General features: G+C 70.7%; 111 protein-coding genes and 4 pseudogenes (2 of these 115 running past the window's edge). 58 read left to right on the top strand and 57 right to left on the bottom strand.

Annotated features, from left to right (window positions below; translation table 11 throughout):
• The 5 genes from ACGFY5_RS26475 to ACGFY5_RS26455 all read right to left on the bottom strand — a co-directional run.
• A protein-coding gene (locus tag ACGFY5_RS26475) for an alpha/beta hydrolase (RefSeq protein ID WP_392723845.1) crosses the window boundary here: on the bottom strand, positions 1–395 show its beginning. Its footprint begins 400 nt before the window's first position; the window shows 395 of its 795 coding nt (coding positions 1–395); the start codon lies at positions 393–395; the stop codon falls past the left edge of the window.
• 93 nt (positions 396–488) lie between these two features.
• Positions 489–635: a helix-turn-helix transcriptional regulator gene (locus ACGFY5_RS26470; protein ID WP_392723929.1), complete on the bottom strand. Its 147-nt coding sequence runs from the start codon at positions 633–635 to the stop codon at positions 489–491.
• Positions 572–868 carry a hypothetical protein gene (locus ACGFY5_RS26465; RefSeq protein WP_392723843.1) on the bottom strand — a complete coding sequence of 99 codons (297 nt, stop codon included), beginning with the start codon at positions 866–868 and terminating at the stop codon, positions 572–574. The genes ACGFY5_RS26470 and ACGFY5_RS26465 overlap by 64 nt, the downstream gene beginning before the upstream one ends.
• Positions 869–1192: 324 nt before the next feature.
• Positions 1193–1684 carry an SRPBCC family protein gene (locus ACGFY5_RS26460; RefSeq protein WP_392723841.1) on the bottom strand — a complete coding sequence of 164 codons (492 nt, stop codon included), beginning with the start codon at positions 1682–1684 and terminating at the stop codon, positions 1193–1195.
• A complete protein-coding gene (locus ACGFY5_RS26455; RefSeq protein ID WP_392723928.1) occupies positions 1681–2235 on the bottom strand; it encodes a GNAT family N-acetyltransferase in 555 nt (184 codons plus the stop codon). The genes ACGFY5_RS26460 and ACGFY5_RS26455 overlap by 4 nt, the downstream gene beginning before the upstream one ends.
• Positions 2236–2406: 171 nt before the next feature.
• Here ACGFY5_RS26455 and mraY point away from each other — a divergent pair.
• Together mraY and ACGFY5_RS26445 are read left to right on the top strand one after the other, a co-directional pair.
• Positions 2407–3345, top strand: a pseudogene (gene mraY, locus ACGFY5_RS26450) (phospho-N-acetylmuramoyl-pentapeptide-transferase); the annotation flags it as partial.
• A gap of 79 nt (positions 3346–3424) precedes the next feature.
• Positions 3425–4156, top strand: a complete 732-nt coding sequence (locus tag ACGFY5_RS26445) for a dienelactone hydrolase family protein (RefSeq protein WP_392723840.1) — start codon at positions 3425–3427, stop codon at positions 4154–4156.
• Positions 4157–4177: 21 nt separating this feature from the next.
• Here ACGFY5_RS26445 and ACGFY5_RS26440 read toward each other — a convergent pair whose 3' ends face one another.
• The gene (locus tag ACGFY5_RS26440) at positions 4178–4810 is read right to left on the bottom strand and encodes a hypothetical protein (RefSeq protein WP_392723839.1); all 633 of its coding nucleotides are present in this window, start codon (positions 4808–4810) and stop codon (positions 4178–4180) included.
• 133 nt (positions 4811–4943) lie between these two features.
• Between ACGFY5_RS26440 and ACGFY5_RS26435 the strand changes: the two genes are divergently transcribed.
• Positions 4944–5297, top strand: coding sequence for a chorismate mutase (locus ACGFY5_RS26435; RefSeq protein ID WP_392723838.1), 354 nt, complete (start codon positions 4944–4946; stop codon positions 5295–5297).
• Here ACGFY5_RS26435 and ACGFY5_RS26430 read toward each other — a convergent pair.
• Positions 5287–6345: a LamG domain-containing protein gene (locus tag ACGFY5_RS26430; protein ID WP_392723926.1), complete on the bottom strand. Its 1059-nt coding sequence runs from the start codon at positions 6343–6345 to the stop codon at positions 5287–5289. The two genes, ACGFY5_RS26435 and ACGFY5_RS26430, sit on opposite strands and share 11 nt — an antisense overlap.
• A gap of 262 nt (positions 6346–6607) precedes the next feature.
• Here ACGFY5_RS26430 and ACGFY5_RS26425 point away from each other — a divergent pair, with 262 nt between their 5' ends.
• The gene (locus ACGFY5_RS26425; protein WP_392723837.1) at positions 6608–7072 is read left to right on the top strand and encodes a DUF2867 domain-containing protein; all 465 of its coding nucleotides are present in this window, start codon (positions 6608–6610) and stop codon (positions 7070–7072) included.
• On the opposite strand, the gene ACGFY5_RS26420 is transcribed toward ACGFY5_RS26425, so the two are convergent.
• The gene (locus tag ACGFY5_RS26420; RefSeq protein ID WP_392723836.1) at positions 7028–8299 is read right to left on the bottom strand and encodes an MFS transporter; all 1272 of its coding nucleotides are present in this window, start codon (positions 8297–8299) and stop codon (positions 7028–7030) included. The two genes, ACGFY5_RS26425 and ACGFY5_RS26420, sit on opposite strands and share 45 nt — an antisense overlap.
• 49 nt (positions 8300–8348) lie before the next feature.
• Between ACGFY5_RS26420 and ACGFY5_RS26415 the strand changes: the two genes are divergently transcribed.
• Positions 8349–8666: an ArsR/SmtB family transcription factor gene (locus ACGFY5_RS26415; RefSeq protein ID WP_392723834.1), complete on the top strand. Its 318-nt coding sequence runs from the start codon at positions 8349–8351 to the stop codon at positions 8664–8666.
• 7 nt (positions 8667–8673) lie between these two features.
• Here ACGFY5_RS26415 and paaK read toward each other — a convergent pair whose 3' ends face one another.
• The 3 genes from paaK to paaZ are packed head-to-tail and all read right to left on the bottom strand — an operon-like array spanning position 8674 to position 12767.
• Positions 8674–9981: a phenylacetate--CoA ligase PaaK gene (gene paaK, locus ACGFY5_RS26410; RefSeq protein WP_392723832.1), complete on the bottom strand. Its 1308-nt coding sequence runs from the start codon at positions 9979–9981 to the stop codon at positions 8674–8676.
• A gap of 9 nt (positions 9982–9990) precedes the next feature.
• The gene (locus tag ACGFY5_RS26405) at positions 9991–10749 is read right to left on the bottom strand and encodes an enoyl-CoA hydratase/isomerase family protein (protein ID WP_392723830.1); all 759 of its coding nucleotides are present in this window, start codon (positions 10747–10749) and stop codon (positions 9991–9993) included.
• Complete coding sequence (gene paaZ, locus ACGFY5_RS26400; RefSeq protein ID WP_392723829.1) at positions 10746–12767, bottom strand: phenylacetic acid degradation bifunctional protein PaaZ; 2022 nt, start codon at positions 12765–12767, stop codon at positions 10746–10748. Before paaZ ends, ACGFY5_RS26405 begins: the two co-directional genes overlap by 4 nt.
• Before the next feature lie 94 nt (positions 12768–12861).
• Between paaZ and paaA the strand changes: the two genes are divergently transcribed.
• The 8 genes from paaA to paaI are packed head-to-tail and all read left to right on the top strand — an operon-like array spanning position 12862 to position 18740.
• Positions 12862–13839, top strand: a complete 978-nt coding sequence (paaA, locus tag ACGFY5_RS26395; RefSeq protein ID WP_392723828.1) for a 1,2-phenylacetyl-CoA epoxidase subunit PaaA — start codon at positions 12862–12864, stop codon at positions 13837–13839.
• Positions 13836–14129, top strand: a complete 294-nt coding sequence (gene paaB, locus ACGFY5_RS26390) for a 1,2-phenylacetyl-CoA epoxidase subunit PaaB (protein WP_392723825.1) — start codon at positions 13836–13838, stop codon at positions 14127–14129. The genes paaA and paaB overlap by 4 nt, the downstream gene beginning before the upstream one ends.
• Before the next feature lie 7 nt (positions 14130–14136).
• Positions 14137–15036, top strand: coding sequence for a 1,2-phenylacetyl-CoA epoxidase subunit PaaC (gene paaC, locus ACGFY5_RS26385; protein ID WP_392723822.1), 900 nt, complete (start codon positions 14137–14139; stop codon positions 15034–15036).
• Positions 15036–15602 carry a 1,2-phenylacetyl-CoA epoxidase subunit PaaD gene (gene paaD / locus ACGFY5_RS26380; RefSeq protein WP_392723819.1) on the top strand — a complete coding sequence of 189 codons (567 nt, stop codon included), beginning with the start codon at positions 15036–15038 and terminating at the stop codon, positions 15600–15602. Before paaC ends, paaD begins: the two co-directional genes overlap by 1 nt.
• 1 nt (position 15603) lies before the next feature.
• Entirely contained in the window at positions 15604–16722 is a 1119-nt protein-coding gene (gene paaE / locus ACGFY5_RS26375) for a 1,2-phenylacetyl-CoA epoxidase subunit PaaE (protein ID WP_392723816.1), read from the top strand.
• On the top strand, positions 16715–17458 hold the full coding sequence (locus ACGFY5_RS26370) for an enoyl-CoA hydratase/isomerase family protein (RefSeq protein ID WP_392723814.1): 744 nt from the start codon (positions 16715–16717) through the stop codon (positions 17456–17458). Before paaE ends, ACGFY5_RS26370 begins: the two co-directional genes overlap by 8 nt.
• Positions 17455–18273 (top strand): 3-hydroxyacyl-CoA dehydrogenase family protein, encoded by an 819-nt coding sequence (locus ACGFY5_RS26365; protein ID WP_392723812.1) that lies wholly within the window; start codon positions 17455–17457, stop codon positions 18271–18273. The genes ACGFY5_RS26370 and ACGFY5_RS26365 overlap by 4 nt, the downstream gene beginning before the upstream one ends.
• The gene (gene paaI / locus ACGFY5_RS26360; RefSeq protein WP_392723809.1) at positions 18267–18740 is read left to right on the top strand and encodes a hydroxyphenylacetyl-CoA thioesterase PaaI; all 474 of its coding nucleotides are present in this window, start codon (positions 18267–18269) and stop codon (positions 18738–18740) included. Before ACGFY5_RS26365 ends, paaI begins: the two co-directional genes overlap by 7 nt.
• A 28-nt stretch (positions 18741–18768) precedes the next feature.
• Here the strand turns inward: paaI and ACGFY5_RS26355 are convergent, their stop codons facing one another.
• Positions 18769–19380 carry a TetR/AcrR family transcriptional regulator gene (locus ACGFY5_RS26355; protein WP_392723808.1) on the bottom strand — a complete coding sequence of 204 codons (612 nt, stop codon included), beginning with the start codon at positions 19378–19380 and terminating at the stop codon, positions 18769–18771.
• 66 nt (positions 19381–19446) lie between these two features.
• Entirely contained in the window at positions 19447–20730 is a 1284-nt protein-coding gene (locus ACGFY5_RS26350; protein ID WP_392723807.1) for an MFS transporter, read from the bottom strand.
• 66 nt (positions 20731–20796) lie between these two features.
• Between ACGFY5_RS26350 and ACGFY5_RS26345 the strand changes: the two genes are divergently transcribed.
• The 5 genes from ACGFY5_RS26345 to ACGFY5_RS26325 all read left to right on the top strand — a co-directional run bounded on the left by ACGFY5_RS26345 (position 20797) and on the right by ACGFY5_RS26325 (position 24015).
• Entirely contained in the window at positions 20797–21231 is a 435-nt protein-coding gene (locus ACGFY5_RS26345; protein ID WP_392723806.1) for a MarR family winged helix-turn-helix transcriptional regulator, read from the top strand.
• On the top strand, positions 21228–21716 hold the full coding sequence (locus tag ACGFY5_RS26340) for a universal stress protein (protein WP_392723804.1): 489 nt from the start codon (positions 21228–21230) through the stop codon (positions 21714–21716). The genes ACGFY5_RS26345 and ACGFY5_RS26340 overlap by 4 nt, the downstream gene beginning before the upstream one ends.
• Before the next feature lie 124 nt (positions 21717–21840).
• Complete coding sequence (locus ACGFY5_RS26335; protein ID WP_392723802.1) at positions 21841–22383, top strand: TetR/AcrR family transcriptional regulator; 543 nt, start codon at positions 21841–21843, stop codon at positions 22381–22383.
• On the top strand, positions 22380–23558 hold the full coding sequence (gene pabB, locus ACGFY5_RS26330; protein ID WP_392723800.1) for an aminodeoxychorismate synthase component I: 1179 nt from the start codon (positions 22380–22382) through the stop codon (positions 23556–23558). The genes ACGFY5_RS26335 and pabB overlap by 4 nt, the downstream gene beginning before the upstream one ends.
• A gap of 37 nt (positions 23559–23595) precedes the next feature.
• Positions 23596–24015 carry a DUF6518 family protein gene (locus ACGFY5_RS26325; RefSeq protein ID WP_392723797.1) on the top strand — a complete coding sequence of 140 codons (420 nt, stop codon included), beginning with the start codon at positions 23596–23598 and terminating at the stop codon, positions 24013–24015.
• Here ACGFY5_RS26325 and ACGFY5_RS26320 read toward each other — a convergent pair.
• Together ACGFY5_RS26320 and ACGFY5_RS26315 are read right to left on the bottom strand one after the other, a co-directional pair.
• Entirely contained in the window at positions 24005–24319 is a 315-nt protein-coding gene (locus tag ACGFY5_RS26320; protein WP_392723794.1) for an STAS domain-containing protein, read from the bottom strand. The two genes, ACGFY5_RS26325 and ACGFY5_RS26320, sit on opposite strands and share 11 nt — an antisense overlap.
• A 152-nt stretch (positions 24320–24471) precedes the next feature.
• Positions 24472–24882, bottom strand: coding sequence for a hypothetical protein (locus ACGFY5_RS26315; protein ID WP_392723791.1), 411 nt, complete (start codon positions 24880–24882; stop codon positions 24472–24474).
• A 73-nt stretch (positions 24883–24955) separates the two neighbouring features.
• On the opposite strand from ACGFY5_RS26315, the gene ACGFY5_RS26310 reads away from it, so the two are divergent.
• Both ACGFY5_RS26310 and ACGFY5_RS26305 read left to right on the top strand, forming a co-directional pair.
• On the top strand, positions 24956–26017 hold the full coding sequence (locus ACGFY5_RS26310) for a sensor histidine kinase (RefSeq protein ID WP_392723789.1): 1062 nt from the start codon (positions 24956–24958) through the stop codon (positions 26015–26017).
• Positions 26014–26694: a response regulator gene (locus tag ACGFY5_RS26305; RefSeq protein ID WP_392723786.1), complete on the top strand. Its 681-nt coding sequence runs from the start codon at positions 26014–26016 to the stop codon at positions 26692–26694. Before ACGFY5_RS26310 ends, ACGFY5_RS26305 begins: the two co-directional genes overlap by 4 nt.
• A 370-nt stretch (positions 26695–27064) precedes the next feature.
• On the opposite strand, the gene ACGFY5_RS26300 is transcribed toward ACGFY5_RS26305, so the two are convergent.
• On the bottom strand, positions 27065–27925 hold the full coding sequence (locus tag ACGFY5_RS26300) for a TIGR03564 family F420-dependent LLM class oxidoreductase (RefSeq protein ID WP_392723784.1): 861 nt from the start codon (positions 27923–27925) through the stop codon (positions 27065–27067).
• Positions 27926–28009: 84 nt separating this feature from the next.
• Between ACGFY5_RS26300 and ACGFY5_RS26295 the strand changes: the two genes are divergently transcribed.
• On the top strand, positions 28010–28858 hold the full coding sequence (locus ACGFY5_RS26295) for a LysR family transcriptional regulator (protein ID WP_392723781.1): 849 nt from the start codon (positions 28010–28012) through the stop codon (positions 28856–28858).
• A gap of 174 nt (positions 28859–29032) precedes the next feature.
• On the opposite strand, the gene ACGFY5_RS26290 is transcribed toward ACGFY5_RS26295, so the two are convergent.
• On the bottom strand, positions 29033–30025 hold the full coding sequence (locus ACGFY5_RS26290; RefSeq protein ID WP_392723779.1) for a glycosyltransferase: 993 nt from the start codon (positions 30023–30025) through the stop codon (positions 29033–29035).
• A gap of 310 nt (positions 30026–30335) precedes the next feature.
• On the opposite strand from ACGFY5_RS26290, the gene ACGFY5_RS26285 reads away from it, so the two are divergent.
• Positions 30336–31772, top strand: coding sequence for an AbfB domain-containing protein (locus ACGFY5_RS26285; protein WP_392723776.1), 1437 nt, complete (start codon positions 30336–30338; stop codon positions 31770–31772).
• Here ACGFY5_RS26285 and ACGFY5_RS26280 read toward each other — a convergent pair.
• Both ACGFY5_RS26280 and ACGFY5_RS26275 read right to left on the bottom strand, forming a co-directional pair.
• Entirely contained in the window at positions 31769–32257 is a 489-nt protein-coding gene (locus ACGFY5_RS26280; RefSeq protein WP_392723773.1) for an LURP-one-related/scramblase family protein, read from the bottom strand. The two genes, ACGFY5_RS26285 and ACGFY5_RS26280, sit on opposite strands and share 4 nt — an antisense overlap.
• A gap of 122 nt (positions 32258–32379) precedes the next feature.
• Entirely contained in the window at positions 32380–32769 is a 390-nt protein-coding gene (locus ACGFY5_RS26275; protein ID WP_392723770.1) for a DUF6578 domain-containing protein, read from the bottom strand.
• Between the two features lie 122 nt (positions 32770–32891).
• Between ACGFY5_RS26275 and ACGFY5_RS26270 the strand changes: the two genes are divergently transcribed.
• Positions 32892–33302, top strand: a complete 411-nt coding sequence (locus tag ACGFY5_RS26270; protein ID WP_392723767.1) for a DUF6069 family protein — start codon at positions 32892–32894, stop codon at positions 33300–33302.
• A 64-nt stretch (positions 33303–33366) separates the two neighbouring features.
• Here ACGFY5_RS26270 and ACGFY5_RS26265 read toward each other — a convergent pair whose 3' ends face one another.
• Entirely contained in the window at positions 33367–33495 is a 129-nt protein-coding gene (locus ACGFY5_RS26265) for a hypothetical protein (protein WP_281174598.1), read from the bottom strand.
• A 204-nt stretch (positions 33496–33699) separates the two neighbouring features.
• Here ACGFY5_RS26265 and ACGFY5_RS26260 point away from each other — a divergent pair, with 204 nt between their 5' ends.
• The 3 genes from ACGFY5_RS26260 (at position 33700) to ACGFY5_RS26250 (ending at position 36448) form a co-directional block, all read left to right on the top strand.
• Positions 33700–33864, top strand: coding sequence for a hypothetical protein (locus ACGFY5_RS26260; RefSeq protein ID WP_392723765.1), 165 nt, complete (start codon positions 33700–33702; stop codon positions 33862–33864).
• A gap of 4 nt (positions 33865–33868) precedes the next feature.
• On the top strand, positions 33869–35305 hold the full coding sequence (locus ACGFY5_RS26255; protein ID WP_392723762.1) for a DUF222 domain-containing protein: 1437 nt from the start codon (positions 33869–33871) through the stop codon (positions 35303–35305).
• 330 nt (positions 35306–35635) lie between these two features.
• A complete protein-coding gene (locus tag ACGFY5_RS26250) occupies positions 35636–36448 on the top strand; it encodes a hypothetical protein (RefSeq protein WP_392723759.1) in 813 nt (270 codons plus the stop codon).
• 117 nt (positions 36449–36565) lie between these two features.
• Here the strand turns inward: ACGFY5_RS26250 and ACGFY5_RS26245 are convergent, their stop codons facing one another.
• Positions 36566–36967 (bottom strand): nuclear transport factor 2 family protein, encoded by a 402-nt coding sequence (locus ACGFY5_RS26245; protein ID WP_392723756.1) that lies wholly within the window; start codon positions 36965–36967, stop codon positions 36566–36568.
• An 84-nt stretch (positions 36968–37051) separates the two neighbouring features.
• On the opposite strand from ACGFY5_RS26245, the gene ACGFY5_RS26240 reads away from it, so the two are divergent.
• Entirely contained in the window at positions 37052–37627 is a 576-nt protein-coding gene (locus ACGFY5_RS26240; RefSeq protein ID WP_392723753.1) for a TetR/AcrR family transcriptional regulator, read from the top strand.
• A 68-nt stretch (positions 37628–37695) separates the two neighbouring features.
• On the opposite strand, the gene ACGFY5_RS26235 is transcribed toward ACGFY5_RS26240, so the two are convergent.
• A complete protein-coding gene (locus ACGFY5_RS26235; protein ID WP_392723750.1) occupies positions 37696–38922 on the bottom strand; it encodes a cytochrome P450 in 1227 nt (408 codons plus the stop codon).
• Between the two features lie 199 nt (positions 38923–39121).
• On the opposite strand from ACGFY5_RS26235, the gene ACGFY5_RS26230 reads away from it, so the two are divergent.
• From ACGFY5_RS26230 to ACGFY5_RS26205, 6 genes and pseudogenes are all read left to right on the top strand, one after another.
• Positions 39122–40546, top strand: coding sequence for an APC family permease (locus ACGFY5_RS26230; protein ID WP_392723749.1), 1425 nt, complete (start codon positions 39122–39124; stop codon positions 40544–40546).
• On the top strand, positions 40543–41895 hold the full coding sequence (locus ACGFY5_RS26225) for a glutamine synthetase (protein ID WP_392723747.1): 1353 nt from the start codon (positions 40543–40545) through the stop codon (positions 41893–41895). Before ACGFY5_RS26230 ends, ACGFY5_RS26225 begins: the two co-directional genes overlap by 4 nt.
• Positions 41883–42977, top strand: a complete 1095-nt coding sequence (locus ACGFY5_RS26220) for an amidohydrolase family protein (protein ID WP_392723745.1) — start codon at positions 41883–41885, stop codon at positions 42975–42977. The genes ACGFY5_RS26225 and ACGFY5_RS26220 overlap by 13 nt, the downstream gene beginning before the upstream one ends.
• 69 nt (positions 42978–43046) lie before the next feature.
• A pseudogene (locus tag ACGFY5_RS26215) lies at positions 43047–43669 on the top strand (alpha/beta hydrolase family protein).
• Positions 43669–44826 (top strand): M20 family metallopeptidase, encoded by a 1158-nt coding sequence (locus tag ACGFY5_RS26210; RefSeq protein ID WP_392723742.1) that lies wholly within the window; start codon positions 43669–43671, stop codon positions 44824–44826. Before ACGFY5_RS26215 ends, ACGFY5_RS26210 begins: the two are co-directional and overlap by 1 nt.
• Entirely contained in the window at positions 44826–45689 is an 864-nt protein-coding gene (locus tag ACGFY5_RS26205; protein WP_392723740.1) for an LLM class flavin-dependent oxidoreductase, read from the top strand. The genes ACGFY5_RS26210 and ACGFY5_RS26205 overlap by 1 nt, the downstream gene beginning before the upstream one ends.
• 283 nt (positions 45690–45972) lie before the next feature.
• On the opposite strand, the gene ACGFY5_RS26200 is transcribed toward ACGFY5_RS26205, so the two are convergent.
• Both ACGFY5_RS26200 and ACGFY5_RS26195 read right to left on the bottom strand, forming a co-directional pair.
• Positions 45973–46173, bottom strand: coding sequence for an RNA polymerase sigma factor (locus ACGFY5_RS26200; RefSeq protein WP_392723738.1), 201 nt, complete (start codon positions 46171–46173; stop codon positions 45973–45975).
• Entirely contained in the window at positions 46170–46355 is a 186-nt protein-coding gene (locus tag ACGFY5_RS26195; RefSeq protein ID WP_392723736.1) for an RNA polymerase sigma factor, read from the bottom strand. Before ACGFY5_RS26195 ends, ACGFY5_RS26200 begins: the two co-directional genes overlap by 4 nt.
• Here ACGFY5_RS26195 and ACGFY5_RS26190 point away from each other — a divergent pair, their 5' ends adjacent.
• On the top strand, positions 46356–47126 hold the full coding sequence (locus tag ACGFY5_RS26190; protein WP_392723733.1) for an SAM-dependent methyltransferase: 771 nt from the start codon (positions 46356–46358) through the stop codon (positions 47124–47126).
• On the opposite strand, the gene ACGFY5_RS26185 is transcribed toward ACGFY5_RS26190, so the two are convergent.
• Both ACGFY5_RS26185 and ACGFY5_RS26180 read right to left on the bottom strand, forming a co-directional pair.
• On the bottom strand, positions 47123–48490 hold the full coding sequence (locus tag ACGFY5_RS26185) for an amino acid permease (protein WP_392723731.1): 1368 nt from the start codon (positions 48488–48490) through the stop codon (positions 47123–47125). The two genes, ACGFY5_RS26190 and ACGFY5_RS26185, sit on opposite strands and share 4 nt — an antisense overlap.
• A 35-nt stretch (positions 48491–48525) precedes the next feature.
• Complete coding sequence (locus tag ACGFY5_RS26180; RefSeq protein ID WP_392723925.1) at positions 48526–49515, bottom strand: helix-turn-helix transcriptional regulator; 990 nt, start codon at positions 49513–49515, stop codon at positions 48526–48528.
• Between the two features lie 63 nt (positions 49516–49578).
• Here ACGFY5_RS26180 and ACGFY5_RS26175 point away from each other — a divergent pair, with 63 nt between their 5' ends.
• Positions 49579–50517, top strand: coding sequence for an alpha/beta fold hydrolase (locus ACGFY5_RS26175; protein ID WP_392723729.1), 939 nt, complete (start codon positions 49579–49581; stop codon positions 50515–50517).
• A gap of 21 nt (positions 50518–50538) precedes the next feature.
• Here ACGFY5_RS26175 and ACGFY5_RS26170 read toward each other — a convergent pair whose 3' ends face one another.
• On the bottom strand, positions 50539–51747 hold the full coding sequence (locus tag ACGFY5_RS26170) for a glycosyltransferase (protein ID WP_392723728.1): 1209 nt from the start codon (positions 51745–51747) through the stop codon (positions 50539–50541).
• Positions 51748–51968: 221 nt separating this feature from the next.
• On the opposite strand from ACGFY5_RS26170, the gene ACGFY5_RS26165 reads away from it, so the two are divergent.
• Genes ACGFY5_RS26165 through ACGFY5_RS26150 form a run of 4 tightly spaced genes read left to right on the top strand, consistent with a single transcriptional unit; the run spans position 51969 to position 66672 of the window.
• Positions 51969–55739, top strand: a complete 3771-nt coding sequence (locus tag ACGFY5_RS26165) for an amino acid adenylation domain-containing protein (RefSeq protein WP_392723726.1) — start codon at positions 51969–51971, stop codon at positions 55737–55739.
• Positions 55736–64285 carry an amino acid adenylation domain-containing protein gene (locus ACGFY5_RS26160; protein WP_392723724.1) on the top strand — a complete coding sequence of 2850 codons (8550 nt, stop codon included), beginning with the start codon at positions 55736–55738 and terminating at the stop codon, positions 64283–64285. Before ACGFY5_RS26165 ends, ACGFY5_RS26160 begins: the two co-directional genes overlap by 4 nt.
• Positions 64286–64287: 2 nt before the next feature.
• Positions 64288–65160 (top strand): TauD/TfdA dioxygenase family protein, encoded by an 873-nt coding sequence (locus ACGFY5_RS26155; protein ID WP_392723722.1) that lies wholly within the window; start codon positions 64288–64290, stop codon positions 65158–65160.
• Between the two features lie 12 nt (positions 65161–65172).
• Positions 65173–66672, top strand: coding sequence for a serine hydrolase domain-containing protein (locus tag ACGFY5_RS26150; RefSeq protein WP_392723720.1), 1500 nt, complete (start codon positions 65173–65175; stop codon positions 66670–66672).
• A gap of 13 nt (positions 66673–66685) precedes the next feature.
• Here ACGFY5_RS26150 and ACGFY5_RS26145 read toward each other — a convergent pair whose 3' ends face one another.
• Entirely contained in the window at positions 66686–67885 is a 1200-nt protein-coding gene (locus ACGFY5_RS26145) for a cytochrome P450 (protein ID WP_392723718.1), read from the bottom strand.
• A 347-nt stretch (positions 67886–68232) separates the two neighbouring features.
• Here ACGFY5_RS26145 and ACGFY5_RS26140 point away from each other — a divergent pair, with 347 nt between their 5' ends.
• Positions 68233–68718, top strand: a complete 486-nt coding sequence (locus ACGFY5_RS26140) for a GNAT family N-acetyltransferase (protein WP_392723715.1) — start codon at positions 68233–68235, stop codon at positions 68716–68718.
• Here the strand turns inward: ACGFY5_RS26140 and ACGFY5_RS26135 are convergent.
• The 4 genes from ACGFY5_RS26135 to ACGFY5_RS26120 all read right to left on the bottom strand — a co-directional run bounded on the left by ACGFY5_RS26135 (position 68708) and on the right by ACGFY5_RS26120 (position 72901).
• Complete coding sequence (locus tag ACGFY5_RS26135) at positions 68708–69136, bottom strand: limonene-1,2-epoxide hydrolase family protein (protein WP_392723923.1); 429 nt, start codon at positions 69134–69136, stop codon at positions 68708–68710. The two genes, ACGFY5_RS26140 and ACGFY5_RS26135, sit on opposite strands and share 11 nt — an antisense overlap.
• Positions 69136–69609 carry a (2Fe-2S)-binding protein gene (locus ACGFY5_RS26130; RefSeq protein WP_392723712.1) on the bottom strand — a complete coding sequence of 158 codons (474 nt, stop codon included), beginning with the start codon at positions 69607–69609 and terminating at the stop codon, positions 69136–69138. Before ACGFY5_RS26130 ends, ACGFY5_RS26135 begins: the two co-directional genes overlap by 1 nt.
• Before the next feature lie 7 nt (positions 69610–69616).
• Positions 69617–71863, bottom strand: a complete 2247-nt coding sequence (locus tag ACGFY5_RS26125; protein ID WP_392723710.1) for a molybdopterin cofactor-binding domain-containing protein — start codon at positions 71861–71863, stop codon at positions 69617–69619.
• Between the two features lie 84 nt (positions 71864–71947).
• The gene (locus tag ACGFY5_RS26120) at positions 71948–72901 is read right to left on the bottom strand and encodes an AraC family transcriptional regulator (RefSeq protein WP_392723708.1); all 954 of its coding nucleotides are present in this window, start codon (positions 72899–72901) and stop codon (positions 71948–71950) included.
• Between the two features lie 80 nt (positions 72902–72981).
• On the opposite strand from ACGFY5_RS26120, the gene ACGFY5_RS26115 reads away from it, so the two are divergent.
• On the top strand, positions 72982–73788 hold the full coding sequence (locus ACGFY5_RS26115; RefSeq protein WP_392723706.1) for an NmrA family NAD(P)-binding protein: 807 nt from the start codon (positions 72982–72984) through the stop codon (positions 73786–73788).
• A 51-nt stretch (positions 73789–73839) separates the two neighbouring features.
• On the opposite strand, the gene ACGFY5_RS26110 is transcribed toward ACGFY5_RS26115, so the two are convergent.
• Genes ACGFY5_RS26110 through ACGFY5_RS26085 form a run of 6 tightly spaced genes read right to left on the bottom strand, consistent with a single transcriptional unit; the run spans position 73840 to position 79631 of the window.
• Positions 73840–74823, bottom strand: a complete 984-nt coding sequence (locus ACGFY5_RS26110; RefSeq protein WP_392723704.1) for an RNA polymerase subunit sigma-70 — start codon at positions 74821–74823, stop codon at positions 73840–73842.
• A 32-nt stretch (positions 74824–74855) separates the two neighbouring features.
• Positions 74856–75605, bottom strand: a complete 750-nt coding sequence (locus ACGFY5_RS26105; RefSeq protein ID WP_392723702.1) for an SDR family oxidoreductase — start codon at positions 75603–75605, stop codon at positions 74856–74858.
• A gap of 41 nt (positions 75606–75646) precedes the next feature.
• Positions 75647–77251, bottom strand: coding sequence for a GMC family oxidoreductase (locus ACGFY5_RS26100; protein WP_392723700.1), 1605 nt, complete (start codon positions 77249–77251; stop codon positions 75647–75649).
• 39 nt (positions 77252–77290) lie between these two features.
• Positions 77291–77578, bottom strand: a complete 288-nt coding sequence (locus tag ACGFY5_RS26095; protein WP_392723697.1) for a hypothetical protein — start codon at positions 77576–77578, stop codon at positions 77291–77293.
• Entirely contained in the window at positions 77575–78762 is a 1188-nt protein-coding gene (locus tag ACGFY5_RS26090) for an amidohydrolase family protein (protein WP_392723695.1), read from the bottom strand. Before ACGFY5_RS26090 ends, ACGFY5_RS26095 begins: the two co-directional genes overlap by 4 nt.
• Positions 78763–78773: 11 nt before the next feature.
• Positions 78774–79631: an amidohydrolase family protein gene (locus tag ACGFY5_RS26085; RefSeq protein WP_392723693.1), complete on the bottom strand. Its 858-nt coding sequence runs from the start codon at positions 79629–79631 to the stop codon at positions 78774–78776.
• A gap of 74 nt (positions 79632–79705) precedes the next feature.
• Between ACGFY5_RS26085 and ACGFY5_RS26080 the strand changes: the two genes are divergently transcribed.
• A complete protein-coding gene (locus tag ACGFY5_RS26080; RefSeq protein ID WP_392723692.1) occupies positions 79706–80038 on the top strand; it encodes a hypothetical protein in 333 nt (110 codons plus the stop codon).
• A 215-nt stretch (positions 80039–80253) separates the two neighbouring features.
• On the opposite strand, the gene ACGFY5_RS26075 is transcribed toward ACGFY5_RS26080, so the two are convergent.
• The 6 genes and pseudogenes from ACGFY5_RS26075 to ACGFY5_RS26050 form a co-directional block, all read right to left on the bottom strand.
• Entirely contained in the window at positions 80254–80913 is a 660-nt protein-coding gene (locus ACGFY5_RS26075; RefSeq protein WP_392723690.1) for a class I SAM-dependent methyltransferase, read from the bottom strand.
• Positions 80895–81953, bottom strand: a complete 1059-nt coding sequence (locus ACGFY5_RS26070) for a prenyltransferase (RefSeq protein ID WP_392723688.1) — start codon at positions 81951–81953, stop codon at positions 80895–80897. Before ACGFY5_RS26070 ends, ACGFY5_RS26075 begins: the two co-directional genes overlap by 19 nt.
• Positions 81950–82687: a class I SAM-dependent methyltransferase gene (locus ACGFY5_RS26065; RefSeq protein WP_392723686.1), complete on the bottom strand. Its 738-nt coding sequence runs from the start codon at positions 82685–82687 to the stop codon at positions 81950–81952. The genes ACGFY5_RS26070 and ACGFY5_RS26065 overlap by 4 nt, the downstream gene beginning before the upstream one ends.
• A 1-nt stretch (position 82688) precedes the next feature.
• Positions 82689–83972, bottom strand: a complete 1284-nt coding sequence (locus ACGFY5_RS26060; protein WP_392723684.1) for a glycosyltransferase family 4 protein — start codon at positions 83970–83972, stop codon at positions 82689–82691.
• Positions 83973–84087: 115 nt separating this feature from the next.
• The gene (locus tag ACGFY5_RS26055; RefSeq protein ID WP_392723936.1) at positions 84088–84456 is read right to left on the bottom strand and encodes a hypothetical protein; all 369 of its coding nucleotides are present in this window, start codon (positions 84454–84456) and stop codon (positions 84088–84090) included.
• 76 nt (positions 84457–84532) lie between these two features.
• Positions 84533–84775, bottom strand: a pseudogene (locus ACGFY5_RS26050) (MaoC/PaaZ C-terminal domain-containing protein); the annotation flags it as partial.
• A 122-nt stretch (positions 84776–84897) separates the two neighbouring features.
• On the opposite strand from ACGFY5_RS26050, the gene ACGFY5_RS26045 reads away from it, so the two are divergent.
• Positions 84898–85464 (top strand): TetR/AcrR family transcriptional regulator, encoded by a 567-nt coding sequence (locus ACGFY5_RS26045; protein WP_392723683.1) that lies wholly within the window; start codon positions 84898–84900, stop codon positions 85462–85464.
• A gap of 5 nt (positions 85465–85469) precedes the next feature.
• On the opposite strand, the gene ACGFY5_RS26040 is transcribed toward ACGFY5_RS26045, so the two are convergent.
• A complete protein-coding gene (locus tag ACGFY5_RS26040; RefSeq protein WP_392723681.1) occupies positions 85470–86567 on the bottom strand; it encodes a porin PorA family protein in 1098 nt (365 codons plus the stop codon).
• Between the two features lie 331 nt (positions 86568–86898).
• Here ACGFY5_RS26040 and ACGFY5_RS26035 point away from each other — a divergent pair, with 331 nt between their 5' ends.
• Positions 86899–87264 (top strand): CoA transferase, encoded by a 366-nt coding sequence (locus ACGFY5_RS26035; RefSeq protein WP_392723680.1) that lies wholly within the window; start codon positions 86899–86901, stop codon positions 87262–87264.
• Between the two features lie 35 nt (positions 87265–87299).
• Complete coding sequence (locus ACGFY5_RS26030) at positions 87300–87521, top strand: hypothetical protein (RefSeq protein WP_392723921.1); 222 nt, start codon at positions 87300–87302, stop codon at positions 87519–87521.
• A 149-nt stretch (positions 87522–87670) separates the two neighbouring features.
• On the opposite strand, the gene ACGFY5_RS26025 is transcribed toward ACGFY5_RS26030, so the two are convergent.
• The gene (locus tag ACGFY5_RS26025; RefSeq protein ID WP_392723678.1) at positions 87671–88360 is read right to left on the bottom strand and encodes a GntR family transcriptional regulator; all 690 of its coding nucleotides are present in this window, start codon (positions 88358–88360) and stop codon (positions 87671–87673) included.
• A gap of 81 nt (positions 88361–88441) precedes the next feature.
• On the opposite strand from ACGFY5_RS26025, the gene ACGFY5_RS26020 reads away from it, so the two are divergent.
• The 3 genes from ACGFY5_RS26020 to ACGFY5_RS26010 all read left to right on the top strand — a co-directional run bounded on the left by ACGFY5_RS26020 (position 88442) and on the right by ACGFY5_RS26010 (position 91296).
• Complete coding sequence (locus tag ACGFY5_RS26020; RefSeq protein WP_392723676.1) at positions 88442–89191, top strand: enoyl-CoA hydratase-related protein; 750 nt, start codon at positions 88442–88444, stop codon at positions 89189–89191.
• Positions 89192–89444: 253 nt separating this feature from the next.
• Positions 89445–90602 (top strand): acyl-CoA dehydrogenase family protein, encoded by a 1158-nt coding sequence (locus tag ACGFY5_RS26015; protein ID WP_392723674.1) that lies wholly within the window; start codon positions 89445–89447, stop codon positions 90600–90602.
• A 1-nt stretch (position 90603) separates the two neighbouring features.
• Complete coding sequence (locus tag ACGFY5_RS26010; RefSeq protein WP_392723672.1) at positions 90604–91296, top strand: tyrosine-protein phosphatase; 693 nt, start codon at positions 90604–90606, stop codon at positions 91294–91296.
• Positions 91297–91343: 47 nt separating this feature from the next.
• On the opposite strand, the pseudogene ACGFY5_RS26005 reads toward ACGFY5_RS26010, so the two are convergent.
• Positions 91344–92129: pseudogene (locus ACGFY5_RS26005) on the bottom strand (DMT family transporter); the annotation flags it as partial.
• Between the two features lie 38 nt (positions 92130–92167).
• Between ACGFY5_RS26005 and ACGFY5_RS26000 the strand changes: the two are divergent.
• The gene (locus ACGFY5_RS26000) at positions 92168–92782 is read left to right on the top strand and encodes a TetR/AcrR family transcriptional regulator (protein ID WP_392723671.1); all 615 of its coding nucleotides are present in this window, start codon (positions 92168–92170) and stop codon (positions 92780–92782) included.
• Here the strand turns inward: ACGFY5_RS26000 and ACGFY5_RS25995 are convergent.
• Genes ACGFY5_RS25995 through ACGFY5_RS25980 form a run of 4 tightly spaced genes read right to left on the bottom strand, consistent with a single transcriptional unit; the run spans position 92691 to position 94627 of the window.
• Complete coding sequence (locus ACGFY5_RS25995; RefSeq protein ID WP_392723920.1) at positions 92691–93665, bottom strand: arsenic resistance protein; 975 nt, start codon at positions 93663–93665, stop codon at positions 92691–92693. The two genes, ACGFY5_RS26000 and ACGFY5_RS25995, sit on opposite strands and share 92 nt — an antisense overlap.
• A gap of 24 nt (positions 93666–93689) precedes the next feature.
• Positions 93690–94103 (bottom strand): MerR family transcriptional regulator, encoded by a 414-nt coding sequence (locus ACGFY5_RS25990; protein ID WP_392723670.1) that lies wholly within the window; start codon positions 94101–94103, stop codon positions 93690–93692.
• Complete coding sequence (locus ACGFY5_RS25985) at positions 94100–94381, bottom strand: hypothetical protein (RefSeq protein ID WP_392723668.1); 282 nt, start codon at positions 94379–94381, stop codon at positions 94100–94102. The genes ACGFY5_RS25990 and ACGFY5_RS25985 overlap by 4 nt, the downstream gene beginning before the upstream one ends.
• Before the next feature lie 21 nt (positions 94382–94402).
• Positions 94403–94627, bottom strand: coding sequence for a hypothetical protein (locus ACGFY5_RS25980; RefSeq protein ID WP_392723667.1), 225 nt, complete (start codon positions 94625–94627; stop codon positions 94403–94405).
• A gap of 17 nt (positions 94628–94644) precedes the next feature.
• Between ACGFY5_RS25980 and ACGFY5_RS25975 the strand changes: the two genes are divergently transcribed.
• The 6 genes from ACGFY5_RS25975 (at position 94645) to ACGFY5_RS25950 (ending at position 100535) form a co-directional block, all read left to right on the top strand.
• Complete coding sequence (locus tag ACGFY5_RS25975; RefSeq protein WP_392723665.1) at positions 94645–95268, top strand: GNAT family N-acetyltransferase; 624 nt, start codon at positions 94645–94647, stop codon at positions 95266–95268.
• A gap of 179 nt (positions 95269–95447) precedes the next feature.
• Entirely contained in the window at positions 95448–97391 is a 1944-nt protein-coding gene (locus ACGFY5_RS25970) for a helix-turn-helix domain-containing protein (protein ID WP_392723664.1), read from the top strand.
• Between the two features lie 21 nt (positions 97392–97412).
• Positions 97413–98462 (top strand): LD-carboxypeptidase, encoded by a 1050-nt coding sequence (locus ACGFY5_RS25965; protein ID WP_392723662.1) that lies wholly within the window; start codon positions 97413–97415, stop codon positions 98460–98462.
• 190 nt (positions 98463–98652) lie between these two features.
• Positions 98653–98907, top strand: coding sequence for a zinc-ribbon domain-containing protein (locus tag ACGFY5_RS25960; RefSeq protein WP_392723660.1), 255 nt, complete (start codon positions 98653–98655; stop codon positions 98905–98907).
• A gap of 451 nt (positions 98908–99358) precedes the next feature.
• Positions 99359–99652, top strand: coding sequence for a winged helix-turn-helix transcriptional regulator (locus ACGFY5_RS25955; protein WP_392723659.1), 294 nt, complete (start codon positions 99359–99361; stop codon positions 99650–99652).
• A gap of 37 nt (positions 99653–99689) precedes the next feature.
• Positions 99690–100535: an SAM-dependent methyltransferase gene (locus ACGFY5_RS25950; protein ID WP_392723657.1), complete on the top strand. Its 846-nt coding sequence runs from the start codon at positions 99690–99692 to the stop codon at positions 100533–100535.
• A gap of 6 nt (positions 100536–100541) precedes the next feature.
• Here the strand turns inward: ACGFY5_RS25950 and ACGFY5_RS25945 are convergent, their stop codons facing one another.
• The 6 genes from ACGFY5_RS25945 to ACGFY5_RS25920 are packed head-to-tail and all read right to left on the bottom strand — an operon-like array spanning position 100542 to position 108758.
• Complete coding sequence (locus ACGFY5_RS25945; protein ID WP_392723655.1) at positions 100542–101174, bottom strand: LysE family translocator; 633 nt, start codon at positions 101172–101174, stop codon at positions 100542–100544.
• A 10-nt stretch (positions 101175–101184) separates the two neighbouring features.
• Positions 101185–101625 (bottom strand): cupin domain-containing protein, encoded by a 441-nt coding sequence (locus ACGFY5_RS25940; RefSeq protein ID WP_392723653.1) that lies wholly within the window; start codon positions 101623–101625, stop codon positions 101185–101187.
• A 10-nt stretch (positions 101626–101635) separates the two neighbouring features.
• Positions 101636–102424 carry an SDR family NAD(P)-dependent oxidoreductase gene (locus tag ACGFY5_RS25935; protein WP_392723651.1) on the bottom strand — a complete coding sequence of 263 codons (789 nt, stop codon included), beginning with the start codon at positions 102422–102424 and terminating at the stop codon, positions 101636–101638.
• Positions 102421–103218 carry an alpha/beta hydrolase gene (locus tag ACGFY5_RS25930; RefSeq protein WP_392723918.1) on the bottom strand — a complete coding sequence of 266 codons (798 nt, stop codon included), beginning with the start codon at positions 103216–103218 and terminating at the stop codon, positions 102421–102423. Before ACGFY5_RS25930 ends, ACGFY5_RS25935 begins: the two co-directional genes overlap by 4 nt.
• Positions 103219–103265: 47 nt before the next feature.
• Positions 103266–105974 carry a helix-turn-helix transcriptional regulator gene (locus ACGFY5_RS25925; protein ID WP_392723650.1) on the bottom strand — a complete coding sequence of 903 codons (2709 nt, stop codon included), beginning with the start codon at positions 105972–105974 and terminating at the stop codon, positions 103266–103268.
• Between the two features lie 39 nt (positions 105975–106013).
• On the bottom strand, positions 106014–108758 hold the full coding sequence (locus tag ACGFY5_RS25920; RefSeq protein WP_392723648.1) for an AAA family ATPase: 2745 nt from the start codon (positions 108756–108758) through the stop codon (positions 106014–106016).
• A 619-nt stretch (positions 108759–109377) separates the two neighbouring features.
• Here ACGFY5_RS25920 and ACGFY5_RS25915 point away from each other — a divergent pair.
• The 3 genes in view from ACGFY5_RS25915 to ACGFY5_RS25905 are tightly spaced (at most 24 nt apart) and all read left to right on the top strand, a layout consistent with a single transcriptional unit that may run on beyond the window.
• On the top strand, positions 109378–110940 hold the full coding sequence (locus ACGFY5_RS25915) for an AMP-binding protein (protein ID WP_392723646.1): 1563 nt from the start codon (positions 109378–109380) through the stop codon (positions 110938–110940).
• A 24-nt stretch (positions 110941–110964) separates the two neighbouring features.
• A complete protein-coding gene (locus tag ACGFY5_RS25910) occupies positions 110965–112416 on the top strand; it encodes an aldehyde dehydrogenase (protein WP_392723644.1) in 1452 nt (483 codons plus the stop codon).
• On the top strand, positions 112413–112552 hold the beginning of the coding sequence (locus ACGFY5_RS25905; RefSeq protein ID WP_392723643.1) for an NDMA-dependent alcohol dehydrogenase. 979 nt of this gene lie beyond the right edge of the window; only the first 140 of its 1119 coding nucleotides appear in the window; it begins with the start codon at positions 112413–112415; the stop codon falls past the right edge of the window. The genes ACGFY5_RS25910 and ACGFY5_RS25905 overlap by 4 nt, the downstream gene beginning before the upstream one ends.

Here is a 112552-nt window from a genome sequence, read left to right as displayed (position 1 = left end):
TAGGTGGCCGGGTTGCTCAGCGTCGGGAACAGCGACTTCACCTGCGAGAGCGGCGTGACGTGCACACCCTCGGTCGGCGCGGAGTCGATCACGACCGCGGCGCTGCCGAGCCCACGGGCGAGGAGCAGCTGGGTCAGCGTCCCACCGAACGAGTGTCCGATCAGGATCGGCGACTCGTCCTGCGTTTCGATGACACCAGCGAGGTGGTCGACGGTCGCGGGCACGGTGAGGTCGGCGATGACGTCCGAGTTCTCCCGCAGCGCCTCGACCTCCACCTCGAAGCCGGGGTACGCCGGGGTGATCACCCGGTGGCCCTTGGCCTCGAGGTACGGCACCCAGTGTTCCCAGCTGCGCGGGGTCATCCAGAGGCCATGAATCAGGACAATGGTGCTCATGCGTCGTACTCCTTGCGCAGAAATGCCGTGACCAGCAGAAAGTGACATGACCAGGGATCGGCGACGTTGGTGGAGGCGCACGGAAATGTGCTCTCACCGCACGGCTGAGAGCGCTCTCCATTCTCGCGCGGACATCCCGTACGCGGCGCGGAAACGCGCAGCGAAGTGCGACCGGTTCACGAACCCCCACCGGTGCGCGACGGCCGCGATCGCCCGGTGCCGCGCCGCCGGATCGGCCAGCTCGTTCCGGACGTGCTCCAGCCGACGCGCGATGATCCACTGCTCCAGCCGGATGCCCGCCGCCGCGCCAGCTTGTACAGGTACCGCTCGGACACGTGGTGCGCGGCCGCGATCGCCGCCGGCGTGAGATCCGGATCCGCCAGGTTGATCTCGACGAAAAGCTTTACCTGCTCCAGAAAGACGACGTCCAGCGCGGGCCGCGCGTGGCGGCGATCGTGCGCTGCCGACGCCACCAGCGCACGGACGAGCTCGACGTAGCGATGCCGAGCTGGTTCGTCGCGGGGTCCGTGGCCAGCGCCGCCTGGTTGCGGAACAGCTCGTGCAGGTGCCGGGTCATGACCCGGTAGATCGGGCTGCTCGCGAGGGAGCCCCGCGCCCGCCGCCGTCGCTGTTACCGAAGAGCCAGCTCCAACGCCGACCGACCAGCCGGAACGACGCTCCGGCGGACCACCTACGAGTTATCGGCCCAACGACGAGTTCCCGGGCCAACGACCGGCGCCGGTAGGGCCGGGAACTCGTCGTAGGCCCAAGAACTCGTTGCTGGGCAACGGCGCAGGTCAATCCTTCGCTTCGCGGACGTCGGTTCCGTGCTCGGCGAACTCCGTGAAGTCGTTCATGTGCTGCCGCGACTGCTTGCGAAAGGCGCCCGGCATCACGAGGCCCACGAACCGCATCAGGAAACCGCCGAACCGGTACTCGTTCTCGCTCTCCCAGAGCGTCGCCCCCGGACCGGCTTCCGTCAGCCGCTCACGCGCCGCACTCCACATCCCCTCGGCGACGATTTTACGCTCGAAATGCACGACGGTCCCGGACGGAATGCTCGAAAGGTCCGCCGGCTCCCGGCGCGTGATCGTCTCGACAGCCTCGAACTCCCGCTGCCCCATCCGCAGCACGACGCGCGACTCGGTACCGACCTGCCCGTGCCTCCCGTTCAACGGCTCGTGCACCACCAGACCACGCAACCACATCGGCAGCTGAACCGGGTCAGCGAGCAGCTGCGCCACCCTTTCCAGCGGCACGGCGATCTCGATCGAAACGGTGTACGTCACCACTGATCCCGGGTTATCTCGTACCGCACGCCCCCGTGCTCGGACCCCTCGATGATCTGCATGTCCGACGGCGTACCGAGAGTCGCCACGAGCGTCATCCCGACCTTTTCCATCACCTTCCGGGAGCCCTCGTTCACGGCCATCGTGTCGGCCCACACCATCCGCACGCCGAGCTCAGTGAACGCCTTGTCGACCAACGCCTTCGAGCCCTCGGTCGCATATCCCTTGCCCCACTCCGCCCGACGCAGCCGGTAACCGAGCTCGACCTCGTCCAGTGGGCCTCCCTGTTCGGGACGCAGGAGGAACCAGCCGACAAAAGCGCCGAGCTCCTTGTCCTGTGCGGCGAACACTCCGAACTTGCCGCCCCACTTCTCGTAGCCGGCGAGGACACCCGGCAGCTGGCGCTCGCGGACGTCCTCCGGTGCGGTCGGCTCGCCGCCGGTGAGATACCGCATGACCGCCGGGTCGCTGTCCAGCTCGATCAGCAGGTCCGCGTCGTCGGCGGTGAGGCGTCGTAAGACCAGGCGCTCGGTGTCCAGATAGGCGTCCACCAGCGCATAGTGGTCGGCACCGAAGGAAATGTCCAACACTCCACGGCCCGCCTAGCGGCGCCGGTTGCGCGGATGGTTCTTGGCCGTCCGCCGCGCCTTGGAGGGTGGCCGTACCCTCGCGCGGAGTCTGGCGGTAGAGGGGTGCCCACGCGTGAGGAGTGTGCTGGCTGCGGGGTTCGCGGTACGCCGACGATGGGCGGGATCGTGTTCATCGCGGCGACGGTGATCGCGTACCTCGTCACCCATGTCGTTGTCGGTGAGCAACGGATCAGCCCGACCGCCGTCACGTTGCTCGGCCTGTTCGTCGGAATGGGTCTGGTCGGCTTCGTCGACGACTTCATCAAGATCCGGAAGAGGCGCAGCCTCGGACTGAACAAGCGGGGCAAACTGATCGGCCAGGCCGTGGTCGCGGTCGGGTTCGCGTTCCTCGCGCTGAATCTGCCCGACGAGAACGGCTACACGATCGCGTCGGAAAGGCTTTCTCTCACCCGCGACATCAGCTGGGCCCACCTGACGCAAGTCGGGGCGGCGCTGTTCTTCGCCCTGGTCGTCATCGCCACGGCGAATGGTGTCAACATCACCGACGGTCTGGACGGGTTGGCCACCGGCCCGTCGATCATGGTGCTGGCGGGTTACCTCCTGATCGGCTTGTGGCAGTCCCGGCACATCTGCGCGGACTTCACCGGCCAGCCCTGCTACACGGTTCGCGATCCACTCGAGACAGCACTGCTCGCGGCGGCGGCCGCTGGTGCACTGGCCGGATTCCTGTGGTGGAACGCGCCCCCGGCCCGGCTGTTCATGGGTGACACCGGCGCGCTCGGAATCGGTGGTCTGATCGCGGGTCTCGCGCTGACGACCAGAACGACGCTGCTTCTGCCGCTCCTCGGCGGGCTGTTCGTCATCGTGACGCTGTCGGTCGTCATCCAGATCGTGTCGTTCCGCAGCACCGGTCACCGGATTTTCCGGATGGCGCCGCTGCAGCACCACTTCGAGCTGGCCGGGTGGCCGGAGACGACGATCGTCGTCCGGTTCTGGGTCGTTGCCGGAGTGTTCGTCGCCGCGGGTCTGAGCGTCTTCTTCGCCGACTACCTGGAGATCTTCCCGCTGTGAGCCGGCGATCGCCCGCGGGCGGCAGGGACCCGGCGCGGCTCGGCGAGGCGGCGATGAGTTGTCGTTAGGCTGTCGCGGCGTGAAGCTGATCGAGGAAAGAATCGTCGTGCCCGGTCCGGGCTGCGAGATCAACGCGGCTGTTCTCCGGCCCACCGGTGAGGGTCCCTGGCCCGGGGTGATGCTGTACACGGACATCTTCCAGCTGACCGAGTCGACGTTGCGCACCGCGCGCCGGCTGGCCGCCGAGGGATTCCTGGTGTGCGTTCCCGAGATCTACCCGCACGGGCCTCTCGCCGGCGTCGCGCTGGAGTTCGACGACGCCGGTAAGGAGGCGGGTCTGGCCGGCGCCGCGGCCATGACGACCGCGGAGTTCGACGCGGACCGCGCCGCCGTGCTGGACCACCTCGCGGGCCGCCCGGACGTGTCCACGCTCGCGGTGACCGGCTTCTGCCTGGGTGGACACCTCGCGTTCCGGGCTGCCTTCGACGAGCGGGTCGCGGCAACCGTCTGCTTCTACCCGACCGGCCTGCACAACGGCGCTCTCGGCTCCGACACCGCGAACAGCCTCGCCCGGGCCGCCGACGTCCGGGGCCGCCTGATGATCGTCTTCGGTTCGCGGGACCCACACGTCCCGGCGGATGCCCGTCTGACGACGATCACGCAGCTGTACTCGGCGGGCCTGACCGACGTGGAACTGCACGTCTACGACGGCGGGGAACACGCGTTCATGCGCGACGTCGGCGCGCGCTACGACGCCGAGCTCACGGATCTGGCGCTGGCGTCGGCGGTGTCGTTCTTCCGGGGACGCTGAGCCCGGCCGGTCGGCCGCTGTTCATCGATACGGGACCATCGGGGCCTGGGGCGGCAGGTAGGGCGGCGGGACGTAGGGCTGGGTGGGGGCGCCTGGCGTGTACGGGTCGTCGTCGGATTCGACCTCTTCGATGGTCACGCGGGTGTCCCGACGTGCCCACGGGCCCGGTTCGACGATCGTCAGGGAGTGGCGGCCGACCCGGTAGGTGTTCTCGACCGATCCGCGCTGGCCCGGGTCGAGGAGTAGTACCGGGCGGCCCTCGACGCAGGTGCCGGTCGCGCCGACGCACACCCGGAGGCGTTGGTCGGTGCCGTTCCAGACGCGGAAGGCGCCTGAGAACGTGTACGCGGCCCGGTGGAACCCCGACGCGGTCACGTCGATCATGTTGTAGCGCTTCCACAGCGGCACGGTGCAGATCGCGAGAGCCACCACCGTGGCCAGCGCTACCGGCATCAGGGAACGGTCGTCTTTGTACGGTCGCTGTTTCCGGGTCAGCCACCAGGTGGCCAGGACGAGGACGGCCACGGCACCTGCACCGGACACGCCGATGTCGCTCGTGGTCAGCGGTGATCCCTGGTCGGACTGGTCGCCGAGGGTGTCGGCCATCCCGCCGACGACGAGCGCCAGGATGGCCACCAGGGTTGCCGGAATCACGACGAGGACGAAGACCGCCCTTCGCCCCGCTCGCGATCCGGCCGTATCGCAAGTCTAAGTTGGCCGCTCCTCAGGTTCGCGGCTCTCCGGAAGCGTCAGCCTGCTGGCTGACGAAGGACCGTAGTCTGCGGGAATGGAAGCTCACCGCGGGACGCCTGCTGAGCAGCTGACCGAAGTCCGGGCCGGGATCGACCGGCTCGATCGGGAGATCGTCGGGCTGCTGGCGCGCCGGGAGGAGTTCGTCCGTCGCGCCGGCACGCTGAAAGCCGATACTGACGCCGTGCGCGCCCCGGATCGCGTCGAGCAGGTGATCCGCACGGTGCGAGCCCTCGCGACCGAGTCCACTGCCGACCCCGACGTCGTCGAGGCCACCTACCGCGCCATGATCGGCGCGTTCATCGACCTCGAACTCCGGGTTCACCACCGGGACCAGGCCGTAGCGCGAACGCCTCCTCGACCTGGTGCAGGTAAGTCTGCTAGCGAGTGAGCTTCGTGACCTCTGCGGGGGTGAGGGCGGCGTCGTAGATGGTCACGTCGCTGATGTTGCCGCGGAACCAGTCGGTGTTCTTGCCGTTGAACTTGGCGCGGCCGACCGCGAACTTGCCGGTGGACGCGAAGGGGGTCTGGTAGGTGGCGGTGCCCTGGGGTACGCCGTCGACGTAGAGGCGCAACTGCCCGGCGCGGGCGTCGTACACGCCGACCAGGCGCACCCACGTGCGCGTCGCTGCCGGCGCGTTCGACAGCGCACGAACCCCCGCGGCGTTTGCCGCATCCCCACCCACCCGCGAGAACGCCCACTTCTTCTCAGCCCACGAGTACTGCAGGAAGAACGCGCTGTTCACCGCACCGTCCTGACTCACCGCGGTCTGGTATCCCTCGGTACCCGCCAGGAACACCGACGCAGCGACCGTGAAGCTGCTGCCCGCACCGGTGCGCACCACCGCGCTCGACGTCGTCATCTGACTGTCTTTGCCGTTGAAGCCACCCGACCCACCGACCGCGGTAACGTTCGTCGGGGTGAGGTTCTGCCCGCCGACGCCGGCGTCACCCTTGCCGCCCTGCACGCCCCAGGCCGCGACGGGCTGCGGCCCCGCGGGAACCGGCGCGGGCGCCGGAGCACTGCTCACGGCCACCGTCGGTGACGGGCTCGCCGCCGGGCTGCTCGAAACGGCCGAGGGCGACGCGGTAGGAGCCGGCACGCTCGGGTTGCTCGCCTTGGCAGTGGGCTCGTCGTCACCGCTGAACACGCCGCTCACCAGCACGATCCCGGCCACGACAGCAACAACGAGCACCGCCGCCACCGCGACGAGCACCCCCATGCGCCGCCTCGACGCGGGCTCCTCCGGCGGCGGCCCACCCGCATCGAAACTCGGCACCGCCTCCGGCTCCGCCAACACGAACGGCACAGCCGCCGGCTGCCCCCAAGGATCCACAGTCACCTCGGACGGCGCCTCCGCACCCCGTGTCGCCGCGCCACCGGCTGATGCGCTGCCGGCCGCGGCACCACCGGGCGCGGCGGTCGGCGCGTGGAGCATCACGGTCTCTCGATCCAAAGAGACGGTCTCTTGGTGCCCTGACTCGGTCGCATCGCTCTCGGGCGTGTCCGTCGGCACGTCGGAACCTTCCTGAATCGATCGAATCCCCCCGCGCCGGACACTCTATCCACAGTGGTACCTGCCGCCGCTATCGGACTTCCGTCACTGTGACCAGCGTCCAACACTTCGGACCGTGCCGGCGTTCCGCCCAATCATACGGTGCCGTACAGTGCAAAATATACGGCACCGTATGGAGGCGATCATGCCCGTCACCACGCCAGTCGACGTCCCGGCGGACGCGGTTCTGCTGCACGAACGGTTCGGCGAACCACGCCCCGGCGACCTGGTCGACGCGTACGCGGTTCGGCTCACCGACGCGCACCCCCGCGACCCGCACGCCTGGGCGAAAGCGGTGTTCTTCGACCCGCCGCCGTGGGTGCGCGTGGCCCTCGGCGTCCGGAACGCGCTCGTCGGCCTGATCGGCGTCGAACGCGGTGACCGCTCCTCGTTCGCGACGGAATCCGCGACCGATCGGGAAGTACTCCTCGGCACCGACGCCGGCCACCTGGACTTCCGCGCCTCGGTCCTGGTCGACACCGACCGCGTCGTGCTCAGCACCCACGCCCGCCCGGTCCGCACCCGCGGCACCATCTACCTACTACCGGTCCGCGCACTCCACCCGCTAGTGGTCCGAGCCATGCTGAGCCGAGCCGCCACCCGCCTCTGACCGCCCGCCTCCGAGCACCGGACCACGCGCCCCGGACAACTCGCCCACCACCTCGGGCGCGACATTCGCCCGTGCACGCTCGGGCGCGGTCAGCAGGGTGAATCCCAGCGCTGCCACCGCGACCAGCGCGGCCACCAGTGGGAGCCAGCCCACGCCGACCGACGCGACCACGCCGCCGCCCATCGCGGCGCCCACCCCGCTCGCCACGTAGATCATCGACCCGTTGAGGCCGAGCGCAACCGTCGCAGCCGGCCCACCCGCCACGATCACCCGCGTCTGCTGCGGAATCACCTGGAACGGCCCGACCAACCCCACCGCGGCCAACGCCGCAACAGCCGGCACCACCTCCGGCCGCACCGCCCAGAACACCACGAGCGCCACCGCCGTGACACCGAGCCCGGCGCTGATCGTCCGCAACGCACCCCACCGCTCGACCAGAACCCCCACCAACCGGTTCCCGGTGAAGAACGCAACCCCGAACACGACCAGCGCGACCAGCACCGACGTCGCCGCCCCACCCTCCGCGCCGAGCAGCGGAGCGATGTAACTGATCACCGCGAACTGCGGCACGAGCTGCGACGCGGTCGCGCACAGCAACGCGAGCATCGTCGGCGTCGCCATCAGCCGGAGCCGCTCCCCCAGCGACGCGGTGGGCAGCCTCACCGCCGGCAGCACCACGACCAGCACCGCAGCCACGGCCGCGAGACCAGCGATGATCCACATCGTCGCCCGCCACCCCACCTGCTGCCCGACCAGCACCCCGAACGGCACCCCGGCCACCGTGGCCAGGCTTCCCCCGGCCCCCACCACCGCCAGGGACCGAGCCCGCCGCTCCGGCGTCGACAACACCCCGGCGACCGCGAACGCATTCGCCTGGAACGCCGCCGCACCGAGCCCGGACAGCACCCGCCCGGCCAGCACGATCCCGTACGTGCCCCCGACCGCCTGCGCGACCATCCCCACCAGGAACACCGCCATGCCCGCCCCGAGCACGATCCGCCGGTCCAGCCGACCGGTGACCGTCGCGATGACCGGTGACCCAATCGCGTAGGTGACCGCGAACGCAGTCGTCAGCTGCCCCGCCTGCGCCACGCTCACGTCCAGATCCCGGGCGACGTCAGTCAGGAGCCCGGCGAGCACGAACCCGTCGACCCCGAGCACGAACGTGCCGACGGCCAACAGCCACAGGTGCGGTACCGAGCCGGACTTCGATGACGATCGAATCATGACCCCACGCTAGGGTAGACTTCGATTCGCGTCAAAGTATGGAGGTGGAATGGCGAAGAAGTTGCCGGAGCCGGACGTCGAGGACATCGATCTGACGACCGTCCTCAGTGCGCTGGCCGATCCCGCCCGCCGTACGATGCTGACCACGATGTACCGGGGCCCGGAGCCGTTCGACTGCAGCGCGAACACCTGGTGCGCCGACCTCGGCATCAATCCGCCGACGGTCTCCCACCACTTCCGGACGCTGCGCGAAGCGGGCCTCACCAGCACGACCGTCGACGGCCGCGCCCGGATCATGCGGGTCCGCCGCGACGACCTGGAGTCCCGCTTCCCCGGCCTCCTCGACGCCGTCCTCGGCCGCGACTGAGGAGGCGCTAGCGCTTCGGCCGGTCGTCGACGATGCGCCGCATCTTGCCCACCGACCGCTCGATACCGGCCGGCTCCACCACCTCGACCCGCACCGACACCCCGATCCGGTTCTTGATCAACCGCTCGAGCTCACCGCCGGCCCGCTCGGCGTCGACCGAAGAAACAGCATCCCGACGCTCGACGCGCACCGTCATGTCGTCGAGAGTGCCGGAACGGGAGAGGACGCACTGGAAGTGCGGGCTCAACGGCGCGGTACCGAGGATGAGCTCTTCGATCTGGGTGGGGAACAGGTTCACGCCGCGCAGGATGATCATGTCGTCGGTGCGGCCGGTGATCTTCTCGATCCGGCGCATCGAGCGGGCAGTGCCCGGCAGCAGGCGGGTCAGGTCGCGGGTGCGGTAGCGGATGACGGGCATGGCCTGCTTGGTCAGCGACGTGAAGACGAGTTCGCCCTCCTCGCCGTCGGGGAGCACCCGGCCGGTGATCGGGTCGATGATCTCCGGGTAGAAGTGGTCCTCCCAGACGTGCAGGCCGTCCTTGGTCTCGACGCACTCGCTGGCCACGCCGGGGCCGATGACCTCGGAAAGCCCGTAGATGTCGACCGCGTGCATGTCGAGGCGCTGCTCGATCTCGCGGCGCATGTCGTTGGTCCACGGTTCGGCGCCGAAAATGCCGACCTTCAACGACGTGCTCCGCGGATCGACGCCCTGGCGCTCCATCTCGTCGATCAGCGCGAGCATGTAGGAGGGCGTCACCGTGATGATGTCGGGCCGGAAGTCGCGGATGAGCTGCACCTGGCGTTCGGTCATGCCGCCGGAGACCGGCACGACGGTGCAGCCGAGCTTCTCCGCGCCGGCGTGGGCGCCGAGGCCGCCGGTGAACAGGCCGTACCCGTAGGCGTTGTGCAGGATCATGCCCTTGCGTCCGCCGCCGGCGCGGATGCTGCGCGCGACGACGTCGGCCCAGACGTCGAGGTCGGCCTGCGTGTAGCCGACGACGGTCGGGCGGCCGGTGGTGCCGGACGACGCGTGGATGCGGACGACGTCCTCGCGCGGCACCGCGAACATGCCGAACGGGTAGTTGCGCCGCAGGTCCTCCTTCGTCGTGAACGGCAGGAGGGCCAGGTCCTCGAGCGTCTTGACGTCGTCGGGGTGCACGCCGGCGTCGTCGAACGCGGATTTGTAGTGCGGGACGTTGTCGTAGGTGTGCCGGATCGTCTGGCGCAGACGCTGGGTCTGGAGCGTGCGGAGTTCGTCGCGGGAGGCGGTCTCGATCGCCTCCAGGTCGCCGGGTCTGGGACTGAGGTCGTGCACGGTGCCTCCCTAGGACCCGGAGAACGTGGGCTTCTGCTTGGCGAGGAACGCCGCGACGGCGCTCTGGTGGTCTGTGGTGAGGCCGAGGGCGGCCTGCTCACGTGCCTCGGCGCCCAGGACCTCGTCGAGGCGCGTCGCGAAGAGGCGTTTGGTGGCGGCGTACGCGGCCGTCGGACCCTGCGCGAGCGTGGCGACGAGCGCCCTGGCGGCTGCGGGCAACTCCTCGCGGGGGACGGTCGTGGCGCCCAGGAGTTCGGGTGTGAACGGCGTACCGAGCAGCACCAATTCGCGGGCCTTGGCGGCACCGACCGCCTGTGACAACGTTGCCGTCAGCCCCGAGTCGCAGGTCAGGCCGATGCCGGTGAACGCGGTGGCCAGCGTCGCGTCGGCGGCGAAGAGGCGCACGTCGCAGGCGAGCGCGAGCGCCAGACCCGCACCCACACAGGTTCCATTGACACCCGCGACCACGGGCTTGTTCATGCCTGCCAGCAGTTTCACGACAGGTGCGTAGTCACGTTCGACGGTGTCGAACGCCGTCCCCGCGTCCGTCTGCAGCGCCGTCGCGTGTTCTCCCAGATCCTGTCCGACGCAGAACGCGTCGCCGGCGCCGGTGAGGAGCACCGCGCGGACGGTGTCGTCGGTGGCGACGGATTCCAGGGCGGCGCGCAACGCGGTCTTGGTGCCGCCGTCCAGCGCGTTCTTCCGGGACGGCCGGTTCAGCGTGACGATCGCGGCCGCACCGTCGCGTTCGAGCAGGACCTCGCTCATTTCGCCACCAGCGTGAGGACGTCGTAGGTCGCGACCGGGGCGCCGTCCTGGTTGGTGACGACGGCGTCCCAGCGGACCTCGCCGTAGTCCGCGGTGTTACGCGGCGAGATCTGCTTGACCGTCAGCGTCACCGCAATCGTGTCGTCGGCTTTGACCGGGGTGAGGAAACGCAGGTCGTCGACGCCGTAGTTGGCCAGCACGGGCCCCGGCGACGGTTCGACGAACAACCCCGCGGCCAGCGACACCACGAGGTAGCCGTGCGCGACGATGCCGCCGAAGAGTGGATTCTTCGCCGCGGCGTCGGCGTCGGTATGCGCGTAGAACGTGTCACCGGTGAACTCGGCGAAGTGTTCGATGTCGTGGCGCGAGACGGTCCGCGGAGCGGAGCGGATCGTGTCGCCGATCCGCAGCGTTGCGAGGCTCTTGCGGAACGGGTGGACGTCTTCGGTGTGCTGGGTGGCGCCGGTGGTCCACTGGCCGGTGATCGCGGTGAGCAGGTCCGGGGACGCTTGCACGGCCGTGCGCTGCATGTGGTGCAGCACGGCGCGGACGCCGCCGAGTTCCTCGCCGCCGCCGGCGCGACCGGGACCGCCGTGCACGAGCATCGGCAGTGGGGAGCCGTGGCCGGTGGATTCCTTGGCGTCGTCGCGGTCGAGGACGAGGACTCGGCCGTGCCACGGGGCGAGGCCCAGGACTACCGCGCGTGCCACGGCGGGGTCGTGGGTGACCACTGACGCAGCGAGGCTGCCTTTGCCCCTGGCGGCGAGGGCGACGGCCTCGGCTGCTGTCTGGTAGGTCAGCACCGTGCTGACGGGGCCGAACGGTTCGACGTCGTGCGGCTCCTGCGCACCGTTGTGCGCCCGCAACACGAGCGGCGTGAGGAACGCGCCGCGCTCCGTGTCGCCCTCCACGGGGCCGCCGTCGGGGTCGCCGATCACGATGTCCGCGGAGGCGCGCAGGGCCTCGACCGCTTTACGGACCTCGTCGCGCTGACCCAGGCTGGCGAGCGCGCCCATCCGGACATCGGGGTCACGCGGGTCGCCGACGGTGACCTTCGCGAGACGCTGTCGGAGCGCCTCGATCACCGCGTCCTCGCGGTTCTGCGGCACCAGCACCCGGCGGATCGCCGTGCACTTCTGGCCGGCCTTCACCGTCATCTCGGTGACCACACCCTTGATGAACAGATCGAATTCGGGGTCGTCGGGCTGCACGTCGGGGCCGAGGATCGAGCAGTTCAGCGAGTCGGCCTCGACCCCGAGCACCACTCCCCCGTCGACCACGTTCGGGTGCCGCCGCAGGATCCCCGCCGTGTGGGCGGACCCGGTGAACGCGACCGAGTCCTGCACGGTCAACTCGTCGAGCAGGCTCCCCGCGCTACCGGCGATCAGCTGCAGCGCACCCTCGGGCAAGATTCCCGACTCGACGATGCGGCGGACGACCAGCTCGGTGAGGTACGCGGTCTGGCTCGCCGGCTTGACGATCGTCGGCAGCCCGGCGAGGAACGCGGGAGCGAGCTTCTCGAGCATGCCCCAGACCGGGAAGTTGAACGCGTTGATCTGCACCGCGACACCGGGCCGCGACGTGTAGAGGTGCCGGCCGACGAACGTGCCGGCCTTACCGATCTTTTCGACCCCGCCATCCAGCACGATCGTGTCGTTCGGCAGTTCGCGGGTGCCCTTGCTGGCGAAGCTGAACAGCGTGCCGATGCCGCCGTCGACGTCGACAGCGGTGTCGCGGGTGGTGGCGCCGGTGTGCAGCGAGAGCGCGTAGAACTCGTCCTTCTGCGCGGTCAGGTGCTTGGCGAGGTTCTTCAGTAACGCGGCGCGCTGGTGGAACGTCAGCGCGGTGATCGCGGGGCCGCCGGTCTCACGGGCGTGGCGCACCATCGCGCCGATGTCCAGGCCGCGGCTGGAGATGCGTGCGACTTCGTCGCCGGTGGCCGCGTCGAGCAGGGGCTCGCCCCCGTCGGCGGCGCGGAACCACGTCCCGGCTGCGTAGCTCTCCAGCAGCGTGCTCATTCTCGCTCCTCCGTCGTTGGCGGTTGCGCGATGTGCAGACGCGTGCCACGGTATTACAGACCGATCGTTAAGTAAATGCGGTTACGGAGGGCTGATGGAGCTCCAGGAGAAGTTCGACGCGGTCATCGCCCACCACGACCGCATCGAGCCACGCGACTGGATGCCCGAGGGCTACCGCAAGACGCTGATCCGGCAGATCGCGCAGCACGCGCACTCCGAGATCATCGGCATGCAGCCGGAGGGCAACTGGATCGGCCGCGCGCCGTCGCTGCGCCGCAAGGCGATCCTGCTCGCGAAGGTGCAGGACGAGGCCGGACATGGTCTGTACCTGTACTCGGCGTGCGAGACGCTCGGCATCTCCCGGGATTCGCTCGTCGAGATGCTGCTGTCCGGGAAGCAGAAGTACTCGTCGATCTTCAACTATCCGACGTTGTCCTATGCCGACGTCGGGACGATCGGCTGGCTCGTCGACGGGGCCGCGATCTGCAACCAGGTGCCGCTGTGCCGGACGTCGTACGGGCCGTACGGGCGGGCGATGATCCGGATCTGCAAGGAGGAATCGTTCCATCAGCGGCAGGGCTACGAACTGCTCCGGACGATGATGAGCGGCACGGACGAGCAGCGCGCGATGGTGCAGGAGTCGGTCGACCGGTTCTGGTGGCCGTCGCTGATGATGTTCGGGCCGCCGGACGGGAAGTCGCCGAACAGCGAGCAGTCGATGGCGTGGGGCATCAAGCGCAACTCGAACGACGAGCTGCGCCAGAAGTTCGTCGACATGACGGTGCCGCAAGCGGACGCACTCGGGGTGACGCTGCCCGACCCGGCGCTGACGTGGAACGCGGAACGCGAGCACTACGACTTCGGCGAACCCGACTGGGACGAACTCACCGCGGTGATCCGCGGCAACGGTCCCTGCAACGCACAGCGCCTCGCCCACCGCCAGGCCGCCCACGACGAGGGCGCCTGGGTACGCGAAGCCGCCGCCACCTTCGCGGCGCGCTCCACCGCGTCGGCCACGGACGAGGGCCGCCCGACCGCCGGCGCGGATGGTGCGGCGGGAGGTGCGCGGTGAGCGGGGATCGTCGTGAATGGCCGTTGTACGAGGTGTTCGTCCGGGGCAAGCGGGGGCTGAACCACGTGCACGTGGGTTCGTTGCATGCGCCGGACGACGCGTTGGCCTTGCGGCACGCGCGGGACGTCTACACGCGACGCAACGAGGGCGTCAGTATCTGGGTGGTCCGGGCGGACGCGATCACCGCGTCGAGCCCCGACGAGAAGGACCCCCTGTTCGCGCCCAGCGGCGACAAGGTCTACCGCCACCCGACGTTCTACGAGATCCCCGCCGACGTCCCCCACATGTGAGGCTGCCATGGACAACGTGTACGAGGGACTCCTCGAGGACGACTCCTCGCAGTGGGCGTTCGGAACAAGCTTCGAGGACCCGCTCGCCGGGGTGGACACCACGGTGCCGGACGGTGTCGACGCCACCGCACTAGCCACCTACTGCCTCATGCTGGGCGACGATGCCCTCATCCTCTCCCACCGGCTGGCCGAGTGGTGCAGCCGCGCGCCAGAACTCGAAGAGGACATCGCGCTGGCGAACATGGCGCTCGACCTGCTCGGTCAGGCACGCCTCCTGCTCGCCCGGGCCGCGGCCGCCGCACCCGAGGTGGTGCCGACACTCCCGGCCGGATCCCCCGTCCCCGCCGAGGACGCGCTCGCCTTCTTCCGCGACGCGGGTCAGTTCCGCAATGTGCGGCTCGCCGAAGTGCCGAACGGGGACTTCGCACACGTCGTCGTGCGTCTGTTGCTGTTCACGGTCGCGCGCCTGGCCATCCTGGCCCGGCTCCGGCGCAGCGCCGACGCGGTGCTCGCCGCGGTGGCCGCAAAGGGCGTCAAGGAGCTGACGTATCACCGCGACTGGGCGGGTCGATGGTTCGTGACGCTCGCGGGCGGCACCGAGGAGTCCCGCCGGCGCCTGCTCGCCGCACTCGACGAACTCTGGCCGCTGCGCGCCGAACTGGTCACCGCCCACCCGATCGAGCGGTCACTGCCCGGCGTCGCCGTCGATCCCGCCAGCATCGCCGACGAGGTCGACGTCGTCCTCGACCAGGTCTTCGCCGTCGCGGACCTACCGCGTCCCACCGCGGCGCCACTGGCCGGCGTAGGCGGCCGCACCGGCCGAGACGGCCTCCACACCGAGTACCTCAGCCTCCTCCTCGCCGACATGCAGTCCGTAGCCCGCTCCCACCCCATGGGCACCTGGTGATGGCCCCCGCCACGGCCGGGAACGCGGTCGGCGTCGAGCGGGCGCGGGAGGTGGCTGCGGAGGTTCGGGATCCGGAGATGCCGATGTTGACGCTCGTGGACCTCGGGGTGCTGCGTGATGTGCGCGTCGAGGGGGACACCGTCGTCGCGTCGATCACCCCGACGTACTCGGGGTGCCCGGCGATGGCGACGATGCGCGACGACCTCGTGCACCGCCTCACCGACGCGGGGTTCCCGCACGTCGAGGTGCGGGTCGTGCTCGAACCGGCTTGGTCCAGCGACTGGATCACCCCCCACGGCCGCGCCGCCCTCCACGACGCGGGCCTCTCCGCCCCCGGCCCCGCGCGCCACGACGCTGCGCCCGGCTCGGCACGCGATGGCGCTGCGGCGCGCGCCTCGGCCGGCCCGATCACGCTCACGCTCGGGCCGATCCGCCGTGCCCTCACCTGCCCCCGCTGCGGCAGCAGCAACACCCGGCTCATCTCCGAGTTCGGCGCCACCGCCTGCAAGGCTCTCTACCGCTGCGCGGACTGCCTCGAACCCTTCGACCACGTCAAGGAGATCTGAGATGGCCGCCCCACCCGCGACCACCCCAGCCACTGACATCGTCGCGCGGCCCGGAACGCGGCGCGGGGCGGCGGCGTTTCATGTGCTTACCGTCGCTGCGGTTGAGCGGTTGTGTGATGACGCGGTGGCGGTCACGTTCGCGGTGCCGGAAGAGCTCCGGGAGGCGTACGCGTTCACGGCGGGTCAGTCCCTCACGCTGCGACGCACGATCGGCGGCGTCGAAGAACGCCGGTCGTACTCGATCTGCGCCCCCGTCGGCGCGGCACCGCAGATCGGGGTCCGCGAGATCCCCGACGGCCTCTTCTCGTCGTGGCTCGTGAACGACGTCCGCCCCGGCACCCGCATCGACGTCCAGACCCCCACCGGGGCCTGGAACGCCGACCCCACCACCGGCGAACGCCACCTCCTCATCGCCGCGGGTTCCGGCATCACCCCGCTGCTCTCGATCGCGAGCACCGTCCTCACCCATCCCGACGCGCACGTCTCCCTCCTCTACGGCAACCGCACCAGCGGCACCGTGATGTTCGCCGAGGAGCTCGGCGACCTGAAGAACCGCTACGGTCCCCGTCTGCAGATCGCGCACGTGCTCTCCCGCGAGCCTCGCGAGGTCGAACTGTTCTCCGGCCGCCTCAACAGCGAACGGCTGCAGCGTCTGCTCACCGACGTGATCCCGGCCGAGACCTTCGACCACGTCTGGCTGTGCGGTCCGTTCCCGATGGTCGACGACGCCCGCGCGGTACTCGCCGCCTGCGGTGTGCCCCCTCAGAGCGTCCACATCGAGCTTTTCTACGTGGACGCGCCCCCACCGGAGCCGCGCCGGACGAGCTCGGAGGCGGTGGGGGCGACCACGGAGCTCACTACCGTTCTCGACGGACTGAGCGCCACCACGACGATCCCGCAGGACGGCACGATCCTCGACGGTGCGCAGAAGTCCCGCGCTGACCTGCCGTTCGCGTGCAAAGGCGGCGTCTGCGGGACGTGCCGGGCGCTGGTGCGGGAGGGCGAGGTGGACATGCGTCGCAACTATGCGCTGGAGCCCGCCGAGGTCGCGGCCGGGTTCGTGCTGACGTGTCAGACGTTCTGCGCCGGTGACGCGGTGACGGTGGATTTTGATGCCTGACGTGGAGTGTCTCGTCGTGGAGGCGGCCGCGGACCGGGTCGTGTGGCGACTCAACCGGCCCGAGGTGCGGAACGCCATCGACCAGGAGCTGGTCGACGCGTTGCACGCGGCGTGCGCGGAGGTGGAGGCCTCTCCGCGGGTCGTGCTGATCGTGGGTGAGGGTGGGACGTTCGCCGCCGGGGCGGACATCGCGCAGCTGCGGGATCGGCGGCGCGAGGACGCGCTGCGCGGGATCAACTCGTCGGTGTTCGAGCGGATCCACCGGTTGCCGATGCCGACGATCGCGCTGATCGAGGGGTACGCGCTGGGCGGGGGCGCGGAGTTGGCGTACGCGTGTGACTTCCGGATCGGGACGCCGAGCACGAAGATCGGTAATCCCGAGACGGGGCTGGGGATCCTCGCGGCGGCGGGGGCCGCGTGGCGGCTTTCGGCGTTGGTGGGTGAGCCGCTCGCCAAGGAGATTTTGTTGGCGGGGCGGGTGCTGTCCGCGTCGGAGGCGCTGGCGGTGCGGCTGCTGAACGACGTGGTCGAGCCTGCGGAGTTGCTCGCTGCCGGGCAGGAGCTCGCCGATCGCATCACGGCGAAGGCACCGCTGGCGACTCGGCTCACGAAGGCGGTGTTCCATGCCCCGCCCGGCGCGCATCCGTTCGTCGACGATCTCGCGCAGGCGGTGCTGTTCGAGACCGAGGAGAAGCAGGCGCGGATGACCGCGTTCCTGGAGCGGAGGAGCCGATGAGCGTTCCGTCGACTGTCGGCGTCTACGGCGGAGGCCGGATGGGCGCCGGCATCGCCCACGCCTTCCTCGCCGCCGGCAGCGAGGTGATCGTCGTCGAGTCCAGCCCGTCGACCGCCGAGGCAGCCCTCGACCGCATCCACCGCATCACCGCCCGCGCCGCTGAACCAGCGGGCCTCGGGCGGGTTCGGGTTACTGCTGATCCCCATGAGTTGGGTGGGTGTGGGCTGGTCGTTGAGGCGGTGCCGGAGGATGGTGGGTTGAAGGCCGAGGTGCTGGCGGTCGCGGCGAAGCATGCTCCGGGCGCGGTGCTGGCGAGTAACACGAGCAGCCTCTCGATCGGTGGGCTCGCGGCCGGGCTGGCCGCACCGGAGCGGTTCATCGGGCTGCACTTCTTCAACCCCGTGCCGGTGAGTTCGCTGGTCGAGATCGTGGTCGGGCCGCGCACCGCGGCGACGCTGGTCACCGAGGCCGAGGGCTGGGTGCGGGCGCTCGGCAAGACCCCGATCACGGTGAACGACTCACCGGGCTTCGCCAGCAGCCGCCTCGGCGTGCACCTCGCGCTCGAAGCGATGCGGATGCTCGAAGAAGGGGTGGCGAGCGCGGAGGACATCGATGCCGCGATGACACTCGGATACCGGCACCCGGTCGGACCCCTCCGCACCACCGACATCGTCGGGCTCGACGTGCGACTCGCCGTCGCCGAGCACCTCGCGCGCGAGCTCGGACCCCGCTTCAAGCCGCCGCAGATCCTGCGGATGCTCGTCGCCCAGGGCCACCTGGGCCGCAAGACCGGCAAGGGGTTCTACGAATGGTGAACACACCGGATGCGAACGCCCCGGACGGGGTCGCGCTGAATGACGCCGCACCCGGCGACGTCGCTCGGCGCAGCGCGACGGTGATGCTCGACGGGGATCGCGCCAGCCGCGCGCTCGGGATCGCGCTCGAGCACGTGGGGCCCGGTACCGCCGAGGTGTCGATGGTGGTTCGCGAGGACATGACCAACGGCTGGGACCTCTGCCACGGCGGTCTCATCGCGACGCTCGCCGACACCGCGTTCGCAGTGGCCTGCAACTCGCACGGCGAGGTCACCGTCGCCGCCGGGTTCGACGTCACGTTCCTCGAGTCCGGCCGCGCCGGCGACCGGCTCGTCGCCCGCGCCGAGGAACGCTCCCGCCGCGGCCGCTCCGGCGTCTACGACGTCACGGTCAGCCGCGACGACGGCACCGTCATGGCCGAATTCCGGGGCCGCAGCCGCTCCCTGGGCCGCCCCATCCCCCTCTGAACCCGGGACAGGCCGCGGAGCCGGCCGTCTAGCGGGACAGGCCGTTGAAGGCCAGGGCTGTTATTGCGTCCGCCACCGCGGAGGCGTCGAAGACGCCCTCGGGGCGGTACCACTCGACGAGCGAGTTCACCATGCCGAACAACAGTCGGCTGACGAGTTCCGGCGGGATGTCGTCGCGGAGCGCGCCCTCGGCGGCCGCTGCCCGCACGAGCGCGGCGAGCCGATCGTCGAGCCAACGCCGACGCGAGAGCGCCTCGACCTCCACCGGTGTGTTGCCCCGCACGCGGAGCAGCAACGTCACCGCGGGCTGATGGGCGACGAGCACCTCCACCGACCGCCGCACCACACCCCGCAGCCGCTCGTACGCGCTCGACGAGCCGGCGTCCGACATCGCACCGGTCACCACCGCGGTGAGCTCGTCCAGCGCGTCGTCCAGCGCCAGCCGGAGCAGGTCTTCCTTGCTCGTCACATGGTGGTAGATCGCGGGCTTGGTGACGCCCAGCTCCTTGGCGAGGTCACCGATGCTCGTCGCGTCGTAGCCCTTGCGGTTGAACAGTTCCACCGCCGTACGCACGACGGCCGCCTGGTCGTACCCGGGCCTACCTCGGCCGCGACGCGGGGCGGGGTCGGCTGCGGTCACCCCCGAAGCGTCTCATGGCCCAGGCGCGCAGCAGCCCGCGCCACCAGCGGCCCCCGGTGGATGCGCTCACCGGAGGCGAGCGTTCTCGACCTCTCGCTCGTGGTCGATCGCGTCCGGGGCGCCGCCGAACTCGTCCGCGACCTCCCCGGCGACGGAAGCCTTCTCGTCGGAGACGTCGTCGGAGTGGCCGGCCGCCATCGACGCGTCGGCTGCCGCCAGCATGCGGTGCCCGGTCGCGAGGATCCCCACCCCACCGAGAACTGCCACCGCACCGACGACGAACGGCACGTGGATGTTCCAGTGGTCGACCATCTTCCCGGCCGCGTACGGCGCGAGACCACCGCCGATGAACCGCACGAACCCGTACGCCGCCGACGCCACGGGCCGCTCGACCGGCGCCACCAGCATCACGGCCTGCGTCGTCAGGGTGTTGTTGATGCCGGCGACGACGCCGGACGCGATCACGCAGACGATCACCGCCCACCGGTTGTCGGTGAAGATGCCGATCAGGAGGCTGATCAATGCGAACGCACTGAGTGCACCGTAAAGCGACGGCGCGGTGCCGAAGCGGCGCTGCAGCCACGGCGCACCGGTGATCGAGAAGAACGCGAGCAGCAGACCCCAGGCGAAGAACACGAACCCGAGGTGGATCGCGTCGAGCTCCATCGGGTACGGCGCGTACCCGAGCATCGTGAAGAAGCCCCAGTTGTAGAGCACCGCGGTGAGGCTCATCGTGAGCAGGCTGCGGTGGCGCAACGCCTTGATCGGGTCGAGCAGCGACGTCTTCTTCGCGGGCTTCGGGATGTCCTCGACGAGCGTGATCGTCGCGAGCAGCGCGATCGCCATCAGCACCGCGACGCCGAAGAACGGCCCGCGCCAACTGATGTGCCCGAGCAGCCCGCCCACCAGCGGACCGGCGGCGATGCCCAGGCCGAGCGCGGCTTCGTAGAGCACGATCGCTCCGGCGAAACCGCCGGTGGCCGACGCGACGATGACCGCGAGCGACGTCGCGATGAAGAGCGCGTTGCCGAGGCCCCAGCCGGCGCGGAAGCCGACGATGCCGTTGATCGTGTCGGTCGAGCCGGCGAGGGCCGAGAAAATGACGATGAGGACGAGGCCGGCGATCAGCGTCCGCTTCGCGCCGATGCGGCTGGCGACCCAGCCGGTGAACAGCATGGCCACGGCGGTGACGAGCAGGTAGCTGGTGAACAGCAGGCTGACCTGGCTCGGCGTGGCGTGCAACTGCGAGGAGAGCGCCGGGAGGATCGGATCGACCAGGCCGATGCCCATGAAGCTGACGACACAGGCGAACGCGACCGCGAAGACCGCCCGGGGTTGTTTGAACAGCAAGACATTCCTCCGCGGGATTTCGGTTGGCTAGTGCAACCGTAAACCCATAATGGCATTATGGAAACCATGAACCTGTCCGTGGGGACCAGCGCCGGTTCCCAGCTGATGCCGGTGCTCAGTCAGCTGGTGCGTCTGCTGCGGCAGTTGGACGCGCCGGATCGCCCGAGCCTCGTGGCGATGGCGATCCTCCGGCGCCTGGATCGTGAAGGCGCGGGGCGCATCACGGACATCGCGCGTGCCGAGCGGGCGAGTCAACCGGGCATCACCCAGCTGGTGGGCCGGCTGGAGCGGTCGTCCCTGGTTCGGCGCGTTCAGGATCCGAACGACGGCCGGGGCGTCCTCGTCGAGCTCACCGACGGCGGCCGCAACCTGCTCGCGGAGACCCAGGCCCACCATGTGTCCACACTGGACATGCTGCTCGACCGTCTGGACGACGCGGACCGCGCGACGATCGTCGCCGCCCTGCCCGCACTCACGCGGCTGACGCAGGAGGCGCCGTGAAGGGCAGCTGGCAGGCGCGCCCGTTCGAGCTCGGCACCGACGGCCCCGGCACGATCGTCGTCGGAATCGACGACTCGCCGTCCGCGCTGCGGGCGCTGGCCTATGCCGCCGGCCTGGCCCGGCGCAACGGCAGTCCGCTCGTGGCGGTGCACGTGCGCGGCGCCGGGCCGTCCGTGCTCTCCTGGGGTTCCTGCGCTCCGATCGACGCGTCGAGCCTGCTCACCCAGGCCGCGTACGAGGGGCGGGACGCGGTCGAGACCGCGTTACGCGACGAGGTGGGCCAGCTCGCGAAGTCGTGGGGCATCCGCATCGAGTTCGTCGTGCGCGACGGTGAGCGGCTCAAGGAGCTGGCCGCGGTCGCCGACGCGTACCACGCGGACGCGGTGATCGTCGGCGCCTCGACCCGCCTCGGGTCCCGCCTGGCGGGGTCACTGGCCGTGCGCCTGGTACGCCAGCGCAACTGGCCAGTGACCGTGGTGCCCTAGCCGGACGCGGCCTCGCCGTGACGTCCGTGGCTTCGCGAACCGGTCGAGGTAGTGCATGGTCGTCACCTCCAGGAAGTATACGCCACCGTATACTATACGATCACGTACAGAACGAGGAGGATCTGTGCGTACACCCCGCGGTAAGTGGATCGAGGCCGGCCTGGAGGCGCTGGCCACCGGCGGCCCCGATGCCGTCCGCGTGGAGGCGCTCGCCAAGCAGCTCGGCGTCACCAAAGGCGGTTTCTACGGGTACTTCGCCGACCGCAATGCCCTGCTCGACGAGATGCTCGACACGTGGGAGCAGGAGAGCACGGAGGGTGTGCTCGCCCGGGTCGAGGAGGAGGGCGGTGACGTCCGCACGAAGCTCACCCGCGCGGGCCTGCTGACGTTCTCCGGGAAGCGGCTCCTGCCGATCGACCTCGCGGTGCGCGACTGGGCCCGGCGCGATCCGGCCGTCGCCGAGCGTCTGCGGCGGGTCGACAACCGACGGTTCGAGCTGCTGCGGGAGATGATCGGCAGCTTCTGTGACGACCCGGACGAGGTGGAGGCGCGGAGTCTGCTCGCGTACTGCCTCGCGATCGGTCGGCACTTCCTGGAGGCGGACCACGGCGACCGTTCGCGGGCCGAGGTGTTCGCGCACGCCGCCGATCTGATCTTCGATCGATGACGTTCTCCGCGCGCCTCGACGACCTGCGCGGGGGTCGTTCGCTCGACTTTCCGGAGTTCGCGTCGGTCGTGTCGGCGCATTCGGTGGCCGAGGTCGTGCCGGCGCTCCGATCCGTTCAGCAGGCGGCCGACGCGGGGTCGTGGGCGGTCGGGTACGTCGCGTACGAGGCGGCCAGCGCGTTCGATCCCGTGCTGCGGACCGCCCCGGCCGGGGATCTGCCACTGGTCTGGTTCGGCCTGTCCCCGGGCCCGCAGCCCGGGCCGGGCGCCGTTCCCCCGGCGGAGTACTCCGCAGGACCGTGGCACGACGACTGGGATTTCTCGCGGTACCGCAGCGCGTTCACCGCGGTGCACGACGCGATCGCGGCCGGTGACACCTACCAGTGCAACCTCACCACGCGGCTGACCAGCGCGTTCGAGGGCGATCCGCGGGGCCTCTACGCCGATCTGAAGCACGCGCAGCGCGGCGCTCACAACGCCTACCTCGACCTGGGCGACCACGTCGTCGTCAGCGCCAGCCCGGAGCTGTTCTTCCGTCTCGACGGGAGGTCGCTGCTGTTGCGGCCGATGAAGGGGACTGCCCCCCGTGGGGCGACGGCCCCGGCGGACACCGCCCTCGCGGATGCCCTGCGCACGAGCGAGAAGGAACGCGCGGAGAACGTCATGATCGTCGATCTCCTGCGCAACGACGCCGCGCACATCGCCGAGATCGGCACGGTGGACGTGCCGGCGCTCTTCCGGCTCGAGCACTACCCCACCGTGCACCAGCTCACGTCGGACGTCACCGCGCAGCTACGGCCTGACGTCGACCTCGTCGACGTCTTCCGCGCGCTCTTCCCGTGCGGATCGGTCACCGGAGCGCCGAAGGCCAGCACGATGGCGCTGATCGCGGACCTGGAGAGCGGTCCGCGCGGCGTCTACTGCGGCGCGATCGGCGTCGTCGAGCCCGGCCGTCAGGCCCAGTTCTCGGTCGCGATCCGCACCGCGGTCATCGACCGCCGCACCGGCCTAGCCACCTACGGCGTCGGCAGCGGCGTCACCTGGCCGTCCGTCGCCGAAGTCGAGTACGCAGAACTTCGCGCCAAAACACAGGTTCTCTCCCATGCCGAGGGCACGCGATCGCGCCGAGACATCAGTCGGAAGACAGACGGGAGACACCCCGTGGGACAGATGTGATCCGCACCCGCCGAACATCATCGTGACGGAATGACGGTTGTGCTCGCACCGGTCGCCGGTTTCCTGCTCGGCTTCCTGGAGCTACTACCTCGCAGCGACCCTCATCCAGGGCGACGACCTCGCCAACGTCTGGAGCCCGCTCTGGACGCTGTTCGCGGTGATCGCGGGCTGCGTGTTCGGAGCTGCCGGAATACTCGCCCGCCGGACCGACCGCCGGCAGATCGTCGTCCTCGCGGTGCCGGTGGCGGTGCTGTTCGCCGAGGCCGCGCTCCACCTGGCCCGTCCGAACACGAGCGCCGACGACGTCGGACACGCGGTGATCGTGACCGTGCTCGGTGTCCTGCTCACGCTCGCCGTCCGCACGTCCTGGACGCGAAAAGCGGCGGCTCTCGGAGTGGCATTCCCGGTCGCCGCCGCTGGTTACGGCCTGTTCCGTCTAGCAGGATTTATGTGGTGAGGCCGAGACGGAACGTGTCGGTGAGCCCCAGACCGGCGAGCACGCGCTGCACCGGCAGCGACGGCGCCAGCGAAAGCATGTTGAGATCGGCCAGCTTGCGCAGACGCAGCAGGAACGTGGCGCCTTCCGCCGAGAAGAACGACACTCCCGACAGGTCGGCGTGAATCGTCTTCGGCTGCAGCGAGGTCGTGGCCTTGACGGCGTCCGCCAGGTCGCCGCGGGACCCGAGGTCGATGGCGCCGGTGAGCGTGATCCGGATCTCGCCGGGAGGTTGCGATTGAACTGTGCACGTGTAGTGCGGCATCAGGTAACTACTTCCGGGATCGGGACCGTGGGTCGCCCTGGTGCATTCGGCAGGCGTCTGCTTCGTGCGCCCCGGTCACCAACCCGAAGCCGTCCGTCCCTCCAGCGTGCGCGTTCGACGAGAATATCGCAACTCGTGTGACCTGCGACTTCTCAATTTCCGAACGCTCGGCGAACGATCGGAGCCCATCCTGACGGATGGGAATAATGTCCGAACCGCACGAGCATCAGGACGATCATCGCCACCATCATCAGCACGTGCCCGACGCCGTACACGAACCCTCCGGAGACCAGGCCGAGCCCGTACGGCATCAGGAGCAGGAGAAACGGCGCGACCATGACGACGGACATCTCGCCGATCATCCGGAGATCGTGGCCCCGCACCGCCATCCACGCGCCCATCCCGACCGTCATGTCGAGCGCCATCGTGAGCACCATGCCCACCGTGTTCCCGGTCAGACCGGTGGCGGTCCACAGGGGGCCGAGCACCATCATCCCGGCGATCATCGCGACCACCATCTCGACCAGGTGCAGCGACCAGTAACCCACGCGACGAAGTGTCATGGCGACGAGGATGCGGGGCGGGCGGGTCACTCCACCCGTGCCGAAGGTCACGGTCGAGGTCATGATGTGACCCGTGGACCGCATTCTGTGGCTGGTGACGGCGGGGGCGTACGGCGTTCTGCTGCTCGGTGCCGGTTCGTGGGCGGCGGCGGTGCTGGGTGGGGTGTTCTCCGCCCTGACCGTGTTCGGCACGGTGGTGCTGCGCGGTCGTTCAGCGGCGTGGCGCGTCGCGTTCGTCGTCGGACAGGTGGTTCTTGGATTTGTGGTTTTTTCGGTCGCCGACGCCTCGGCCGGGGCGACGTTGTTGCTGATCATTCTGGTCATCCAGGCCGGGTTGCTGTTGCCGTTGTACGGGGCGTTGGTGGTGGCGGTCGCGGTGCCGTTCGTGCACGTCGGGATGGAATGGAGCGACGGTCTCCGCGAAGGGCTGGGCACGCTGACCGCGAGCGTGCTGGCCGTGGCCGTGACCTGGTTGCTGCGGCGGGAGCAGGAGACGCGGCGGGAGCTGGTCGCGCAGGCGGAGGAGCTCGCGACCACGCAGGAGCGCAATCGCGTCGCCCGCGACATCCACGACGGACTCGGGCACCATCTGACCGTGCTCCAGATGCAGGTCCGTGCGGGCCGGGCCTTGCTTTCGTCCGACGCCACCCGCGCGGACGCCGTGCTCGGGCAGGCCGAGGAGCAGGCGCGCGAGGCGCTGGGTGAGGTGCGGCGCAGTGTCGGGGCCTTGCGCGAGCCCCGCGCGTCCCTGGGTTCGTCGTTGGAGCGGCTCGGTACGCCCGTGGAGGTGGTCGGCGCCCCGCGGTCCCTCCCCCCGGACGTGGAGGAGGCCCTGTTCCGGGCAGCCCAGGAGGGCCTGACCAACGCCCGTAAACACGCGCGGGCCTCCACCGTCCGAGTGGTACTCACCTACGGCACCGGCGCGGTGCAGTTAGCCGTCCACGACGACGGCACCGGCATCGCCGCGGCCGCCACAGAGGCGGGCGAGCCCGGCCATCATGGTGGCGTGGCGGGAGTGGGTGATGGATTTGGGATCGTGGGGTTGCGGGAGCGGATGGCGGATCTCGGCGGGACGCTCGTGCTGGAGTCCGTCGCCGGTGAGGGCACCACGCTCACGGTGACGGTGCGGGCGTGATCCGGGTCCTGCTCGTCGACGATCAGCGACTGTTCCGCGAGGCGCTCGCGATGCTCCTGTCCGTCCGCGACGACGTCGACGTGGTCGGCGAGGCGGGCGACGGCGCCCAGGCCGTGGACCTGGCCGCGCGCCTCGACCCGGACGTCGTCCTCATGGACCTGCGCATGCCGGGCATGGACGGCATCACCGCCACCCGACGCCTCCGCGCCGACCATCCCCGCACCCAGGTCATCGCCCTGACCACGTTCGACGACGACGCCGACGTCTTCGCCGCGATCCGGGCCGGCGCGATCGGCTACCTCCTCAAGGACGCGTCCTCCGACCGTCTCATCGAAGCGATCCACGCCGCCGCCCGAGGCGAGTCCATGCTGGAACCGACAGTGGCCGCCAAGCTGGTCGCGCGGTTCGCCCAACTACCCGACGAGCCCGAACCGAACCACCCGCCGCCAGTGGTAGCGCGCGAGTTGGGGCCGCGGCCGCTGGTGGTGCCGTTGACGGAGCGCGAGCTCGACGTCGTGCGGCTGCTGGCCGAGGGCCGCAGCAACCGGGAGATCGCCGCGGCGCTGTTCCTCGCCGAGGGAACCGTGAAGAACCACGTCACCGGCGCGCTGTCCAAACTCGGCGCGCGCGACCGCACCCAGGCCGCGCTCAAGGCCCGCGACCTGGGTCTCCTCTGAGCTCGTCCTAGAGTCCACCGAGCGCGATCCTCGAGCCAGGGCGTCACCCTGAGCGCACCATGTCCGGTAGCGCGCGTTTGCCGCAGCGGCAGTGGCCAGTCTCGTGGTCACCGCGGCTTCGCCCGCACGGGCGACCCGGGCGTCCACCGACGCCGCCGGTGCCGCCGAGGACGAGGTGGACGCCCGCGACCCCGACGGGCTCCGCGGCAACCGCTGCGGCGGTTTCGCGCGTGGCGAGGCCGCCGCCCAGGACACGCTCGGCGTCGCGCTGACCCGGATCGGTCACCACGACGAAGCGGAGGCCTGCCTGCTGCGGTCGGTGGAGCTCTGCGAACGCGTCGGGGACCGCCTCAATCCCAGCCGTGACCGGTCAGCGGTCGGTCACCACGTCCAGGATCGTGGCGCGTTCCTGCGAACCGCCGAAAGGCAGCAGGACGACGTCGGTCGCGCCGGCATCGCGGAAGCGTTCGATCTCGGCGGCGATGGTCGACTCGTCGCCGACGATCACGGTGTCGGCGATGCCGCGGATACCGAAGCGCTGCAGCGCGTCGCGGTAGGCGGGCAGTTCCCCGGCGAAGCCGAACTCGCGGGTGATCTGTTCGCGGGCGGCGTCCGGATCGGTGCTGAGCACGACGCCGACGCCGGCCACCACGCGTGCGCCGGGAGCCACCGCCGGAACGATCCGGTCGGCCACCACGGACGGGGTGACCCAGGTCAGCACCACACCGTCGGCGAGCTCCCGGGCGAGCTCGAGCATCCGCGGGCCGAGTGCGGACATCAGCACCGGGGGCGGTGGCGCGGTCACGGTCAGCGCGGACTCGACCGTGTAGAACTCGCCGTTGAACGACACATTCGAACCGCGCAGCAACGGACGGAGCACCGACAGGTATTCGCGCGTGTGCCGCAGCGGCGACGCGTACGAGAAGCCGAGCTGCTGCTCGATGAACCAGGCGTGGCTCGGCCCGATCCCGAGCACGAGGCCGGGCTTCACCGCCTGCAGCGTGACCGCCTCGGTGGCCAGCGTCACCGGGTGCCGGGGATAGGTCGCGACGATCGCGGTGCCGATCTCCGGCGGACGCTCGTCCAGCAACGCGAGCAACGTCAGCGGGTCCCAGCCGCCCGGCATCTGGTTGACCCAGAAGCTGTCGAGACCCCGCCGGGCGGCGTCGGCCGCGGCGGCGACGACCTCGGCAGGGGACGTGGTGACGGCGAGGGCGGTTCCGATACGCATGAACCCATCCGACCCCAGCCGGTGAGCGCGAACCAGAACCAGATCCCCTCGGCAACGATCACTTTCCGTGATAGATGAGTGGGGGTGGAACTCAGGTCGCTGCAGTACTTCGTGACGGTCGCCGAGGAGCTGCACTTCGGCCGGGCCGCCGAACGGCTGCACATCGTCCAGCCGGCGGTGAGCCAGCAGGTCAGCCGGCTCGAACGGGAGCTGGGCGTCACGCTGCTCGAACGGTCCTCGCGCCGGGTGCGGCTGACCCCCGCCGGTGAGCGGGTGCTCGAGGCGGCCCGCGAGACGCTCGCCGCCGCGGCCCGGGTCCGCGTGGTCGCAGGCGTTTCCGCCGCCGCACTGCGGATCGGGGTCGCGTCGTGCGTCACCGAGCGGCTGGACCGCGCGATCACCGTGCTCGGCGGCGGCGACCGACCCGCCGAGCCCGTGCTGGTCGGCCTGCCGGTGCCCGCCCGCCTCGACGCCGTCCGCGACGGCACCCTGGACCTGGCGCTGGTGCACGGCACCGTGGCTGCCCCGGGTCTGACCGTGGTCCGGGCCTGGTCGGAGCCGCTGCACGCGATCGTGTCGCGCGGTCACGCCGCCGCCGAGAAGCCGTCGATCGGCCTCGGCGACCTGGACCCGGCCGGTCTGCGCCTGGCCACCCGGGAGGCCGACCCGGGACTGCACGACGCGATCGTCGCCGCACTGCCCGGGCCGCCGGTCCGTCCGGTAGCCGGCAACATGGTCAACGTGCTGTTCGAGGTGAGCAACGACCCGCGCGGCTGGGCGCTGCTGCCCGCCGAGCAAGCGGCCGAGGCGAGCGTCGACCGGCTCCGCACGGTACCCCTCGACCCGCCGCTGCTCGTCGACGGCTACGTCGTCACATCCGCTGCGACCCCGCCGTCCTGCGTGGAGTCGTTCGTCGCCGCGTTCGCCGACTAGCCGGCGGCGCTCTCCGCGAACGTCCGTACGGCGAGCGGGTCTCCGATGCCTGCCTAGTGGGTACTGGTACGTCTGGTCGAGCGTTCGCGCCCGGCCAGGGCGTGATCCGCCGCGGTCGGGCGCCGGCGGATCACGCCCGCTCAGCCGGGTGGCGCAACCAACCGGCCGAGCGCCTCAGCCGCCGAGCTGGCCTACCAGATCGCGGAGCTCGCGCAGGGCTGCCGGGTCGTGGCGGCGGCCGGCCGTGTCGATCACCTCGGTGACGCCACCGAGCAGCAGCGCGGCGCCCGGAACGTCGCCGAGCTGCGCGAGGGCTTGCGCGGCGAGCCAGTCGCAGTACGTCGGCGGAGCACCCGCCGCCCGGAGCTGCTCGACCAGCACCAGGCACACCTCGTCCATGCCGGCCGCCAGCACGAGCCGCGCCAGGAAGTCGGTGCCCTCGATCCACTGCGGCGTCCCGGGGAACTCCTCACGCAGCACCTCGAACGTGTCGATGGCGTCCTGCTGCCGTCCGGCGCCGATCAGGCTCCGCCCGAGGTCGAGCAGTGTGGTCGCGAGCACCCGGCGGTCCACTGACGGTCCGGCGGCCAGCAGCTCGTCCAGGGACCGGTGGGCCAGGTCGACGTTGCGGGCCGACTTGGCGACGCGGAGCGCCGCGGACGCGTATCCGGAGTGCGTGAGCCGGACCGCCGATCGCAGCGCCGACGCGGTCCGCGGGTCGGCGCCGTCCAGCGTGACCAGCCGTTCGTGCACGCGCCCCCGCCAGACCACGGTCCCCGGGCGGTAGAGGCGCCCCTCGGCGTGCGTGTACGGCAGTTCGTCGTGCGTGTTGTCGATCTCCACGCGCAGCACGTCCGCGTCCGCTGCCGTGAGTGCGGCCCGCAGCGCCGCCGGGTCACCGACGTAACGCTGGTCGGCGTCGACCGTCAGGATCCAGTCCGCCGTGCAGCCCTCGGCGGCTGCATTCCGGGCCGCCGCGAAGTCGTCGTCCCAGCGGCCCACGGTGACGATCGCCCCGAGCTCCTCGGCCAGCGTCACCGTGCCGTCGGACGACCCCGTGTCGTGCACGTGCACCGCGTCGACCACACCGCGCAGCGACGCGAGACACCCGGGCAGCGTGTCCTTCTCGTCGCGGACGATCAGCACCGCCGCAAGCCGAACGCTCATCGACGACCCGATCGGCAGCCGAACGACGAACCTTAGTGAGCCTTCGTCATGCGCCGATGAAATGCACCCGCGAGCCGTTCGACACGACGTCCGAGACGTCACTGACGCGCGCCGGCCAGCCAGCCCGGTCGCCGGCGAGCACCGCGCGATCTTCGACGCGATCACGGCGGGCGCCGCCCTGATTTCAATCCAAACCGGACAGTGCGTCGATGAAATGAGCCGAACGAGTTGGCGTGCAGCGGCCCAACCGGTTTAGTAGTCGGCACAAGCTGGTGTGACTGTTGGGGATGTTGTTGCTCGCCGCGGTGAGGTGACCGAGAAAGTGTCGACGGCACTGCCGAGTACGGCGATGGTGCGTGCTGCCCAGGACGGTGACGTCCAAGCCGTCCGTACGCTCGTCTCCGACAACCTGCCGTTGCTGTACACGCTGGTCGTGCGCGCCGCAGGTCCTTCGGTCGACGTCGAGGACGTGCTGGTCCGTACCGTGCTGCTCGTCGGCGCGGGCATGCCCGGACTGGTCGAGCCCGACCACTTCCGGCCGTGGCTGCTGGGCACCGCGCTGCGGTTCCTGTGGACGGCCGAGCAGGCGGGCAACCAGGTCGGCCCGTGCGGCGCCGACTGGCCGGTCGTCGTGCCGATCGACCCGTCCGACCAGCGCGAAGAGGCGAACAACGCGGTCCGGTGGCTGGCCCCGGACGACCGCGAGCTGCTCTCGGTCTGGTGGCTGGAGGCCTCCGGCGAGCTCAGCCGCGACGAGGTCGTCGCCGCCTGCGGGTTGACGCCCGCGGTGGCCGGGAACCGGCTGCGCCAGATCGAGGCGCGCTTCGAGGACGCCCGGACCGCCATCCGGGTGCTCGGCGCGTCGCCGCCGTGTCCGCAGCTGACGGCGCTGCTGCAGCACTGGGACCGCCGCCCGTCGGACCGGCAGCGCCGCCAGATCGCGCGGCACGCCACCGACTGCCCGACGTGCTCGGGTCGTGCCGGTGACCTGATTCCCGCGGACCGGTTGTTACGCGGTACGCCACTGGTCGCGCCGCCGGCCAGCGTGCGCGAGTCACTCTTGGCGCGCTGCGAGCGCGGCCCGGACCCGGACGGTGAGTCCGGGGCGCCCGCGATCGTCGAGGCGGTGCGACGGACCGCGGCGAACCCCTGGGTCGGGACGACCGCCCGGATCGTCGCGGTGACCGTCGCGGTGATCCTGCTGATCGTGTCGTTGGCGACGTACGCCAACAGCCGGAAGTCGCGGCCGGTACCGACGGGGTCGCGGAATCTGCCGTCGGCCTCCCCCGCCGCGTTGCCGTCCCGCCCTGGCGAGCTGAGGGGTTCGTACTCGCTGCGGTCGGTCGCGAACCCCGACCGGTTCGTGCAGATCGTCAACGAGATGGCGTTCGTGCTGCCGGTGACCAGGACCAGTCCGGCGGCGATGAAGCAGAGTGCGACGTTCGAGCTGGTGAACGGTCTCGGCGACGCGTCATGCCGGTCGTTCCGGGTGGCCTCGGGTCAGTACCTGCGGCACTTCCGCTTCCGGGTACAGGTCGACCCCGACGACCGGACGGCGATCTTCCGGAAGGACACCACCTTCTGCCCCCGCCCCGGGGCGACGAAGGATTCGGTGTCCTTCCAGTCGATCAACTACCCCGACCAGTACCTGCACCTGCGCGGCGACGAACTCTGGATCGACAAGTCCGACGGGACCGCGGGGTTCCTGACGACGGCGTCGTTCACCGTCGTGCAGGCCTGGGCCTAGTCGTCGTTGTCTTTCCGCGAGAGCGCGAGCTCGAGGGCCAGCACGCCGGCGATGATCAGCAGGTCGTTCTCGCCCTGCACGATGTCGACGGCGTAGGTGTCGCGTACCCGGAACCACTTCTTGGAGACAGCCGCCACGTGCCGCCCGCCACGCTCGATCCGGAACTCGTGGTCGATGAGGTCGCCCTTCATCTCCAGGTCGTCCGGGCCGGGGACGTCGATCGTGAACTTCTCCCGGAACGGCGTGAACAGCTTCTTCTTGACCTCCGCGGCCTTCTCGCCGCCGATCGTGATCTCGTAGGTGGGTCGCAGCGAGACCAGGTGCCGGTGGACCGAGGCCAGTTCCTGCCCGGACAGGTCCTCGATGATCAGCCGGTTGCGGAGGCTCAGCACCTTCCCGTCGACGTGCAGGATCTTGGTGCCGTGTTCGTCGGTGATGTCGTAGTCGTCGCCGATGTCGAAGAACCGCTCCTTGATCAAGTACATACCTAGATTGTCGTCCCTCCCCGCCACCACCTACTCGGCCGGGCCGGTCACGCTGAACAATTCGCGTTCGCCGGGCCTCAGCCCCCAGCCGGCCACGACGAACGTCCGCGGGCTCCGGTAGATCACGTCTCGACGTCCAGGTCGACGATGTACCCGGCGAACGACAGCTCGCCCTGATCCGGGGTCCATCCGTCTGCGGACTCGATCGTCGTGACGACCCCCGAGCCGGGCACCACATACCGCGCCCTCGGGTCGTCGCCGGGCTTCGGCGCGTACCGGTGGTGCACGGCCTTGATCGCGGCGACGCGCCCGGTCGTCGCCGGGGCGTCGTCGGGAACGCCGCCGTGGTGCTCCTCCGCCTTGGTCACACCGCGCGCTGCGTCATCACCGAGGATGTTCGCCAGCCACTCGTCGTCCGCGTCCTGGAGTGTCCACGAGACCTCGTGGCCGACGGCGAACGGATCGCCGCAGCACTGCATCTGCCAGTTGTCGACCCAGACACTGATGCGCATAACGCCATTCTGCGGACGCCACCAAAAAGTTTTTTCGCGCGGTGTCGTAGTACGCCTGGCGGCTTCGTAGACCTGATGAGAGACCGGAACAGAGCCGGTCCGCAGCTCACCGGAGGTACGAAATGACCACCACCGTGCTCACCCCGGCCACCACCACCTCGACCCGCTCGATGCTCGTCGCCGGACTCGCCGCCACCGCCGCCGCCAGCATCGCCACCTCGGCCGTCGCGGCCGCCGGGAGCGCCGCCGGCATCAGCCTCGACGTCTCCGGCGCTCCGATCCCGGTGCCCGGGTTCGCATCGCTGACCGCCGTCTTCTCGATCGTCGGCCTCGTCCTGGCCGCGGTGCTGGCCCGCTTCGCGTCGCACCCGCGCCGCGCGTTCGTGCGCACCACTGTCGCTCTGACCGTGCTGTCCCTGGTGCCGGACCTGCTCGCCGACGCCGACCCGAGCACCAAGGCGCTGCTGATGGTGACGCACCTGGTCGCCGCCGCGATCGTGATCCCCGCGGTCGCCCGTCGACTGCGCGCCTGAGCCGCCCCCGAACGGCGGCAAGCCCGGAGCTCGAGGCTCCGGGCTTGCGGTGTTGCTAGGTCGTTCAGCTGCAGGGGTTGTAGTCCCAGCAGTCGTTGTAGCGCTTCTTGTGGTGGCGGCGACGCCGCGGCTTGCACTCGTTGTAGTCCCAGTCGTTGCACTGGTTGTAGTCGTAGTCGTAGCAGCCGCTCATGTCGCTTCCTCCAAGTTTTTGGTTCGGGGTGTGTTCCCCGTGTGCCAACAGCTTCGCGCCTCTCCGGCGCTGGCTCGTTCGGCGTCGCGACGGCCGAAACGTTCGCTTGAAGACACTGTGGTCAGCCGACGAGCGGTTCCGTAGTAGGGCCCTCTATCGTTCGGCCGATACCGAACACATGTTCGCCGGAATAGGGTCGTGGCTATGGGTACCGTGATCGAGCGGCTGGCCGCCGCGGTGGAGGAAGCGCTGGGTGAGGACCTCACCGGCTACTCCGACGCGGCGCTGCTCGACCGGTTCACCACCCTGCACCACATCGCCCGTCAGACCGGCGCGTTGACCGTGGACATCTCACGCCTACGCCGCTGAGCTGGTGCAGGCGGCGAAGCTCGGCGCCGACCACCCCGCCTACGCCGAAGCGATGCGCGAAGGCACGTTCTCCATGGCACAGGTGAAAATCGCCTGCCGCCTGGCGAAGAAGGTCGGCTCCACCCACGCCGCCGAAGCCCTCGAGGCCCTGCTCAGCCATGCGGCCGGGATGAGCCCCGCCGACACCCGGCAGGTCGCGCTGCGCTCGCAAGAGTTGCTGTGTGCGGATCAGGACGAGAAACCCAAACCGCGGGACAAGACCGAACGCAACCTGTTCGTGTCGGCGACCTTCGAAGGCAAGGGTGTCATCCAGGGCGACTTGACCGCCGAGACCACGGCGAAGTTCCTGACGCTCCACAACGCACTCAACGGCATCCCCGACGCCGAAGACGACCGTGTCCCGGCCGAGCGTCGTCACGACACCCTGGATGAGGTCCTCGACTTCGGGCTGAGCCACATGGACCTGCCCATGGTCGCCGGCGAACGCCCCCACATCGGCGCGATCGTGCACGCGTCTGATCTGCAGACACCGGTGCCCGGCGCCAAGCCCCGGCCGAAGGCGCGCCGCTTCGACGGCGACGACAGCCTCGCCGCCCTGTCCGCCTACCTCGACGACAACACACCGCTGATCACACCGGACTGGGCCGACGACCCGGAGGGCTGGGCGACCGATGCCAGCCTCGACTGGAACGCGATGCTCGCCGTCTGGGCCCATGAAGCCGACTTCGAACATGCGGCGCCCAGCATCGACGCGACACGCCCCCATGACGCGGCACGCACAGACGAGACCGCGGGCTTTGGCGCGGCGGCGGGCGCGGCGGCCGTATCGATGCCGCGGCCGACCTCCGTGGTCGGTGTCGAACCGGAGGACACCGGACCGATCCCGGACGCGCGGCTCCCGCACTTCGCGCCGCTGAGTACCGAGCCCCAGACGCTGAGCGAACGGCTCGACAGCGTCTACGGGCACGGGAACCACCGCTCCCGGCTGCCGCTGCGCGGTACGCGTGGGGTCACCGACTGGGGCGGGCATCTGCCGCTGGACGCCCTCCGGCGGATGTCCTGCGACGCCGGCATCCACCGCATCGTCTTCGGGCCCGGCGATGTCCCGCTCAACGCCGGACGCCAAATCCGCACCGTCCGCGCCTCCCAACACCGCGCGGTGGTCGCCCGCGACGGCGGCTGCCGCTTCCCCGGCTGCGACCGCCCACCCGCCTGGACCCAGGCCCACCACGTCACCCACTGGGCCGACGGCGGCCCCACCGACGTGAACAATCTGTTGTTGCTCTGCAGCCACCATCACCACCTCGTCCACGAAGGCGGCTGGACCCTCCAATTCGACGGCAGCGTGCTGATCACCCGCCGCCCCGACGGCACCGTCCTGGACTACGACCGCCACGCACCCACCCAGCGGCGACTCGCCACCAGCCTCAGCCCGCCCTAAGAACGGGGCCACAGCCAGAGGCACCCGGAGCGCACTCCCCGCGCCCCGGGCCCTCGCGCTGCCCGCACCGCGACGCCGCGACGCCGCGACGCCGCGACGCCGGGACGCCGGGACGCCGGGACGCGGCGAGGACGCCACCCGGATCACAGCGCCGACAGCCACCTGGAGCGCCACGCGCGCTCCAGGGCTTCGGCGTGCCCGCTCGCGTACTACGTCGCGGAGGGCGCCAACGGCCCAGAGACCACCGCAGGGAGTGCAGCGCTCGATCGCTCCCTCACCGTGGACCCAACTCCGTACCGGCGCCGCGGCAAGGCGGCCTACCGTGCACCCATGTCGCCGCCACAGCCGCAGCCGCCGCCGCGCAATATCCTCCGTGCCTTCGGCGTCGGGGAACCTCCGCGGCGCCTGGCGGGCGGGCAGGGCACCTCGTGGATTGCTGGTGAGCTGGTGTTCAAGCCAGGCAGTGGCCCACTGCAGGAGTGGCTGGCCACCGCGCTGGGCGACATCCCACTCGAGGGCCTCCGCGTGGCCACACCGGTTCGCTGCCAGCACGGTGACTGGATCTGCGACGGCTGGACAGCCACCCACTGGGTCGACGGCACGCAGCCGGACTACTCAGCCGAGTCGACCTGGTCGGACATCCTCACCGCCGGCCGAGCCTTCCACCGAGCACTCGCGACCCTCGACCGCCCGACGTTCATGGACGCACGCCACGACTGGTGGGCTCAGGCCGACCGGATCGCCTGGAACGACCGCCCCGATCAGTTCCACCCGGAGTTCGCGGACACGGCCCGCCGCTTGCAAGCCGCGCTCGAGCCGCTGGGCTCATCGCAGATCGTGCACGCCGACCTGACCACGAACGTCCTGTTCGCTCCGGGACAGACTCCCGCGATCATCGACGTCTCGCCCTACTGGCGCCCGACCGCCTACGCCGAAGGCGTCGTCATGGCCGACGCCCTGTGCTGGCACGGCGCACCCGCATCGCTGGTGACCTCGCTGGGAGTACCGGTGCCCGCGGTAGCCCGCGCCCTGCTCTTCCGGATGGCCACAACCAACGAGATGCTCGCTTCCCGCTCCCCCGTCGTCGACCTCCACGACGAAGCCCAGCGCTACCGCCGCGCCACCACCGCCCTCGGCCTCTGATCCCCCCGGCCTCGGGCCGGACAACGACGACGACCCGGAAAGCGGTGCGTTCCGGTCCGCTTCGCGCGGAACGCGGGCCCGCTCGATCGGCACCGGAACGCCTCGGTTGCCAGCACGTCATCGAAGTGAGGCGGACGCCTCCATGAGGGGCAGTGGGTTGATGTAGTCGCGGTACACCGCGACGTGACCGTCCACCACGCGGAACACCGCGATGACGGTCTGGTGGAACGGGGCGCCGGTCGCGACGACCGAGCCGTGCGCGTCGTACTCGACGATGATCACCTCGGGGTCAGTCGTCTCGTGCACCACGACGTTGCGGAACTCGTCGAAGGTGACGAGCGCCGTTGCCGCCTGTTCGAGGAAGCGGCGGATCTCCTCGCGGCCCTGGAGCCGGCTCGGCGCGTTCGGCGGTCGGTAGGGCCATTCGAGGTACCCGTCGGGGGCCATCAGCTCTACGAACGCGTCGACGTCCATGGCCCGGCCCGCTGCGAGCATTCGTTCGACGACCTCGCGAGACATGGCTCTCCGTTCGTTGAACGGTTGTTGACCGAACCGACCGTAGAGCCGACGGGACGCCTCAGTCAACGCTCGTAGAATGAACGGGTGAACGAGCCGACCCGGGCGGAGCAGCGCCGCCGGACCGAGGCGAACATTCTCGACGCGGCACGGCAGTTGTTCGCCGAGCTCGGGTACGACCGGACGACGATCCGTGCGGTGGCCAAAGCGGCCGGCGTGGACGCCGGGTTGGTCATGCGTTACTTCGGGTCGAAGGACGAACTCTTCGCGCATGCGGCGGTACTGGATGCGGCGGCACTGCCCGCCGAGGAACTGCCCCACGACAGCGTCGACGAGATGGTCGAGGCGATGCTCGACTCGCTCGCCACGCGGATGGACGCCGAGCCGGTCGCGTCGTTGGCCGTGCTGCGGTCGATGCTCACGAACGCGGATGCCGCCGAGCGGTGGCGAGCGGCCGGGGTGCCTCAACTCGACCAGATCGCCGCCGCGATCCCCGGCGACGACGCGGAACTACGCGCCAGCCTGCTCGGCGCGATCGTCCACGGCGTGATCATCGAGCGATACCTGCTCCGCCTGGGCCGCCTGTCCGACGCCTCACCCGACCAGATAGTCGCCCTACTCCGCCCCATCTTCCACGCCCTCGCCACACCCCAGGCGCCATAACCGCCACGGCCCACGGCCGCGCCCGCCCGTGAGGCCCCCGCGACTCACGCGGAGGCCTCCGGAAGCGGTCAGTAGGTGGCCGAGAGGGACAGCGGACCCCGCACGTTCAACGACCTGCGCACCTCGACGTGCTGGTCCGGCACCAGCCGCAACCCAGGCAGCCGCTCGACGATCGCCTGCAACGCAACCCGCATCTGCAGCCGCGCCGACGCCGCCCCCACGCACGTGTGGATCCCCGCGCCGAACGCGAAGTGCCGGCTCGGCTTCCGCGTCACGTCGAACCGCTCCGGGTCCGGGTACCGCTCCTCGTCGCGGTTCGCCGACGCGAACAGCAACAGCACATCCGCCCCTTCGGGGATGTCGACGCCGCCGACGGTGGCCGGCCGCGTGGCGAGCCGGTACTGCGCCGGGATCGGCGCCTCGAACCGCAGCGCCTCCTCGACCGCGTTCGGCACGAGGTCGGGCTGCGCGACCAGCAGTTCCCACTGGTCAGGGTGGCTGAGCAGCAACGCCAGGGCGCTGCCGATCCCGTCGGCGGTCGTGATGTGCGCCGCGCCGAACGTGCTGGCGAACGTCGCGACCAGCTGAGCCTCGTCCTCGAAGGTCAGCGGACCGTCCTCCGGCGCGAGCGCCGCGACGACGTCACTGATGAGGTCACCCGTCGGCGAAGCGTGCCGGTCGCGCGCGTACTCGGCCAACCGACGCTGGAACGCGACGACGTGGCGGGCGACCTCCACCTCCTCGGCCTCGGTCTGGTCGGGGGTGGCGAGCGCGAACAGCGACCGGCTGCCCACGTCGGCCAGGGCGACGTCGTCACCGGCGAAGCCGAACAGGTCACCGGCGGTCTCGAGCGGCAGTGGAGCCGCGTAGCTCGAGACCAGGTCGACGGTGCCGTCGAACGCGTCGATGTAGGAGTCGGCGCGCTTGCGGATCGCCGGTTCGCTCCCCTTCACGCGGCCGGGCGTCGTCATGTGCTTGCTGTAGGGCACGCGCAGACGGCGGTGGGCCTCGCCGTCGGACGTGACGTGGTCGGGACGCTGCGGGTAGCCGGTCATCAGGACCTCGATCGAGGCCTGATAGGGGCTACGGAGCGGCCGCAGGCTGTTGACGGAGGAGAAGCCCTCCGGGTCTTTGATGATCGCGTCGACGTCGGCGAAGCGCGTCACGACCCAGGCGTCGAGCCGCGGCGCGAAGAAGATCGGCTCCTCACGCCGCGCCCGGGCATAAACGGGGTAGGGATCCTCGTACTGCGGCCCTAACGGGTCGAAGCTCGCCGCGAGCTCGCTGACGGTCAACTCGGCTCCTCTGACGGTGAATCTGTAATGAAGCAATCGGTGCCTCATGAGCATGGCCCGGCCCTTCCACAATGGGCAAACGCGCCGGGATCAGCTACCCCATCTCCCCACGAACACCCCACGGGAATCGGATCGACCCTTGTTCTGAGCAACCGAACAGGGATATGCCTTTCGCAACCGGTTGGACGGAGTGTGCACCGTGGCAGGTAAAGGGCCGCGGCTCGGCCGCGAACTGAGCATCTGGGAGGCCGTCGGGATCTCCGTCGCCCTCATGGCGCCGTCGATGGCGGCGAACATCAATCCACAGGGAATGGTCGGCAGCGTCTCCCGGGCGGTACCGCTCACGTTCGCGCTGGCCACCGCGGGTGTCCTACTCGTCGCGTACACGTTCGTGCGCCTCACCCAGAAGTTTCACCACTCCGGCTCGGTGTACGGCTTCGTCGGCGCGACGCTCGGCCCGCGCCCCGGGGTCGTGGCCGGCTGGGGCCTGCTCGGCACGTACCTGTTCTACGCCGTTGTGACGTCGACTGCCTCGGCCCGGTTCCTCCTCGCGTTCCTCGATGGCACGGGCATCTGGCGGGGCGCTCCGGACTGGATGGTGCTTCCGGTCGTCGGCGTCGTGCTCCTCGGCGTGCTCTGGCTGACGATCTCCCCCGTCCGGCTCGGCACCCGGGTGCTGCTCGTCGTCGAGGCCGCGACCGTCGCGCTGATCCTGATCGTCGCCGTCGTGGTGCTGGTGAAAGTCAGCGCAAATGGTGACTTCTCGTTCGAGCCGTTCACGGTACAGAAGGGCACCGATTCCAGCGCGCTGTTCCTCGGCGTCGTCTTCGGGTTCCTGTCGTTCGCGGGCTTCGAAGCGGCGGCGACGCTCGGCGAGGAGACCAAGCAGCCCCGGCGTGACATCCCCCGCGCGATCCTCGGCACCGCGATCTTCGGCGGCGTGTACTTCGTGTTCGTCACGTGGGTCGAGGTCATGGGTTTCGACAGCACCGGCGGCATGGCGGCCTTCGAGGTCTCCGGGTCGCTCTTCGGTGACCTCGGCAGGACGTTCGTCGGCGCCTGGCTCGGCGACCTGATCAGCCTCGGCGCCGCGATCAGCGCGTTCGGGTGTGCGCTGGCCTGCGCGGTGGGGGCGTCGCGGCTGCTCTACGCGATGGCCCGCGACGGGCTCGCCCCGCCGCGGCTGGCCCACGTCGACGAACGCCGGCGTACGCCGGTCGGTGCCGCGATCGGCGTCGTCGCTGCGGCCGCGGTGATCGAGGTGCTGCTGTGGTTGATCTACGACACGTCGCTCGATGTGTTCGTCGCGGCCGGCGTGATCGGTACGTTGGTGCTGCTAGTGGTCTACGTGTTGGCGTCGATCGGCGTCATCAAGCTGTTGTTCGTGAACAAGGACCCGACCGTCCGCGCCTGGGAAGTGATCATTCCGGTCGGAGGGCTGATCGTGCTCGGCTACACGCTCTACCGGAACGTCATCCCGCTGCCGGAAGGCCGCAGCCTCGTCGCGCCGCTGGTGGCCGCGGTGTGGCTGCTCGTCGGCGTGGTCGGAGTGCTGGCCGCTCCGCAACTCGCGAGAAGAGCCGGAACAGCGCTCACCACAGACGAAGGGCTCACGAAGGCATGACCGATCCCACCCGCGCCCAGCAGATCGCCCACGAGCTCACCGGTTTGGGCGTGCGCGGCCTCGCGCTCTCCTACGTGGACACCGCCGGCATCTCCCGGGTCAAGGCCGTACCGGTGAAGGCCTTGGCGAGTGCGGTGCAGTGGGGCGTCGGCATGTCGCCGGTGTTCGACCTGTTCCTCGCCGACGACTCGATCGTCGGCACCGACAAGCAGGGTGGCCCCGACGGGGACCTGCGCCTCCACCCCGACCTCGACCAGCTCGTGGTGCTCGCGGCCGAGCCGGGCTGGGCTTGGGCGCCGGTCGACCGGCTCACCCAGGAAGGTGTCCCGCACGTCAACTGCTCGCGGTCGCTGCTCCGGCGAACGGTCGCGGCGGCTGACGACCTCACGTTCAAGGCCGCCGTCGAGATCGAGTTCGTCCTCGGTAAAGAGGGGGACACACCCGAGTTCGTGCCGGCGTGCCAGGGCCCGGCCTACGGGCTCACCCGCCTCACCGAGCTGAGCGCGTTCTGCGACGAGGTCCTGACCGCCCTGGATGCCCAGGGCGTCGACGTCGATCAGATCCACCCGGAGTACGCCCCCGGCCAGTTCGAGATCTCCGTCGGTGCGACGGATCCGCTCGCGGCCGCCGACCGCTCGGTACTCGTTCGGGCGACGCTCCGCGCGGTGGCGCAGAAGCACGGGCTGCGGATTTCGTTCTCCCCCTCGGTCCTCGCGGGGGGCGTCGGGAACGGCGGACACGTGCACGTCTCCGCCTGGCGGGGCGAGCAGAACCTGCACGGCACCGGCGACGGGCGTTACGGCATGACGCCCGAGGCCGAGGCGTTCGCCGCCGGGATCCTCGACGCGCTCCCGGCGCTGGCCGCGGTCAACACCCCGAGCCCGGCCAGCTTCCTGCGCCTGCAGCCGAGCCACTGGGCCGGGATCTACGCCTGCTGGGGCCACGAGACGCGCGAGGCCGCGCTGCGTGTCGTCACCGGCATGACCGGCGTCCGCGAGCGGGCGGCGAACCTGGAGGTCAAAGCCGTCGACCTGGCCGCGAACCCGTACCTGGTGTTCGCCGGGCTGATCACGGCCGGTCTGGACGGCATCGAGCGGCAGCGCACCCTGCCGGAGGAGATCACCGGCGACCCGTCCCGGTTCTCCGAGGCCGAGTTGAGCGACAAGCAAATACCGAAACTGCCAACGACAATGGATGACGCTGTGAGCCTGCTGACCGGCGGCATTCTGGCCAAGGCGTGGGACGAGCTGGTGATCGACGCGATCGTCGCGGTGCGGCGCGGAGAGGCGGCGCGCATGGAGCACCAGTCCCCGACCGCCATCGCCGAGGCGTACCGGTGGGTCTATTGAACCTCGTCGATCACCACTGCCACGGCGTCGCCACCGCCGACCTGGACCGCGCCGACTTCGAAGCCCTGATCAGCGAGGGTGGCTCGCCGCCGCCGGGCGAGACGAACTTCGACACCCCCGTCGGCCTGGCGATCCGGCGGCACTGCGCGCCGCTGCTGGACCTGCCCAGGCACACGTCCCCCGAGGACTACCTGGCCCGCCGGGCGGAGCTGGGCACCGCCGAGGTGACCCGGCGGTTCCTGCACGCGACCGGCACGGCGCGGTATCTCGTCGACACGGGTTTCCACGCGGACGGTCTGACGACGCCGGAAGAACTCGCGAAGCAAGCGAACGCGCGGGCGCACCACATCGTGCGGCTCGAGAAGGTCGCCGAAGACCTCGCCGCCGAGGGCGTGGACCCCGCGGAGTTCGCGACCGTCTTCCCCGAACGCCTGCACGCCACGGTCACAGCAGTCAACGCGGTCGGCGTGAAATCGGTAGCCGCCTACCGCACGGGCTTCCGCCTGGACCCGACCCCACCGAGCCGAATCGAGATCACCGAGGCGGCCCGGAGCTGGCTGGCGGATTCCCCGGCCAGGCTGGCACACCCCACGCTCCAGCGCTTCACGCTCGAAACCGCCATCGATCTGGGCCTCCCCATCCAATTCCACGTCGGCTTCGGCGACAACGACATCCGCATGACCGACGTCGACCCCACCCTCCTTAGCGACTGGATCGCCCGCCACCGCACCCCGGTGATGCTCCTGCACTGCTGGCCCTATCAGCGCCAGGCCTCGTTCCTCGCCTGCGTCTTCCCCAACGTCTACCTCGACGTCGGGCTCGCCCTGCACTACGTCGGCCCTCGACGCAGCCCGGAGATACTCGCGGAACTCGCCGAGGTCTCCCCGTTCACGAGGCTCCTGTACTCGAGTGACGCGTACGGGGTGCCGGAGCTCTACAGCCTCGGCGCGCTCAGCTTCCGGGCAGCTCTCGACGCGCTCACCGGCGACCGCGTCGGCACCGACGAATGGTCCCGCGCCGATGCCGACCGCATCGCCCACCTGATCGGTCACGGCAACGCCGAACGCGTCTACCACCTATAAACCGCACCGATAGCAAGCATCAGAAGATCGCTGTTCCGCATGGCTCCGCGATCCGTGATAGTTCGAAGCGTGTTCGAATACTTCCCCGGCAACTATGTCTGGAACCTGGGCGTCGTCGCGGCCCTCAACTCCGGTGGGCTGATCGACGAGGTCGATCGTGCCTGCCGCCCGATCCGCGAGGCGGCAGCGCAGGGTGAGGACGCCGAGAAGTCGGGGCAGTTGCGCACCGCGAAGCAACTCTACCGGCGCGCGACGAACTACCTGTGCCAGGCCGAGCGGATGCTGTCGCCGTCGACTACCTGCTGACCCGCGACGACGTCGACGGCACCAGGCTCGGCATCGTCGGCTGGTCGCTGGGCGGCTACTACGCCCCGCGGGTCGCCGCGTTCGAGAAGCGGTTCGCGCTGTGCGTGGCGTGGGGTGCGAACCACAACTGGGGCGCGGTGCAGCGTCGGCGGCTCGAGCGTGAGGGCGAACGACCGGTGCCGCCGTTTCTGATCGCGCACGGCGCGAACGACCGACAGATCCCCCTGGGGTACGCGCACCGGTCGTACGAGCAGGCGGTGAACACACCGAAGCGGGATCTGCGCATCTTCACGCCCGAGGAGGGAGCGACCGAGCACATCGGCCTCGACCACCTCCCCTACGTGAGCACGTTCATCGCCGGCTGGGTGGCGGATACGTTCGTGTAGTGGACGAACTCTCGAAGGCCTGGCGCAGCGCACTGACCGACGAGCTATCCGCCGCGGTCGCGCTGCGGCACGAACTGCACGCGAACCCGCAGGTGTCCGGCGCGGAGGACCCGACCGCCGACCGTGTCGTCGCGGCGCTCGGCCTGCCGGCCGAGCGGATCGCCGGCACCGGTCGGCTGCTGCGGATCGGTCCGGACGGCCCGGCGGTCGGGCTCCGCGCCGAGATGGACGCCCTGCCGATGGTCGAGGAGACCGGGGCGCCGTTCGCATCCCGGAACGGCGCGATGCACGCGTGCGGACACGATGTGCACCTCGCCGCGCTGGTCGCGGTCGTGCGTACCGCGCAGCGCGTCGAACTGCCGATGGGGCTCGTCGTGGTGCTGCAGCCGCGCGAGGAGGTCGGCCCGACCGGCGCCATCGACGTCGTCACGTCCGGGCGGCTGCTGGACCACGAGGTGCGGGCGCTGATCGCCGCGCACGTGCAGCCGCTGGTCGCGGCTGGGTGCGTCACGAGCGACCCCGGGCCGGTGAACGCGTCGGTCGACGAGGTGGACATCGTGATCACCGGGCGAGGTGGTCACGGGGCGTATCCGCACCTGGCGGCGGACCCGGTGCCGGTGCTCTGCCGGGGTGTGCTCGCTCTGCCCGAAGCCGCCCGCGCCGCAGTCGACCCGTTGCAGCCGGTCGTCGTCACGTTTCCGCAGATCGAGGGGTCCGGGGCGCCGAACGTCATCCCCGGTACCGCGCGGGCGTCGGGCACCGTGCGGGCGATGCGCGAGGAGGACCGGACGCGGTTGCACGAGCGCCTGGCCCGCACGATCACAGGCATCGCCGAAGCCGCCGGCTGCACCGGCGAGTACCGGGTGCGCCGGGGCGAGCCGGCCCTCGTCAACGACCCGGCGCTCGCCTCGGAGGCCGGGCGCTGGCTCACCGAGTTCGGGGTCGAAAAAGCGAGCTTCGCGTCCTGCGGCTCCGACGACTTCGCCACCTACGGCCCGCAGGTGCCGATCCTCATGCACTTCGTCGGCACCGGTGAGGGACCGGCGGGACCGATGCTGCACGACGCGCGTTACCTTCCCGGTGACCACGTCGTCGAGGACGTGGCCACCGCACTGCTCGCCGGCTGGCTCGCCGCCGCCACCCCGAAAGGCACCTGATGCAGCTCGACGCCGTGATGTGGGCGGACTCGCCGTGGCCGGTGATGCGCGACGAATGGCTGCTCGCGGAACGTCTCGGCCTGGGCCGCGGCTGGCTGTACGACCACCTGAACCTCACCGGCGACAAGCCCCGGCACGAGGCCTACACGGCACTGGCCGCCGTCGCCGCGGCCACCTCGCGCATCGGCGTCGGCACGCAGGTGACCTCGCCGAACTTCCGGCACCCGGTAACGACCGCGAAAGCGGCACTGAGCCTCGACGCGCTCTCCGAGGGCCGGTTCGTGCTGGGTATCGGCGCCGGAGGCCCGGGCCGGGACTCCGACGCGTTCGGCGGCACCCCACTGCCCCGCTCCGAGCGCACCGCCCGGTTCCGCGAGTACGTCGAACTGACCGACCAGCTGCTGCGCACCGACCACACCGACGTCACCGGGACGTTTTTCACCGCGCACGACGTCGCCCTCGGTGGCAGTGAACCCCGGCGGCCGCCGATCGCGATCGCCGCCACCGGACCGAACGGCATGGCCCTCGCCGCGCGGTTCGGTGACCTCTGGATCACCCAGGACATCTCCAAGACCCTGACGATCTCCGGCCACGACGAGGTCCGCCGGCAGCTCGACCTGCTGGCCGAGGTCTGCGCCGAGTACGGCCGCGACCCGGCGACGCTGCCGTCGCTCGCGGTCCTCGGATATGGCGACGAGCGTCCGCTGGACTCGGTCGAGTCGTTCCGCGACTGCGTGGGCCGCTACAGCGAACTCGGCGTCACGACACTCGCCGTGCTCTGGCCCCGCGACGACGACGCCCAGCTCTCCGTCCTCGAGGGCATCGCGGCCGAGCTACCTCCAGCGGCGAGCCGCGACGCATGACACCGGGTCCTCGTTCGGCTGTCCCACCACGATCTTTCCGGCGGGATCACCGCGCAGGTCCGCTCGCGCGCGTCCCACTCGCCGACCGTCGGGCTTCCGCACCAGGCTCAGCACGGTGATCGTCGTCCCGAGAACCAGGAGCACCGCCGCGGCCGCGACCAGCGGAATCAGATGCGGCCCGCGATCCGCGGACGGCGCCGAGCAATTCGCCGGCGCACCGCATCGTGCATCGCGTCCTGCCGCTCCGGCGACACGTCCCGCTCCGGCGGCAGCTGAAGGTCGGTCATCGGGTAGCCCCCTGCACGGTCGTGAACCTCCGGGTCAAGCGCGACTTCGCCCGGCTCACCCGCGAGCACACGCTCGCCTCGGCGATGCACAGCACCTCCGCCGCGTCGGCATAGGACACGCCGGACCAGACACACAGCGCGAGCGCTTCGCGCTCCGCCCGGGGTAACTCGTGCGCGGCCGCGAGCACCTCCGTCATCCGCTGCTCGTCGTCCAGGCGTTGGGCGACGCCGAGTCGTGCACCAGCTTCACGTCACCGCGCTGGCGCCAGGCCGCGAAGAACACCGCGGACGTGGCGTCATCGGCCAGTGCCCAGTTGCCGGTGAGGCGGAAGCAGTGGTTGTTCACCGGTTGCATCGCGGTTTCCTCCACAATGGTCATATGAGCGACGCCGTCGAGCTGCGTACCGATCGCCCCCACCCCGCCCGGATCTACAACTACCTGCTCGGCGGCGAGGACAACTTCGCCGCCGACCGTGCCGCCGCCGAGGCCGGACTGGCCGTGAACCCCGGGGCCAAGGTCACGGCCCGGTCGAATCGTGAGTTCCTGCGACGTGTGGTCACGTTCTTGACTGGCGTCGGAATTGATCAGTTCCTGGACGTTGGCAGTGGCATCCCGGCCGCGGACAGCACCCATCTCGTGGCGCCGGACGCCTCGGTCGTCTACGTCGACTACGACCCGCTGGTGGTTTCCCTGGGCGCCGACGAGCCCGGCCGGGTGCACTACGCGCAGGCCGATCTGCGGGAGCCCAACCGGGTGCTGGCCCGCGCCGGCGAACTGCTCGACCTGACGCGGCCGGTCGGGCTGTTACTGGTCGCGGTGACGCACCACCTGCAGGACGCCGAGGACCCGCACGCCCGGGTCCGCCGCCTCGTGGAGGCGCTGCCGGCCGGGTCGTACCTCGCGCTCTCCCAGCTGACGTCGGACTTCCTGCCCGACGAGTGGCGCGCGATCGAGCGGGACTCCGGGCGCCGTGGCGTGGTGCTCCGCGCGCGCCCGGGCCCCGAGATCGCCCGGTTCTTCGAGGGCCTCGACCTCGTCGAACCGGGCCTCACTCCCGTGCACCGCTGGCGCCCCGATGATCGTGACCGGCAATCCGACCAGCCGGACGAGGTCGTGTCGATCCTTGGCGCGGTGGCCCGCACGCCTTAGGCGGCGGGTACCTCCGTCCGGCGGCGGCGCCACGCCAGCACCGCGTGCGCAGCCAGCACGAACGCCAGCGACCCCAGGCTCAGCAGCAGCTGCGAGCGGGTGTCGGACCCCACCGCCATCGACCCCAGCACCACGAGGATCGCGACGATCACGATCCCCGTCAGCACCGGGAAACCCCACATCTTCACGGGCAGCTCGTCGTCGGGCGTCCGGCGTCGCAGGATCAACTGCGAGACGCAGATGAACAGATAGACGAACAGAATCACCGCGCCGGACGAGTTCAGCAGGAACAGGAACACGGTGTCCGGCGACACGTACGCCGCGATCACGCACAGGAACCCGACGACCGTCGACACGAGGATCGCCGCGACCGGTACCCCCCGGCCCGAGAGACGGGTCAGGCGCTGCGGCGCCTCGTGCCGCGCGGCCAGCACGAACACCATCCGCGACGCGGTGTAGAGCCCGGAGTTCAGGCACGAGAGCACCGCGGTGAGCACGACCGCGTTCATGAGGTCCGCCGCGCCCGGGATGCCCATGACGTCGAACGCGCTCACGTACGGCGACTCCCCCAGCTTCGTCGAATTCCACGGCAGGATCGCCGCGAGTAGGAACACCGAGCCGACGTAGAAAATCGAGATGCGCACGACGACCGAGTTCGTCGCCTTCGAGATCGCGCGCGCCGGGTCGTCGGACTCGGCGGCGGCCACCGTCGCGATCTCCGCGCCCACCATCGAGAAAATGACGACGACGATCGACGAGAAGATGACGCTGGGTCCGTTCGGCAGGAACCCGCCCTCGGCGGTGAGGTTCGAGAAGTCCATGTCGCGCCCCGGCCAGAGCCCGAGCACGAAACAGGCGCCCAGCGCGAGCATCGCGCAGATCGCGAACACCTTGATGCCGGCGAACCAGTACTCGAACTCGCCGTAGGAGCGCACCGAGAACAGGTTCGTGACGGTCATCAGCACCATCAGCGCGAGTGCGAGGGTCCAGAGCGGAAGGTCGACCCAGCGCCGCAGGATCTCCGCGCCGGCGACGGCCTCGAACCCCACGACGATCACCCAGAAATACCAGTACAGCCAGCCGACGGAGAAGCCCGCCCAGTTGCCGAGCGCGGCCCGCGCGTAGTCGGCGAACGAGCCGGTGGACGGATGCGCCACCGCCATCTCGCCGAGCATGCGCATGACCAGCACGATCAGCACGCCGGTCACGGCGTAGGTCAGGAAGGCTGCCGGTCCGACGTCGTTGATGACGGCCCCGGAGCCGACGAACAGGCCGGCGCCGATGACGCCGCCGATCGCGATCATCCGGAGGTGTCTCGGCCGTAGGCCCTTCTGGAGTTCCGGTGTTTCGGTGACCTGAGCCATGGCCGCTCCTTCGATGGGAACGCGTTTCAGGTCTGCTACCCGCTATTCCGCGGCCCGGAACGCCGCGGCCCGACGTCCGTGCCGTATCGCTCGACGAGCACGTTGCCGATCGAGGCCAGGTGGTCCCGCACCCCCGGAGGACCGGTCACGTGGACGTATGCGACCAGCCCGGCAAGCTCGCCGGCGAGTTTGTATTCGTCGTGGCCGCGGATCACGACCTCGATGCGGCCGTCGGTCGTGGCACCTCCCACGTCGAGCCGATCGCCGAATCCCATCCGGAGCACGCCTATCCCGTCAGGGACGCACAACGCCCGGGCCTCGACGGGTGTTCGCTTGCGTTCGACCTCATCCGCGATCGCGCGCCAGCTCTCGGCGAGGTCGAAATCGTCGGGCCGGTGCACGGGATCGCCGGTCGGGTCGACGGACGACACGCGGTCGATCCGGAAGGTCCGCCGGCCGGCCCCGGTGTTGGCGACGAGGTACCACGACGGGCCTTTGGCGGCGATGCCCAGCGGGTGGACCGTTCGCTCGGTTTCGCTGCGTTCGCGGTCGATGTAGCCGAGCCGGACCTGGACGCCGCGGATCACCGCGTCCTGGAGTTCGTCGAGGAAGCGAGGCGGTCGGGGCTCGACCCGGCTCGACCCCCATCGTTGCGGGTCCATGACGAGCGACGATGCCGCCGCCTCGGCCTGCGCCCGGAACGGCTCCGGCAGGGCATGGACGAGCTTGCGCAGCGCCGCTTTCACGGCCGGCGTGACAGACGAGGCCGGGCCGGCGGCCAGGAACAGGGCGCGAGCCTCCCTCGAGGTCAACCCGGACAGGTCGGTGCGGGCGCCGCCCACGAGGCGCCAGCCGCCGCCTCGGCCCCGCACGGAGTACACCGGCACGCCGGCCATGCCGAGGGCGTCGAGGTCGCGGCGGGCGGTGCGCTCGGAGATCTCCAACTCCCGGGCGACCTCCGCTGCTGTCACCTGCTCGCGATGTTGCAGCAGGAGGAGGGTGGCCAGTAACCGGTCGGCTCGCACCTGGATGACGGTGCCAGGCAAACCGGTCAGTAGATGGCCGGTATCGGTCGCCAGACTGCCGGTATGACCATCGAATTTCCCGAGCCCACCCGCATTTCGGCCAACGGTGTGGAACTCGAAGTCTTCGAAGCCGGCCGGCAGAACGCGGGAAACCCGATCGTGCTCTGTCACGGCTGGCCGGAGCACGCCTTTTCCTGGCGCTATCAGGTACCGGCCCTGGCTGCGGCCGGCTACCACGTCATCGTCCCGAACCAGCGGGGTTACGGCAACTCGTCCCGTCCCGCCGACGTGACGGACTACGACATCGCACACCTGTCGGGCGACCTCGTCGCCCTCCTCGATCACTACGGCTACGCGGATGCCACCTTCGTCGGCCATGACTGGGGCGCATTCGTCGTCTGGGGCCTCACCCTGCTGCACCCGAACCGGGTCAACGGCGTGGTAGCGCTGAGCGTGCCCTATCAAGAGCGCGGAGAGATGCCGTGGATCGAGTTCATGGAGGCCGCACTCGGCACCGACTTCTATTTCGTCCACTTCAACCGGCAGCCGGGCGTCGCGGACGCCGTGTTCGAGGAGAACACGTTTCAATTCCTTCGGAACCTGTACCGGAAAGACGTGCCCCCCGCAGAGCCGCAGCCGGGCAACGCTTTCATCAACCTCGCCAGAATGGAGACCCCGCTCGGTGAGCCCGTCATGAGCGACAGCGAACTGGCTGTGTTCGTCTCCTCCTTCGAATCAACCGGGTTCACGGGGGGAATCAACTGGTATCGAAACCTGGACCGCAACTGGCGTCTGCTGGCGGACGTGGACCCGATCATCCGACAGCCCACCCTCATGATCTACGGCGACCGCGACCCGGTCGCGAGGGCAGAAAACCTGACGGAGTTCGTGCCTGACGTGGAAGTGGTCAGTCTGGATTGTGGTCACTGGATTCAGCAGGAGAAGCCGGAGGAAACGACCCAGCTAATTCTGACGTGGCTGGAGCAGCGGGATACCGCCTAGCGGTCAGCACAGTGCCCTCGGCTAGTGGCGGCGGCCGGCGGAGGCCAATTCGCGCAGGCGGACCGCCGCGACCCGGGCTCCGCCGGTGCGGATTCCGGCGCCGACCGCCGTCGCGCGCGCCCGGGCCCCGGGCCTCAGTACCGACGCGAAGGCGGCCCCCAGTGACGCAGTCGTCGCCGTCCGGCCGTCGAGCGCCGCGCCGAGGCCCAGGGCCGTCACCCGGCCGGCCCAGTACGGGTTGTCACCCACCGGCATCCAGGCCACCACCTGCGGCACGCCGGCCCGCGCGGCCGTCCGCATCGTCCCCGCACCGCCGTGGTGCACCACCGCGGCCACCCGGTCGAACAGACGCTGGTGGTTGACCTCCCCGACGACGAAGCAGCCGGCCGGATCCAGGTCGGCCCATCCCCGGGACACGAGCACGCGGTAGCCCTCGGCTTTGACCGCCTCGACGGCCCGGTCGGCCAGGCCCGGCGACGGACTGATGCTGCCGAAGCCCACGTAGACCGGCGGGTCACCGGCGTCCAGGAACGCCGTGACGTCGGGCGGGAGCGGACGGTCGTCCGGTCGCTCCCACGCCCCGGTCTGCAGCACGTCGAGCCCGGTCGTCACCGGCCACGGCCCGAGCGCGGGATCGGCCGCCAGCCAGGGCCGATCGGTGTAGACGTGGTCACGGACGTTGCTCACCGGCGACAGACCCAGCGCCGCCCGGTGCTCGTTCAACGCCGCTCCGTACTGCGCGTTCACCTGCTCGGCGTCGCGGTCCCACAGCGTACGGTTGTCGGCCGGTTGCGGGTCCGGCCAGCCGGGGCGCGGTGGCGGCGCGTGGTGCGGAGACGGCAGGTTGACCGCCGCATAGCTCGCGTACACGTACGGGATGCCCGCGGCCTCGGCCACCGATCGCGCGCCGATCTGGGCCAGCCCGACCGCCAGGAGCGCGTCACAGCCGTCCACCGCTGCGGGAAGGGCGTCGAACTGGGCGTCCACCAGAGCGGTCCGGTACCGCGCCAGCAACGCCGTCGACGGCGGGGCCGAGCCGCTGGTCAAGGTCCGTATCGGTGGCCCCACCGGCACCGCTGGTATCCCGAGACCGGCCAGCCGCCCGGCGAACTCCTCGTCCGGTGGCACGCACATCCGCACGTCCACGCCGAGCGTCCGCAACTGCAGGGCCAGAGCCACCAGCGGGTCGACGTCACCACGTGTCCCATACGTGACCAAGAGAACCCGCATCCGGCGACCTCCTTCATGTCGGCACCGCTGTCCCAGGATGCCCGTCGAAGTACGTCCTTTGCCGATTTTTTCGTCTCTTGTGGAGACCAACTCCCGCGAGGGTGTTAGTTTCCACAATAGACAGCGAATTCGCCCGACCTCGGCTGCGACGGCACGGCGCGGTACCGGCTCGCAACGCGGTAGCAGTGCGCGTATCTCCGCCCGGAAAGGTCGTCCCTCCGATGCCGGTGTCCGCCCCCCTGTCGTCCGGTCAGCAACGCCTCTGGACCGTCTCCCAGCTCGACGGCGCCAATCCGGCCTACAACGAGGCCATGGCGTTCACCCTCCGCGGCCCGCTCGATCGCCGGGCACTGCACCGGGCGTTCGACGCCCTGGCCGACCGCCACGAGACCTTGCGTACCCGGTTCGCCGTCGAGGACGGACGCCCGGTACAGATCGTCGAGTCCCCGGGGCACGGCTTCCCGCTCGCCGTCACCGACACGACCGGACGACCGGCCGAGCGGGCGCGGTTGCGCCGGGACGAACCGCTCGCTCCGTTCGATCCCGCGTGCGCTCCGCTGGCCCGCGCCCGGCTGCTGGTCGACGACGAAAGCCACGTTCTGCTGATCACCGTCCATCACAGCGTTTTCGACGGCTGGTCCCGTACGTTGCTGCTGCGGGAACTCGGCGCCCTGTACGCCGCCGAGGTGCGCGGGCACGCGCCGGCGCTGCCGGAGACCCGGCCGTACCGTGAGCACGCCCGCGCGCAGCAGACTTGGCTCGCGGGCACCGGGCCCGCACCGCACGAGGCGTACTGGCGGGAGCGGCTCGACGGCGTCGCTCCGGTACTGGACCTGCCCGCCGACCGCCCCCGTCCGGCCCACCGGGACCACCGGGGCGACCGGGTGCCGGTCGCGCTCGGCCCGACGCTCACCGAGGCGCTGCGGGCGGTGGCCCGCGAGCACGGCACCACGCTCTACTCCACGATCCTGGCCGGGTGGTTCCTGCTGCTGTCCCGGCTGTCCGCGCAGACCGACGTCGTGGTCGGCGTGCCCACCACCAGCCGGGGCGGCCGCGACGAGTTCCCCGACACGATCGGCTTCTTCGTCAACACCCTCGCCGTGCGCGCCGACGTGGCGGGCGCCCAGACCGGTGCCGTCCTGCTCAAGCAGGTCCGCACGGCGCTGCGGGGTGCGCTCGACCACGCCGGACTGCCGTTCGAACGGGTCGTCGAACTGGTGAACCCGCCACGGAGCCCGGCCTACAACCCTCTGTTCCAGACGATGTTCGCGTGGGTGCCGACCCTCCACGACGTGCTCGAACTGCCGGATGTCCAGGTCGAGTCGTGTGATGTGGAGTTCGCCCCGGCGAAATTCGACCTGTCGCTGAACCTCGCCGACGAGGCGGGGGGCGTCACCGGGCACCTCGACTACTCGGTGGCGCTGTTCGACCGGGCCACCGCGGCGCGGTACGCCGGCTACCTCGTCCGCCTGCTCGAGCAGCTGAGCGCGAACCCCGACGAGGACGTCGCGAGCTACGACCTGCTCGACGACGCCGAGCGCCACGCGATCCTCACGGGGTGGAGCACGGGTCCGCGTGCGAAGCCCCGCCCCGGCGGGCTCGTCGACCGCTTCACCGCCTGCGCCGACGCCACCCCGCACGCCCCGGCGCTGGTCTGCGACGGCCGCACTCTCTCCTACGCCGAACTGGACCGGCGCTCCACGAAGCTGGCCGACGCCCTGCGCGCCCGCGGAGCCGGGCCGGGCGAGATCGTCGCGGTCCGGTGCGGGCGGTCGGTGGAACTGGTCGTCGCGGTGCTGGGCGTGTTGAAGGCCGGCGCGGCCTGGCTGCCGCTGGACCCGGCCCAGCCGCCGGCCCGGCGGGCGGCGATGTGTGAGGACGCGCGTCCGCTCCTGGTGCTGAGCGACGCCCCCGAGTCGATCGCCGCGCTGGAAGCCGAGGGCGGACCGACGCGGACCCCGGTTGCGGCCGGCCCCGACGAGACGGCCTACGTGATCTACACGTCCGGGTCGACCGGGCGGCCGAAGGGCGTGGCGGTCGCCCATCGCAGCGTCCTGGCCCTGTTCGACCAGTGGCTCGACCGCTTCGGCGCCACGCCGGGCGAGGCCACGTCGGCGTGGTCGAGCATCGGCTTCGACGCGTCGGTGCACGAGTTGCTGCTCCCGCTGACTACCGGCGCGGTGCTGCACGTCGTCCCCGACGAGGTTCGCGCCGACCCCGCCGCACTGATGGCGTGGCTGGCCGAGCACCGCGTCGTCCAGGCGTTCCTGCCGCCGGCGTACGTCCGGTGGATCGACGAGGATCCCGGCCGGGTCGCCGGCCTCGCGCTCCGGCAGGTGCTCACCGGCGTCGAGCCACTGGCGGAGTCCGCGCTGGCCCGATTCGCCGCGGCGCTGCCCGGTCTGCGTATCTGCTTCGGTTACGGTCCGACCGAGGCCACCCTCTACGCCAGCGCGTTCGTCGATCCGCAGCCGCGCGACCGTCCCGCTCCCATCGGCCGTCCGCTGGCCGGGTCACGGATGTACCTGCTCGACGAACGGCACCGCCCGGTGCCCCCGGGTGTGGCCGGCGAGGTGTTCCTGGCCGGCGACTGCCTGGCCCGCGGGTACCTGCACCGGCCGGACCTGACCGCCGAGCGGTTCGGGCCCGATCCGTTCGTGCCGAGCGCGCTCATGTACCGCACCGGCGACCTCGCCCGATGGCTCCCCGGCGGGGACGCCGAGTACGTCGGCCGTCGTGACGATCAGATCAAGTTGCGTGGGTTCCGCATCGAACCCGCCGAGGTGACCGCCGCGCTGCTGACCGTCCCCGGGGTCCGGGACGCGGCGGTGCTCGTGGACCGCGACGGCGAGCCCCGGCTCGTCGCCGGTGTGGTGGGAGCCGGCGGCCGGACCCCGCACAACTGGCGGGCGGCGCTGTCCGACCGGCTACCGGACTACATGATTCCCTCGGTGTTCGCCGAGTTCGACCGGCTGCCGCTCAACCGCAGCGGAAAACTCGACCGGGACGCTGTGCTGGCGCACGCCCGGGCGAGCGCGCCCACGGTCGTCAACACCGCCGCCCCGCGCGACCACGTCGAACTCGCACTGCTGCGGATCTGGCAGAGCGTGCTGCTGCACCCCGCGATTGGCGTCTCCGACAACTTTTTCGACGTCGGTGGTACGTCGATCTCGGCGATCAAGCTGGCCCACGCCATCGGCGCGGAGTTCGACCGGGAACTGCCGATCCGGGACGTGATCGTGCACCCGACGATCGAGAGGCAGGCCGCGCTGGTGCGTGCGGGCCGCCCTCCGGAGGGCGGCAGCCTGATCGAGTTCCGGCGGGGAGCTGGGCGCGTCCGCGTCGTCTGCGTCCACCCGGCGGGCGGGACGGCGTTCTGCTACCTCCCGCTCAGCGCCGCGCTGCCTGACGACGTGGGCGTCGTCGGGATCCAGTCTCCCGGGCTCAACCCCGGCGAGAAGCTGCTACCGAGCGTCGACGCGATGGCCGAGGAGTACCTGCGGCTCGTCGGGCCGCGGCCGGACGAGACGCTGGTCCTCTGTGGCCTCTCCTACGGCGGCCTGGTCGCCTACGAGATGGGCCGGCGGCTGGCGCCGAGCCATCCGCGGGTCACGGTCGTCCTGCTCGACACCACCGGCACCGACGACCGGACCGGGATCGAACCGGTGTCCGCGGCCGAGTTCCGCGAGAAGCTGGTGCGGTTCAACGGGATGTACCCGGGCATCGACGACGCGCAGATCGAGCGCTACCACCGCACGTACAACCACAACCGGATGACCGCGCGCGACCACGATCCGGGCGGGTCGACGGCGCGGACGGTCTTCGTGCAGGCCGTCGGCGAGGACACCGTCCCGGGAACCGATGCGTTCTGGCGCCGCCGGGTCCGGGGCGAGTTCGCGGTGGTCCCCGCCGACTGCGGGCACTGGGACATGCTCGAGAGCGACGCGCTGACGCGCGTCGCCGAGCTGATCACGGCGGAGTGCGCCCGATGACCTCGATCGCGCGCCGCGTCCACGACCGGGCCCAGCGGCACCCGGATGCCCTCGCCGTGTCCGACGGCGCCCGGCGGATCACCTACGCCGAGCTCGACGCGTCCGCCGCGGCCGTCGCGGCTGCCCTGGCCCGCCGGGGCGTCCGGCCGGGCGACGCGGTCGCCGTGGCTCTGGGCCGCTCGGCGGAGCTGGTGCAGGTCATGCTGGGCGTGCTGCGGCTGGGCGGCCAAGTCGTGCCGCTGGACCGGCAGAGCCCACCCGCCCGCCGCGACGCCGTGCTGCAGGACGCGGGCGCGGTCGCCGTCGTCCACGACGGGCTGCCGAATCTGCCGCCGCTGACGCCGGCCGAGCTCCTGGCCGAACCGGCCGAGGCGGGGCCGCCCGCCGAACCCGCGGCGGCGTCGTTCCTCTTCTCCACTTCCGGCACGACCGGTCGGCCCAAAGGCGTCGAGATCGGCGACGCGGGAATCCTCCGCCTCGCCGAGCCCGGCTGGCTCGCTCCCGGCCATCGGTTCGCGTGTCTGGCCAACCCCGCGTTCGACGCGATCAGCTTCGAGGTGTGGGTGCCGCTCTTGACCGGCGGCGCGTGCGTCGTGCTCGACGACGACACCATCGGTGACCCGCGGGCCTTCGCCGACGCCCTCGTGCGCGAACGTGTCGACACGATGTTCGTGACCGCGACGCTGTTCAACGCGGTCGCGGAGATCATCCCCGACAGCTTCGCCACCGTGGACCGGGTCCTCATCGGCGGCGAACAGCTCAACGCGCGGGCGGTGCGCCGGTGGTACCGGGCCAACCCGGACGCGCCGACCGTGCTGCAGAACGGGTACGGCCCCACCGAGACGACCACGTTCGCGCTGAGCTACCCGATCCCCCGGGACTTCGACGGCGACGTGGTGCCGATCGGCCGCCCGCTACCCGACACCCACGCGGTCGCGGTGGCCCCGGACGACCGGATGGCCGCCGAGGGCGAGATCGCCGAGCTGTACCTGTCCGGTACCGGGCTCGCCGCCGGTTACCGCGGCCGGCCCACGGAGACCAGGCAGCGGTTCGTCCGACTGCCCTGGCTGGACGACGGCCGGGCACGGCACTACCGCACCGGTGACCTGGTCCGCGTGCTGCCGGACGGGCTGTTCGCCTACGTCGGCCGCACCGACCGGCAGGTGAAGGTGCGCGGCTTCCGGATCGAGCCCGATGAGCTGGAGCAACGGCTCCTCGCGCACCCGGTGATCCGGCAGGCCCACGTGGCCGTACGCCACGGGGCCACCGCGGAGCTGCACGCGTTCCTCGTCGCGCCCGGGCTCACCGCCGACGCCTTCGACGAGCACGTGGCCGCAACCGTCCCGGTCTACATGCGGCCGCACCACGTGTACCGGGTCGACGACCTGCCCCGGAACGCGAACGGCAAGGTCGACGAAACCGCGCTGCTGGCCGGCGGCATCCCGGCGTGGCGGCCGGCGTCCGACGGGCCCGCGCCGTCGGACCGGGAACGCGAGCTCCTCGCGGTCGTGGAGGAGATCCTCGGCGTCGGGGACCTTCGGCCGGGCGACACATGGCTCCGGTCCGGGGGCGACTCGCTGACGGCTCTGCGGCTGCGGTTCGCGCTGCGGGAACGGTGGGGCGCGGAGCTGCCGCCGTCGGCGGTACAGCGCGGCACGTTCGCCGACCTGGCCCGTGCGGTCGCCGAGTCGACCACGACGCTCTATCCGGTGCCCGCCGCGCCCACTACCGAGACGAGCGCGCCGGCCACCAGTGAACAGCAGCGTCTGTGGCTGTTCCAGCAGCGCAGCCCGGCCTCCACCGCCTATTTCGTGCCGATGGCCTTCGGCGTCACCGGCGAGCCCGACGTCGAGGCCCTGCGCCGGGACGTCCAAGGACTGGTGGCGCGGCACGCGGCGCTACGCACCGCGTTCGTGGCGACGCCGGAAGGGCTGCGCCAGGTCGTGCGGACGCCGTACGACCCGTGGACCGAGCCGGACGACGATCTCTTCACCGCCCCGTTCGACCTCGCCTCGGGCCGGGTGCTGCGCGTGGCCTGGCGGCCGGGGGACGACGGTTCGAGCACGCTCCTGCTGTGCCTGCACCACATCGCGGTCGATGGCTGGTCGCTCAACGTCCTGTTCCGCGAGCTGTCCGGCGCCGAGCCGAGTCCCCGCACCTACACGCCGCTCGATTTCGCCGCGTGGCAGTCCCGATGGTTCACCTCCCCCGGCTACCGGGCGCTGCGTGACGCCCATGCCCGGCGGGAAACACCGCCGGACGAAGCCGTGAGCACCGCCGGGTCCTCGCTCGCCGGGCGCCTGCGGACCACCGCGCTCGATCGGACACGGGTCGACGAGTGGGCCCGCACGCTCGGACTGACCCGCTTCCAACTCCTGCTGGGCGTGTTCGCGTCGAGCCTCTGGGCCGTGACCGGCCGGACCCGCCCCCGGATCGCCGCGCCGGTGGTCAACCGGCCCGTGCGGGAGTTCGAGGACACCGTCGGGATGTTCGCCAACACCGTGCCACTGCCGCTGTCGGTGGACCCGGGCGAAGATCTCGACCGCCAGCTGCGCCGGCTCGGCGAGGCCGCCGGAACGGCGCTGGACCATCAGGACGTCGCGTTCGCCGACCTCGATCCCGAGCACACGGCGTTCGACTACCTGTTCGTCCTGGAGAACACCGACTTCACCGCCCTACACCTGCCCGGCTGCTCGCTCACCCCGCAGTGGGTCGAGCCGGCCGACGCCAAGTGCGCGCTCACGCTGTCGGTGGTGGACGGACCGGACGGCCTCACCTGCCTCTGGGAGTACGGCGACGGCCGCTTCACCGAGGCCGAGATCCAGGCACTCGGCGACGTCTTCGCCCGCACGCTCGACGGCGCCGGAGGAACCCCGGCGGAGCTGGCCGAGCCGTACCGCCGACACCTTCCCGACCACGGAGCCGGCCCGGCCACCGGGTTGACCTGGGAAACCGTTGCGGACGGGTTCGCACGACAGGTCGCGGCGACACCGGACGCCCCGGCGCTGACCGGCGAGGAGACCCTGACCTACGCCGAACTCGACGCGCACGCGGCCCGGCTCGCGGCGGTGCTCCCCGACGACGCCACCGACGTCGCGCTGTTCTTCCGGCCGTCGGCCGAGCACGTCGTCGCGTTGCTCGCGCTCGCGCGGCGGAACATCACCGCCGTTCCGCTCGACCCCGGGTACCCGCCCGAGTTGCTGCGCACCGTGCTCGGCCAGGTCCGGCCCCGGTGCGTGCTGCTCGCCCCCGGCGACGCGGCGGCGTTCGACGCGATCGACACCGACACCAAGCGGCAGTTCGTCACGCTCGCCGGCGGGCCGGTACCGGACGTTCCGGCCCGGCACGCCGGACGGCCGCTGTACACGCTCTTCACCTCGGGTTCGACCGGGACGCCCAAGGGAGTGCGCGTTCCGGACCGCACCCTCGCGAACCTGATCCAGTGGCAGGACGCGCCGCCCGCGGTGACCCAGCAGTTCTCGATGCTGTCGTTCGACGTGTCGTTCCAGGAGATCTTCACGACCCTCCGCGGCGGGCACCTGCACCTGGTCCGCCCGGAGTGGCGCCACGACGTCCCGGCGCTGCTCGACCAGCTCGAGATCGCCGGGATCGAGCGCATCTTCCTGCCCTACGTCGCCCTGCAACTCCTCGCCGAGCACGGCGTCCGGCTCGGCCGCTTCCCTTCGCGGCTGCGCGACGTGGTCACCGCGGGTGAGCAACTTGTCTGCACACCGGCGATCCGGCGCTGGTTCGCCGGGCTGCCCGGAGCCCGCCTGCACAACCACTACGGCCCGACCGAGACCCACGTCGTGAGCACGCTGACCCTCGAGGGTGACCCGGACGCATGGCCGGACCGGCCCGCGATCGGCCGGCCGGTGGCCAACGCGCTACTGCGGGTCGCCGACGCCGACGGCGCGTCCCTGCCGCCCGGTCAGGTCGGTGAGCTGCTCATCGGCGGTCTGCCGGCCACCCGGTGCTACCTGGGTGAACCGGTCGACGAGAAGTTCGTCGAGCGGCCCGGACTGTACTACCGCAGCGGCGACCTGGCGCACTTCGACCACACCGGGCTCCTGCACTTCGACGGCCGGGCCGACCGGCAAGTCAAGCTCAGCGGCCACCGGTTGGAGCTGGGGCAGGTCGAGGCCGCGCTGCTGCGGCATCCCGATGTCGTCAACGCGGTCGTCGTCGGCGAGAACGACCGGTTGATGGCGGTCGTCGAGTGCCGCCGCACGCCGACCGTGACGGAGCTGACCGAGCACCTCGCGTCGCTGCTGCCGCCGCACGCGCGGGTCGACCGCTTCCGGGTCGTCGAGGCCCTGCCGCGCACCCCCAGCGGGAAGCTCGACCGGGACGCCGCTCCACGCACGCCGGGCCGGGATCTCCAGCGGGGCTCCGCGCGGCCGTCAGGTGAGCTGGCGGCGTTGTTCGAAGAGGTGACCGGCTTATCGATCGGTCCCGACGAGACATTCTTCGCCGCCGGCGCCAGCAGTCTGACACTGATGCGTTTCCACCTGCGGTGCGCGGAGGCGGGGTACCGGTTCACCGCGGCCGACCTGTTCGAGCACGTCACGCTCCGGGAACTGACCCGGCACCTGGACGGGGACGCCCCTTCCGTAGCACCGGCGGACCCGGTCGCCGCCGACGAGCCGGTCGCTGTCGTCGGCATGGCGGTGCGGCTGCCCGGCGCACCGGACCTGGCCGCTTTCTGGGACCTGGTGCGCAGCGGGCGGCGGGGCATCGAGGACTTCCCGGCGGCGGACGGCCTGATCGGCGCCCGCAGCTTGCTGGACCGGCCGCTGGCGTTCGACCCGGAACACTTCGGGATCAGTCACCGCGACGCGGCCTTGATGGACCCCCAACAACGGCAGCTGCTGATGGCGAGCGTCGAAGCACTGGCGCACGCGGGGATGGCCGGTGCGCCGGGCCGGGTCGGTCTCGTCGCGGGCGGCGGCGAGGACACCTACTTCCAGCAGCTGCTGCGCGAGGGCGACCCGGCCGCGCTGCCGGACGGCTTCCAGCTCGCTCTGCACCACGAGAAGGACTTCCTCGCCACCAAGGTGGCCTACCATCTCGACCTGACCGGCCCGGCGCTGACGACTCAGACGGCCTGCTCGAGCTCGCTGGTAGCCGTCCACCAGGCCGCCGGGATGCTGCGCTCGGGCGAGGCCGACGTGATGCTGGCGGGCGGGGTACTCGTCGACGTCACGCTCAGCGAGGGCTATCGGTACCGGCCGGGACACATCTTCTCGCCGGACGGGCACTGCCGCCCGTTCAGCGACGACGCGGGCGGCACGGTCGGCGCGAGCGGCGTCGGCGTGGTGGTGTTGAAACCGCTGCGGGCGGCCCGGCGCGACGGCAACACGGTGTACGCGGTGGTCACCGGCTCGGCGCTGACCAACGACGGCGCGGTGAAACAAGGCTTCAGCGCGCCTTCCCCGGCCGGACAGCGGGCAGCGATCCGCACGGCGCTGCGACGCGCAGGGCGGGCCGGCGCCGAGGTCGGGTACGTCGAGACGCACGGGACCGGGACGCGCCTCGGCGACCCGATCGAGGTCGCGGCGCTGCGTGAAGCGATGCCCGACGCCGCTGACTGTGCGATCTCGTCGGTGAAGAGCCAGCTCGGTCACCTGGGCGCGGCGGCCGGGGTGGTGGGCCTGATCCGCGCGACGCTCGCCGTCCACCACGGTGTGCTGCCGCCGACCGTCGACTTCCGGGCTCCGAACCCGGCGCTCGACCTCGGGCCGTTCCGGGTTCCGACCCGGGCCGAGCCGTGGCCGGCCGAACGCCGGGTAGCCGGGGTGAGCAGCTTCGGCATCGGCGGGACGAACGCCCACGGGGTGGTGGAGTCGGTCCGGCCGGTCGCCGCCGGGCCGGACGAGCCCGTGCCGTGCGTGGTGCTCTCCGCGAGCAGTCCGGAGGCACTGCGCACCGACGCCGGACGGATCGCGGAGTACCTCACCCGGCGCCCGGAGTCCTATCCGGACGTGCTCCGGCATCTGCAGTCGGGGCGCCCGGCCGGCCGCTGGCGCGCGGCGGCGGTGTGCGCGGACGCCGCGGCCGCGGTCGACTGGCTCCGAACCGCCGAGCCCCGGGAAGCGACCGGGGAGACCGGGGTCGCCGGCGTGGCCGGGGACCTCGTCGCTGACTGGGTGGCCGGGACGCCGGTGGACTGGGGACGGACGTCGGCGCCCGCACCCTGGGACTTCCCGCCGCCCGCGTTCGACGTACGCGACTACGACTTCCCGCGACCGGCCACCGTGACCAGGCGTCCGGAGAGCGAGTGGCTGCACCAGCCCACCTGGGTCCGGCTCCGCCGGGCCACGACCGCCGGTCGCGCCGAGCGCACCCTAGTCCTCTGCGGCGAGGGCCCGCTGACCGCGCCGTTGCTCGACGCCGCCTATCCGCGGGTGGTGCGGGTCCACTGCGCCGCCGGCTTCGCGCGCCTCGGCCCCGACACGTTCGAGGCCGACCCGGCCGACCCGGAGTCCCTGCGCCGGGTCCTCGACGCACTCCCGGGCACCGCGATCGACTGGCTCCACACCCTGCCGCTGCGCCTGTCCGGACCGGTCGACGAGAAGTCACTGGCCCGCGCGGGCCACGCATGCCTGGACACTCCCGCCGCCCTACTGCGCACCGCCGTCGGCCGTCCGGTCACGACGTGGTGGCTCTCCGCCGGCGCCGCACCCGCGACCGCGCCCGTCACGCGCCCGGAAGCCGGGTTGCTCGCCGGGGTGAGCGCCACCGGCCCGCAAGAGAGCGGGCTGCGCGGCCACTGGGTCGACCTCCCCGGCCCCGATCTCGACGTCCTCGCCGACCTGCTCACCGGCCCGACGCCGCCGGCGCGTGTCGCCCTGCGGGACGGGTTCTGGTGGCAGCAGAGCAGCACGCCGGTCACGGCCGCGGAGCCCGTCGGGGTCGCGGGCGTCCACCTCGTCCTCGGCGGCACCGGCGGCGTCGGCACCGCGATCGCCCGGAGCCTGCTGGCCGACGGTGCCGACCGGGTCGTCCTGCTCGCCCGCGCCCCCCGGCTCCCGGCGGTGCTCGAACCGTGGGCCGACCGCGTCGACCTGCTCGCCGCCGATCTCACCACGGTCACCGCTGACGAGGTGGAGGCACGCGTCGGCGCTCCGCTGGCCGGGATCGTGCACGCCGCCGGAGAACCGGACGGGGCGCTCATCTCCACCCGCAGCGCAGGCACGCAGCCGGTCAAACTCGCCGGAGCCGTGCTGACCGAGCGGCTCGTCGAACGTCACCGCCCGGCGTTCGTCGTCTACTGCTCGTCGCTGTCGGCGCAGTTCGGCGGCGTGGGCCAGCTGGACTACGCCGCGGCCAACGGCTTCCTGGACGCGCTGGCCCACCGGGCCGGCCCGACGGCCCGGCTCTCGATCAGCTGGGACGTCTGGCGGGAGTCCGGCATGGCCGTCGCGGCGCTGGAGACCGATGCCCGGCACCAGGCCCACCTGGCCGTCGGCCTGAGCGACGAGGAAGGGCGGCGGACCTTCGCCCGCGCGCTGGCGTCCGGGCTGCCCCAGCTCCTGGTCGCGACGACCGGCCTCGATACCGCCCGGAGTTTCCACGAGCGCGACACCGCCCCGCCGGCGGCCGAGCCGGCCCGGAGCTCCGGAGCCGAGCTGGTCGACGAGGTGCGTGCGTTGCTGGGCGTCGACGAACTCGAGCTCGACGTGCCGCTCTACGACCTGGGCGCCGACTCCCTGCTGCTGCTGGAACTCGTCGAAGCGGTGAAGCGCCTGTTCGGCGTCGACGTCGACCCCGCCTCGCTCGGTCCCGAAGTGACGATGGAGTCGCTGCTCGCCCAGCTGGCGACCGACGCCGGCACCGACGCGGTCACCGTGCAGGTGTGGCGGGAAGGCACCGGCCGGGAGGCCGTCTGCCTCGTGCACCCGGTCGGGGGTGACGTCCAGGCCTACCGCGCGCTCGTCGCCGCGCTCGACCCGGCGCTCGGCGTCTGTGTGATCGCCGACCCGGCGCTGAACCGGCCGGAGCCGCCCGGCTGGCCGGTCGCCGAGCGGGCCCGCCGGTACTACGACGCGCTGCGGGCGCAGTTTCCCGCCCGCACCTGGCAGCTGGCCGGGTGGTCGTTCGGCGCCTGGGTGGCCGCCGGTATGGCCGCGGACGCCGAGGCCACTGGGCAGCCGGTCCGGGCGCTGCACCTCATCGATCCGCCACCGCCCGGGGCCGCCGCCGCCGACTACAGCGACGCCCAGTTGGAAGCGCTGTTCGCGCGGGAGCTGGGCGCGTCCGGCGGCGTCGCCGGCGAGTACGCCCGGCGGCTGGCTCGCGCGTGCCGGGCCAATCTCGACAGCATGGCCGGGCACGTGCCTGTTCGCCTGACGTCGACGCCGAGCCACGTGTGGCTGGCCACCGACCCCGAGCCCGGCCTGCCGGTCGCCGACCGCGACGGCTGGCGGGATCTCCTGGGGGAACCGAGTTCGTGGCACGAACTGCCCACGACCCACTACGGCATCGTGCGCACACCCCACGCCACCACCGTGGCCGGGGCGTTCGACCTGACCCCGGAAGGATGAGCATGGAGCAGTACGAGCTCGACGCCGTCAGGCGGATCACCACCCGACCCCCACGCGACTACCGGACGCTGACGTTGCGCGCCCTGACCCCGGTGATCGGGGCTGAGGTCACCGGCCTGGACCTGACCACGGAGCTGACCGACGACGAGCTCACCGAGCTCCGGACGGCCTTCCTCGACCACCACGTGCTCGTGTTCCGCGACCAGGCCCTCACGCCGGCCGACCACCACCGGCTGGCCGCGCACTTCGGTGAGCTGCGCCCGGTGAACCCGCCCCCCGACCACGGCGACCCCTACGTTCTGGAGGTCGCGACTTCGGCCGAGGCCGCGACCGTGTTCGGCAACGGCTGGCACGCCGACGGCACCGCGGACGCGGAACCGTCGCTCGGCTCGATGCTGCACATCACCCGGATGCCCGAGCCGGGCTGCGGGGGCGACACGCTGTTCGCGAACATGCACCTCGCCTACGACATGCTCTCGCCGCCCCTGAAGGAGCTGCTGGCCGGGCTCACGGCGGTGCACGACGGGGCGCTGGCGTTCCGCGGCACCACGATCCCGCCCGGTTACGAGCCGCCGTCCAGCGAACACCCGCTGGTGGCGCGGCACCCGGAGACCGACCGACCGCTGCTCTTCGTCAACCCGGCCTACACCTCGCACATCCCTCAGCTCTCGGGCGACGAGAGCCGCGCGGTGCTCGACCTGCTGTTCTCGATCGTTCCCAATCGGCCGATGCTGGCCTGCCGGGTGCGCTGGGAGCCGAACACGCTGGTGTTCTGGGACAACCGCTGCGTCCAGCACCACGCGACGTACGACTACTACCCCTTCACCCGCTACGGCCGTCGCATCGCGATCAACGGTGGCCCGGTCAAGGGCTGAGCGAGGAGAACCATGCTCGACGACGTGACCGGGGCGCTGGAACGCGTGCTGCCCCGGCTGGCGGCGGCCACCGGCACACCCGGGGTGGCCGTAGCGGTAGCCACCAGCGACGAACTGCGCACGACCGCGACCGGGTTCGCGGACCTGCGTTCGGCCACCCCGATGACCGCGCAGACGCTCGCACCGGGCGGTTCGCTCACCAAGCCGGTCACCGGGCTTGCGTACCTGCAGCTGGTGGAAGACGGCGCGGTCGGCCTGGACACGCCGATCGACCAGATCCTGCCCACGGGGCTGCGCGGCCCGGCCCCGGCGGGAGTCACCGCGGCGATGCTCGCCGCCCATCAGGGCGGCTACTACAGCGACATCGTCACGGCCACGTCACCCGCGGCCCCGGCCGAGTCGATCCTGGACTACGTCCGGCGCCGGCACGAGGCCGGTACGGCGGTGGAGTACGACGGGGCGGTGCCGCTGGTGAACGAACCCGGCCCCTACGCGTACTCCAGTTTCGGCATCGGGGTGCTGGGTGGCGCGGTCGAGCACCTGACCGGCGAACCGTACGGGGCCCGCGTCCAGAAGCAGGTGTTCGCCGCGGCCGGTATGAACAGCACGAGCGTGGACGACGGCACACGGAATGCGTGGGCGACCGGTTCGCGCGGTCGGGCCGGCAGTGCCGCGACCGGCTACATGGCGTTCGGCGACTGGTGCGTGCCGAGCCCGCGTTTCCGCACGGCGGCTTACCCGGGCGTCGGTCTGCAGACCACTGCCGCCGACGTCGGACGGCTGCTGCAGTCCCTGCTGCGGACCGCACGGGGCACCTCCGGCCTGGTCCGGCCGGAGTCGTTGGAACTCATGGTGACGCCGCGGGTCGCGCGCCCGAGCCCGAGCGGCGTCCGGTCCTTCGCCGGTCTGACACTCGAGCTCGCCGACCCCGCGTTAGGGAAAGATCACTGGTGGGGGCACACGGCCGCGTTCCCCTGGGGCTTCTGGTGGGAGGCGCGGGTCTGGCCGCACCACGACCTCGCCGCCGTCGCGGTCGGCAACCGGTGGGACATGGCGCGGTTCCACAACCCGGCTACCCGGAGCGCTCCCGGCCTGGCCGTCGAGTGGGCCGGCCGCTGGGCCACCGCCGGTGTCCCCGGGCGCCTGCCGGTGGGCGGCACCGGGCCCGCCTGGACCGGGCCACGTCCCACTCCGGAGAACTCCCGGTGGGCGGGGTTGCTCGTCGGGGAACGCACCCACGGTCTGATGGCCGTGACCGACCCACTGCCGGCCGCGACGCTGGCCGCGATGAGCGCCGGGGCGCGCGGTCTCGGCGACGCCGATCCGAGCGGCTGGGACGCCGACGCGTTCCGGCGGGGAATCGGGGAGGCGCAGGCCCTCTCCCCCGACCCGGAGGCGCTGCGGGCCCTGGGCCGGAGCCTCGGCCCGGACGCGGCGCTGTGGATGCTGGCGTGCGGTGCGTCGAGTGCGGAGCTGACGATGCCTGTCGACGCGTTCGCGCGTCCGCGCTGAGCAGTCCGGCGCCTCAGCGCAGCCGTACGTTCAGGGCGACCCGGTGCCGCCCGCGGGGCAGCGGCACCCACGCGGGCTCGCCCAGCGGGCTCATCCGCGGGAAGCGCTCGAACAGGCTCCGCAGGCCGACCTCGGCCTCCAGCTTCGCGAGCGCGACGCCGAGGCAATGGTGCGGTCCCCAGCCGAATCCGACGCCACCCTCGCGCAGCCCCTGCTCGTGCTGCCACCGCACGTCCATGTGGTGGGGGTGGGCGAATCGCGCCGGGTCACGGTTCGCCGCCCCGAGAACCACCTGGATCGCGTCGCCGGCCTTGATCTGGACGCCGCCCACCACCAGGTCGGTCGCGGCGTAGCGCAGCCGGGCGAGCTGCACCGGGCCGTCGGTGCGAACCAGCTCGCGCACGGCGGCCGGCCACAGCTCCGGCTCGGCGCGCAGCAGGTCGAGCTGAGCGTTGTCGCTCATGAGGGCGAGCGCGCCGTTGGACAGCATGTGCGCCATGGTTTCGTGCCCGGCGAGCACGAGGAACACGACGAGGGCCACCGCGTCGACGTCGGTCGTGCCGTCCTGGGCGACGATCCGGCTGACCAGGTCGTCCTGCGGGTCGGCGCGGCGCCGGTCGACCAGGTCGTGGCAGTAGGCGAACATCTCGCCCAGTGTGGACGCGATCCGGATCGGTTCGTCGCCGACCAGCACCTTCCCCCAGCGCCACCAGTCCGTCCAGTCGGCCTCCGGCACGCCCACCAGTTCACACACCACGGCCGTGGCCAGCGGATACGCGAACCCTTCGAGCAGATTCACTGCTCCGGTGGAGCCCTCGAGCCGGTCGAGCAACTGGTCGACGATTTGCTGCACCCGGGGACGCCGTGCGCTCACCCGTGTCCCGGTGAACGCGTCGCGGATTCCCCGGCGCAGCCGCGCGTGCTCGGCGCCGTCCAGGCTGAGCATGCTGGCCCGCAGGTAGGGAAGGTGCTCCGGCGGCGTCCCCAGATCGAGGAAGGCCTGCTCCTGGCTCTGGGCACCGTGCCCGGGAAGCCCGGTCGGATCGTTGCGGACAGCGGGGTCCGCGAGGACGGCCCGGACGTCGGCGTTGCGGGTGATCAGCCACCCCTCGTCCCCGCTCGGAAGCCGCGCCCAGCAGACCGGCGAGTCGGCGAGGACGTGGTCGTAGCCGCGCATCGGATCGCCGAGGACAGCCGGGTCTCGCAAGTCCACTACGGGAGCTGGCGATGAAGAGCGCGACATACCGACATTTTGGCAGCTATACCGGCGTCCGACCCAGCATTCAGGACAGTCACTGCCCACTCGCGCCGCGGATGACGCGCGCCCCGGCCTGCGGCGGCAGTGTCGACCGCCGCCGCCGTGGTCAGAGAAGCCGCGACAGTGCTTCCGCCGACGATGTTCCCGGGTCGGCGTGGTAGGCGAGGATCACCTGGCACTCGGCGCCGGCGATCGAGAGCGCTTCCCGGCGCAGCGTGAGTGGACCGACGATCGTAGCCTGAACGGCGCCTAAGGTCTTCGTGTCGGGACAGGCTGGTCGTCGGGCGGTGAGGAGTACAGGGATGGTCGAGGGAACGCTGCCGGTCGTGCTCGAAGACGGCGGCGTCGTGCTACGGCGAGCGGAACGTGACGATCTGCCGTCGATCATCGAGCTCCTCGCCGCCGACCAACTGGCCGCCCGGCGCGAGAGCGCACAAGACCTCACGCCGTACGAAGCCGCCTTCACGACGATCGAAGCCGACCCTGCCCATCTGCTGATCGTGGCCGCCGCAGACCACACCGTCGTGGGCACGTTCCAGCTGAGCTTCATTCCCGGACTCGCCCGCCGCGGGGCTCTCCGCGCACAGATCGAGGCGGTGCGCGTCGCCGGGCCGTGGCGAGGCCGAGGACTCGGAGCAGCCATGATGCGCTGGGCGATCGAAGAGTCACGACGCCGGGACTGCGCGTTGGTGCAGCTGACGTCGGACAAGTCGCGCCTGGACGCGCACCGCTTCTATGAACGGCTGGGCTTCGCCGCCTCCCACGACGGCTTCAAGCTCACGCTCTAGACGGACGCCTGCCGAGCCGGCCCAGCACCGCCTTACCGGCACCCCGAACCCCGGCAGCCAAGAGGGTCGTCCAGTCGAAGTAGTCCCGCCACAGCACGATTTGCCCCGCCCGCACCTCGAACGTCCCGCACACCCAGAACTCGGCTTTCCACGACCCCCGCCGCAGAACGTCGATACGTTCGGTCAGCACGATCGGCCCATTAGCCGCAACGTTCTGCATGCGCGCCTCGAACCCGCTGCAAAACCGCATCATCTGCCGCAACGTCCGCCCCACTGCCGCACGTCCACGGGCCGGCCGCAGCGGCACGTTCTGATAGACGACGTCGTCCGACACGAGGTCCAGCGCGGCATCGACATCGAGCCGCTCCAACGCCGCCAGAAACTCGACAACCACCGCCTGCGGGTCAGAGAACGACATCACCACTCCCGCCCGGCGCCATCCCGAATGGCCTCGCGAATACGCACATAGGTTCCGCACCGGCAGACGTTGCGGATGGCGTCGAGATCGGCGTCGGTGATCGAGCCGCCCTCGGCCCGGACACGGCGAACCAATGCGACAGCAGCCATGATCTGGCCCGGCTGACAGTACCCACATTGGGCGACATCATGGTCGAGCCAGGCTTCCTGCATCGGGTGCAGCTCTGCACCCACAGTGGCAGGAAGGCCCTCGATCGTGGTGACCTCGTCGGTCGGCTGCACGTCACCGACCGGGATCGCGCACGGGTTCACGGCCTTACCGTTCAAATGGCTCGTACAGGCTTTGCAGACGTTGATTCCGCAGCCGTATTTCGGGCCGGTGATGCCCAGGACGTCCCGGAGCACCCACAGGAGACGGACGTCGTCGGGCACGTCGACAGTCACCTGCTTGCCGTTGACGCGAAAAGTACGCACAGCACTCCTACTCGGCGAGGGAACGACCAGTGGTCGGCGACGGCGGCACCGGGGGGATCGTCGGCTTGACGGGGAACGAGATCGTGCCGTGGTTGATCGGGAAGCTGGTCGGCAGCTGGCCCGTCGCGCGCCCGTATGCGCAGGCCACGGCGGCGAATGCGGTGGCCACACCGAGTTCGCCGGCGCCGCCGGGGTGGTCGGACGTGTTCGGCAGCACGATGACCTGCAGATCCGGCGGCGTGTTCCACTGGCGCGTGTAGAAGTAGTTGTCCCACGATGCCTCGAGGAAATACCCGTCCCGCAGGTGCAGGCTGGACGTCAACGCCAGCGCGATCCCGTCGGAAATACAGCCCATCATCTGGGCCTCGAGGCCGCGGGGGTTCACGGCCAGGCCGACGTCGACGGCGAAAACGACTTTGGTGACCCGCGGCCCGGTCACCCCCTCGCGCACCGGCCGATTCACCGTCGACGGACGGTTGTCGATCTCGACCAGTGCCGCGCTCACCGACTTGTACTCGGTGTGCAGCGCGATGCCCTGCGCAGTGCCCTCCGGCATCGACCGGCCCCACTCGCCCACCGACGCGACCGTGTCCAACGCCGCCAGCGCCCGCGAATCCCGCAGCAGGTCACGCCGGAGCCGGTACGGATCCTTACCGGTGGTACGGGCCAGCTGATCGATCATCAGCTCCCGCGCGCACGTGACGTCCGGGGAGTAGACGTTGCGCATGCTGCCGGTGTTGAAGCCCTTGTCGGTTTCGGCCAGCAGCCGGCTCACGGCCCCGAACTCGTACGGCGTCGACTGGCTGAGTTGGAAGAACGTCTCCGAGAACCCGATGTCACCCACCGGCAGCTTCGCCACCATCGCGGTGAAAAGTTCCCCGAGCCCGTGGCCCAGGTCCGTCGACACACTCGTGTGCCGCTGGCTGAAGCTCAGAACTTTCCCATCGACGTGAGACAAGCGCACACGCGAGGTGGCCATCGGATGGGCACGGCCCTGCCGGGCGTCGTCGGCGCGGTGCCACATGAGTTTCACCGGCTTGCCGACCGCCTTCGACACCTCCGCGGCCTCCAGCGCGGCGTCGAAGAACAGCTTGCGCCCGAACGAACCCCCACCCTCGACCACGTGCACCTTCACGGCCGACACCGGCAACCCGAGCTTCGTGGCGATCGTCTGCTGGGCCACGATCGGCGACTTCAGCCCCGCCCAGATCTCGGCGCGTCCGGCCCGGACGTCGGCGACCGCGCAGTTGGGTTCCAACGCACTGTTGCCCCGGAAGTAGAACGTGAACGTGCTCTCGAGCGTCGGCGTCAGGGGTTTCGGACCGAGCGGCAGTTCTGCTCGGCGCAGGGAGGCCAGGACATCGCCGTCCGACTTCCCCGCAGCCGTGCCCGGCTCCCAGGAGACCGACAACGCGCGCACACCGTCGATGCACTGACCGAACGTCTCGGCGCGCACGGCCACACCCGTGGAGATGATGACGACGTCGGTGACACCCGGCATCGCGCGGACCTCGGCCAGGTTGGCCACCGAGCCGACAGTGCCGTTGAGCGTCGGCGGCCGACACACCATCGTCGGTTTCGCGTCCGGCACGTCGAGGTCCATGGCGAACGTCTTGCGTCCGGTCACCGCGGCCAGCGCGTCGACGCGTTTGCGTGGCGTCCCGATGACGGTGAAGTCTTTCGGGGCGGTGAGCTGCACCGAGACCTGCTCGTCGAAGCTGGCGGCGGCTTTGACCGCGAGGTCGCCGATGGCGAGTTTACGGCCGGCGCTGTCGCTGATCACCCCGTCCTTCAGCGTGAGCGCGGTGGTGCCGAGCTGGGCCGCCGCGGCGTCGAGGAGCCGTCCTCGAGCGATGGCCGCAGCGACCCGGATCGGGGTGTAGGTGGAGAACGTGGTGTTGGAGCCACCGGTGAGCTGGTTGAACAGCAGTTCCGGCCGGGCGTCGGCCAGCGTGACGCGCACCCGGTCGAGCGGGACCGACAGCTCCTCGGCGATCAGCATCGACGTCGACGTGGTGATGCCCTGGCCCACCTCGGCGCGGGGCAGGGCGAACGACACCGTGCCGTCGGTGTTCACGACGACGGCGATCAGGTTCGCGGTCGGCGCCGCCGCGAGCGTCATCGCGTCGTTGAGGTCGACGATCTCGGTGATGTCGATGGCCGTCGCGCGGGCGGGGAGTACCAGTTCGGCAGCCGCCACCAACGTCGGCGCGGCCAGCACATACCCGAGGAAACGCCGTCGCCCGATCTCCATGCGAGCACACCTTGCCCTAGCTGGGGCGGTTGGTGGCAGGAATGTCGATTTTGGTCTCGTTACCTTTCGTGAGACAGCTGCGACCTAGACCGCTGCGCGGAACTCCGCCGGGCTCACGCCCCGCACCCGCTTGAACGCCGAGCTCAACGCGAACGGGCTGCTGTAACCGACTCTGCGCGCCACGGCCGCCAGTGTGGCGTCGGGTTCGCGGAGTAGGTCTGCGGCCAGAGCCAGCCGCCAGCCGGTCAGGAACGCCATCGGCGGTTCACCGACGAGTTCGGTGAACCGGCGCGCGAGTGCTGCCCGGGAGACGCCGGTCTCGCGGGCCAGCAGCGCGACCGTCCACGCCCGGGCCGGGTCGGACTGCAGCATCCGGACCGCCGGTCCCACGACCGGGTCGCCGTGGGCGCGGTACCAGCCCGGCGCGGCGGAGTCCTGCCGCGCGAACCACCAGCGCAGTGCGCCGATCAGCAGCAGGTCGAGTAGCCGGTCGAGCACGGCGTGCTGGCCCGGCGAGTCACGCACGATCTCCTCGGCCAGGAACCCGATCAGGGGGTTCTCCCAGGCGGAGTGCCGGATCACCAGCACCGGCGGGAGCGTCGCCAGCAGGCGGGAACTCACCTCGCTGTGCGCCTCGTAGGTTCCGGTCAGCAGTTCGGTGCCGCCGGTCGCGTCGTTACCCCAGGTGCGGACACCGAGCGCACCGGGCGGCGCCATCAGGTCGGTCATCAGGCCGAGCGGGAGGCCCTCGGGGGTCTGGCACTCCTGGCCCGGCAGGATGTGCACCTGCGGCGCGGTGTCGGCGGAATCGGCGACCGTGTAGTGGTCGGGTCCGCGAAAGATGGCCAGGTCACCGGCCTCGAGCCAGATGACGCCGCCGGCTTCCGGCAGGACGCACGCCTCGCCGTGCACCACCGCGCACACCGTCAGCGGCGACTCGTCGCGCAGCCGGATCGACCAGGGCGGCGTCAGCAGCGAACGGACCAGGAACGCGCCGCGGGCACGCGGCCCGTCGAGGAGACCGGCAAGAGTGTCCACGCGAACACCGTAGACGATCACGTATGCGGGCGCGGCTTACGGCGATGGAAGAGTCTCAGCGAACATCGTCTCCTTGAGGCATGACAATTCTGATCACCGCAGGACACGGAAAGACCGGCCGCCGCATCGCCGCCCGCCTCGACGCGCGCGGCATCGAGACCCGCATCGGCTCCCGCGGCGGCACCCCGCCGTTCGACTGGTACGCGCCCGAGACCTGGCCCGCCGCGCTGACCGGCGTGGACGCCGCCTACCTCGCGTTCGTCCCCGACCTCGCCGTTCCCGGCGCCTCGCAGACGATCGAGGCATTCTGCACCGAAGCCGTGCGGCAGGGCGTCCGCCGCCTGGTGTTGCTGTCCGGTCGGGGCGAAGCAGAGGCCGAGGCGTGCGAGCAGGTCGTGCAGGCACAGGCGCCTGAGTGGACGGTCGTGCGCTGCAGTTGGTTCGCGCAGAACTTCAGCGAGGACTATCTGGTCCCGTCCGAGGACGGTCTACTGCAACTTCCGGTCGACGACGTGCGCGAGCCGTTCGTGGACGCGGACGACATCGCGGACGTTGCCGTGGCGGCACTGACCGATGCGCGGCACCACGGTCAGGTGTACGAGATGACCGGGCCGCGGGCGTTGACCTTCGCGGAGGTCGCGGCGGAGATCAGCAGGGCGTCGGGGCGGGACGTGCGGTTCGAGTCGGTGCCGCTGAGCGCGTACACGGCGGCGCTTCGGGAGGCGCAGACGCCGGAGGAGGTCATCGCGCTGGTGAGCTACCTGTTCACCGAAGTGCTCGACGGGCGCAACTCGGAGGTCCGAGACGGTGTCCAACGCGCCCTCGGCCGTCCCGCGCGGGACTTTTCGGACTACGCGCGGGACGCCGCGGGCGCGTGGTCCGCGTGACGCCGGAGCGGTCCCGTTCCGGCGAGCCCGCACCCGCCCGAACGGGACCGCTCACCGCGCGAGTGCGCGGGGATCGTTGAAGGCGGTGATGCGTCCGATGCGTCCGCCGGTGATCGTCATGATGTGGACGCCGTGCGCGGCGCCGTTCTCGTGGACGGCGAAGGCCGGCTGGGCGTTCGAGCGGATCGGCGTCAAGGTCCACCTGCCGGGCTCGCGGAGGACGCGACGTTCGAGGAACGCGAGGACTGCGTCGCGGCCGCGGAACCAGGTGGGGATCGGCGGCATCTCGAGCACGACGTCCTCGCGCAGCAGGTCGACCAGCGGTGCGACGTCGGCGCGGGCGAAGGCGTCGGCGTAGCGGTCGAGGAGGATGCGGGTCGCCGCGTCGTCCGGTTCGGTGACGTCGTCCACGGCGACGCCGAGCGTTTCCAGGCGTGCCCGGGCGCGCTGCAGGGCGCTGTGGACGCCGGCACGGGAGGTGCCCAGCACCTCGGCGACCTCCGACGCCGGCCAGCCGAGCACGTCGGCGAGGATCAGCGCGGCGCGCTGGCGGGCCGGGAGGACCTGCAGCGCCACCGTGAACGCGAGCCGGATCCCGGCGTGGGCTGCCACGACGGATTCCGGGGTCGCACGCTCGTGCCGGAGCAACGCGTCGGGGAGTGGTTCGAGCCAGTCGAGGTCGAGCGGGGGTTCGGTGCCGGGGCCCTCGCCGGGCGGGCCGAGCCCGGAGGGCATGGGGCGCCGGCTCCGGCTTTCCAGCGCGGTGAGGCAGACGCGAGTGGCGATGACGTAGAGCCAGCGGCGGATCGAGGATCGGCCCTCGAATGCCGTGAAACCGCGCCAGGCCCGCACGTACGTGTCCTGAACAGCGTCTTCGGCGTCGTGCCGCGCACCGAGCAGGCGATAGCAGTGAGCCAGGATCTCACCGCGGTACGGATCGGTGAGGTCGGCGAAGTCGGGGGCCACGGGGTCGATCGTGACAGCTCCGGCTCCCGTCGCGGAGGGCCCGGCCGCGGTGCCACGTGCGGCGGTCACGGCTCCCGTCGCGGAGGCATCGACGACTCGGGTCACGGGATCGGGCGAAGGCCGTCGGCGGTGACCAGGTACTCGGGGTCCCGGGCAGCGCCGGTCACCACCGCTCGGACGGCCTCCGCGACCACGTGCGGGGTGAGCACGGGGCCCATGTTCGCGGCGTGGGCCTCGGGATCGACCCCGGCCCGGGCCGCGTAGGCACCCACGCCTGCGCGGCCCAGGTCGGTCGTGGGGGTGAGCTGGGGCAGCAGCGTCGCGAAGCGGATGCCCAGGCCTGCGCGTTCCGACTCCTCGGCGGCGTACGCGGTGAGGAACCGGATCGCGGCCTTCGCGCCCGCGTACCCCCCGCTGACCGGTGAGCCACGCAGCGCCGCGCCGCTGGAGATCGTCACGACCGTGCTGCCGGGGGGAAGCGGCGCCCTGAGCGCCTCGCGGACCCAGACGAACGCGTGCCGGGTGTCGACCTGCCAGTTGCGCGAGAAGTCGTCCCAGCTCAGCGTGTGCAACGGCCCCATCGCCGGTACCGCACCCGCGTTGAGCACCAACACCCTGGGCCGATGCTCAGCAACCAACGTGCCCGCCACCCGCTCATCAGCGGCATCAGCCACGACCGCCGCGATGCCGCCCGTACCGCCGCCCCCACGCGCCGCGACGGCGGGGGTGGGCGGTGTTCGGGAGATGGTTACTACCGTGGCGCCTGCGGCGTGGAGGGATTCGGCGATGGCTCGGCCGAAGCCTCGGCTGGCGCCGGTGACGATCGCGGTCCGGGAGTTCAGTTCGCTCATGAGGATGAGACCGCGCCGACGACGCGATTTCATCGGTGCGGTCAGAAAAACGTGGCGGCCCGCTCGCCGAGCATCACCGCGGTGGCATTCGTGCCACGCCGCGGCACGACCGGCAACACCGACGTGTCCACGATCCGCAACCCCTCCACACCCCGCACGGCCAGCGCACCGTCGACAACCGCGCCGGGGTCGGAATCCGGCCCCATCCGCGCGCTCCCCGACAGGTGAAAGTTCGAGTTCAGGTGTGCCCGCAACCACCGATCGAGCAACCCGTCATCAGCGAGCGTCCGATCGTCCGGCCCCGTGATCGACCCCACGTACCCAGCGAGCGGCGCAGTCCGCAACAACTCCACCGCGGCCCGCACGCCAGTACGCAACCGCGCCCGATCAACACCCGACCTCAGGTAGTCGAAGTGCAGCACGGGCTCCCCCGCCACCAGCTCGATGCGCCCCCGCGACTCCGGATGCTGCAACGCCACCATCAGATTTAGGTCACCCTGCCGAATCATCTGCGTCGCCAACCGCCGCAACGACACCCCCCGCAGCGCCGACAGCGTCCGCCGTGGCCGACGCAGTACGTCCGACGCGCCCTTCACCAGCGACGTCCGTCCGCTCCCCGTATCGGTCATCATCGCGCCGAGCGGGATCACGAACAGCAGCAGCTCCAGGTCCCCGGCCGGGTCCGCACCCGAGTCGAGGTTCAGCGCCGCCTGCGCGGTCAACGTCGACGGGTCGAACGGCAGCTCACCCCGCGCGCTGAAGCCCACGTACACGTCCGGGTGATCCGAGAATTCCTGCCCGACGCCCGGCAGGTCGACGACCACATCGATGCCCGCCGCCCGCAGTGTGGACGCCGCCCCGATCCCGGACATCATCAGCAGGTGCGGCGACTTCACCGCACCGGCGCAGAGCACGACCTCGTCGGCCCGGATGAACTCGTCACCGACGTAGACACCGGTCACGCGCCCCGCCGAGAGAGCGACCCGCGTCACGGACGCGTTCCCCCGCACCGTGAGATTCGGCCGGTCGAGGTGCGGTAAGAGATGGGAGATCGCGGTGTTCACCCGCACCCCGTCGACGAAGTTGCCCGGCATCAACCCGGCGCCGGGCATCTCGTCGCCATTTTTGTTCTTTTCCTCGGGGAAGCCGGCCGCCAGGCAGGCATCGAGGAACGCGGCCGAGAGCGGGCTGAGCGACTCGCCCCGCACCCGCTGCACCGGCAGGGGTCCGAGCAGGTCGCCGGGGTAGTCGTGGTCGTTCTCCGCGCGACGGTAGAACGGCAGGCACGCCTCGTACGACCAGGCAGGGTTACCCAGCGCGACCCAGTCGTCGAAGTCGGCGCGGGTCGCCCGGACGTAGTTCGCGCCGTTCATCGCGCCCGAGCCGCCGAGTACGCGACCCCGCGGGATCGTCCACGGCAGATCCGGTGTGAGGTACGCCGACCACGGTGAATTGTACGGATTGCCCGGTAAAACCGCAGAGAGCGACGAGACGCGCAGGAGCTCCTCGGGGAACTCACCGGGCGTGGCGAAGACCGGACCGGCCTCGAGCAGCAGCACGCGGCGGTCCGGGTTCTCCGATAAGCGTCCCGCGAGCACGCACCCGGCGGTGCCAGCACCCACGACGATGACGTCGTACTCTCCCATTCCCACCATTGTGACTCGCGAGGGCACAATCTGCCCAGGTCACGTGCGGCGCGTTCCCGTCCAGTCGTCGACGAGGTAGGCCCAGCGGTCGGAAATCGTCTGTTCGAGGTCGGCCATGTCGGCTCCGGGCCCGGTCCCACCGGTGATCGTCGGCAGCAGGGCGTGGAGCTCGTCGCCGCTCAGGCCGATCGCGGTGAGGTTCGCCGCGTCGCGCTCGACGTCGATCTGGTCAGGCAGGTCGGAGCGGGCGAGCAGGACCGCCAGATCCTCCTCGCCCTCCTCCAGGAGCAGCCCGGCCAGGCTGGCCTTCGCCACGAGCATGCTCACACCGGCCAGCGCGTGGCCAGGAACCGGCCGTTGTCGCGCATGACAGCCCGGCAGTCGTCGTCGCTGTAGTCGTAGTTCTTGAGGTCTTTGATGTACGACGCCGGTTCCGCGAGCCCCTCGACGTGCGGGTAGTCCGAGCCCATCAGGATGTGCTCCGGGCCCACGAGGCGCAGCAGGCTCGCCAGTTCGTCCTCGTAGAACGGCGACACCCACACGTGCCGCTTGAGCGTCTCGCGCGGGTCCTCCGGGTAGAGGTGCGGCACCTGCCCGTACGACTTGGTGAGCTTTTCGAACAGGTGGAACACCCAATCCGAACCCACTTCGATCGACGCCACACGCAGGTTCGGGAAGCGGGCGAACAGGCCGAGCGCGAGGTGCGAGGCGATCGTGTCCTGGAGCGGGTTGGCGCTGACCAGACCGCGGAACGCGTTGGCCCGGAACGCCTCGGTGAAGTCGTTCTCGCCCCAGTCCTTGAGGTACTTCGTGTAGGGCGACTCGCCACCGTGGTAGAGCACCGTGATGCCGGAGTCGTTGGCCAGCTGCCAGAACCCGTCGAACATCGTGTCGCCGGGTGCGCGCGAACCGAGCGCCGTCGTCACCGGGCCACCGACCATGACGACGAACCGCGCGTCGCGCTCCAGCGCCCACTCGAGTTCACGCACGGCGTTGTCCGGGTCGGAGAGCGTGATGTACGGCGCGGCGAAGATGCGCCCCTGGTACGCGAAGCCCCAGTCCTCGTCGAGCCAGCGGTTGAACGCGCGGAACGCGGCCGTCATCGCCGGGAGGTCGTGGATCAGCGCCTGCTCCATGCCGACGCCGAGCGTCGGGAGCATGATGCAGGCCTCCATGCCCTGGGCGTCCATGCAGGCGATGCGGGCGTCGCGGTCGCGGTACTCGGCGCGGATCGGCTCGAGCTCGCCGAAGAGCTGCTTCGGGTCGGCACTTTTCGGGTTGCGGCCGCGGAAGTACTCGTCCATGACGCCGGGCGCGGCCACCGGGTCGAACGTCGGGTTCGGGATGAACTTGTTGACCTTGCCGCCGACGAGTAACCGCTGGCGGCCGTTGATCGTCGCCCACTGCATCGTGCGCTTCTTGTACTCGGGCTCGAGGTGGCGGGTGAACGCGTCGAGCGCCTCGTAGTAGTGGTTGTCGCAGTCGAAGAACTGGAACTCCAGCTCGGTCATGGTTTCGCCTCTCAGATTCCGAGGATGCGCGCGGCGTTGCCGTACAGGAACTTGGGCCAGACGTCGTCTGTGAACGGCACGTTCGGCAGGTCGCGGAAGATGCGCTCCAGGGAGAGCCCCATCGGGAAGTAGCCGGCGTAGAGCACCTTGTCGGCGCCCCGGGTGTTCGCGAAGTCGACGACGGCCTTCGGGTAGTACTTCGGCGCGAACGCCGAGGTGGAGTAGTACAGGTTCGGCCACTTGAGCATCAGCTTCACGGCGAGCTGCTCCCACGGCTCGCAGCCGTGGCGGGTGACGAACACCAGGTCGGGGAAGTCGAACATCACCGTGTCGATGCGGGAGACCTCCTGCGGCGCGAACTTCAGCCGCGGCCCCGGGACCCCCGCGCAGACGAAGATCGGGATGCCGAGCTCCACGCACGTGGCGTAGATCGGGTACATCTTCGGGTCGTCGATCGGCACCTGCGGGAACGTGCCGCTCGGGAACGCCGACGTCGCCCGGATGCCGAACTCCTCGTACTCCCGCCTGATCGCCCGGACGCTTCCGACGACGTCGTTCGGGTCGTTGACGCTCCCCGACGGGATGAACCGGTCGGGGTGCTGCTTGATCGCCAGCTGGGACGTCTCGTCCGCCACGCCGACCATGCCTTTTTCGACGCCGAAGCGGTCCATCTCGGAGAGCGTGACGCTGATCGGGTCGGACGTGGGCAGGTCCTTCGGCACGTTCTTGAACATGTACTCGGCCGGGAACTCCGAAGCCTTCGACGCCTCGTCCTTCGTCTGCTTGCGGATGAAGTCGTAGACGGCGAACCCCTCGTGGGGGAACCCGATCATCGTGTCGATCACGGGCAACCCTGCCGGAAGCGTCATGGCGACACTCTGAAACGAAATTCTAGTTCTGTCAAGATGTGCCAGCATGGCTCCGCGGCGGAGGCGCTCGTGCGGTGTCCTCGACGCTCGGCCTGGCCACCGCGCCATCCCCTGTTGACCGGCGGGCGGTTCGCGCTGGGCCTCGGTCGCGGCGGTTCGGTGCCGCGCTACCCGCGGAGGACGCGGAGACGCTGCGTGCCGCCGCCGCACTCACCGAACCGTGGCTGCTGCACCACCAGGACCCGTTCTCGCTGATCCACGGCGACTACCGGCTCGGCAACGTGGCTCTGTCGCTAGCGGTACCCGACCGCCGCGCGCACGAGGATTCCCTGGTGGCGGCGTACCACGCTGCGCGTACGCGGCCGTGGGCCGCACCCCCGCCGCCGACGCGATGTTCCTGTCGATGACCGCCCGCGCGCGCCAGGCGATCCGCGACCTCGGCACGCTGGACGCGGTGAGCCAGCGACGAGTTTCCGGGGTTTCGACAGGTTCCCGGGCCTACGCTGGCCGCTCGTAGGGCCGGGAACTCGTCGTAGGCCCGAGAACTCGTCGTCACGCTCCCCCGCCGATGAGGCGCTCGTCGCGTCCATCGGGCTCGTGGCCGGGCATGTTCACACGGTCATCAGCGGTGAGTACCCGATCCGGTGCTCACTCGTTCCAGCACGCGCAACGACCCGGTGACGCTCACCTCGGCGAACTCCCCGCCGTCGATCGCCTCGCGGTAGATGCGGTACGGCGCCTGACCGCCGTCGGCCGGGTCGGGGAACACGTCGTGGATGACGAGCGCTCCCCCGGCACGCACCCACGGCGCCCACCCGCGCAGGTCGGCCTGCGCCGCCTCGTCGGTGTGCCCGCCGTCGATGAACAGCAGGTCGATCGGGTGCGCCCACCAGCGGGCGACGTCCACCGAGCGGCCGACGATCGGCGTGACGACGTCCTCCAACCGTGCGGCGGCAAGCGTGCGACGCAGCTCCGGCAGGGTGTCGAGCCGCCCGGTGGTGTCCACGAGCGACCGGTCGTGGTACTCCCACCCCTCCTGGTGCTCCTCGGAGCCCCGGTGGTGGTCGATCGTCACGATCGTGCCGCCGGTCAGCGTCGCGGCGTGCCCCAGGTAGATGCTGGACTTGCCGCAGTACGTGCCGATCTCCACCGCCACACCGTCGCCGAGGTGGCTCAGCACGGCCGCGTGCAGCGCGAGCCCTTCGTCGGCAGGCATGAAGCCTTTCACCGACTCGGCAAGCGCTGCCAACTCCCCCGGAAAAACTACCGATTCGCCGGACATGGACAAGTCCCCTCCAATACCCCGGGCGCGAGCCCTTCGCCGCGGAACAGTCCGCTGGCCGGCGTGGTGCGTGACAGTGCGTCGGCCGCGAGGATCACGGTCGCAGCCGTCCATGCGGTCTGCTCGACCGGCCAGCGCGTGGCGTCGGGATAGACGTACCCGGTCCAGTACGAGCCGTCGGTCTCCCGCAGGTGCTGCATCGCGGTGAACTGCTCCAGCGCGTCGTCCTTGCGGCCCACCGCGTCGAGCGCGAGGACGAGTTCGCAGGTCTCCGCGCCGGTCACCCACGGCTGGTCGGCGACGCACCGGATGCCCAGCCCGGGGACGACGAAGTCGTCCCACCGGGCCGCCAGCCGTGCGGCGGTCGTCGCTGCGGGCAGCGTGCCGCCGAGGATCGGGTAGTACCAGTCCATCGAGTAGCGGCTCTTGTCGGCGAACCGCTCGGGGTGGAAGTCCAGCGCGTGCCGCAGGCGACCGGCGGCCAGCTCCCACTCGGGCACCAGCTCACCGACCAGCTCCGCGAGCGCGACCGCGCACCGCAGGCTCAGGTGCATGCTCGCGTTGCCGGTGAGCAGCACCTCGCTGCGTAACTCCCCGTCCGCGTCCCGGCCCCAGCGGATCTCCCCGCCGGGCGTCTGCAGCCGCAGCACCGCGCTGATCGCACGGTGCACGACCGGCCACATCCGGTCGACGAAACCCCGGTCGCCGGTGATCGACCAGTGGTGCCAGACGCCGGTCGCGACGTACGCGCAGAAGTTCGTGTCGATGCTCGGATCGGTGACCTCGTCGCCGACGTACTTCTCCGCCCAGGTGCCGTCCGGACGCTGGGTCCGGACGCACCAGTCGTAGGCGCGCGCGGCGGCGTCGAGGAAGCCCGCCGCGCTCAGGCCCATCGCGCTCTGCACGTGGTCCCACGGGTCGGTGTGCCCGCCGGGGAACCAGGGCAGCGCGCCGGAGGCCTGCTGGGTCCCGGCGATCGCGGACGCCGTCTCCACGCACTGTTCGGTCGAAAAAACGCCGTCGACCGCCGGCACGGTCATGCTGCGACCGGCTTCTGGAAAGCTGTGGGCTTGCGGAAATACAGTGCGACGCTCTTGCCGATCAGCGGGTTGAGCACCTGCTCGGCCACCTGCGTCACCGCGGGCTTGCTCATCAGGTCCCACACCAGCAGCTTGTGGTACGCCTGCACCGCCGGGTGGTCGTCCTTCGACGAGCCCACCGCGCACTTGAGCCACCAGTACGGCGAGTGCAGCGCGTGCGCGTGGTGCCGGTGCGTCGCGACCAGCCCGGCGTTCACCAGCTTCTGCTCGAGTTCGTCGGCCCGGTAGATCCGGATGTGCCCGCCCTCGTTCGCGTGGTACTCGTCGGAGAGCGCCCAGCAGATCCGCTCCGGCAGCCACCGCGGCACTGTCACCGCGAGCGTTCCGCCGGGGGCCAGGATCCGCACGAGCTCGGCGATCGCGGCGTCGTCCTCGGGCACGTGCTCCAAGATCTCCGAGGCCAGGACGACGTCGAAGTGGCCGTCGTCGTAGGGCATCTCGAGGACGTTGCCGGGCTGCACCCGACCGGACCCACCGGGCGGCACCTCGCCGACTTCCTCCATCGCCGCGAACATGTCGGCGACGCTCTTGAGCTCGATCTCGTCCAGGTCGAACGCGATCACCTCGGCGCCGCGGCGCAGCGCCTCGAACGAGTGCCGCCCACCACCGGCGCCGACGTCGATGAAACGCGTCCGGCGGCCGACCCGCAGCCGGTCGAAGTCCACGGTCAGCACGTCAGTTCCCCGTTCCCTCGTGGCCGGCCGCAGCGGCACCGGCCTTCGGCGGCTCGGCACCCCGCCCGCTGACCGCGCGTATCGCGTCCTCATAGGCCTGAACGGTTGCCCGGGCAACCGAGATCCAGCTGAACCGCTCTTCCGCACGGGCGCGGCCCGCGGCGCTCAGGCGCTCACGTTCGGCGGGCGAGCGCAGGAGCGCGTCGATCGCTGTCACCAGTGCACCGGCGTCACCGGGCTGTACCAGCACACCCGCGTCACCGACGACCTCGGGCAGCGCACCGGCGCGGCTGGCCACGACCGGGGTGCCGCAGGAGAGCGCCTCGACGGTCGGCAGCGAGAAACCCTCGTACAGCGACGGCACACACATCACTTCCGCCGACGCCAGGAGCGCGGCGAGCTCGGCGTCGGTCAGGCCGGTGCGCACCGTCACGCAGTCGGTGAGCCCGAGCTCGGCGATCCGCTGCTCGGTGGCACCGCCCGGCTCCAGAGCCGAGACCAACTGCAGTTCGACAGCATGGTCGACGCGCAGCTTCGCGACGGCGTCGAGCAGGTGGGCGACGCCCTTCAACGGCCGGTCGGCGCTGGCCACCGCGACGATGCGGCCGGGAACGCGCGGGCCGGCGGGGCGGAACACGTCGGTGTCGACGCCCAGCGGCACGACCCGGAAGCGCGCCGGATCGATCGTGAAGTCCGTGATCGTGTCGGCGGTGGCGACGTCGGACACCCCGACCAGCACCGGAAGCCGGCGGGCGACGCGCGCCTGCATGCGCACGAACCCGTACCAGCGCAGGATGCCGTACTTCTTGCGTAACGGGGCGGCGTCCAGTTCGACGCGCCGGTCCCGGCTGATCGGGTGGTGGATCGTCGCGACCAGCGGAACCTTGCGGCGCTTGAGCGTCAGCAGCCCGTAACCGAGCGACTGGTTGTCGTGCAGGACGTCGAAGTCCTTGGCGCGCGTCTTCATGACGTTCGCGATCCGGGCGCCGAACGCGAGAGGTTCGGCGAATGTTCCGGTTTTGGTAGTTACGAATTCCAGAACGTCGTACCTGTCACGGAAGTCCCGGAACCGCACTTTGCGCGGGAAGTCTGGCCCGCCGAACATGTCGAGGCTAGGGACCTCGGTGAGCTTCACCCGCGGGTCGAGGTCCTCCGGATAGGGTTGGCCGGAGAAGACCTCCACCTCGTGCCCCAGCTCCACCAGTCCACGACTCAGATACCGGACGTACACCCCCTGGCCGCCGCAGTGCGCTTTACTGCGGTACGAGAGCAAGCCGATTCGCACATCCACCTCCTCTCACTCCTGACTCAGTAACTTACTCGTCAGTATAAGTAGAATTCTGTTTCTTCGGGCAGAGTCGGCAAACTCCGGGTCCGGATCGGACACTCGGTGAGCTACGTCACACCGTCACTCCGCGAGTCTTGCCCGTAGCGCGCGTCCCGCTGGTCGAGCTCGTGCAGCATCGTCGCAAGGATGCGGCCCCCGGGGGCACCGACCGGATGCCTCGACCACCGACCCGGTTGCCGGCGGAACCGGCACCAGCTCGGCGGCGAACCGCCCGTCCTTCTGCGCGGCCACCGCCCGCCTCGTGCGAGCGCAACGCGTACTCGTCCTCTTCGACTCGGCCGATGCCGTAGTCGCGACGCAGGTTCTCGGCGGTCTCCAGCACTCCGCTGGGCACCGGGTAGTGCTCGCCACCTGCGGTGATCCGAGCGCGGGCAAGCCGGTCGTGACGGCTCACTGTCGCGGCGAGCGTCGTGGCGGGCACGCTCTTCGGCGCTTCGCCGTCGCGGCCGACCGGAGTGCGGAGCGGCGCGCAGGGCGTCCGCGACTTTCGTGACCTCGATCAACCGCACGACCGCGCGGATCGACGCTCCGACCCGTACCGGAGCGGGGAAGCGCAGCGTGTTCAGCCCGCAGTTGACGGCCATCCGCGCCTCGACCGGGTAAATCTGGCGGATCATCGCGGGCAGGAGCGCGGCCGTCAGGTATCCGGGGGCGATCGGTGCGCCGAACGGCCCGGCCTTCGCCCGCTCGCGCGGCGGCGAACCGATCGACGCGTTCCTGCGTGATCTCCATCCAGCCACTGGCACCGAGTTCGGTGCCCACGGCCCGCTCGAGGTCGTCCGGAGTCGTGAAGACCTTCATCAGCGGCCCCTTTCTGCGATGAGAATATATACAATACGCAGCTCAACCAGGGGGTGCGCGCGTGACGACGTCGTCATGGCAGGTCGAACGCCGGGCCCGGATCCTGGTCGCCGCCCGCGAGGCCCTGGAGGCGCAGGAGTACGAGGCCATCCAGATGCGTGACGTCGCTCAGCGCGCCGGGGTCGCCCTCGGGACCTTGTACCGCTGCTTCTCGTCGAAAGAGCATTTGTACGCGGCGGTGCTGACCGAGTGGGGCACCCGCTCGGCAGTGGCCGCGCACGGCGGGTCGCCCGAGGTGCGCGTGCGGGCCCGCGTGCACGGGGTGATCACCGCCTACGAGCAGCAGCCGCAGTTCTACCGGGCGCACGTGACGCTGCAGAGCAGCACCGACCCGAACGCCCGGACGCTGCTCAGCGAGTTCGCCCGCGACGCCCGGCGTGCACTCGCCGCGGAGGTGGCGGTGCTGGGCCCGGCGCCGGCGGACGACGCCGCGACGATGCTCTGGGCGCTGATCACGTCGCGGCTGACCCACGCGATCTACCGCGGCGGAAGCATCGACGAGATCCACCGCATCGCCGACGAGTTCGTCGACCTGCTCGTCCCACGACTGCGGGACGAGCAGGTCTAGTACCTTCAGTGCGCTGACGTCCGGCGGCGGAAGTTCAGCGGGCGGCCGACCAGCGCCGCGGCGACGAACAGGATCAGACCGAGCAGCACCAGCACGATCGACGCCCGGCCGCGCAGCCACGGCAACAGACTCGAGGCCTGCTTGGCCTGGTCGAGACGCTCCTGCGAGTTCCGGACGCTGTCCATCTTCGCTTCGAACGCCGTGACGGTCTTGCCGTTGGCCGTGTACTGCTGGGTGATCTCCTCGCGGACGCCGATCACGTCACCGGAGTTCGGCTCGATCCAGTACGTCCGGGTGTCGGCGTACCAGGCCTCGGCGTCGACGTTCGGCTCCGTGGAGTCGAAAAGGCCACCGGGCAGCTCCATCGTGCCGATCTTCTGCAGCGGGACGGCCTTCTTGAACATGTGGACGTCGATGCCGTCCTTGGTCGTCTCGCCGACGTACTCGGCGGTCGTCGCCTGTTCGAGGTTGACGTCCCAGATTTGGTACGACTGTTTCTGGGTGTCGAACGGGAACGTGTAGTAGCCCTCGTGGCGCAGTTCCTTGCCGTCGGGCTCCGCCTCGTCGGTGACCAGCCGGTCGCCGCAGCAGTTCGTGGCTTCGCCGGTGTTGGGATCGATCGAGAGCCGCTCGACGCGGGCCTGGAGCAGGCCGCGCCCGTCGACCTCGATGCGGGTCGCGATGTCCCACACGTTGTCACCACCGTCGTTGTCGACGCCGGTGGCGGCAGCGACGAAGTTCCGGGCGGTCACGTTGACGCCGGTGAGCACTGTCGCGCCGGCGGGCGCGTCCATGTCGGGCATGAGCACCGTCGCGTCGGTGCCCTTGAGGATCTGCTCGGTCTGCGGATCGGCCGGCAGCACGGCGAGCCGCGGATACACGTAGAGCGGCAGCAGGACGCCGACGACGAGCAGGAAGATCCCGGCACCGACGAGCGCTAGCCGGAGCAGACGACGGTTGCGTGGAGGCTCTCCGTACGCGTGCTCGGGGACGTGGTCCGGGCGGACCGGCGGCTGGTCCGGTTGGACCGGCGCCACCGGCGCGGTAGGCGCGTCCGAGTGCGCTCGGCGCTCGGACGTCACCGGGTCGGGTGCAGCGGTCATGGGACACCATCCGATCGCCGTTGATCCAAATACGTAGCTCGCGGGGAGAGCGTGGTGCTGGAGCCGGGCGCTACGGGCCCACGTTTCGATGTCCGGACGGAGTACACAGGACAACGTGGGCGAAATACTAGAACCGGTTCTACCCACGGTCAACTGGTGCGCAGTCATGATTCGGTTCAGTTATTCAATACTGTATATATTGTGAGCGCGTCTGATGACCTGGGTGCTGAAGTGATCAAGGTCGAGCCGCCGCGTGGTGACTGCGTGACGTCGTGGTGAAGGCGATGCGGCCGGGTGGGTGGGAGCGGCGAGGGCTCGGCTTCCGGACCACGTGTCGATCGGGATCGGTACTGGCCCGCTGTACGGGGCGCTGGGGATCCTGGCGGCGGTGCTCCGTGCCCGTTCGACCGGTACCGGGTGCCGGGTGGAGGTCACAGCCGCTGCGTTCGGCTGGCTGCGGACCGAGGGGTGGCGTGCTTACCGGCGCCCTTCGGACGAAGTCACGGGTAACCCGGCCGACGGATTCCGACGGCGTGCGCCCGGCACCGGCGGTCTGCGGGAGAGCGTCCGATATCAGGCGTACGCGAGCGTCGACGGGCACGTGCAGTTGATGACTTCCGAGAACACGTTCTGGCGCAAGTTCTGTGTCGCGGTTGAGCGTGTCGCGAACCACGCGGTGGGTGACGTGGTGCGTTGACCGAGTTGTTCGCTCAGCGCACAACGTGGGAGTGGGTGGAGCTGGGCGTCACCGCGCACGTGCCACTCGCGCCGGTGAACACGCCCCAGACGATCGGGGACGATCCCCAGTTCGCGTCCCGAATGCTCTGGCCGAACGCCGCAGTCACCGGCACCGAGATGATGCCGACCCCCATCTGCTTCCCCGATGACGGATTACGGGCGCCGACACGGCGGAAGTGTTGCGCGCCATCGCCGGCTACTCCGACGACGAAATAGCGAAGCTCGTAGCGGCGCCGCAGGCGCCGAAGCCCGAACCTGGAGCCCGCTGAGGGCGACGCTGCCGATCGGGCGGCAGGACGCCGCGTATAGGTGATACTCAAGTCCTGCCGCCCGCTCGGCAGCGTCGTTCTCAGCGGGCCGCCCCCTCAGGAAAGGAGGCCGCGCTGGTTGAGGAGGGACACGACGCTGTCGGTTTCGGCTCGGAGCAGGTCGACGAACGCGGACTCGGCGCCGGGGCCGTCGCCGGCTTTCAGCGCCTTCACGATCCCCCGCATCCCCCGCTTGTGAACGCGGATCACCCCGGGCACCTGCGCGAAGAAGTTCCCCGGCACGATGTTCGTGGTGATCACCCGCGCCACCGCGCTGATCCGCCGCGACGACGCCAACACCAACACCTGACGCAGGAACGCGGTATTCAACGCGGCGAAAGCGTCGGCATCGTTCGTAGCTTGGAGCTCTTTGGCAGTTTCCGCGACCGCGGCGATGCCCTCGTCGGACCCGCGTTCCACCGCACGGCGGGCCGCCAGGCCGTACATCAGCCCGAGGAGCTCGTAGTGGTCCCGGACCGAGTTCTCGTCGAGCCCGTTCACGAACGCCCCGAGGTGCGGCCGCGACGTGACCCAACCCTCGCGGTCGAGCGCGATGACGGCCTCACGCACCGGCACCCGGCTCACCCGCAGCTCCGCGGCGATTTCGTCCTGCGGGACGCGCTCGCCGGCCCGCAGCCGCTGATCGAAGATCATCCGCCGGATGTGGGCGGCCACCTGCTGGGCGCTGGTCGGCCGGGACAACCCACCGGCCTCGTCGGCGACGAACTCGACGCCGGACGCTCCCACTTCTGCTCGCGTGACGATCTCGGACCTCCGGCTGCCGATGCTGCGATATACATTATTCCATACGCATATCGGAGGTTCCCCGTGCCTCTTGTCCGGACGTCGCTGTACGGCGGTATCGGCCGTCTCACGCTCGCGGATCCTGGTCGGCGCAATGCGTTGAGCAGGGAGCTGAGTGATGAGCTTTGTGCTGGGGTGTGTTCACTGCTGGGCGAAGACGCCCGGGTGCTCGTTCTCGACGCCGAGCCGCCCGTGTTCTGCGCCGGCGGATCGCTCGACGGGCTGATCGACCGGTCCACTCCCCTGGCCGCCTCGTACGCGGGGTTCACGGCGCTCGCGGAAGCGCCGGTGCCCACGATCGCCGCCGTCGCGGGGCCCGCCATCGGCGCGGGCGTCAACCTGCCGTTGGCGTGCGACGTCGTCCTCGCCGGCGAGAGCGCGCGGTTCGACCCGCGGTTCCTGGACGTGGGGATCCACCCGGGCGGCGGGCACTTCTGGCGGCTGGCCGAGCGGATCGGCGAGCAGGGCGCGGCGGCACTGGTGCTCTGCGGTGACGTACTGACCGGGCCCGAGGCCGTCACCCACGGCCTGGCCTGGCGCTGCGTCCCGGACGCCGCTCTGCCGACGCTCGCGGAGACGTTCGCCGAACGGGTCGCCGGGCGGTCCCCGGAGCTCGTGCGGCTGGCCAAGGCCACGCTGCGGGCCTCGCGCGGACTCCGCACACCGGACGAGGCCGCCGCGATGGAGCTGGCCGCGCAGGAGTGGTCGGTGGCGCAGCCGTACTTCCGGGAGACGGTGGAGCGTCTGCGCGATCGGATCCGCGCCCCGAAGTAGATGATGCCGCTGACGGGTATCCGCGTCCTGGCCCTCGAACGAAATGCAGGCCCTCCCGTTCGCCACCCAACTGCTGGCCCGCCTCCGCAGCTCGATCTTGCCACCGGCGATCGTCGCGGGGCGGACGGCGCCGATAGGTCCGGGTGCCCGCGCTCGGCGAACATACCGATGCGGTTCTGGCGGAACTCGGATACACCTCGAAGGACGTCGCTGAGCTGCGCGCCGCGCAGGTGCTGGACCCACTGGAGGACTGATGGACAACGCTGACCTGGCCGAGATCGTCTCCGCGGTGCGGACGTTCGTCCGTAATGAGGTGGTTCCGCGCGAGGAGGAGATCGACGCTACGGACGCGGTGCCCGAGTCGCTCGTCGCCGCCTGCAAGGACATGGGGCTTTACGGCTTCACGATTCCGGAGCAGTACGGCGGCCTCGGGCTGTCGGTCACGCAGGAAATCGAGCTCGTCTTCGAACTCGGGTGGACGACGCCCGCGCTGCGGTCGCTGTTCGGCACGAACAACGGCATCGCGGGGCACGTGCTGCTCGAAGGGGCCACCGACGAGCAGAAGAAAGAGTGGCTGCCGCGGCTGGCGTCCGGCGAGGTCACCGCGTCGTTCGCGCTCACCGAAGCGGACGCGGGGTCGGACCCGTCGTCGCTCACGACCAGCGCCCGCCGGGACGGGAACCGGTGGGTGATCAACGGCGCGAAGCGGTACATCACGAATGCGCCGGTCGCGGATGTGTTCATGGTCTTCGCGCGCACGGATCCGGACGCGCCGGGCAACCGCGGGATCACCGCGTTCCTGGTTCCCGCGGATACGCCGGGGGTCAGCGTGGGGCCTGCCGACCGCAAGATGGGCCAGTTCGGCGCCCACACTGCCGACGTGAGTTTTGACGACGTGGTGCTGCCGCGCGACGCGGCCGTCGGCGGCGAGGACGGCGTGAACAACGGCTTCCGCATCGCGGCCCAGTGCCTGGCGCACGGGCGGGTTCACATCGCGGCGTTCTGCGTGGGGATGGCGGGGCGGTTGGTGGCGGAGTCGGTGGAGTTTTCGCAGACCCGGCGTTCCGGGGGTGCGCCGATCGCGCGGTTCCAGTTGATCCAGGGGTTGGTGGCCGATTCGGTGACCGACCACTACGCGGGGCGGGCGCTGGTGCGGGAGGTCGCCGCCGCGTACGACGCCGGGACCGACAAGATCACCGGACCGTCGGCGGCGAAGTACTTCTGTTCGGAGATGGTAAACAGGGTGGCGGACCGGGCGGTGCAGATCCACGGGGGTGCGGGGTACATGCGGGGCGTCGCGGTGGAGCGGTTCTATCGGGATGCGCGGTTGTTCCGGATCTACGAGGGGACCAGTCAGATCCAGCAGGTGATCATCGCCCGGCAGACGCTGGGGCCCTCGGCCCGCGGATGACATGACCAGGGAACTCACGTGGGACCACTGCGTCAACGTCCGCGATCTGGGCGGCCTGGGCGCGATCCGACCGCGCGCGCTGATCCGGATGGAGGCACCCACCCGGCTGAGCGAGTCCGGCTGGGCCGCGCTGTGGGACTACGGCGTGCGCACCATGCTCGACCTGCGCGCCGCCGACGAGTGCCCGCCGGACGACGCGCCCCGGCCCGCGGGGATCACGACGGTGCGGGTGCCGCTGGACCCGGTCGGCACACCGTTCTACGAACACTGGGTTCAGCTCGACAACCTGTCGTCGCCGCTGTACTTCCCGGCGATGCTGGCCGAGCATCCGGCGCCGGTGATCGCTGCGGTACGGGCGATTGCGGCGGCGCCGCCCGGGGGCGTCGTGTTCCACTGCGCCGGAGGGAAGGACCGGACCGGGCTCCTGGCGCTGGTGTTGCTCGCCTTCGCCGGGGCGACGCCAGCGGAGATCATCGCCGACTACCTGGTCACCTACGACCGGATGCAGCCGCTGTACGACGAGGAGGGCTACCCCGACGTTCTGGGGCGCATGGTGACGATCCTCGAGCGCCACGAGACCACCGTGGAAGCCTCGCTCACATCGACGGTCACGTCCCTGCGAATGCCCGACTTCCTGCTGCAGAACGGTCTGTCCGCCGCCGACGTCGACGCCTTGCGGGCCCGCTTGACGTGAAACGGCCCGGAACGCGGGTCCGATCGCGACCCCTGCAGAACCACCACCGCGACCCCGCTGATCAGCAGCCCGACCACCGTCACCACCCGGATCGGCTGACCGAACATCGGCACCGCCCACAGCGCGGTCAGCGCAGGTGTCACGTACAGCACCGTGCTCGCCCGAGACGCTCCGTATCGAGCGGTGACCAGGTAGTAGAAGCCATAACTGCCGATGCCGGCCACGGCCGCCCAGCCCACCGCCACCCAGAACCCGACCGACGCCGGCGGCACGAGCCCGCCCGACGCTCCGCTGTAGACACCGAAGAACGCCGCAGTGAACACGGCCTGCACCGCCAACGTCTGCATCAACGGCGGGCCCGACGCCCACCGCTGCTGCAGCAACGTCCCAGCGCTCAGCGACAACATCGCCAGCAACGGCAGCACCAGCCCGACCCCGGCGGCCAGGTCCCCGAACGCGGTCACCGCCACCCCGAGCGTCCCCAGGGCCAACCCCACGACGTGCCGCCGGGACACCCGCTGGGACCACACCAGCACCACAGCCGGCTGTAACGAAGCCACCAACGCCGACGTCCCGGCCGGCACCCCCGCAGCGGCCGCCCAGAAAACCCCACCCAGATACAGGCACTGACACAGCAACGCCAACACGGCCTGCTGTGCCCATTGCCGCGGACTCCACCGCGACACCGCCCGCATGAACCACGGAAACAGCACTACCGCGACGACCAGACATCGCCACGCGAGCACCGTCTCCGGACCCGCGTGCCGGGCTCCCAGCTCCGCGCCGATGAAGCCCGCGCTCCACACCACGACCAAGAGGCTGCTAGCGATCATGACCCGCATGTAACCATACCGGTCTGTATACTCGCAGTATGCTGCCGACACTGACGACGCTCGACGACTCCACCCCCGCCGCGCTTCGGCCGGTGCTCCAGCCACTGCCGACGATGACCGCAGCAGGCACCCGACTCCTCGAAGCAGCCAGCGGCCTCTTTTACGACCACGGCGTCCGGGCGGTCGGCGTCGACACGATCGCCGACACCGCCGGCACCACCAAGAAGACCCTCTACGACCGCTTCGGCTCCAAGGACGCCCTGGTCGCGCTGTACCTGCTCCGCCGCGCCCACCGCTGGCGCGAGTACCTGCTGAGCCAGCTCGAGGACTCCGACGAGCCGGTCCTCACCGTCTTCGAGGTGCTCGAGGACTGGATGGGCACCCAGCGCCGCGGCTGCGCCTTCGTCAATGCGTATGCCGAACTCGGCGGCAGTGACCACCCCGCGGTGCCCGTCATCCGCGCCGAGAAAGCCTGGATGCGCACGCTGTTCGACACCCTCACCGGCGACACCTCCCTCGGCGGGCACCTGCACCTGCTCTACGAGGGAACCCTGGTCATCCTCACCGCGGGCGCGAATCCGCAGGCCGCCGCGGAAGCCCGTCGCGCGGTGCAGTCCGTGATGTCAGCCGAGGCACCAGCCGAACGTAACTGACCATCCCGACGACCTCCACCAGCGTCTGCGCCACCACGACCCCCGCCGGCTCCCCCGGCAGCGCGAGCGCCAACGGCAGCACGACGAGCGAATTCCGCGTCGCACCCGTGAACACGATCGCCGTCGTGTCCGGCACGTCGAGGCGGAACGCCCCGGCCACACCGAGCCCGACAAACGCCATGACAAGCAAAAACACTACAAAGTACGGCACGACCCGGACGACGTCCGGCAAGCGGTCACCGAGCTTGGGTACTTGTGAAGCCACGACGATCAGCAGCACAGCGACCATCAACGGCACCATCGCCGTGCTTGCTCCGTCGGCGACTTTCCGCCCCGCCGCTCGCCGGGCCGCCCAGGCCTGCGTCACCCAGGCGAGCGTCAACGGAGCCACGATCAGCACGACGAACGCCTCGACGAACGGGCCGGGCTCGACCACGTCGGCGAGGCCCGCGCCCAGGAACACGAACAGGTAGAACGGCAGCAGGACCATCTGCGCGATCAGCAGCAGCGGGGTCGCGGCGAGCAGTCGCTGGTTGCTGCCGCCGGCGAGGCCACTGAACACGATCACGTAGTCGACGCACGGCGCGAGCAGGACGAGCAGGACGCCGATGCGGACGGTCCGGTCGTCGGGCAGGAACGGGAACATGGCCGCGACGACGAGCGGTACGACGAGGAAGTTGACGGTGAGCGCGGCGCCGAGGAATCTCTTCGCGCGGAGTGAGCGGATTAGTTCGGCGGCCGGGACCTGCAGGAACGTGACGTAGAGCAGGGCGGCGAGCAGCGGATTGATCAGCGGTTCGAGCCCCGCGTCGGGTGCGGCCCAGCCGACCAGTCCCCCGGCCGCCAGCGCGCCGAGGTAGATCGGGACCTGGTGCTGTTCCATCCGGTCGACGAGTGTGCCCACGCCTCAGTTGATCATTTCCCCGTTACGCATGGTGATCTCGGCGAACGGCAGGGGGCAGCACGGACTGTCGGCGCAGGTCACGAGGTCGTCGCAGCCAGCCTCCACGGCCTCGGCGAGCGCGGCACGGATCGTGTGCAAGTCCGCTAGCTTGGCGTCGATTTCGGCGATTTTGGCGTGTGCTTTGGGTTGTAGGTGCCGTTTGGCTTCCAGCAGGTCGGCGACCTCGTCGAGGGTGAAGCCCAAGCGCTGGGCGGCTTTGATCACCCGCAACAGCGTGACCGCCTCGGCCGGGTAGAGCCGGTGCCCGCCCGGCGAACGCGACGGCTCCGCGAGCAGCCCCCGCCGTTCGTAGTAGCGCAACGTCTGCGCATTGACACCGGCCGCCGCGGCGACCTCGCTCGTGCGGAGGGTGTTCACCGGGACGCCAGTGAGTCGAGCACCGCGACGTGCGCCGCCGGAACCTCGACGTGCAGCGTCGATTCGTTGAGCGTGAACGTGAAGAACGAACAGCAGGCGGTCTCGCGGGCGATCAGGTCTTCGACGGTGGCGCGGTCGAAGTCGCCCAGCGTGAGCACCAGGTGCTCGGGCGCCAGCCGCTCCACACCCCGCACGGACGCGGCGAACAGCGCATCGAACTCCGCGACCCGCAGCGGCCGCTCAGCGGTGGGCAGGGTGCAGGACTCCGGTATCTCCATGCAACGACGGTAAGCCCGTACCTAGGTACCGGATGCAAGCCTCAGCGCCAGATCGCCGCGGCATACTTTGCCGACCTCGGTCCGCGGCAGCGCGTCGACATGACGAAACGCGACCGGCACCGTGTATGCCACAACGTGCTCCCGGCACAGCGCGACGAGTTCCTCGTCCAGCGCCGTACTCGCCAGCGTCGGCGGACCGGTCCACCATTCACGCGAACGGGTGGCCGGGGCGCGGGCATCGGGCACTCGGTGGGCTGCGTGGGATGTGGCGGATAGTGTCTGCTTCCGTGCCATCACCCGAAATTGCCGTTGCGACTGCCGCCGACCGTGACCGGACCCTGGACTCGCTCGTCGCCGCGTTCCGGAACGACCCCGTCCTGCGCTACCTCTTCCCCGACGACGAGCTCTACGCAGTCGGCGCGCCGGCCTTCTTCGGGCGCCTCTTCGACAAACGGGTACACCGCAACACCATCTGGACGATCAACCACGGCGTCGCCACCGCCCTGTGGGAACCCCCAGCCGACGAGACAGGTAGTAGGCGGAAGAACGAGGGCGCGGAGGGTCCCCACGTCGACGAGATCGGGGCGTTGTTGCCGGAGGATGCTCTCCAGCGGGTCGATGCTTACGACGACGCGGTGCACGCGCTTCTGCCGACCATGCCGTTCTGGTATCTCGGCGTGCTGGGCACGCACCCCGACTCCGTCGGGCGCGGGTGGGGGCGGGCGGTGATGCGGGCGGGGTTGCGGCGGGCCGCCGAGGACGGGTTGCCTGCGGTGCTGGAGACCAGCTCGCCGACGAATGTGGAGTTCTATCGCCGGGGCGGCTGGGAGGTCGTCGACGAGGTGGCTGACCCGCTCCCCATCTGGGTCCTGCGGCACCAGTCCTAGCGCGGGCACCGAAGCGGTGCACGGTTTGGGCGTGGCGCGACGTAGAGGTGTGACTGCCGCCCCCCTCCGCGCGCGGCAGCCACACCAGGCCCATCCGTTTGTCATACCGTGACGAACGGCGACGAACTTGCGGCGGCGGTCTATTGCGCTCGGCGGCGGTTTATTCGGACGCTGTTCGCATGGCACGGTCCGAACGCACTGTTGATCCCGCCAACGGGCCGCTGCACGTCTTCGCCGCGGAACTGCGAAAACTCCGTGATGACGCCGGGAAGCCCACGTTTGCCGCGATGGCCCGGGCGACTGGCCGCTCGAGCACGGCCCTGTCCGAAGCCTCCGGTGGCGACAAACTCCCCAAGTGGGACACCGTCGACGCCTACGTCCGCGCGTGCGGCGGCGACCCGAACCTGTGGCGCCTGCGCTGGGAACACGTCGCCGAAGCAGTAGGCACCGCCCGCGCGGCCAGCGCAGCGCCACCGCCCGCCGCGGCCAGCGCAGCGCCAACGCCCGCCCCTGCCGACGAGGAGTCATCGTCGGAGCCCGCCGGCGTGGCGCCCCAGCTGGAAGCCACCGACGCGACCACGCACCTCGCTGACACGGCGATGCCCCCGGCAGCGGCTGATCCGGCGCCATCGCCGGAACCTGCCGGCCAGACGGAGGCGTGGCCGGAGCCGGGAGGAGCGGCCACTGGTGCGACGGCATCGGCGGGGCCTACGGACTCGACGGCACCGTCGGGCCCTCCCCCGGCGACCACATCACCGGGAGATGGCGTTGCGGCGGCACCGCCAGAGGTGGCCGGGCCGGTGCCAGCGGTGCGCGAGCCAGCGACCACGCGGGCCGAGCCAGCGGGCGCGGTGACCGAGCCGACGGGCGCGGTCACCCAGCCAGCGGGCGCGGTGGCCGAGCCGGCGGCCGCGGAGGCTGAATCGGCAGCCCGGCACGATGCCAGCCCGCACGATGTCGCCGCGCCCAATGCTGCCCCGCATGACGCCGCCCCGCACGACGCGGGCGGGCGGGCAGCACTGGGCACGACGCCGGGCGGAACGGCAGCCGACGCAGCGACGCCGGGCGGAACGGCTGCCGGCGCGGCGGCGCCGGGTGGGGCGGCGGCTGGTGGAGTGGGGTTGGGTGGGGGTTCGGGGCGGGGGGTGGGCTCTCGGCGGTGGTTGCTCGCGGGTGGAGCCGCGCTCGTCGTAGTGGTGTTGGCGATTGTGATCGCATCGTGGCCCTCGTCGGACAAACACGACTCCGTGCCCACGCTCCGCAGCGAGCCCGGCAGCGTCACCGCCGTGAGCTTCGCCGACCTCGACCCCGACATGCTCCTCGCCGCCGGACCCCACACCGTCCGGATCTGGAACACCGCCGAACAACGCATCACGCAAGAATTCCGCTCCACTAACCCAGACTTCACCGCCGCAGCCCTCGACCCCCTCAACCGCAACGTCGTAGCGATCGGCCACACGAACGGCCGAGTACACATCCTCGACACCGAAACCGGCCGCGGAACAATGAGCGTCGGCGACCCGGAACACGGCCGCGTCACCGCCGTCGCGTTCGACCCGCACACGCGCTACCTCCTGGCCGTCGCCGACTCTTCCGGCCGCGTCACGCTCTACAACAGCGAAACCGGCGCACCCATCCGCACGATCGGCGCTAGCCGGACGTCGACAACAGCAGTGGCTTTTGATGGTCTGACCCGCAACACGCTCGCAACGAGAAGCGCCAACGGGCAGGTGGCGCTGTGGGACACCAGCAGCGGGAAGCAGGTCCGCACGCTGCAGGGTCAGGCCGGCCAACTGCTCCTGTTCGACCCGCTCACGCCCAAGACGCTGGTGACGGGTGCCCCGATCACGGTCTGGGACTCCAGTAGCGGCAAGTACGTCCGCGACTTCGGCGGCAAGAATCTGACCGCCCTCGCGTGCAACCACCTGATCCGTAACAGCATCGCGTCCGGGAACGACGCCGGGGACGTCACGATCAGTGACACCAGCACCGGCCGCGAGGTGCACGTCATCCCGGGCGACTCGCCGGTGACCTCGCTGTCGTACTCCCTCGACGGGCGCACGCTCGCCGTCGCCGCGCGCGACGGGACCATCCGGCTAAATCCGGTCTCCGACTGGCAGTGAATGCTGGTTGGATCTGTGGGCATGGCGCAAGTGGTGATTCGTCCGCCCAAAGCCCGTCCCGGGGACCGCATTGCCGTGCTCTCCCCCTCGTTCGCCGCGGCGGGTGCGTACCCGGCCGTGCACGAGCAGGCGATGCGACGGCTGGCCGAGGTCACCGGGCTGGTGCCCGTGGAGTTCCCGACGACTCGGCAGGTCGGTGCTCCGGCCGCGGCGCGCGCCGCGGACATCAACGCCGCGTTCGCCGACCCGAGCATCCGGGCGATTCTTGCCGTGGTGGGCGGGGAGGACCAGATCACGGTGATTCCGCATCTGGACGCCGATTGCGCGCGCGCCGATCCGAAGCCGTTTCTGGGGTACAGCGACAACACCAATCTGCACCATTGGCTGTGGAGTTTGGGGATTGCGAGCTTTTACGGCGGCTCGTCCCAAGTGCACTTGGGTCCCGGGCCATCTCTTGACGACGTTCACGCGCGGTCGTTGCACGCGGCGTTGGTGGGTGGGGAGCAGTTGGACGTCACGGACCCCGGGGAGTCCGAGGATGTCGGGTTCGATTGGGGCGATCCGCGGGCGCTCGGGGAGTTCGGGGAACGGGAGGCTACCGAGCCGTGGAGCTGGTACGGGCCGGCTCGGTCGGTGACGGGGCCCTCGTGGGGTGGGTGTATCGAGGTCATGGAGTGGATTTTGACCGCGGGGCGGGGGCCGGGGTCGCCGGATGCCCTGGCCGGCGGGGTGTTGCTGTTGGAGACGTCCGAGGAGTTGCTGCCGGCGCGGAACGTGGGCTGGATCGTGCGGTCGTTGGGCGAGCGGGGAATTTTGCGGGCGGTGGACGCGGTGCTCGTTGCCCGGCCGCCGGTTTCGGACCATGTGCGGCGGCCCTCCGCGGAGGAGCGGCGGCGGTTGCGGGACGAGCAGCGTGACGTGGTCGCCGAGGTGCTCGGGCGCTACAACCCCGATGCCGTGGTGTGCGTGGGCGTGCCGTTCGGCCACACCCGGCCGCAGTGGATCCTGCCGCACGGCGGCATCATCACCGTCGACGGCGCCGCCCACCGAGTGCGAGCCGACTACACGTAACGAGCCGCCACGTCACGGAACCGGACCCTCGCCACATCGGGCTCGGCCTTCACGGACGCCGTGCCCACTCCAGCGATTCCCCACGGACGTTCCAGCATGGCGCCCATCAAAGCAGCTGGACCCGACGAGTCATCCTGAGAACACGGGGTAGCCCGAACATGTCAGCGCAACGTTACGGAGGTTCCCCCACGTGTTCCTGATCTTCGGTTTTCGCACCAAGGTCCACCCGCTCGGTTGGGTCGCCATGGCCTGCCACGTCTGCGGCCAGGGCGGAAGAATGGCGCTGTTCCGCGAGGTCACGAAGTTCAGCCTGTTCTTCATCCCGCTCATCCCGGTGCGCAGCAAGTACGTGGTCGAGTGCGCCAACCCGATGTGCCGCTCGCGTCGCACGGTCAGCAAGAGCGAAGCTCAGCGGCTGCTTTCGGGCGCACCGAGCCACTTCTGAACCACTGACCACAGCTCGTCCGGCTGCTCCTCGGGCGCCGAGTGGCCGGCGCCTTCGCGCCGCGTTCGCGGGGGCGTTCAGCGAGGGCACTGTCCCATGGTGGGCGACGACGTGGTCGCCCTCGTCGATATGGTCCTCCGTACCATTCGCTAACCCTCCGCATCGCCGGCAACACGTGCTGCGTAGCGGTCACCGCGCCGCCCACGTGCAACACCACCTGCGCGAACGCATCGTCGGCGGTCACCCGGTCCGCCGGCGTGATCGGCGCCGACCCCGAGCCCCACCGGATACCCCTCCGCCCCGAACCGACGCGCCAACGCCATGCCGAGCCCAGGCCCGGCCCCGACGATCACCGCACTTCCCACCGTCTCCGTTTTCCGCACAATAGGCATCGTCGATAAGCGCCCAACACGTCGCAAGTAAGCACTTTTTTGTTCCTAGGGGGCCGACCGTGGTCACGGACGAAGCCGCGTGCACGCACGTGCTCGAGACGATCGGGCAGATCGGCAACAAGTGGACGATGCTGGTCCTCGGGCGACTCCGGGGCGGGCCGATGCTGACGCTGCGCGGGCTGGAACGGGACGGGCTCGTCACGCGCACGTCCCGCCCGCCGCGCGTCGAGTACGCGCTCACCGAACTCGGCACGAGCATGTTCGATTCGGTCGCGGGCTGGGCGATCAATCACAGCGAGGACGTCGTCACCAACCGTGCGGCCTACGACTCCTCTGTGGATCAGGAGCATTAGTATCGACGCCGTTGCCGCTGGGAATGATGGGGACCGCGTGACTGACGCGAACTGGATGACCGATGCCGCCGCTCAGGCGGCCGACCGCACACCGGTCGACCTGCGCACCGACGTTCCGCACCCGGCGCGGGTCTACGACTACCTGCTCGGCGGCAAGGACAACTTCCCCGCCGACCGGCAGGCGGCCGAGCACGGCCGCACCTCCAACCCGGCCAGCGACGTGGCCCCGGGAGCGAACCGCGACTGGTTACGCCGGGTCGTCACCTACCTCGCCGCGCAACAGGGCATCCGGCAATTCCTCGACATCGGAACGGGGCTCCCCACCCAGCCGAACGTGCACGACGTGGCGCAGGGCATCGACCCGACCGCGCGCGTCGTCTACACCGACCACGACCCGATCGTGCTCGCCCACGCCCGTGCGCTGCTCACCAGCACCCCGTCGGGCGCGACGGACTACCTCGACGCCGATTTCCGCGAGCCCCAGCGCATCCTCGAGGCCGCGAAGCGCACGCTCGACTTCGACCAGCCGGTGGCCCTGCTGCTGGTCGCGATCGCCCACTTCGTCGGTGACGCGGACGAGCCGCACCGCGTCGTCCGCGAGCTGGTCGACGCGCTGCCGTCCGGCTCGTACCTCGCACTCTCGCACCTGACCGGCGACTTCCTGCCGGAGCAGTGGAAGAGGGTCGAAGAGATCTACGCCTCCCGCGGCGTCACGATGCAGGTGCGGCCCAAAGCAGAAATCCACCGCTTTTTCGACGGTCTGGAGCTGGTCGATCCGGGCCTCACGCTCGTCCACCGCTGGCGCCCCGACGCCCAGGACCGCTTCGCCGACCGCCCCGACGAGCTCGTCTCGGTCTACGGAGCCGTAGCCCGAAAGCCCTGAACGACCCTAGCGCTCAGCGGCCAGGCGGACGCCGAGGCCGATGAAGAGGCCGCCGGTGGCGACGTCGATGCGGCGGCGGGCCGCGCGGCGCTGGCGCAGCCACCCCCCGATCCGGCCCGCCAGCACCCCGACCGTCCCGTCGATCAGGAACTCGATTCCGATCAGCAGGACGCCGAGCACCACGAACTGGAGCCACACCCGACCCAGCGACGGGTCGATGAACTGCGGCAGGAACGCCAGCGTGAACGTCACCATCTTCGGGTTGAGCAGGTTGGTCACCAACCCGTTCACGTAGGCGCGGCGCCCGGAGATGCCACCCCCGGCAGCGGGCACGTCGGCCACGCTGCCCTTGCGGTGCCGGATCATCTGCACACCCAGATACACCAGATAGACCCCACCGACGATCCGCACGACCAGAAACGCCGTCGGTACCGCGGCGAACAACGCCGCGAGCCCGACGGCGGCCAGCGCGACGTGGATCGCCTCGCTGGTCGCCACCCCGGCTGTGGCGAGCAGCCCGGCCCGTGGACCACCCTTGATCCCGCATCCGAGCACGAACAACATGTCCGGCCCGGGTGTGATCATGGCGACCAGCGTCGTCACGACGAACAACGTCAGCAGGTGCGAGTCGATCGGCATGCCCGAATCCTCACACCTCCGGGGGTGGGCCCGCCACGGTGAGTTGGAATGCCGCCGCCGCCGCGACGATCGAACCGATGTCGAACGGCGCGGGAACGTCGTCGCCGGACAGAACCGGCGAACTGTTCCCCGAGAACCACTTCTCCAGCCCCGCCGGCGCGAAACTCACGGCGAGCCGCGCCACCGGCGACCGCACCAGGTACGAGTGCGGCACCCCACGCGGCCCCAACGCCACCTCGCCCGGCGTCAGATCGAAACGCTCGTCACCGACGAAGACGGTCACCTCACCGTCGAGCACCGTCCACACCTCGTCCTCGCGGTCGTGGATGTGCAGCGGCGGGGCGTGCTTTTCGGTATCGGTGAACTCCATGACCGAGATCGCTCCCCCGGTGGCCTCACCGGGAATCACGATGCGGGCCCTACCGCCGAGGAACCAGAACTGATCAGTCATCTGTGGTCTCCTACAAGCTCGTGGTCAAGCCGCCGTCGATGATCAGATCGGCGCCGGTGACGTTTTCGGCGCGGTCACCGGCCAGCAGCAGCACCAGTGCCGCCACCTCCGACGGGGTACTGAACCGGCCGGTCACCGAATCCGCTGCCGCAGCGGCCGCGATCTCGTCCGGAGTACGGGAGTTCGCCTGCCCCAACGTCGCGGCCACCCCGTCCGACCCCAGCCACAGATCGGTACTCACCGGCCCCGGGCTGATCGTGTTCACCCGGATCCCGCGCGGCCCGACTTCTTTGGACAGCGACTTCGAAAAGTTGACCAGCGCCCCCTTGGCGGCGCTGTAGTCGATCACCAGCGGGTCGGGCAGCGACGCGTTCACCGACGCGATCGTCACGATCGAGCCCGAACCCCGCTCCAGCAGGTGCGGCAGCGCCGCCCGAACCGTCCGCACCGCGACCAGGAAGTTGATCGTCAGCGTCTCGGTCCACTGAGCGTCCGTCACCGACAGGAACCCACCGGTCCGCGGCCGCACCCCACCCACGTTGTTCACCAGAACGTCCACACCGCCGTAGACGTCCACCGCGGCGTCGACCAGCGCTGCCGGGCCGTCCGGCGACGTCAGATCCACCGCCACCGGGTGCACGGCCGCGTGCGCGGCGAGCTCCTTGAGCTCCGGCGAGATCTGCCGTGAGCCGGTGACGACGTTGGCCCCTTCGCCGACCAGCGCCTGCGTGATGGCCAGTCCGATGCCCTTGCTCGCGCCGGTCACCACAGCGGTCTTGCCGTACAGGTGCAGGTTCACAGCCCCTGCTTCTTCAGCCATTCGAGCGACGCGTCGGCGACGTCACGCCACCCGTGGTCGATCGTCAGCGAGTGGGCACGGTCGGGCCATTCGAGGATGTCCGTGACCGCATCGGAGTGCCGGTACTGCTTGAGCGTCGACCGCGTGACCGACTCGGGCACCGTGTGGTCCTTGCCGCCCATCATCAGCAGCAGCGGTCCACGCAGCTCGTTGTGGGTGTTCACCGCGGCCGGCGAGTGCGGGTCGAAGTTCGCCGTGGCAGCCTCGAACAGCGGCTTGCCGGGCGCGGGGATGACCCACCGCTCGAACAGCGCGTCCGACTCCTCGGAGGGGATCGCGTTCCCGAACGCGAACCGGAACTGCTCGGCGGTCAGCGAGACCGCCCGGTGCTTGTTGGCCGGGTTCTTGAACACCGGCAGCGTGGCACGCAGCGCCGAGAGCGGCACCGGCAGCACACCCTTGATCTGGGCGGCGTCGATCGCGATGGCGGCCGCGGCGAGGTCCTGACCGAGCAGCTTCTGCGCGATCATGCCGCCGAACGAGTGACCGATCAGGATCGGCTTCTCCGGCAGCGTGCCGATGATCGACGCGAAGTGCGCGACCACGTCGTCGATGCCGTGGTCGGCGATGCTCTCCGGGTTCGCGCGCGCCTCCTGCACGGTCTCCGGGTCACCGGGCCAGCCGGGCGCCGAAGCGTCGTAGCCGGCCGATCTGAACAGCTCGATCCAGGGTGCCCACGACTCGGCGTGCAGCCACAGTCCGTGGATGAACAGTACTGGCGTCATGGGCATCAGCCCACCACCGCCGGCCCCCGCCTCGCGCCGGGGAAAGACCCCAGTCGTTACTCCCGCAGCACCCCAGCCAGCTGCCGCCGGGACGTGATGCCGAGCTTCCGGAAGATCTTGTTCAGGTGGTACTCGACCGTCGAGGCGGTCACGAACAACCGCGTGGCGATCTCCGCGTTGGTTGCGCCGCCGATCGCGAGGCGCGCCACCTGCAACTCCTGCGCGGTCAGTCCGACGTCAGTCTGCGCGGCCCTTCTCCTGATCGACGCCCCGGTGGCGCGAAGTTCGTTCTCGGCGCGGGTCGCGAACGCGGCAGCACCCATCGTGGTGAACATGTCGTGCGCGACGCCCAACTCCTCGCGCGCGTCGGTACGGCGTCCCTGGCGGCGCAGCCACTCCCCGTACAGCAGGTGGGTGCGGGCGAGGTCGGTGCGCACCGACGTGCGGCCGAGCAGTTCGACGGACTCCTTGTACAGCGCTTCGGCGTCGACGTGGTCGGCGAGCAGCGCCCGGCACCGGGCCAGCAGGCCGAGCGCCCACGGGGTGCCGCTCACCGGCGCCCGCGCCGCCAGCCGAGTGAACGCGAACTGTGCGACCGTATGGTCGCCGGCACGTACCGCCGCTTCCACGGCGTCGGACAGAATGCGGTTGCCTTCACCGGGCGGGTCGTCGGTCAACAGACGGTCGGCAGCGTCGAGCGCCTCGCGGTAGCGTCCGAGGCCGAGTTCGAGGATGACGATCGCGTACAGCGCGTGGCCTTCGAGCACGGAGTAGCGCAGCTGCGCGCCCCACACCCGCTGGGCCATGTCGGCCGCGGCTCGCGTCTCGTCCTGGAGTCCCTGCCAGGCGAACAGTTCGACGCGATGCGCGTCGCCGCGGAGTGGCAGACCGATCGCAGCGCACAGCTCGGTCGCCTCGTCGTGGTGGGCTTCGGCCTCGGCGAACCGGCCGATCGCGACCTTCCACACCGCTTCGGTGGAGAGCGTGCCGTTCAGCGCGTGCAGCGCACCCTGTGCCCGGTTGGCCAGGTCCATCCGGGTGAGGACGGCACCGAGGCCCTCGTCGTCCCAGAGGTCGATCGCGGCCCAGGACGCCACCGGTGCCTCGGCTCCGGCGCCGTCCAGGAAGTCCTCGGTCTTCAGGGCCGCGATCGCGGCCCGCAGCAACGGCGCCGCCTGGTCGTACTCACCGGCGATCCGGACCGCGAACGCGTTCAGGACCCGGTCCGCGACGGTCGTCTCCTCGGCCGGAGGCAGCCGCAGTGCGGCCCGGGCGACGTCGAGCAGCGTGACCCGTTCGGTGTACCGCCCGGCCAGCAGCCCGGCGGTCATGGCTTCCCACAGCATCGCCCTGGTGGTGCGGTCGTCCAGGGGTCCCAGCGCGTCGAGCAGGATCGCGGGCGCCCGCGCTGCGATGCCGCTGCCGTACCACTCGATCGCCGCCCGCATCCGCTGCCCCGCGGCCCGCGCGGTCGGCTCGGTGAGCCAGGGTGCCGCCTGGTCGAGCCGGTGCGCGGCCGCGGCGGTGTCCCCGATGATCATGAACGACCGTGCGGCCGCCAGGTACCGCTGGGCGCGGTGCGGAGCGTCCGACGTCAGTTCCGCGGCGCGGGACAGGAACGCGGCCTGCGCGGCGTACCCACCGCGGCTCCGCGCGCCCTCGGCGGCCTCCTCGAGGTCGTCGGCGACCGTGTCGTCCAGGCCGGCGACCGATTCGGCGAGGTGCCAGGCGCGGCTGTCGGCGTTGTGTTCGCGGTCGATGGCCTCGCCGAGCGCCGCGTGCACCGCGCGTCGGTCGGCCGGGGACGCGGCGCGGTAGATCGCGGAGCGGATCAGGGGATGCCGGATCGTGTGTCCGCGGGTGATGCCCGCCGAGATGGCGGCGTCCAGCGCGGTGGGTTCGAGCGCGAGCCGGGCGGCGGCGCGCCAGAGCAGTGCATGGTCGTCGGCCGGGGCGGCGGCGAGCAGGAGCAGCAGCATCCGGGTGTCCGGCGGCAACTCCTGCACCTGGCCGACGAAGTGCGCCTCCAGCTGGGCGCCGATCGGCAGGTGCTCGGGCAGCACCGACGCGCCCGCGAGCTGCTCGGTCGAGAGTGCCTCGGTCACCTCGATCAGCGCGAGGGGGTTGCCGCCGGTCTCCGTGACGACCCGCTGGACGACCTGCGGATCGAGCCGGGATCCTGCCGTGGCCGCGACCAGGCGCCGGGAGTCGTCGGCCTCGAGCCCCGCCACCGCGTGCCGCGGCAGGCCCTGCAGGACGCCGAGCGTGGCGGGGTCGTCGCGGGTGGCGACCAGCAGGCCGATGCCGTCGGCCTCCAGACGTCGTCCGAGGAACGCCAGCGCGGCCAAGGATTCCGGATCCAGCCACTGGGCGTCGTCGACCAGGCAGACGACGGGCTCGCCGGCGGCGGCGTCGGCCAGCAGCGTGAGCGCGGCCAGTCCGACGAGGAAGAGGTCGGGAGCCGGGCCGGAGACCCGGCCGAACGCGGTCGCCAAAGCGGTGTTCTGGGGCTCGGGGAGCCGGTCGAGGCGGTCCAGGAACGGTCGCAGCAGCCGGTGGAGACCGGCGTAGCCGAGGTGGGTCTCGGCCTCCGCGCCGCTGGTGCGCGCGATCCGCACGCCGTCGGCCGCCTCGGGAACGCTGTCCAGCAGCCGGGTCTTGCCGATGCCGGCTTCGCCGACGAGGACGAGCGCGGCGCTCGAGCCCTCGCGTACCTGTTCGACGAACGTCTTCAGGAGCTGCCGTTCCTCCACCCGACCGTGCATGCAAGCAGCGTAGGAACGACGCCCGGCGCTTCGCGTACGTCACATGACGGTGCGGTGTAGCGCATCGAGCAGCCCACCGCGCGACGTGATGCCGAGTTTGGGATAGATCCGGTGCAGATGCGTGCTGATCGTGCGGTGCGACAGGTAAAGCTTCTGTCCGATCTCACGGTTGGTGAGGCCGTCGGCTGCCATCTGGGCGATCTGCAGCTCCTGCGGGGTGAGCATCTCGCTGGCCTGGGCCACGCGGCCGCGGCTCGTCTCCCCCGAGGCACGCAGCTCCGCGCGGGCCCGGTCTCCCCACGCGATCACGCCCAGCGCGTCGAACGCCTCCCGGGCCGCGCGGAGGTGCGCCCGCGCTTCGGCCGGACGTCGCTGGCGTCGGAGGAATTCGCCGTAGGCGAGCAGTAGCCGGGCGCGGGCGAACGGCCACCGCACCAGATCCGCGCGGAGCGCGACGAGGAACGGCTCCTCCTCGGCGGCCATCAGCGCACGCGCGTAGCGGAGGTTGATGTGCAGGGCCGGCGACGGCGTGCGGCGGCCGATCTCCTCCATCTCGTCGAGCAGGCGACGCGCCTCGTCGTACCGTCCACTGCGCACAGCCGCTTCGACGACGTCGCCGACGAAGTAGCAGCGGTTGAGGTGGTGGTACGCGGGGTCGAGCGGGTCGTACACGCGACGCAGGTGCTCGAACGCGTCCGAGTAACGTCCGACGCCGAGCGCGGAAAGACCGCGGGTGAGCTGCACCATCGCCAGCGCCGGGCGGACGCCGCCGGGCAGCGCGTCGCGTTCGACCTCGGTGGCGATCCGCATCGCGTCGTCGTGCTCACCGCGCATCGCGGCGATCATCGACTCGCGGGAGCGGGCCAGCAGCGCGATGTTGGGCTGCGCGGTCTCCGCGGACAGGCGGACGGCCTCCTGCGCGCTCGTGATCGCGACGTCGAGGTCCATCAGCTGCAGCGCGCACCAGGCCTGGATGCTCGTCGCCCGCGCGAGAAGGGCCAATCGGCCTTGCGTGCGGAGGCCGGCGATCGCTGTCGTCTGCATCGCCAGCCCGACGTCGAACGCGCCGACAGCGATCGCGGCGTTGCCGACCAGGCGGGCCGCGGTCGGGTCACCGTCGACCCGCTCGGCCGCCTGCGCCAGGTGTTCGTAGATCGCCGGGCCGCGCTCGATCGGTGCGACGTGGCCGAGGATCGCCAGGAGCCGCCGGTCGGCGGGGTCGGTGCTGACGCGTTCCGCTGTCGCCGTGAGTTGTTCGCGCACCTCGTCGCCGGGCTCGGCGAAGAAGCAGCGGATCGCGGCGCGGTAGAGGATCTTCATCGCCAGGTCGACGTCGCCGTCCGCGGCGATGCGTTCGGCGAGCTCGGCCTGCCTGCGGACGTTGGCGACGACGTCGTGGATGCCGTCGTCGAACGAGTCGCGGATCCAGGCCGCGAGCGTGCGCTGGGCAGCGGAGAGGTCCATCGCCTCGGCCTGCGACAGCAGCCGGGCGACGGACTCGCGCTGGCCGAGATCCATCGCCAGGTCGGCGGCGCGCAGCAGCCGGTCCGCGCGCCGGTCGGGTGCGGCGCTGAGCCGCGCGGCGCGTTCGAACGCGAGCACAGCCGTCTCGACACCACCCCGGCGCAGTGCCCGCGCTCCGGCGGCGTCCAGCTCGGCCGCGATGTCCTCGTCCGGGCCGACGACCGACGCGCCCCGGTGCCAGGCCCGGCGTTCGATCTCCCCGTCGAGCACCTGGGCCAGCGCCGCGTGCGCTCGGTGCCGCTGCCCGGCGGTGGCGCGCTGCACGATCGCCGACCGGACGAGCGGGTGCCGGAACCGCAGCCGCCCGTCGCCGACCTCGATGAGCCCACCGGCGACGGCGGGCGCGAAGTCGTCGACGGTCACCTCGGAGCCACCGGCAGCCAGCACCTCGGAGAGCGAGTCGCTGCCGTTGAGCGCGGCGAGCAGCAGGAGTGACAGCGTGGCCGGCGGCAGGTCCGCGGTGCGGGCGCCGAAAGCGCGCTCGAGGCGCTCGGAGAGCCGCAGCCAGTTCGTCGCGGCCATCGGACGCCGCCCCGACGCGACCCGGAGCCGGGCCGGACCGACCGGGAGCTGGTCCAGCCCGACCGGCAGCTCGACCAGCGCGAGCGGGTTACCGGCCGCCTCGTCGAGCACCCGCTGGCGCGCGGTGGCGGGCAGCTCCGGGAACCGGGCGTCCAGCAGCGCCGCCGCGGCCGCGTCGGACAGCGGTGACAACGTCAGCATCGGAACGTCGTCGAGCGGGCCGGGGTAACCGTCGCGGACCGCGGCGACCAGCACGATCGGCTCGAAGTCCAGCCGCCGGGCGACGAACGCGAGCACGTCCGCGGTGGCCCGGTCGAGCCAGTGCCCGTCCTCGACCACGACGACGACCGGCGCGGCGTCCGCGACGAGGTTGAGCGTGGCGAGCGCGACCAGGAACAGGTCGGGTACCGCCGCGTCGCTCTGGCCGAGTGCCGCGTTGACGGCCGCGCGCTCCGGCGGGGCCAGCGCCCCGACCCGGTCGCGGAGCGGGCGCAGGAGTTGCTCGAGGCCCGCGAACGCCACCTGGGCCGCCGCCTCGACGCCGGTCGTCCGTAGCACGCGGAAGCCGCTGGACGTGGCGAGCCGGACCGCCTCGGCCAGCAGCGTCGACTTCCCCACCCCCGGGTCACCGCGCAACACCAGCGCACCGCCGGTAGCCGGGAGGCGCCCGATCAGGTCACCGACCGTGCGTCGTTCGTCCTCACGCCCGATCAGATTCGGAACGTGCGGTGCCCCCATGGCTGAATCCTCCCACGCGGTCACGCGGAGAAGGCAGCCGACAGGATCTCGTGGAATTCGGGCGCGGAGAGGCCGTCGCGGAAGCCGGGCGCCGGGTTTTGCGACGAACCTCGTCGGGATCATCCTCCAGCGGCGGAAGCGGCTGCGGATCACCGGCCACCGCGGCGAGCGCGTACGGCTCCGGCGGCTCCGGTCCCCACTGCTGGTGATTGACCGTGACACCGACGATGTGGCCGCGCGGATGGATCAGCGAGTCGCACGCGGTGCGGCGCTTCGACCGCAGGACACCGTCCGCACCGGCGGTCCAGTAGAACTCGTTCTCTCCGGTGCCGAGAGGCAGCGGCACGTCACACCGCCCCGCTCTCCGCGAGCCTCGCGATGTCGTCCCAGGAGTACCCGAGCTCGGGGAGGACCTCCCGCTCCCGTCATGGGGGCCACCGTACGGCAGCAGGTGACTCTCCGTTCAGAGTTCCGTTGAGGAGATTTCGAGAACACGTTCTACCGACTTGTTGACCTTGTCACACGATGAAAGATGTGTAAACTCCGGTTCACCTCCCGGTGGGTTCCCCGTCTTACGCGACGACGTCATCCGTGCACTCTCTCTCGTACGAGGCGATCAATGTCGACACCGTTGTTGCATTCCCCGCCCCTGATGCCGGAGTTGTTGGCCACCGCGCTGAACCGGTACGACGATCGGCCAGCAGTCCTGGTCGACGGCACGACAGTCACCTACCGCGGTTACCGCGAGGCGGTCAGCCGCTGGTCGCAGGCGTACCGATCGATCGGCATCGGACCCGGCGACGGCATCTCGATCCTCGCCCGCAACCGGCCCGAGGTCCTGTTCGCCACCGGTGCGTCCACGCTGGTCGGCGCCCGGGGCACTCCCCTGCACCCGCTGGGCTCGCTCGACGACCACGCGTACGTGCTGGACAACGCCGACATCCACACGCTGGTCTTCGATCCGGCGCTCGAGGAGCAGGTCGCGGCGCTGAAGGAGAAGGCACCGGGCCTCACGCGGCTGCTCGCACTCGGCCCCTCGAACATCGCGGAGAACATCGCCGACCTGGCGGCCGGGTTCACGCCCGAAGAACGCCTGGTCGCACCGGTCGTGGACCCCGAGGCGGTGTCCTCGATGTCGTTCACCGGCGGCACCACCGGACGCCCCAAGGGCGTGCTGATCTCCTACCGCGGCGGCGCGGAGCTCACCCGCATCCAGATGGCCGAGTGGCAGTTCCCCGACGACATACGGTTCCTCATCGCCGCACCGCTCTCGCACGCCGCCGGCGCCTTCACGCTGCCGGTGCTGCTGGCCGGCGGCTCGTTCGTCGTGCTGCCCGGGTTCACCCCCGGTGGGTGGATCAAGGCCGTCGAAGAACACCGGATCACGTCGACGATGATCGTGCCGGCGATGCTGTACGCGATCCTCGACCACCCCGACCTGGCCACCACCGACGTGTCCAGTGTGGAGACGGTGTTCTACGGGGCCTCCGCCGCGTCCCCGGCCAGGCTGGCGCAGGCGATCGAGCGGTTCGGGCCGGTGTTCTACCAGTTCTACGGCCAGAACGAAGCGCCGATGACGATCACCGTGCTCCGTAAGGAGGAGCACACGCCCGACAAGCTCGCCACGTGCGGACGCCCGGTGCCCTGGGTGCGCGCGGCGCTGCTCGACGAGAACTGCGAGCCGGTGCCGCAGGGTGAGCCCGGCGAGATCTGCGTGCAGGGCGCGCTGGTCATGAACGGCTACAACAAGCTGCCCGACGAGACCGCCGAGGCGTTCCGAGGCGGTTGGCTGCACACCGGTGACGTCGCCCGCGAGGACGAAGACGGCTACTGGACGATCGTCGACCGCACGAAGGACATGATCGTGTCGGGCGGGTTCAACGTGTTCCCGCGCGAGGTCGAGGACGTGCTCACCAGCCATCCCGACGTCGCCCAGGCCGCCGTCATCGGCGTCCCCGACGAGAAGTGGGGTGAGGCGGTGAAGGCCGTCGTCGTTCCGCGTCCGGGCGCCACCATCGACGAAGCCGCATTGATCGCGCTGGTCCGCGAGGCCAAGGGCCCGATCCACGCACCCAAGTCCATCGACATCGCCGAGTCGATCCCGCTCACGCCGGTCGGCAAGGCCAACAAGAAGGCACTCCGCGAGCAGTACTGGGCCGGTTCCGCCCGACGCGTCGGCTGACGTCACCGATTCAAAGGAGCAAAGATGCTCACGTACGACACGTTCTACATCGGGGGCGAGTGGGTGGCCCCCGCCGGGAGTTCGGTGTTCGACGTCGTCTCCCCCGCGTCCGAAGAGCTCGTCGGACGCGTGCCGGAAGCGTCGAACGCGGACGTCGACGCGGCCGTCGACGCCGCCCGGAAGGCCTTCGACGAAGGACCCTGGTCGCGCACCAGCGGTGCCGAGCGCGCCGACGCGATGGCCCGGCTCTCCGGCATCATCAACGAACGCCTCGAGGACTTCGCGCGCACGATCAGCACCGAGATGGGCTCGCCGCTGCAGTTCTCGCGGATGGGCCAGGTGCTCGCGGCCACGATGGCGCTGGACTTCTTCACCGGCCTGGCCCGGGACACGCAGTGGGAGGAGACCCGCGCCGGGCTGCTCGGCCCCACCGTCGTGCGCCGCGCTCCGGTCGGCGTCGTCGCGGCGATCGTGCCGTGGAACGTGCCGATCTACGTCAGCATGCTGAAGTTGGCCCCGGCGCTGGCCGCGGGCTGCACTGTCGTGCTCAAGCCCGCACCGGCCAGCCCGCTCTCCGGGCAGCTGCTCGGTCAGGCCATCGAGGCCGCCGGAATCCCGGCGGGTGTCGTCAACATCGTCCCCGCGGACCGGGCGGTCGGCGAGTACCTGGTCACGCACCCCGGCATCGACAAGGTGAGCTTCACGGGCAGCACCGCGGCCGGGCGGCGCATCGCCAGCCTCTGCGGGGAGAACCTGCGCCGGGTGACGCTGGAGCTCGGTGGCAAGTCCGCAGCCGTGCTGCTGCCCGACGTCAATCTTGAAGAAGCAGTTCCGCAGGTCATCAACGTCGGGCTGATGAACAACGGCCAGGCGTGCGTGGCGCAGACGCGCATCCTGGCGCCGCGCGACAGGTACCGCGAGGTCGTCGACGCCGTCGTCGAGCAGGTCGCGGCGCAGGTCGTCGGTGACCCCCTCGCCGAGGAGACGCACATCGGGCCGCTGGTGAGCGCCACGCAGCGCGAACGGGTCGAGGGTTACCTCGCGGCCGGCAAGAAGGAGGGCGCGACGGTGGCGCTCGGCGGCGGGAGGCCGAAAGGCTTCGACCGCGGCTGGTACGTCGAGCCGACCGTCTTCTCCGACGTCGACAACAGCATGACGATCGCGCAGGAGGAGATCTTCGGACCCGTCCTGTCGGTGATCCCGTACGGCGACGTCGACGACGCGGTCAAGATCGCGAACGACTCCCGCTACGGGCTGTCGGGCTCGGTGTGGACGTCCGACCCCGGCGCCGGACTCGACGTGGCGCGGCGCGTGCGGACCGGCACGTTCAACGTCAACACGTTCATGTTGGAGAACTGCGCCCCGTTCGGCGGGTTCAAGGACTCCGGCCTCGGTCGGGAGCTCGGCCCCGAGGGGCTCGCCGCGTACATCGAGTACCAGTCCGTCAACCTGCCGAGTGGCTGGAGCGCTGAATGAAGACGAAGGCCGCTGTTCTCTGGGACCGGAACCAGCCCTGGAGTGTCGAAGAGGTCGACCTCGACCCGCCGAAGGCCGGCGAGGTGCTCGTCAAGATGATCCACACCGGCATGTGCCACTCCGACGACCACGTCGT

Origin of the sequence: Cryptosporangium sp. NPDC048952, from assembly GCF_043197895.1 — a bacterium.
In the GTDB taxonomy this organism is placed as follows: domain Bacteria; phylum Actinomycetota; class Actinomycetes; order Mycobacteriales; family Cryptosporangiaceae; genus Cryptosporangium.
This window is presented reverse-complemented; position numbering and strand designations above follow the sequence as displayed.

Excerpts from the sequence above, each read along its gene's own strand:
- ACGFY5_RS26435 (WP_392723838.1), top strand. The coding sequence starts at position 4,944 with ATGGAAGCTCACCGCGGGACGCCTGCTGAGCAGCTGACCGAAGTCCGG.
- ACGFY5_RS26430 (WP_392723926.1), bottom strand. The coding sequence starts at position 6,345 with ATGCTCCACGCGCCGACCGCCGCGCCCGGTGGTGCCGCGGCCGGCAGC.
- ACGFY5_RS26425 (WP_392723837.1), top strand. The coding sequence starts at position 6,608 with ATGCCCGTCACCACGCCAGTCGACGTCCCGGCGGACGCGGTTCTGCTG.
- ACGFY5_RS26420 (WP_392723836.1), bottom strand. The coding sequence starts at position 8,299 with ATGATTCGATCGTCATCGAAGTCCGGCTCGGTACCGCACCTGTGGCTG.
- ACGFY5_RS26415 (WP_392723834.1), top strand. The coding sequence starts at position 8,349 with ATGGCGAAGAAGTTGCCGGAGCCGGACGTCGAGGACATCGATCTGACG.
- ACGFY5_RS26405 (WP_392723830.1), bottom strand. The coding sequence starts at position 10,749 with ATGAGCGAGGTCCTGCTCGAACGCGACGGTGCGGCCGCGATCGTCACG.
- paaZ (WP_392723829.1), bottom strand. The coding sequence starts at position 12,767 with ATGAGCACGCTGCTGGAGAGCTACGCAGCCGGGACGTGGTTCCGCGCC.
- paaA (WP_392723828.1), top strand. The coding sequence starts at position 12,862 with ATGGAGCTCCAGGAGAAGTTCGACGCGGTCATCGCCCACCACGACCGC.
- paaC (WP_392723822.1), top strand. The coding sequence starts at position 14,137 with ATGGACAACGTGTACGAGGGACTCCTCGAGGACGACTCCTCGCAGTGG.
- paaD (WP_392723819.1), top strand. The coding sequence starts at position 15,036 with ATGGCCCCCGCCACGGCCGGGAACGCGGTCGGCGTCGAGCGGGCGCGG.
- paaE (WP_392723816.1), top strand. The coding sequence starts at position 15,604 with ATGGCCGCCCCACCCGCGACCACCCCAGCCACTGACATCGTCGCGCGG.
- ACGFY5_RS26370 (WP_392723814.1), top strand. The coding sequence starts at position 16,715 with ATGCCTGACGTGGAGTGTCTCGTCGTGGAGGCGGCCGCGGACCGGGTC.
- ACGFY5_RS26365 (WP_392723812.1), top strand. The coding sequence starts at position 17,455 with ATGAGCGTTCCGTCGACTGTCGGCGTCTACGGCGGAGGCCGGATGGGC.
- paaI (WP_392723809.1), top strand. The coding sequence starts at position 18,267 with ATGGTGAACACACCGGATGCGAACGCCCCGGACGGGGTCGCGCTGAAT.
- ACGFY5_RS26345 (WP_392723806.1), top strand. The coding sequence starts at position 20,797 with ATGAACCTGTCCGTGGGGACCAGCGCCGGTTCCCAGCTGATGCCGGTG.
- pabB (WP_392723800.1), top strand. The coding sequence starts at position 22,380 with ATGACGTTCTCCGCGCGCCTCGACGACCTGCGCGGGGGTCGTTCGCTC.
- ACGFY5_RS26320 (WP_392723794.1), bottom strand. The coding sequence starts at position 24,319 with ATGCCGCACTACACGTGCACAGTTCAATCGCAACCTCCCGGCGAGATC.
- ACGFY5_RS26315 (WP_392723791.1), bottom strand. The coding sequence starts at position 24,882 with ATGACACTTCGTCGCGTGGGTTACTGGTCGCTGCACCTGGTCGAGATG.
- ACGFY5_RS26300 (WP_392723784.1), bottom strand. The coding sequence starts at position 27,925 with ATGCGTATCGGAACCGCCCTCGCCGTCACCACGTCCCCTGCCGAGGTC.
- ACGFY5_RS26290 (WP_392723779.1), bottom strand. The coding sequence starts at position 30,025 with ATGAGCGTTCGGCTTGCGGCGGTGCTGATCGTCCGCGACGAGAAGGAC.
- ACGFY5_RS26280 (WP_392723773.1), bottom strand. The coding sequence starts at position 32,257 with ATGTACTTGATCAAGGAGCGGTTCTTCGACATCGGCGACGACTACGAC.
- ACGFY5_RS26275 (WP_392723770.1), bottom strand. The coding sequence starts at position 32,769 with ATGCGCATCAGTGTCTGGGTCGACAACTGGCAGATGCAGTGCTGCGGC.
- ACGFY5_RS26270 (WP_392723767.1), top strand. The coding sequence starts at position 32,892 with ATGACCACCACCGTGCTCACCCCGGCCACCACCACCTCGACCCGCTCG.
- ACGFY5_RS26265 (WP_281174598.1), bottom strand. The coding sequence starts at position 33,495 with ATGAGCGGCTGCTACGACTACGACTACAACCAGTGCAACGACTGGGAC.
- ACGFY5_RS26260 (WP_392723765.1), top strand. The coding sequence starts at position 33,700 with ATGGGTACCGTGATCGAGCGGCTGGCCGCCGCGGTGGAGGAAGCGCTG.
- ACGFY5_RS26250 (WP_392723759.1), top strand. The coding sequence starts at position 35,636 with ATGTCGCCGCCACAGCCGCAGCCGCCGCCGCGCAATATCCTCCGTGCC.
- ACGFY5_RS26245 (WP_392723756.1), bottom strand. The coding sequence starts at position 36,967 with ATGTCTCGCGAGGTCGTCGAACGAATGCTCGCAGCGGGCCGGGCCATG.
- ACGFY5_RS26225 (WP_392723747.1), top strand. The coding sequence starts at position 40,543 with ATGACCGATCCCACCCGCGCCCAGCAGATCGCCCACGAGCTCACCGGT.
- ACGFY5_RS26205 (WP_392723740.1), top strand. The coding sequence starts at position 44,826 with ATGCAGCTCGACGCCGTGATGTGGGCGGACTCGCCGTGGCCGGTGATG.
- ACGFY5_RS26200 (WP_392723738.1), bottom strand. The coding sequence starts at position 46,173 with ATGACGGAGGTGCTCGCGGCCGCGCACGAGTTACCCCGGGCGGAGCGC.
- ACGFY5_RS26195 (WP_392723736.1), bottom strand. The coding sequence starts at position 46,355 with ATGACCATTGTGGAGGAAACCGCGATGCAACCGGTGAACAACCACTGC.
- ACGFY5_RS26190 (WP_392723733.1), top strand. The coding sequence starts at position 46,356 with ATGAGCGACGCCGTCGAGCTGCGTACCGATCGCCCCCACCCCGCCCGG.
- ACGFY5_RS26185 (WP_392723731.1), bottom strand. The coding sequence starts at position 48,490 with ATGGCTCAGGTCACCGAAACACCGGAACTCCAGAAGGGCCTACGGCCG.
- ACGFY5_RS26175 (WP_392723729.1), top strand. The coding sequence starts at position 49,579 with ATGACCATCGAATTTCCCGAGCCCACCCGCATTTCGGCCAACGGTGTG.
- ACGFY5_RS26170 (WP_392723728.1), bottom strand. The coding sequence starts at position 51,747 with ATGCGGGTTCTCTTGGTCACGTATGGGACACGTGGTGACGTCGACCCG.
- ACGFY5_RS26165 (WP_392723726.1), top strand. The coding sequence starts at position 51,969 with ATGCCGGTGTCCGCCCCCCTGTCGTCCGGTCAGCAACGCCTCTGGACC.
- ACGFY5_RS26160 (WP_392723724.1), top strand. The coding sequence starts at position 55,736 with ATGACCTCGATCGCGCGCCGCGTCCACGACCGGGCCCAGCGGCACCCG.
- ACGFY5_RS26155 (WP_392723722.1), top strand. The coding sequence starts at position 64,288 with ATGGAGCAGTACGAGCTCGACGCCGTCAGGCGGATCACCACCCGACCC.
- ACGFY5_RS26150 (WP_392723720.1), top strand. The coding sequence starts at position 65,173 with ATGCTCGACGACGTGACCGGGGCGCTGGAACGCGTGCTGCCCCGGCTG.
- ACGFY5_RS26140 (WP_392723715.1), top strand. The coding sequence starts at position 68,233 with ATGGTCGAGGGAACGCTGCCGGTCGTGCTCGAAGACGGCGGCGTCGTG.
- ACGFY5_RS26135 (WP_392723923.1), bottom strand. The coding sequence starts at position 69,136 with ATGTCGTTCTCTGACCCGCAGGCGGTGGTTGTCGAGTTTCTGGCGGCG.
- ACGFY5_RS26125 (WP_392723710.1), bottom strand. The coding sequence starts at position 71,863 with ATGGAGATCGGGCGACGGCGTTTCCTCGGGTATGTGCTGGCCGCGCCG.
- ACGFY5_RS26115 (WP_392723706.1), top strand. The coding sequence starts at position 72,982 with ATGACAATTCTGATCACCGCAGGACACGGAAAGACCGGCCGCCGCATC.
- ACGFY5_RS26105 (WP_392723702.1), bottom strand. The coding sequence starts at position 75,605 with ATGAGCGAACTGAACTCCCGGACCGCGATCGTCACCGGCGCCAGCCGA.
- ACGFY5_RS26100 (WP_392723700.1), bottom strand. The coding sequence starts at position 77,251 with ATGGGAGAGTACGACGTCATCGTCGTGGGTGCTGGCACCGCCGGGTGC.
- ACGFY5_RS26090 (WP_392723695.1), bottom strand. The coding sequence starts at position 78,762 with ATGACCGAGCTGGAGTTCCAGTTCTTCGACTGCGACAACCACTACTAC.
- ACGFY5_RS26085 (WP_392723693.1), bottom strand. The coding sequence starts at position 79,631 with ATGACGCTTCCGGCAGGGTTGCCCGTGATCGACACGATGATCGGGTTC.
- ACGFY5_RS26075 (WP_392723690.1), bottom strand. The coding sequence starts at position 80,913 with ATGTCCGGCGAATCGGTAGTTTTTCCGGGGGAGTTGGCAGCGCTTGCC.
- ACGFY5_RS26070 (WP_392723688.1), bottom strand. The coding sequence starts at position 81,953 with ATGACCGTGCCGGCGGTCGACGGCGTTTTTTCGACCGAACAGTGCGTG.
- ACGFY5_RS26040 (WP_392723681.1), bottom strand. The coding sequence starts at position 86,567 with ATGACCGCTGCACCCGACCCGGTGACGTCCGAGCGCCGAGCGCACTCG.
- ACGFY5_RS26015 (WP_392723674.1), top strand. The coding sequence starts at position 89,445 with ATGGACAACGCTGACCTGGCCGAGATCGTCTCCGCGGTGCGGACGTTC.
- ACGFY5_RS26010 (WP_392723672.1), top strand. The coding sequence starts at position 90,604 with ATGACCAGGGAACTCACGTGGGACCACTGCGTCAACGTCCGCGATCTG.
- ACGFY5_RS26000 (WP_392723671.1), top strand. The coding sequence starts at position 92,168 with ATGCTGCCGACACTGACGACGCTCGACGACTCCACCCCCGCCGCGCTT.
- ACGFY5_RS25995 (WP_392723920.1), bottom strand. The coding sequence starts at position 93,665 with ATGGAACAGCACCAGGTCCCGATCTACCTCGGCGCGCTGGCGGCCGGG.
- ACGFY5_RS25985 (WP_392723668.1), bottom strand. The coding sequence starts at position 94,381 with ATGGAGATACCGGAGTCCTGCACCCTGCCCACCGCTGAGCGGCCGCTG.
- ACGFY5_RS25975 (WP_392723665.1), top strand. The coding sequence starts at position 94,645 with ATGTGGCGGATAGTGTCTGCTTCCGTGCCATCACCCGAAATTGCCGTT.
- ACGFY5_RS25970 (WP_392723664.1), top strand. The coding sequence starts at position 95,448 with ATGGCACGGTCCGAACGCACTGTTGATCCCGCCAACGGGCCGCTGCAC.
- ACGFY5_RS25965 (WP_392723662.1), top strand. The coding sequence starts at position 97,413 with ATGGCGCAAGTGGTGATTCGTCCGCCCAAAGCCCGTCCCGGGGACCGC.
- ACGFY5_RS25945 (WP_392723655.1), bottom strand. The coding sequence starts at position 101,174 with ATGCCGATCGACTCGCACCTGCTGACGTTGTTCGTCGTGACGACGCTG.
- ACGFY5_RS25940 (WP_392723653.1), bottom strand. The coding sequence starts at position 101,625 with ATGACTGATCAGTTCTGGTTCCTCGGCGGTAGGGCCCGCATCGTGATT.
- ACGFY5_RS25925 (WP_392723650.1), bottom strand. The coding sequence starts at position 105,974 with ATGCACGGTCGGGTGGAGGAACGGCAGCTCCTGAAGACGTTCGTCGAA.
- ACGFY5_RS25920 (WP_392723648.1), bottom strand. The coding sequence starts at position 108,758 with ATGGGGGCACCGCACGTTCCGAATCTGATCGGGCGTGAGGACGAACGA.
- ACGFY5_RS25915 (WP_392723646.1), top strand. The coding sequence starts at position 109,378 with ATGTCGACACCGTTGTTGCATTCCCCGCCCCTGATGCCGGAGTTGTTG.
- ACGFY5_RS25910 (WP_392723644.1), top strand. The coding sequence starts at position 110,965 with ATGCTCACGTACGACACGTTCTACATCGGGGGCGAGTGGGTGGCCCCC.